Below are 115,343 nucleotides of genomic sequence, written 5' to 3'. Positions count from 1 at the left end.
CATTATGAAAATCTGCCGGTGACAAAAGGAACTGGTCGTTTTGGCCCTTTCATCAAATGGAATGACTTATTTATCAATGTGCCTAAGGCATATGACTTCGATAATCTTTCTGATAGTGATATCAAAGAATTGATTGATAAAAAAGTAGAAAAAGAAGCCAACAGGTTTATACAAACCTGGGCTGTGGAGAAAATAGCTATAGAAAATGGCAGATGGGGACCATTCATCCGTTTTGGCAAAGAAATGCTGAAGCTGCGTAAAAACCCGGCTACGAATGATAAATATACACCAGAGGAGCTTGCTGTCCTTCCACTGGAAGAAGTTAAAAAACTGATTGTAGAACAATTGCCAAATGCTTTCGAGCCTAAAGCGCCAAGGAAGAAAGCAGCGGCTAAAGCTGACGGAACTAAAGCAGCTCCGAAAAAGAAAGCTGCAGCTAAAAAGCCTGTAGCTAAGAAAAAGTAAAAAGAACCTTGGTTTAAATTAAGGAGCTTATCTAAGCTCCTTAATTCATAAATTTAGTTATTTACCAATGAAAAAAGATCTGCCTGAAAATATAGTAGAAGATTTAGCTATGGCTGTTGTATTGATGGGGGAAAGTCCGGAGGTAAAAAGCTGGACAGTTTATCTTGTAAATTTAAAAGATGAGCCCATCAATAATGTGTTGATCAGTTCCAAAGGTTATGGAGAGAAGGATGGCAGAATGGTCAAGACCTCTGTGCTGAGGCATTTCCTCGGAGATCTGGAAGCAAAGTCCTTTAAAGGTGTAGAAGCGATCGATACCGAGGTATTTGGCTTAACAAATGAGTACTGGTTAAGCTATTATATCGATGATGTTATCTATGACAAAAAGTTCATTTTTCTGCCGGAAAGCATTGTGGATGAAAACTTAATCCGCATCCCGCTGGTTAATAAACCGGGTGTGATGATTAAATAGTTATCTCTCTCAAAAATTTTGCTTATTTTCCCTCCGTATTATATAATCAGATACGTATGCACCCGGGAAATTCTATTTTTACTAAGAAAAATATCAAACCAGCTATAGCTGGATCAATTGCAGTTATCCTTATAGGGATAGCTGCAATTTTTGTTTTCAGAAAAAACAAGCCTGCAGATTACAACCAGGCCTATGCCAAATATGTAGAAGCCTACACTTCCGGCACAATTTCAAAGAAAAGTTTTATCAGGGTACAGCTGACCAGCCAGGTAAAAACTATGGGCGATATAGGTAAACCGGACAGCAGGGATTTATTCAGCTTCTCTCCTGCCATAGCTGGCAAAACTTATTGGATTGATGCACAAACGGTAGAGTTCAGACCTGATGAAAGTCTCGATCCGGGCGAAGATTATACGGCAACATTTGACCTGGCGAAAGTCACTGAGACAGAAAAAGAACTGGAAGAATTTGAGTTTGGTTTTAAGGTAATCAATCCCGGTTTGATGCTGGTGCAGAATGGATTGGTAGCTCAAAATAACACCTCCTTAAATTACATGAAACTGTCGGGTGAAATCAGCACTGCTGATGAGGAAGATCCGAAAGAGATTGAAAAATGTCTGGAACTGGATTTCCAACAGTCCCTAAAGATTAAATGGCAGCATAACCCTCAGAAAAATCTTTCCAGTTTTGTGATCGACAGCATCAAAAAGACCACGCGTGAGGAAACATTGAATCTGAAATGGTCGGGTGACCCGATCGACGCAAAAAATAAAGGCGAAGAGAAATTAGTGGTACCGGCCAATGGCGTGTTCAAAGTATTACAGACAAAGGCTGTGCAGGATCTGGAAGATTATGCCCTGATCCAGTTTTCTGAACCAGTTGGTATTGGTCAGGATCTAACCGGTCTGATCACACTCGGAAATGCTGCAGACCTTCGTTTCACCATCGACGGTAGTCAGGTTAAAGTGTACAGCACAGCAGCATTATTGGGCAATTATGTGTTAACGGTGAATCAAAGTGTGGCGAATATCAATGAAAAGACGCTGAGTTCTGGCATTACCGCTAATATTGTCTTTGAAAACAAATTGCCTGCAGTGACAATCGCCGGAAGCGGATCAATTCTGCCAAATTCAGGTAGACTGGTTTTGCCATTCGAGGCAATCAACCTCAAATCGGTTGATGTGACAGTCATCAAAATATACGAAAATAATATTCCGCAATTCTTTCAGACGAACGATTATAAAGGTGCTGATGATTTAAGGAGAGTCGGTAAGCCGGTAGTGCAGAAAACAATTCGTCTGGATGAGGATAAGTCGCTCGACCTGCATAAGAAAAACAGATTTGTGCTGGATCTGGATAAGCTGATTAAAACGGAACCAGGTGCAATGTACAGGGTAACAATTAGTTTCCGTCAGCAGTATAATGTATACAAATGTGCCGAAGGTACTGAAGGTGAAGCTTCAAATGAGGAAAACGAGGAGTATGGCGACCGTTACGGAGATGCTATAGATGAAGACGACAGCTTTTGGCAGAACTACAATAATTATTATCCGCCTAATTACAGCTGGAATGATAAAGACAATCCCTGCACCGCATCTTATTATACGAACGATAAATGGTCAAGCCGAAATCTGATTGTTTCAAATATTGGACTGGTTGCTAAACGCGGAAATGATAACAGTATGCTCATTGTTGCGACAGATTTATTGACTACCAGGGCACTGAGCGGAATAGAACTGGAACTGTTGGATTACCAGCATCAGGTAATGCATCGCGTCAAAACAGATGGTGACGGGATGGCTACCTTCGATTTAAAAAGAAAACCTTTTCTGCTTATTGCAAAAAACGGTGAAGAACGCGGATATTTAAAAATGGATGACGGGAATTCACTGCCCTTAAGCAGATTCGATGTGGGTGGCGACATGGTACAGAATGGACTGAAAGGATTGATCTACGGTGAACGTGGGGTATGGCGACCGGGTGATTCGCTGTTTTTATCTTTCATGTTGGAAGATAAGTTACGGAAATTGCCTGAAGGATATCCGGTTACTTTAGAATTACTGAACCCACAGGGACAGCTGGTGAAAAAGATCATTAACGGGAAACCACTGAATGGCTTTTACGCATTTCGTACAAATACGGATCCTTCAGCACCCACGGGGAACTGGATGGCAAAAGTGAAAGCTGGCGGAGCAACATTTTCAAGAACGATCAAGATAGAAACCGTTATGCCCAACCGTTTAAAAATCGGTTTTGATATAGGAAACAGAAAGGAACTGGGTTCCGGCACCTCCGCCCCTGCTACGCTTTCTGCTAACTGGCTGTTTGGTGCTGCAGGTAAAAACCTGAAAGCTAAGGTTGATGTAAACCTCAATGCAATGGTAACTGCCTTTAAGGGGTTTGACGGCTTTAGTTTTGACAATCCTACAGTGAATTTTGAATCGCAGGTAAAAACTGTTTTTGAAGGACGTTTAAGTGAAAACGGTACCGCTTCGGTGAGCACAAATATTGATGAAAATGCCACCGCACCGGGCATGCTCAAAGCTAATTTTACCACTAAAGTATTTGAAGCTGGTGGCAATTTCAGTATAGATTATTTTTCTGTTCCTTATCATGTTTACACTAATTATTATGGGATAAAAGCACCTCAGGGAGAAAAATTAAGCGGAATGCTGGTTACGGGCAAAGATCACCAGTTTGATATTGTAAATGTAACCAGAAATGGCAAACTGGCCGGCGGATCTAAAACGGTCGAAGTAGAGTTATACAAAGTGCAGTGGCGGTGGTGGTGGGAACAGGATGATGAGAACTCTTTTGCCAACTTTAGCCAGAATGAATACAATAAACTGGTCAGTAAACAAAATGTAGTATTGACAAATGGCAAAGGTAAATGGAATTTAAGGATTGATGAACCTGAATGGGGCCGTTACCTGGTATTGGTTCGTGATCAGAATGGCGGGCATGTGACTGGAAAATCTGTCTACGTGGATTGGCCGGGCTGGGCTCAGCGCGAACAGGGAAACAACCCTACTGAAGCCTCTATGTTATCTTTCACTGCAAATAAAACAAAGTTTAAAGTAGGCGAAGATATTGTGCTGACTATACCTACTGGTAAAAATGGCAGAGCGTTGATTTCCATAGAAAACGGAAGTCGTGTCTTAAAAACATTCTGGACAGATACTAAGGCTGGTCAGACGCAGTTTAAGTTCAAGGCAGAGAAAAATATGGCTCCTAATGTATTTGCCAATATTACCCTCCTGCAGCCGCATGCACAAACGGTGAATGATTTACCGATCCGGATGTATGGTGCCATCCCGCTGATTGTTGAAGATCCTGAAACCATCTTAAAACCTATAATAAATATGGCCGGTAAGATCAAGCCGGAAACTGAAAGCACGATAACCGTCTCAGAACAAAATGGTAAGGCCATGACTTACACTATTGCCCTTGTAGATGAAGGTTTGCTGGATCTGACGAGGTTCAAGACGCCGGATCCGCACGCTGTATTTTATGCAAGAGAAGGGCTGGGTGTTAAAACATGGGATCTTTTCGATTACGTACTTGGTGCCTGGGGCGGCAATCTGGAACGCATCCTTAGTATTGGTGGTGATGGTAGCGCCAACCGTAACTTAAGTCCGGCCAAAGCCAACAGGTTCACCCCTGTTGTAAAATATCTGGGTCCTTTCGCATTAGGTAAAGGTGGTAGTCAGACTCATAAATTTAAGCTTCCGCAATATATTGGTGCCGTGAGGGCAATGGTTGTGGCAGGTCAGGATGGTGCATATGGCTTTGCGGAGAAATCTGTTCAGGTTAAAAAGCCTTTAATGGTATTGGCTACATTGCCAAGGGTAATCGGACCGGGCGAAAGCTTTACACTGCCGGTAACTATATTTGCTACAGAACCGCAGTTAAAAAATGTAGCTGTACAATTGCAGGCGCAAAATCTACAGGTTACGGGAACTAAAGTCAGACAGTTGACTTATAGTAAACCAGGCGAGCAAATGGCCTATTTTGAAGTTACTGCGCCGCAGATCACTGGTGTGGCAAAAGTTAAGGTCGTGGCACAAAGTGGTAATGAGAAGGCTGTGTACGACCTCGAACTGGATATCAGAAACCCTAATCCATATGTAACCAATGTGGTATCTGCAGTGATTGAACCCGGACAAAGCTGGTCGCCTGCCTTCCAGCCAATCGGCACTGCGGGCACAAATACCGGAGCTATTGAATTGTCTTCAATTCCATCAATTAATCTTAAAAAGAGGTTGGGATATTTAATTCAGTATCCGCATGGATGCGTGGAGCAAACTACTTCTGCTGTTTTTCCTCAGTTATTCCTCAACAAATTAACTGCACTGACGGCTCAGCAAAAAGCAGTAACCGAAAGTAATATCAAAAAGGGAATCAACAGGTTGGGGGCTTTCCAAACTACTGAGGGAGGTTTAGGCTATTGGCCTGGTGCAACTTCAGCGGATGAATGGGGAACCAATTATGCAGGACACTTCCTCGTAGAAGCCCAGAATGCAGGTTATAGTATTCCCGTAGGTATCCTTGACGAAGTCTTACGTTATCAAAAAGTTAAAGCAAGCTCATGGGTGCCCAACAGCAATAATTTTTACGGAGGTGATCTGTCACAGGCCTATAGATTATATGTGCTCGCATTGGCAAGGAGACCGGAAATGGCTGCTATGAATCGTTTACGCGCATTTGAATATTTATCAGTAAGCGCAAAATGGAGATTGGCAGCAGCTTACCAGCTAGCAGGACAAGGATCTGCAGCAAAGGCCTTAATAAAAGGTTTAGATATTACCGTGCAGCCTTATAACCAGCTTGGCGGAACTTATGGCTCTGCAGTAAGAGATGAAGCAATGATATTGGAAACACTGACCTTAATGGGACAAAAAGCGCGAGCAGCACAATTATTGCAGTCGCTCGCCGCAAGAATGGGTACGGACGAATGGTATAGCACGCAAACTACAGCGTATAATTTATTAGCTATAGCAAAGTTCTGCGGACAAAATTCTTCGTCTGATCAATTGAAATATGCTTTCCTTATTGATGGCAAAAAAGGTAATGTAAACAGCAAACAGTTTATGAATAGTAGCGCTCTGCTGTTTAAAACAAGAAATGCCGTAATTACTAATACCGGAAATTCTGTTTTATTTGCCAGGTTAATTCTTGAAGGTCAACCAGCTGCCGGACAAAATAACTTCCAGCCAAACAATCCGGAGATACTTGATCTCAATGTAACTTATAAGCTATTGAATGGTAAAACTTTAGACCCGTCTACCTTAAAACAAGGATTGGATTTTTATGCAGAAGTCACGATCAAAAATCCAGGTAAAATGGGCTTCTATGAACAAATGGCACTCACCCAGATTTTCCCTTCTGGCTGGGAGATTATCAATACCAGGCTGAATGATAACGAAAGTATGCTGGCCTCTTCACCTTTTACTTACAGAGATATCAGAGATGACCGGGTATTTACCTATTTCAATCTGCGTGAGAACGAAACCGTAACCTATAAAGTTTTACTCAATGCCTCTTACATCGGTAAATATTACCTTTCTGCAGTGCAATGTGAAGCGATGTACAACAATACTATCAGTGCAACTCAAAATGGCAAATGGGTACAGGTGATAAAATAAAACCTTATTCAGGAGATATCGTTATTGGACTCCTTTTCTGCTGGTTTTTGTTTGCACTACCCTCCAGACTATTCGTCTCCCCTACATCTTTTGTAGTGGAGGCAAATAATGGAATGCTGCTCAGTGCTGCTATTGCGCGCGACGGACAATGGCGGTTTCCTGTCGCAGACAGTGTGCCGGACAAGTTCGTGAAATGCATCATGGCTTTCGAAGATAAACGGTTCGAACAGCATCCCGGGATTGATCTTTTGGCAATGGGCAGAGCTATGAGGCAAAACATTAATGCTAAGGGGGTCGTGAGTGGTGGTAGTACACTTACAATGCAGATTATCAGGTTATCCCGCCGTGAGGATCGTACTGTATGGCAAAAGGTATTGGAAATGATACTGGCTTTGAGATTAGAGCTAAGGTCATCCAAGAAAGAAATAATGAAATTATATGCCGCCAATGCACCTTTTGGGAGTAATGTAGTCGGCCTCGAAGCTGCTTCATGGAGATATTTCGGAAGAAGCCCGCAGACCTTATCCTGGGGTGAGATGGCTACGCTGGCAGTTCTTCCTAACAGTCCGGCACTGGTACATCCGGGACGGAATATAAACAGATTAATAAAAAAGAGGAATGATCTGTTGGATAAGCTGGTACTTTTCAAAATAATTGATCAGCCAACCGCAAACCTGTCCAAACTGGAACCGGTTCCCGGAAAGCCGCGTGCACTTCCTCAGGATGCGCCACATTTGTTAAACAGATTTAAATCAGAACGTGCATCACTGCACATTGCTTCCACAAGAATTACCTCTACTTTAGATGCAGTCCTGCAGTTAAAAGTAAATAGCCTGCTTAAAAGATACAATAACCGGTATAGGGCCAATGATATTAATAATATTGCAGCGCTGGTACTGGACGTCAGGAAAGGAACTGTGATCAGTTATGCAGGGAATATTTATCAGCCCGAAAATGCCGAACTGGAAAGTCACGTCGATATGATTAAAGCCCCGAGAAGTCCGGGCAGCACACTAAAGCCGATACTTTATGCAAGTATGCTGAATGATGGATTTATTCTTCCCACTACCCTGATTCCCGACGTACCTACACAAATAGGCAATTATTCACCGCAGAATTATGATCTCGGTTATGATGGGGCTATTGCAGCCGATCGTGCGCTGAGCAGATCATTAAATATCCCCGCAGTAAGAGAATTACAGCTCTATAAATATCAGCGTTTTTATGATCAGCTGAAAAAGCTTGGGTTTTCGACATTAAATCAACCGGCAGATCACTATGGTCTGTCTCTTATTCTGGGTGGTAGTGAAGTCACCATGTGGGACCTGGCCCGTACTTATCTGGGAATGGCAAGAACGCTGAACCACTTTAATACTTATGGTGGCCTGTACAATGCGCACGATTATGATTCCCCTTTTTATATACAGCAGGAAAAACCAGTCGCCCCTGAAGAAGACCTGCAACAATATTCTTTAATTGACCATGGGTCAATCTGGCATACCTTTAATGCAATGGAAGAAGTAATGAGGCCAGGAGACGAAGGTTTGTGGGATCAGTTCTCCTCTGCGCAGCGCTTAGCCTGGAAAACAGGAACGAGTTTTGGATTCAGGGATGGCTGGGCAGTAGGGCTCACACCGGATTATGTAGTTTGTGTCTGGGTTGGTAATGCAGACGGCGAAGGAAGACCTGGATTGACAGGGATCGATGTTGCGGCGCCAGTATTATTCGATATTTTCCGGGCTTTACCTTCAGGCAAATGGTTCGATACCCCAAATTATAAACTAAAAAAAATAGCTGTATGCCGGCAAAGTGGATATAAGGCCGGAGAATTTTGCACGGATCGCATTACGCAACTGATTTCTCCTGCAGGGGAAAAAACAGGTCTGTGTCCCTATCATAAGCTCGTTCATTTAGATCGCACTGCAAACTATCGTGTCACTGATGCCTGCGAAAATCCATCAGAGATGATTCATCAGTCCTGGTTTATCTTACCAGCCACTATTGAGCATTATTATAAAGTGAAACATGCAGACTACAAGTCACTCCCACCATTTAAGCCGGGCTGTATGCAGGAAGGATCCAATTTTGTGATGGATATGATCTACCCAAAAAATAACGCAGCAATTTATATTCCCCTGGAATTTAATGGAGAAAGAGGCAAATTAATATTTACGGCTACGCATAGGAATCAGGAAGCAAAAATTTACTGGCACATCGACAATGAATACATCGCTACTACTGTTCATCAACACCAACTGGGTGTAAGCCCGGCTCCGGGAAAACATACACTCACACTGGTTGACGACAATGGAGAAAGATTTGTGCAGCAGTTTACGATACTGGACAGAGAAAAAAATTAGTCTGACAGCTTACGTAACAGTTCTCTCCTGATTCCTCCCAGAATAATGAGATACTGTGCAATCATATAAGTGGATATGATACAGATATCCGCATATTTAAAAGGATTAACAAAATAGCTGCAGGCTAGTATTGCACCAGAGAGCACAAAAAACAATACTCCGGCAAGGACTAACTTGAAACTGATGGGGTTGACACGCTGATTTCTGAAGGCAGCCATCATGATCATCATTGCCATTAGCAGTACGTAAATAATCACAGGGAGTCTTAAGGCGCCAAGATGTGGTCTCAGAAAGAGATAAAAGGCAATACTTAAAATTGCAGTGCTGAAAATAGCGATTTTCGCTCCTCTTTTATCCAGCTCCTGCGCAGAACGAAAATCAAGGTAAAAAGCAATGATATAAAAAACTGTACAAATTAAAAGAGCAATTAAGCCATACAGGAAATACGAGGGATGATGGTTTTGCATCAGGATAAGTGTGTTACCTGTTAATGCGAGAACCAAACCTGTAAATAATCTTTGATGAAAACGTCCCTTCAGGTGTGTTACCGTACTTAAAAAAAGTAGTAATGTTACGGTAATAAAGGGTGTTGCAATTTCACTCAGCAGTGACCACTGCATGAGTCGTGCAAGAAGAACAAGGATGAATACCAGCGCGTACGCAATAGCATACAGAGTATGTCTTTTATTCATACAAATCAGATAAGAGCCAGGCATTAATAAAAATTAAAACCTGGTTCTCTATGTGATAAAAGAAAATAATCAATTAGCGAAAGCTGATTAATAACTTCTTTCTCTGTTGTTATTGTTACGTTTAAAACCACCACCGCCAGCGTTTCCACCACCAGTATTAGGTTTTTCCTGTGCCTCAGCAACTTTGATGCGGTTACCATTGTAATCACCACCATTCATTCTCTTGATCGCCTCTTTCGCTTCTTCATCTACCGGCATCTCCACAAAACCAAAGCCGCGGCTCTGACCTGTTTCGCGATCTTTGATAATTCTAAGTGATTTTACCTGACCGAAATCACCAAATACGGCTGTTAATTCATCTTCCCCTACTTCTAACGGAAGGCCTGTAATAAATATCTTCATTAATGTCTAAAAATTTCCTCAAAGGTACAAAAACCATACCGTAAAATTGCAATGAATTCACTAGTATCTTTAGTAGTTTGTTTGATTAAAGCCATTTTTTTGGCTGAACAGTTTTGTCCTGCTCAACTGGTACCTCCACAGTTTTCTCCATACAAAAATCCCGTCCATCATGATTCCATTCCAGCATCAATTTCCATTTACCACTAACCATCCCCTCCAGTGGAATTGATAGAAAGCCATTTTCGTCACTACGGAATGTTTTTATCTGTGGATCCAGATGGGGTGCAGAAGTGCATATAAAAAAAACCTTAACTGCAACAGGATGATCGAAGCAAAGAGACATAGTTTCCATTTGAATACGGATTGAGTTTCACCTGGTTTTGGTATGACAACAGGATCATATTTGGTTATTTTGATGACAACACCAGAGAACCGGAAATGTTTCATTTAAAAAATAAATATTGGCCATATCACTCCTATCCACTACTAATTATATAAATTGCGGCTATTTCACACCACTTTAAACCCATCTATGAGAATATTTCTACCCTCATTATTTTTTATTTTGTTCTTCGTCCCGAATGTAATAGCACAGAAAAATGGTGACATTTCAGGACTGATTACCAGTTCTGATGCAAAAGCAGCAACCAATATCACCGTTCAGCTAAATGGTACCAGCATGGTTACTGTTACTGATAAAAATGGTGCGTATCACTTTGATGATGTCAGGTACGGAAAGTATATATTTAGAATCAAATGTGTCGGAATACAGACAGAAGAGAAAAACATTGTCGTAAATTCGAAGAAGCTGGCTGTCAATTTCAGGCTTAAAGAAGACCATCAGCAACTGCTGGAAGTGCAGGTAAATGCGGGACTTATCAATAAATACGCGAATAAAGAATCTGAATCTGTCGCACGTCTGCCCCTTAAAAACCTGGAAAACCCACAGGTATACAGTATCATCAGTAAAGAGCTGTTAAAAGAACAGGGCGCAACGGATTTTAAAGTTGCTTTCAAGAATGTTCCCGGAGTAATTGCCACAGCGGCGCCAAACGGTGCTACTTATATCAGATCCAGAGGTTTTTACACAGGTGTGAACCTGCGTAATGGTTTAGCCGTACAGCAATTTACCGGCATTGATCTGATTAATGTCGAACGCATAGAAATTTTAAAAGGTCCTGCGGGAACGCTGTTTGGCTCCAGTCTCGTAAGTTATGGCGGACTGGTAAATAAGGTGACGAAAAAACCATTGGATACATTAAAAGGTGAAATCAACTACAGTCTTGGCAGCTGGAACCAGAATCGTCTTACGGCAGACATCAATACGCCGCTGAATAAAGAAAAAACATTATTATTCAGGATCAATGCAGCAGCACATTATCAGCATAGTTTTCAGGATTACGGATTTGAAAGAAGTATCGCAGTAACCCCTTCCCTCTCTTACAAAGTAAATAAAAAATTAGCTGTGCTGGTAGATGCGGAATTTTACAAAGTAAACCGCGTAGCATCAGTTTATCACCAGTTCGGAACTATTCCCACACAGAATTTTAATGACCTGAAACTGAATTACAATCAGTCTCTGACTACCGACGAAACAATGGCTAAACAAGGTAGCACCAATCTCTACGGTCACGTGGATTACCAGATTTCAAAAAACTGGAAGTCAGCTACAAGTATAGCTTACAGCCATAGTCAGTGGGACGATCTGACGAGCGTTTACGCCTACTGGCTTACCGACACAACGCTGAGACGTTCCATCAACATGCAGCGACCAAGAACTTTGGAATCTTATAATATCCAGCAGAATTTCACTGGCCTGTTTACTACTGCAGGATTAAAACACCGTTTCGTGACAGGTCTGGACGCCTATCTGTTCCATACGCAATATGAGTTTTACGCTGCTAAAGACTATGATATTGTTAACATTAACAAACCAGCAGAAGCACTGTCAATGCCGCGCATCAATACGATGATGGGCGCTCCTTTTCTGTACAAAACCAGACAGAATCAATACGCGGCTTACTTTTCTGATGTGATCAGCCTGGCGGACCGATGGTTTGCAATGTTAAGCCTGAGAGCAGATTTCTTTGATAGCAAAGGTACCACAATAAATGATGCACCACCTGCTCCCGTAGGAATTTACGATCAGACCGCATTATCGCACAAACTTGGTCTGGTTTATCAGCCGGTAAAAGGTAAGGTCTCTTTATTTGTCAACTATATGAATGGATTCCAGAATGTTGCACCTATCGCCCAGCCTGATGGCGTGATCGCCGGATTTAAACCTCAACATGCCAATCAATGGGAAGGCGGTGTAAAATTAGATGTAGTGAATCATAAATTGAACGCAACGTTGAGTTATTACAATACCTACGTAACAAATTCGATCAGACGCGATAACGTAACCAGGATAAACGGCCTCACAGGTTTTGCGTATCAGGACGGATCACAGCGCAGTAAAGGAGTAGAGGCGGAAGTTATTGCAAATCCTATAGCCGGATTAAACATATTGGCCGGATATGGATACAATGACAGCAAATTTATCAGAGCAACCAGCGCTGAAGGTAACCGTACAGCAACAAGTCCGCAAAATGTTGCGAACACATGGGTAAGTTATAAGCTGATCAAAGGTGTGGCCAAAGGAGCTGGTATTGGCGCCGGTGCGAATTATGTGGGTAAATCTTACTGGGATATCACCAATGTTTTTGTTGTTCCGTCATACACCATGCTGGATGCAAGTGTATTTTATGATAGACCTAAGTGGAATTTAGGGCTTAAGATGAATAATATTACACGTGAAAAAGCATGGGATATAAATGGAGTACCATTTATGCGCGCACAATTAATCGCCAATATGGGTTATAAGTTTTAGCAGCAAAAAAGGTATAAAAAAAAGATTTCAATAATTTCCTGTAATATTTGCTACTTAATATTTAATTTCTATCTTTGCACCTCCTTAAACAAAAGGATTGATTCCGTAGCTCAGCTGGTAGAGCATTACACTTTTAATGTAGTGGTCCTGGGTTCGAATCCCAGCGGGATCACAAAAGCCTCAATGCAAATTGAGGCTTTTTGCATTTTAAGCCTGATTTGCAGAACGCTCATTGTTGTTTTCAATGTTAGCCAGAATACTTTTAACTGCCGTTGCAGACCTTAAGCCATCTGCAGGGGTGTGCATGACGTAATCAATCAGTATATCCAGAGAAGTAGTCGCCACATGCATCCTGGTATCGGATGAAGCATAGTAGATAAATATTGTTCCGTCTTGATCTAAAATCCAACCATTGCTAAAAACTACATTGGAAACATCTCCAACACGCTCTTTACCTTCTGGTGCGAGGAAATATCCTGCTGGTTTGTAAATTACTTTTGTCAGATCCTCCAAATCCGTCATAAACATATACAGTACATAACGCAACCCGGCAGCTGTATTTCTTACACCATGGGCCAGAAATAACCAGCCTTTTTCAGTTTTAATAGGCTCTGGCCCCAATCCATTTTTAGCTTCGTAAACCGTATGGTATTGTTTATGATCAATAATAGTTTCCTGCTCAATAACAGCGTTTCGTATCGATCCGGCTAAGCCAAACCCGATCCCCCCACCTGTCCCGCTTTCAATAAACTGATCTTGTGGACGCGTATAAAAAGCATACTTTCCATTTACGAATTCCGGATGCAGGACCACATTCCTTTGTTGGGGCGATGGCGTTTTCAAATCAGCAAGGCGTTCCCAGTTCTTCAGGTCTTTCGTCCGGACAATTCCACATTGTGCCACAGCCATAGACTGATCGTGAACGGGTGCATTCCGATCTTTTCTTTCTGTACAAAATAAACCATACATCCAACCGTCTTCATGAGCAACAATCCGCATATCATATACATTGGTATCCGGCTCATCGTTTTCCGGCAATAGTACAGGCTCCGCCCAGAATTTAAAATTATCAATTCCATTATCACTTTCAGCAACTGCAAAAAAAGATTTACGGTCCGTTCCCTCTACCCGCACAATCAGCATATATTTTCCGTTGAACTTAATTGCACCTGCATTGAAAGTGGCATTAATTCCTATTCTTTCCAGTAGAAACGGATTAGTTTGCGGATTAAAATCATACTTCCAGTTCAATGGAGTATGGGCAGCTGTCAGTACCGGATTCTCGTACCTGTCAAATATGCCGTTTCCCAGAGCCACCTTTTTATTTTCCAGCGCTATCAGGATTTTTTGAGATTCATCTAACTGCTGTCTTCGTTCTTCAAAATTTACCATAAAATAATCTGTTGTACTTATTAATCTTCTAATTTGTTCCACCATGTGCTCTTCAGAATCAATCCTATAACAATCAGCATGGTGATGGTAATAAAAAATGGCATGTGCATACTCAATATAAAATACATCGGCAAAATAGTTAAACACAGCTGGGCAACTATCCCCAATAGCACATTAAACATATCGAGTTTAAATCTTCCATTTGCCTGAAAGCCCGGATCATCTTTCAGGACCAACTCGTGAACCGGCTTCCAGAATCCCCAGGGCCTTACGGTCTTGTAAAAGGATTTAAGCGTCATTACAGCTGTCGGTGCGGCAGCATAAGTACCAGCAATACATCCCATCAGAGAAAGCAGGAATAATAAGGGCCACCAGTACAGCGGCAAACCTGAAGTAAAATAGGGCATCAGCAGTGCAGCAATAATACCAGTTGCCATCCCCCAGAAAAATCCGTTTGCGTTAAAGCGCCACCAGTACCATTTCAGGCAGTTAGCGGCTACATAACCCCCGTATAATCCTCCTACGATCCACTGTAAGATATCATTTACATTATTGGCGAAAAAACCAAGACACACACCAATAGCTACTACAGATACGCCAACGATATAGTTCATATTCATGATCTTTTTCGTAGTCGCTTCAGGATTAATATATTTTAAGTAGATATCATTAATAATATATGCCTGGGCAGCATTCAGGGTGCCACTAAAGGTTCCCATAAAGGCGCCCAGTAAGCCCGTAAGTACAATGCCCAGAACACCAACCGGCATAAAATTGTTAATAGTGGCCGGCAGGATTCTTTCGAAATCTGTAACGCCGTCAGGGCCTTTCAGATAAATCTGGTTATAATATAAAAGTGCCAGAACAGTCAGGCCAATAACCATGGAATAACGTATTGGCAATAAGATAATGCTGACAAAACCTGTCATTTTACTGGCTTCCTTAGGATTACGCGTACTTAATATTTTCTGCATATCGTAATTAGGTGCAGGTCCCGCCAATGATGCAAAAACGCCTTTCAATAACATCATTCCAAAGAAAATTCCGAATAAACTAAATCCATCATCAGCAATTTTCCTGTTCGCATCTTCAGCGATTTTACTCCAGTCCAGGTTAAGCTTCCAGGAGAAAAAAGGGTCATCCCAGCCTTTTGGCACGTTCAGCTGATGTCCCTGAAGATGAATCATTGCGATGATCGCAATGGCAACACAGCCAACAGTCATGACGCTATATTTGATCATATCACCCAAAACAATACTGTGCATACCACCCAAAATGGAATAAAACATAGCGAACAGCGTAAATACTATTCCATAGAAATGCGGAATGTATTTGGTCGAAACAGGAAAGGGAATATAATCTTTGATCATCTCCCAGGGAATAAAAATTTCCATGAATTTGCCCAGTCCGATAAAACCATAAGCTAAAAAACCAAAACAACTGATCAGGGCAAATGCAATTACCACGATCTGCGAACTTTTAACGCCTGCCCCAAATTTACCAAAACGGGTTTCCAACCACTCTGCTCCTGTGTTCGCATTACTCCTGCGCAGCCATTTACTGAGAAACATCATCATAAATACCTGGTTGAACACAGGCCATAACCATGGAATCCAGATGCTCTTCAATCCGTATACAAAACATAAGGCCACCATCCACATCGTGCCACTGATATCAAACATATCAGAGGCATCGCTCAGGCCGAGTTTATACCAGGGTAGTGATTTACCACCCATCAAATAACTGTCTTTATGCTGTCTTGCCTTTTTTCGATACCAAAAACCAACAAAAATCATTGTTGCCAGATATAGCATAATAATCAGAACATCTATTGTTTGTAGCTTCATATTTGGTTATCGTTTCCTAAGGTGATTTTATTTTACTATTCCGCGTCCTTTCACTTATACATTCATCGCTGCATATTGCAGGAAATCATCTATTGTGCAACTGAAATTTACAAAAATAATCACCATCACCTATAAGAATTACCTAATGTAATCACGTTTACTGTGTAAATAGTAATACTATTTTAGCCAATGGACATAGAATATGGATCTATTTTCTTTATGTTCGCCTTTCAAATCCTAAAAAACGCTTATATTTCATTACATTGTATCAATGCTTTTTTAGCCCAAAGAACCGGTAAATCATGAACAACATTATCAAAGAAATCACTCCGCTTACCCAGAATGATTGTTTTACTATCTTTTCCAGAGTAAAGAATGACTTTGATTTTCCGCTGCATTTTCATGAAGAGTTTGAGTTAAATCTGATCTTAAACGCAGCGGGAGCAAAACGAATAGTCGGAGACAATGTTGAAGAAATATCGGATATGGAACTGGTATTGGTTGGTCCTAACCTTTCCCATGCCTGGAGTACACATAATTGTAAGACTGAGATCACAGAGGTCACTATCCAATGGCACAAGGATCTGTTCGATGATAAATTGCTGCGCAGAAATCAGCTCAGTTTTATCCGCAAAATGTTTGAACGCTCCGGTAGAGGAATCTTATTTCCAAGGGAAACAATCGAAAGGCTCTATCCAAGGATTTTAGCGATTGAACAGCTCCAGGGTTTTGATTCTGTATTGGAACTGATGAGTATCCTGCACGACTTATCTACATCGAAAAGTATGCGCATCCTGTCGGATGCAACCTTCAATAATGAACAAATTCTGAACTACAACAGCCGCAGGATTGACAAAGCTTTTGAATTCATGAATGCCAACTTTGATAAACAAATTAGTTTAAAAGACCTTTCTAAACTGGTGAGCATGACTGAAGTCTCGTTTAGCAGGTTTATCAAAAAACGTACTGGAAACACCTTTCTGGATAGCCTGAACGAAATCCGTCTGGGCCACGCCACACGCATGCTGATTGAAACCACCCATTCCGTCGCCGAGATATCCTACAATTGTGGTTTCAATAACATTTCCAACTTTAACAGATTATTCAAGAGAAAAAAACACTGTACGCCTAAAGAATTCAGAGAGAACTTTTCCGGTACAAGGATATTTATTTAAGCTTATTCAATAATCCCGGATCGGGGCCGGAGGTGAAACCTCCTCACCTGTTTACATTGATGAGTTGTGTTCTGATGTATTGACCGGCCGGTGTAAGCATGTCTGTCGTCCATTTTCCATTCACGGATGCACCTGGCTCCAGTAAGGCGGTAGTCTCTTTTTTATCAGTCACGTTCCAGTTTGCCCAGCTCAATTTATTTCTCTCCAACCAGGCAAACCACTTATCAGTTTTCTCCCTGTCGAACTTCCCATCGCCACTGGCTTCACCAACACCCCATTCCGTAACAAAAACCGGCAGACCCAAAGCTATTGCTTCATCAGCTCTCTTCATCAATCCTTCCTGGTGCCAGGGGTCGGAAGCATAAAAATGAAACGAATAGGCAATATTGGTAAAACCTTTAATTGGATCTTTGGCCGCAACGTCAATATCCTGATCCCAATGCGGACTCCCAACTACAATTATGTTTTCCCGATCGTACTTTCTGATCTCCGTAATCACTGCTTTCGCATAATCTTTAACCACCTGCCATTCAATTTTCTCTGGTTCGTTGAAAATCTCGTAAATGATATTGGGCTTGCCTGCATATCGTTTAGCCATCCTGGTAAAAAAAGCTTTGGATTGCTCCAGATGTTCATCAGCATGGTGATCATGCCAGTCAATCAACACATACAGTCCATTTTTTACAGCGGCATCAACTGTTTCAGTCACCAGTTTTTCCTGTTCTTCAGGAAATTGTAAATAACCTCCATCTGGCTGTACCGCCATAGAGACACGTAATAAGCTGATATTAAAGTCGCTACGGAGCCAATTCACCACGTCGGGATTGTAATATTTCTTACCATTCCATATACTCCAGGACATGCTGATGCCACGCAGTTGTGGTTCAGCATTATGTTTGTTCACTATCTTTCCACCCACCACTTTTAAGGCACCATTGCGCTTAAGCCAATTGATATGCTGAGCAAAGCTGAAATTAACCAGAAGCAACAGAACAGCTAATAATTTATATTTTTTCATCATAAATTCTATATTAGAGGCAAATCAGAATAACCTTAATCAGCGATAGATCTTTTTTGCCTCTGTTTTTTAACGTGTTTTTAAATGAACCCGATATCATCAACATAAATAGTTGTAGGCACAGGAACACCTAAGCTTTGTAATACAAACTCAGTAATGTCAGACGGAGATCCTAAATCAGAAAGAGGAATGGTATAGTCCGTATATTTCCCTTCGCTCAGCTCCAGTCTGACAGCTTTACCGTAATTTCCGTTGATCACCAGCTGCACCGCCTGTCCGGCTGTGCCAGCACCGCCATATATAGATATTTTGATAGCCGTCAATTTGGTTGCATCAATTGTAGTTCCGTTATATCCAATTTGTAAGGCACCATAAGCATCAGTGTATATCGTTTGAATGGCATAGGTACCGCGTTTCACATTTACTGTATTAGTGTAGTTCCGCGTACTGTTGTATCCAAAATAGGAACCCCACCCGGCGGAAAACTGATCATCATAAAGTACCGCTTTGAACCCGAAAGAACCAACAGACCTGCTTGTTCCACCAGGAGTGGTAACGAAAATATAGGCTTGCACAATACCTGCAGGAACTCTTACCTGAATTTGTGTTTTCGTAGGTGTACCCACAATTTCAGCAGCAACAGCATCAAATTTCACTTCAGTTACCCCCTCAAAGATGGTACCTGTAAGGGTCACTATTTCCCCTGCACCTGCGGCGACTGGTGAGAATGTGGTGATTGTTGGTGGTGGCTGCAGAATAGGGAAAGCAAAAGTGGCCATCCCGAACTTTGTCGTTACCACTAATTGGTTACTTTGCCCTGCACCATAAGGCACATCATTTGGAATGGAAATGATAATGCTGTGATCGGTCAGCAGTGCAGGATTAAAATTGACCTTCACGCCGTTAAATGAAACAGACAATGTGGTCAGCAGATTTTCACCAATAATCGCATACTGATTGTTTAGCCGGCCTGCAACTACGGTAGAGTCAAAACTCACCACTCTCGTTTCATCGTAAACCAGATTTGAATCGAGGTTGATCCTGTGATCTACATCTTTGATGGTATCCGTCTTACTAATGACTCTTACTTTGGTAATTACCGGATTACCGGCTGCTCCTTCATTGTCTTTTTTACATGAAGTATATGCCAGTGCCACCATCACAAATAATAAAATCATGGCGACGGTTGAATGTCTGTTTATTTTTTTCATCATCTTCTATTTAAAAACATAAGGTACCGGAGGCTGGATCAGTTTAGGATTTGCGGCCACTTCCGTAGCTGGATAAGGAAACAGAAATCTACTGTCTGTCATCGTCACATATCCATTCCCATAACTGTTAGATGGCGTACTGTTATCACCCGCCCCCCTGTCCTGCTGGTTAATAATCATTGTAGCTTTAGGATGCGAAAGCGTATTGAAACCATCCAGACGGCACAAGTCAAACCAATAATCAAATTCAAAAGCGAACTCACGTCTGCGTTCTTCCAGAATATCATCACGATAAAACTGTGCAGGAGCATTGCCCGGTTTGCCGGGTGTATTGTTCGGTGTATAATATCCTCTTTTGATTTCTGCCAGATTTCCCAGTCCGGCCCTGTTTCTGATTTTATTGATGGCATTGAGTGCTACGGGATCAGCACTTGTTGTAGCGCCGCCCACAATGGCCTCCGCAAGGATCAGGTAAACCTCTGCATACCGCATCATGTAAGTGTTATTATTAGAAGATTGAGCAGAACCTATCCCGCCATTATCAGCTGGTGTACCCACAACATATTTTTTAACGAAAGCACTTGTTCCCTGTCCCTGATTCGCAGCATGGGTATATCCACCCTTAGCCTGGTTAATTTCGGGATACACTGCTCCTGTAACCATAATGGTCGGCTTAAATCTTTTATCATCAGGCTGGAACGCATAAAGCAGATCAAAAGTCACTCCCAATACGCCATATCCATCCCCTGTGCCCGTAATTGTGGTGTTGGCCGCCCATGAAGCCTGCAATGGATTACCTTTACCATATCCTCCTGCTCCTGCCCATTGTAAGGCAATAACAGACTCCTCATTGTTATTATTAGCGGTCAGGAAAAGGTCACTGAAATTTTTCCCTGCAATATCAGCACCGTATAACTTAAACTCTCCGCTATTGATCACCTTTTCTGCATAGCTGCGTGCTTTGGCATAATCCTGCATATATAAATATACTTTGGCCATCAGTGCGGATGCAGAGCCGGATGATACACGGCCTTGCGCAACAGAATTTCCATTCCTGATCTGTGGTGCAAGATTGGCTTCCGCATAGGTTAAATCATTCAGAATAAACTTGTATACATCTGCAACCGGATTTGTATTGACCTGCACATTGTCTACATAATCTAATGTATTCTCAATAACCGGTACATTTCCGAAAAGTCTGACCAGATGAAAATAGGCCAGTGCGCGAAATAAACGTGCTTCACCTATAGCATGGTTCACTACAGCCTTATCTACAGTCTCAGGTACTTTTGCAGGCAAATTATTGATAATTCCATTTGCCTGCGCCACTACAATCCATAAGGAATTGTATGCATTTGCCAATTCTGTATTTCCATCTGTTACAGAGAAGTTGCCGAAATTGGCCACATCGGATGAATAAGAACGACCATTTCCACTGGCCATCTCTGTGATCGCCCAACCTCCTTTTGTTACCCAGCCGAACCATGCTGCACTATAGAGTATATTGGTACTTGCCCTCACCTGATCTGCAGTTTTATAGAAATTATCAAGTGTAATTGCACTTTGAGGAGGCCGGTCGAAAAAGTCTTTTTTGCAGCCCGTTACCATGCTAAATACAAGCGTACAAAGTAAAATGGAAAATCTAGTATATGTTTTCATAATTATAGCTTCTAATTAAAATTCTGTGTTAATACCAAATGTCAGCGTACGTGGTGTCGGATACCTTCCGCTGTCCACATTAGTCAAAAACACATTATAATTCTGGTTACCTACTTCCGGATCCAAACCTTTGTATTTTGTAAACACATACAGGTTTTGCGCACTTACAAAAACTTTAAGTCGCGCCAGCTTTGCTTTGCGGATTAGGCTCAGCGGAAGGTTATAACCCAGGTTTACATTCTGTATACGCAGAAATGAACCTGACTCTATAAAACGATCAGAATTTTTAAGGTTGGGGTTATCACCACCTCTGGGTGCAGGAATATTTGAACCCGGGTTGGCGGGCGACCAAAAATTGATGGACGAAGCGAGTTGATTCTGATACAGGCCTGATAAACCTGCCAGCTGGTAGTTCAACGCATTGAGCACCTTAGCGCCATATGATCCATTCAGGAAGATGGACAGATCGAAGGATTTGAAAGAGAAGTTATTGGTAATTCCGTAAGTAAACTTAGGATTTGGATTTCCAAGGGAGATCTGGTCCAACTCATCAATTTTTCCGTCATTATTAATGTCCTGGTACTGAATGTCACCTAACCAGGTACCAGCACTGGTATTTTCTATAGCGCGACCAAACTGAACCGGCGCATTTCGAAGCTGCTGATCAGTCCGGAAAATATCCTTAACCTGATAACCATAAAACTCCCCTATAGAACCGCCTTCACGGGTTCTGGTTACCGTCATCTGCAAAAAGCTCACATTGATCTTTCCGTCAATAAATGGTACACCATCGGCCAGAGAAATCACCTTATTGTTATATTTTGAGAAGATTACCGTGGTATTCCATTTGAAAATACCCGTCAGGTTCCTGCTATTAACTGTAAAGTCAAAACCCTTATTACTTACCTTACCACCATTGATGTAAGGGGGACTGATTACACCAGTTCCGGAATAGGCTGCAGTCTGTCCAACCAGATAAGCCGGCAGCGGTTTTTGAAACAGGAAGTCTTTGGAAGTTTTGTCAAAATAATCGAACGATGCATTGATACGTTCCTTGAACAGGGAAAAATCTATACCCACATTCGTCTGCACCGCAGTTTCCCATTTCAAATTAGGATTTGATACTTTATCAATTGCAAAGCCGGTACCAAGACCAGTAACCACAGGAGTCAATGCCGAACCGTATTGGTAATTGGGAACATTCTGATTACCCACCTGTCCATAACCCACTCTTAACTTAATCCCGCTCGCTGCCTCTTTAAAACCTTCCATGAATGCCTCATCAGATAAACGCCACGATACAGCAAAAGCCGGAAAATAACCTGTCTGCTTTCCATCAGCAAATTTTGAAGAACGGTCTGAACGTATGGTCGCCGTTAAACTGTATTTGTTATTGAACGTATAGATCCCCCTTGCAAAATAAGATTGTAAAGCCTGACTATCTTTATATTCCCCGATAATCGCAGTCTTCAGATCTCCCAAACCTAAGGTCTGCAGGTCGTTACTTAAAAAATTCTGCACTGAGGCATCTTTTCCACCCCATTGTGACTCATTTACTTCATAACCTAATAACGCGGTTACATTGTGTTTTTTATTAAATGTATGGGTATAGGTCAAATATTCTTTCCATCCCCAATAGGTAGTATGCGAATCGTATTCCTGTAATTTCGCCGTTTGATTACCGTAGATACCATATTGGTAAGTCGGCGTAAATATCCTGGCAGCAGAATAGTTAAAATCCCCGTTTACCTCAGATCTCAACGTTAAGTATTTACTCAATAACAGGTCCGCGTATAATGCACCGTTCAGGTTACTTCGATTTAGCGTATTGGTAATATCCAATGCCTGGGCCACCGGATTAATCTGTCCTCCCTGTTGATTTGAATTGGGGATTGGACCGGCAAATGAGCCGTCAGGATTTCTTACGGCCTGATCAGGAGCACTCAGCAATGCGTTATATACCACCCCGGTATTGTTGGATAAACCCTGGTTCTCGTTTGAACGGCTGCCGGATATGGACATGCCGACTTTCAGCCAGGGTTTAACCTGACTGTTTACGTTTGACCGGAAAGTGTACCTTCTGTAATCGCTGCCCAAAATGGTTCCGTCCTGTTTCAGGTAACCGCCTGACATATAGTAATCTGTTCCATCTTTACCTCCAGAAATGCCTAACTGATGATTTTGCATCAGGGCATTCCTGAATACTTCATCTTGCCAGTCTGTTCCTTTTCCAAGAAGTGCCGGATCCGCAAACTCTGCCCGCCGTTGCACACCAGTTACATCCGCCAGCGCATTCTGCAATACAGCATACTGTTGTAAATCCATCACATCCAGAAATTTACCCTGTTGCTGCATGGCCGCATAACCATCATAAGTAACACGTGCAGAACCATTTTTCCCCCTTTTGGTAGTAATGATAATTACACCATTGGAAGCACGGCTCCCATAAATTGCCGTTGCAGAAGCATCTTTCAGGATATCAATCGACTCAATATCACTTGGATTAATTGACGAAAGCGGGCTCACTGCAGACTCCCCGTTGTTGGGCGATAAGCCAACGGTACGGCCGCTGGTCGCCTGATTGGTTGCATCGCCGGAAATCGGCACGCCATCCACTACATATAATGGTTCGTTAGACAAACTCAATGAAGTTACACCACGTACCCGCACCGAAGTAGAACTACCCGGAGCACCGGAGTTTTGTGTAACTGTTAAGCCCGAAGCTCTCCCCTGAAGCATCTGATCTATACTTACCTGTGGAACATTAGCAATGTCCGCTGCTTTAACAGAAGAAATCGCTCCGTTTACGTCTCCTCTTTTTTGATTACCATAGCCAATAACCACTACGTCGGTAAGATCTGTAGCAATCGTTTTGAGTACAACGTTGATCACAGACCTGTTTCCAACTATGATCTCCTGTTTGGCAAGGCCGATAAAAGAAAAGACCAGTGTAGTTGTGCCGGCCGATGGAATGGTGATGACATACTTCCCGTCATAACTGGTAGAGACAGCAGTTTTTGAATTTTTAACAGCGATGCCCGCACCGGGCAGTGTTGTACCTTTTTCATCTGAAACCGTACCTGTAATTTGTCTGGTTGTAGGATTCTGAGCATACGCCGAAAAAAGCGTAGCCAAAAATATTACAAACAGCATGGCTGCTCGTAAATGTATACCCATAATAGTTTATATTTAGTTATTTGTTTATTATCTCAAATTTAACCGCAATGATTAATTTTTTTGTAATAGTATTTTAACTGAATATGAGCTAAAAAGCACTATATAACCTCCGCTTCAATGGGTAACAGTGATTATAAATGAATTGAATTGGGAATCATCTGGCTAAGGACTTATACTATTTTAGCCCGCATTGTTTTATCAGGGCAGGTGAGTACGAAAATCATATAGGATGTGGAGATGCATAAAAGACAAAGCCGCCAATTAGTATGATCTAATTGGCGGCTCGACTAATTGGGCTAAATGCTACAGCTTAATTTTGAAAGTAACAACTTTCAGATCACTGATGAAGCTTTCAGCATAATTGCTATTTACTATTCGTTGATTTTAATTTCCACCCTGCGGTTTAATGCTTTTCCTTCTTCAGTACTATTAGAAGTAAGTGGCACTGTCGAACCAAATCCCTTAATCGTGAATTTTTCTGCAGCGATACCAGTATTTACCAAATAAGATTTTACCGAATTGGCTCTGTCTACAGATAAAGACATATTATGTTCCGGCGTACCTTCTGCAGAAGAATGGCCATTTAAAGTAATCTTAACTTCCGGATCTTTTTTGATCTCAATTGCAGCACGGTCCAATATCTGGAATGATGCAGTTTTCAATACCGCAGAGTTAAATTCAAACTGAAGGTTACTAAAGTTAAAATCTGGTTTTTCTACTGGTGCAGGTTTTTCTGCCACCGGAGCGGGTTCAGGTTTTGCAGCTTCCACGGGTGCTTTTTCCTGAACGGTTGCAGGAGGAGTTGGTTTGGCTACCATCTTTTTTGTTTTACAAGAATACAGCGAAACCACTAAAAGACAGATGAGCGCTGATAAGGAAAGAGATTTTAATGTTTTCATATTTTATTTATTATGTATCACCTATAATACTTTGTAACATTTACAGGTGTATTATCAGCTAATATAACGCCTATTATTACTAAAACGTCTAAAATATGTAATAATGGCTTTGTATTTGTATTAACGCATTAAAAATGAGGAGCACTTATTTTTAATAAATTTTACTACATTAATTTCCATCTACTGCCTGTTTGATTTTATGCATAAAACCTTTTATCTGTTTTTATTACTTTTTATTACCACTTTTTCTTTACGTGCTCAGAATGCCAGTAACGCTATTTCAGCCAACAATCAGGTGCGCGACACCGCTATAAAACGGGATCTGATAGACATTGCCAAGTCGTTGTTTAAAATCAAACCAAAACCAAGAATTGATACAGGAGAAAAACGGATTTACTTTTCAGCCCTTCCCATTGGCGCAAATGTTCCGGGGGGCGGGCGGGCACTGATTACCTCTACCAGCGCAGGTTTCTACCTGGGCAACCGTAAAACTACGAATATCTCCAACGTTACTTTTACCCCTTACAGTAATTTTAAAAGCAGATTCGGACTCCCGTTACGATCTAATATATGGTTGAAAGACAATTCATGGAATATTCTGGGCGATACGCGCTTTCTGGTTTATCCGCAATATACATGGGGACTTGGAAGTGGACATAACGACGATAAAATCCTGATCGATTATAAATATGTGAGATTTTACCAGAGTGCATTAAAACGGATTAAACCTTATATGTATGTCGGCCTCGGTTATAACCTGGATTATTTTATCAACGCCAAAACCTCCGGCGCAGATCTGGAACAATTTAGTGGCTATGCATATGGCACTACCGCCGGCAAAAATGAATTTTCTTCGGGTGTCTCCCTAAACTTATTATATGATACCCGTAACAATTCTATTAATCCATTGCCGGGATGTTATCTGAATATTATTTTAAGAAATAACCCTGTTTATCTGGGTAGTAAAACGAATTGGCAATCGCTGTACGTAGATGCGAGAAAATATATACCATTAAATAAAAAAGCGCATCAGCAAAATGTACTTGCTTTATGGACATATGCCTGGACGGGGCTCAGTAGTGCTATCCCTTATTTAAACCTGCCTAGTATAGGCTGGGATCCTTATAACAGATCTGGCCGTGGAATCGAGCAAAACCGCTATCGCGGCAAAGGACTGATCTACTTCGAAAGTGAATACCGCAGAGATATCACCAACAACGGCTTACTGGGATTTGTAGTATTTGCCAATGCCACAGCTGTTACAGAGACTGAAAAGAACAGGTTTAGAAACATTCATCCTGCTGTGGGCTCCGGACTGCGACTTAAATTCAACAAGAGCTCAAATACCAATATTGCAGTTGATTATGGTCTGAGCAAAGGCTATTCCGGATTCATGATCAACCTGGGTGAAGCTTTCTAGCAGCTTTATTTGTTGGTCATCACCATCAGGGTATAAGAACCTCCGCCAACAATCGTCTGAAAGGTATAATCAGGGCTTAGATAATAACTGCTGATCTGGTTGTTTTCAATGGTCTGCACCTCTTTTTTCTCCGTACTTATCGCTTTCAGTTCATTCAGGATGATTGTATACGATTCCATCCCGGGTAATTGATAATACAACTGATTCACCACATGATCGTCCGCATGGATTCTGAACCAGGCCAATGCCTCAGCGGGGTTCGATTTTTTTGTACCATAGGAAAAGGTCTGGTATAACTGATTCGCTTTTGTTCCGGATAATTCTGCATGATCTGCCCAGCCCCTGACAGTTAAACTATCTCTTATTGCCGTTACGGGTTTGTTAATATAGGTCATTAACGTTTTCAGTGGTATGTCCTGTGCGTACCCGAAATGAAAGATGCTACAAAGCAGAAATGTTAAAAAGTATCTCATGAACTGGTTGGTAATAATACGTAAAAGGTAGATCCATTATTAATTTCGCTCTCCACACCCATCGTTCCATTATGGCTTTTAATAATCTCCATTGAAATGTACAATCCCATACCTAATCCGCTCGCAGAGAAATTCCTGTCATCCACTCGGTAAAAGCGTTCAAATATTTTATCTACCTGACTACTCGAAAGGCCAATACCATGATCCTTTACCGCTATCTTCACCTTATCCGCTTCCTTACTCACAGCCAGGGTAATGTCTTTATTGACTGGTGAATATTTCACCGCATTGTTGATCATGTTCATCATTACCTGCTCTAAACGTTCCACATTCCCATTTATGATATAGGGTTCTGTCGCAATAAAGGTAATATCGTAATCAGGATACATATAACCTGCGTTCTCTGTACATGACCTCACCAGCTCATTCACATCAATATCAACTGAGCTAAAATGTAATTTCCCGGCTTGTATTTTACTCACATCCAGAAGGTCATTCACCAGCGTCTGCAGTTTACCAATCGAACTTTCCGCTTTAACAACAAATGTCTTTACCTGTTCAGGTACCACTTCTTTTTTATAGCTCGAGATGAGCTGCAAATATGCCTTTAAGCTGGTTAGAGGAGTTTTCAATTCGTGACTGGCAATACCGATAAACTCATCCTTCTTCTCAATAGATTTCCGCTGGTCGTCAATATCTGTAGCCGTTCCTACCCAGAACAACAGCTGCCCTGATTCATCCTTTAATGGAATACTCCTGTTCAAATGCCATCTGTAACTACCGTCATTATATTTATACCGGTTTTCCATTTCAAAGACCTCGCCTGTAGTCAGGCTCTGTGAAAATCTAAGCTGCGTTTCTATCAGATCATCAGGATGTATAACATTCGCCCAACCTTCATCAAAGGTCTGATCAAATGATAATCCCGTATAGTCAAACCAGCGCTGATTGAAAAAGTTGAACTGTCCGTCCGGTAAATTCGTCCAGGTAATCTGAGGGATATTATTGGCCAGCAGCATAAAATGCTCTTTGCTAACCGAAAGATCACGGGTACGTTCTTCGACCGTATCTTCCAGTTCATTGTTTAGTTTTAAAGCTTCATTTCTTGCCGCTTCCAGTTCTGTATTTTTAGCACTCAATACCTGCTGTGCTTCCTTCTGAGCGCTGAGGTCGGTCAGCACGATACTCAAAGAAATACCTTCTTCAAGGCTCAGGTTTGTAATTGAAATCAGCACCGGCATCGTGGATAAGTCAGACTTTACCAGGTTGATCTCCTTTTTATAATCGTTTAGTCCTTTCTGCTGCATGATCCAGTTCATGTCCTCCAGCGAAGAACCCAAAATCAATTCATTAAAGGTCTTGCCAATGATTTTTTCGAGCGGTAAGCCAACCATAGCGGAAAAACGCGAATTGCTGTACAAAATTACGCCGTCTTTATTTAAAGTGATGGCGCCCTCTCCCATTTTTTCGATCAGTACCCTGTAGGTATGGTCAGCACTTTTTAAGGTGTATAACTGATGCCCTTCCTGTCCATGTACCACAAAAGCATCTACCATGCCCGTTCTTATGGCTTCAATGGTATCATTGGCTTCCTCCAGCTGAAAGCGCAACTCTCTCAATTCTGCTTCTAATTCTTCCTGTAACTTCTCGCCACTCATACTTATACAGTTATTGCAATGCCTAATCCTCTTAGTACCTTTGCTGTGTCAGACATGTCTCCTACCAGTCGCCTTTCCGGCGCCGGGGATTTTTTAATTAAAGTGGGCAATGCGATGATTTGTTCCTGCTGCGCAACTTCTGGGAGCTGATACACATCTATAACTTCGAGCGTATAATTATCCTTAAGGTATTTTTCGCAAATGTCTTTAATGTTGTTAATCGCACGCACAGAATGAGGCGAAGCCCCGGTGACAAATAGTTTCAGAAGATACTCTTTAGCGGCTTCCAAATTATGTAGTTTTTATAGGTATGATGTTCAATCCAACAAGCACCTTTTCTTCATTACTTAAATCGCCGATAATCTTACGGATCGGCACAGGGACTTTACGTACCAGCGTCGGTACTGCAAAGATCTGATCACCTTCAGCAAGCTGAGGATGCAACAAGAGATCTATAATTTCTATTTTATACTTTCCCTGTAAATGCTCTTCGCAATATTTATTCAAATTATTCAATGCACTGACAGATTTTGGTGTTTTACCTGCTATATAAAGTCGAAGCTCCCATGTTTGTTCTGCTATACTCATTTTATTTTTTTTTACGGCCTGCTTTTGTTGTTGCTTGTGTATCTACTCCGCGACGCTTGTTCAGCATTTCGAGCCTCGTTTTTTCAATGATGCTCTTTTTCAGCTCTTCTTCCAGGTACACTTTGTTGAGTTCTTCTTCAACAGATTCAAATTCACTTTGTAAACTGGCAATTTTAGCTTCAAGTACTTTACGCTTTCTTAAAATTTCACGGTCTTTACGACTAATTGCATGACCTTGCAGGGCAATACCTGTTTCTTCACGCAATATATGTGCCTCTCTTGCTGATCCTGTCAATACACCTTCAGGACCGAGGTAAACATCCACCAGTTCCAGCCCCCCGGCTGTAATAATAAATTCCCGTACCTGGTTGGAATGATCCATACCTCTGGATTTCATCACATACAAACCACGATTCCTTTCGCCATTATTTTCAATGTCACGAATCAGCAACCAGGCATCTACCAACGATGATATCCCCTCATCGGTTTGTTCATTGGTGCTTTTATTCAGTGTAAGTGCAGTAAACATTACTGTAATGTTTTCATTCTGCAGGAAATCAATCAACCTGATCAGCATGGCTTTGACTTCACTAACTGATCCTACAGTGATCAGATTCGTGATCGGATCAAGGATCACTACATCCGGACTGAATTTTTTTATTTTCTTATGAATGGCAACCAAATGCATTTCCAATCCGTGAAGTGTAGGTCTGGAAGCATGAAACTCCAGTAAACCGCGCTCCACATGGGTAGACAAATCAAGACCTATAGACTGCATATTTCTTAAAATCTGCTTAGGAGATTCTTCAAATGCAAAATAGATACATTTTTTCTGACTGGCACAGGTGGCATCTGCAAAGGATGCTGCTATACTCGTTTTACCCGTTCCGGCTGTACCGGAGACAAGAATACTACTGCCCTTAAAAAATCCTCTGCTGCTCAGCATCCTGTCTAATCCGGCGATACCGGAAGATATGGTTTCAGATGAAACCTCGGAATCCAGCTGAAGTGAGGTGACAGGTAAAACAGAAATCCCTTCCTCGTCAATCAGAAATGGATATTCGTTTGTTCCGTGCATCGAGCCTCTATATTTAACAATACGAAGCAATCGTGTAGAAATCTGGTCATTGATACGATGATCAAGCAAAATCACACAGTCAGACACGTATTCTTCCAGTCCCTGTCTCGTTAGTGAACTCTCTCCACGCTCACCAGTAATGATCGCGGTTACGCCTTTTTCTTTCAGCCATTGAAAAAGCCTGCGTAACTCTGCACGAAGGATATTTTCATTAGTTAAACCAGAGAATAAATTCTCAATTGTATCAAGCACAACCCTTTTTGCACCGATGCTATCAATTGCATAGCCTAATCTGATAAATAAACCATCCAGGTCATATTCTCCTGTCTCTTCAATTTCACTGCGCTCAATATGTACATGATCTACCTTCAGCATTTTATCAGCAATAAGCCGGTCAAGGTCAAAACCAAGTGATGCTACGTTTAAAGCCAATTCTTCAGCTTTCTCCTCAAAGGCCATAAATACCCCGGGTTCATTGAACTGTAAAGCGCCTCTTACAACATATTCAACAGACATCAGTGTTTTACCACATCCTGCACTGCCGCAAATTAATGTAGGCCTCCCTAATGGCAAGCCTCCGTTTGTGATCTCATCAAGACCTGCGATACCTGTTGGCGATTTTTGCAAAAAATTGATTGGATCAACTCCGGGCGTTTTTTTAAGTTTTTTACTCATTATGTGAAAGCAATAATTCTTGTTTGGAATTCAGTATTCCGTGTGAAATTCAAATATCAAAAACATGACCAAAAAGGAAATGTTTTAAAAATTGTCGTTTAAACAATGATTATACGTTTAATCCGGGGTTACGGTTTCTGGATATTTAGCCAAAATAATATATAAGCCACAAAATTGTTGCAAATAAAAGCAAATTCCTAACATTAGCATAATAGCAATAGCTGATATTTGTCGTCCCATTATCGGGGAATAATTAAAATTTATGATTAAACAACTATTTATCTATTCGAGCCTCGCCCTCATACTGGCAGGCTGTTCAAAAAAAACTACGGAAGAAATTGTAGCAGAAGAGCCGGTAGCACCGATAGCCACCTACATGATTACTGAGGATTTTGAAAATACTGCTGCAAAAACAGCTTATGCAGCGGCTAATGTGAACATGCCCACTGGTTCATGGAATCTTGATGATGCCGTTGTAGGAAATCTTGCTACTGATTTAAAAAATGGCGCTAAAAGCATCAGATTGCGTAATGGTAAGATGACTATGAATTTTGATGTTTCAGGTATGAAGATGCTTTATATAAAGCATGGTAAATTTGGTGCTGATGCCGCTTCTACCTGGCAGTTAATGATGTCTATTGATGGAGGAACAACTTTTACACAAGTAGGTACAGATATTAATGACGACAATTCTTCTTTGAAACTTGATTCATTTGCAGTAACGACTACTGCAAAGGTTCGTTTCCAGATCAAAAAAACAGGAAATACAAGGATTAACTTAGATGATATTACATTCAGAGGCACAGGCGATCCAGGTATTGCTGCCGAAACACCTGACATTGATCCAGTTGAACCAGTTGATCCGACTCCAGCTCCTCCCGCAACGCCAAGAGGTGTTACAGCGGGAACAGACGCTCAACCTGCAGCAGGCGACAATAGCAATGCTCTGTTTGGAAATCCATCAACTGCAAATATGGTGACTCCTGATAACTTCTTAATTGATCAGAGTTATTATGTACAGTCTTATAGCAGTAGCCGCGGTACACCAAACTGGGTAAGCTGGCATTTAGATGCCAGTAACATGACTAAGGTAGCAGCAAGAAAAGACGATTTCGCAGGATTTATCGGATTACCTGCTACAGCATTTCAGGTGCAAAGCAATAGCTACTCCGGCTCTGGATTTGATCGTGGCCATAACATACCATCAGCGGACCGTTCAAGTTCAGCAAATGCAAACAGCGCCACTTTTCTGATGACGAATATGATTCCTCAGGCACCGCAAAACAACCAGCAAACATGGAGACTTATGGAGGAATATTTGAGAAATAAAGTACTGGAAGGCAATGAAGTGTATATCATTATGGGCAGTTATGGTGCTGGTGGTGTAGGAAGCTCTGGTGGCGTAAAAACATCAATCGCTGATGGTAAAGTCACTGTTCCTGCTAACGTGTGGAAAATTGCTGTAATTATCCCGACTGGAGATGGTGATTTGAGCAGGGTTTCTGCAACTACTCGTGTCATTGCTGTCAATACACCAAATATCAATACGATAGATACTGACTGGAAGAAATACAGGGTAACCGTAAGAGCAATTGAACAAGCTACTGGTTACGATCTATTATCTCAGTTACCTAAAACAGTTCAGGATGCTATCGAAACTAAAGTAGATACGGCCAACTAATCACAAAATTTATTTAATTTTAAAAGAGGACAGCCTATGGTTTGTCCTCTTTTAATATATTTGAGGCATGGCAAATACAACAACTGAATTTGAAATAGAATTTGAAGGCGATACTATTCCGGTAATTGTTACTGAAATTGAAGAAGCTGATGAAGTAAAATATATGGTTACACTCTCTGGCAAACCAGAGTTTGAGATCTTCCTTTCTGAGGAAGATATGTGGGTAACCAATGACGACATAGATCTTGAGGAAGATTTCATTTACACCATAGGTGATAAATTTGAGAGTTTACAGCCCGATTAAGGTTGTAAACTCTCCTGTTTTTTATCCTTCTCGTCATCTTTGGTCTTATCCCTGTTCCGGATCAGCTTGAACTTGATTTTGCCATCATCTCCGTCAGTCGCCAGGATATGTACTACAATACCTTTCATCCTGCGCTCCTTAATCTCTTTTTTACTGGTAATATCTTCATCCTTTTTCGGATTTCTCAAAGGTACATCCAGTACGATATTCGTGCCCTTATTCATAGAATAAACACCCGCAACATTCATATTTAAAACACTGGAGTTAATCAGCATGGGGTTGATGACAATCTGATCGCCTTTGATATCAAATTTGCCATTCAGGTTACTAAAGGTGATATTATCCAGATCCCTGAAAGGAAAAGCAAATTTGCCTACATTCTTGATCGCATCAAATCCTACCAAAGCACCCTGTTTCAGGTCGAACACAATACTGCCGTGCATAGATTTTGGCACAATTTTGCCCTGATCGGTGATATTTCCTTTTACACTGGTCCTGGTGAAGAATTTACCCCGAAGATTTTTATAGGTCAATGCCTTTAATCCAAAGTTATCAAATGAATAAAAGAAGTTCTTCATGTCAACATTTGCAATCGTTGTATTCACTGTAAACCTGTTTACAGCCTCTGTTTGTGTGATGCTGCCATTTAACTTAACAGATCCGCCACCATTTTTCAAACTGACGTTTTTTAAAGAGATACCTGCCTCAGATAATAAGATATCGGCAGTGGCGTCCGTACCCGCAAATTTGTTATAATATAGCTTATCTATGGTCATATTCATTTCCACACGACCTTTATCCAGCATGGTATTTAGTTGTTTAGCAAAATTGGTCGGCTTACTTTTGGCTTTAACTGCCACTCTTCCTTTTCTGGCCCCTAAGAAACCTATAAATTCACCCACATGTAACTGCGGGCTCCGTATTTTCCATTGCAATAGTATCTTTTCAGGTTCGTTATAATACAGGTTCATAAAATTCTTTACACTTCCTTCCATAAAAACGATGCTCTTCCCGCTCTGGAGCCTGATATCCCTGATCAGTAAATCCGTTTGTGTGAAATTCAGTGAGATTGATGTATTCTTGAAATTGATATTCCTTGGTACATAACTCACATCTGCATTCTTCACATTCACATAACCCCTTACTACGGGTTTATTGAGTTTATAATCCACGATATCCGCCGTATAATGCAGGTTCAGGTCGGCCGTTCCTTTTGTGAAATGCAACAGGTCATCACCCAGCACATTGTTAAGTTTGGCCACTTCAAATTTGGACTTGAAAGTACCTGTAGCCACCGGTTTATTCAGGTTATGGATAAATACAGTATCAATAGTAAAAGGCATTTCTCCATATTTACCGGAAAAACGATATAACTGTATGGCCGAATTCTCATCCGTCAGCCCCTTGCCTTTTTCATAGTTGTTCGTAAATACACCATCAAATGTACAATCCTCCACAATACCGCCTGGATTTGTCAATTTATTATTGCGAACGGTAGCATTCACCAATATCGAAGGATCACCACCTGCTCCCATATTTCCTGCGATGGTTGCCTTCACCCTGATTGGCTTATCCAGATTAAACATATTTAACCTCGACGTGATATTTGGTGCCAGCAATGCCGATGCATTTCTCCATTTAATTTCTTTAGCGTCCAGATGAATAGCAAACTCAACAGGATCTTTAGCTAAGCTGAATTTAGCAGCTAACAGGAATGGATCTTCACCAATGTTCAATATATTTGGTGATAGTGTGATATCACCTTTATCCTCATCAAATGCTGCATCAATATTTCCTTCCACCAGTTTGTCCTTAATAAAACTACCTCTCTTTGTATTGAAGGCCAGGCTTTTCACCATTGTCTTCAGATTAATAGCAGCTTTCCAGCCCGAAGAAGGATAGTCGATTTTACCGCTCAGGTTTTGTACAGCAAACAGAAAGAGTTTATTGCCCTTCCGGTTATCCATAATAAATCCTACCCTGTTTAAATCAAATCTTCTGATTTCTGCCGGCGAACTGCTTTCCTCAGTAGTCTTCTTGTCTTTTTTAGCTCCCTTTTTAAACAGGGAAGTATTGCTGTAACCGGTGCTGTCCGTAAACAAGTAAACTGAGGCATCCGAGATGGTAATTTTCCTGATCTCAATTGTACCGCTCAGTAAAGCCAGTGCATTAACTGAAATATCAAACGCGCCGGCTTTCAGTAACGAATGGTGATGCACCTTCCACAGGCTGTCTCTCATCTCTACATTTCTCAGTGAAACTGATACGCCCGGAAAGCCCTTCAGAAAGGTAGGTTCCATTGCGCCTACAGTAAGACTGCCATTGAGATTTTCATTCAGTTCTTTTGTGATCGAAATGAGCAGTTCTTTTTTATGAATGTTGACATATATCGCAATGCCGATGAATGCAAGCATCACAAGAACTATAAGTGCGGATAATATTTTTAGAGAGAGCTTGACCCAACGTGGCATATTTAGTTAATTTATGGATAAACATTTAAATGCGTGATTTGTTTAAATGTGGTTTGATTTCGGTAAATTGATTAATTTAGTAGTATAAAACACATAAAACCATGAACAACCTAAATCCATTATTCAAAAGAACCTTCAGGTTGATGTTTAGTATAACCTGTATGGGTGCAATTTGCATGCCGCAGATCGCCGCGGCACAAAAGCAGGCTATCACTAAAGTAACCATTCATAAAGATAAATACAACAGGATATTTATCCCTGTGAAGGTAGACAAGGATACGGTTCCGTTATTGTTTGCCACCTACGCTAAAACTTTAAGACTTACGCCTTACTTCATGCGTACCAGAGCACTTTATCCAAGCGGACAGGTACTGACCTTAAATGATCAGCGCGGCAGGAAACGTGACCGGCTGGTCTTTTTCCTGCCACGTCTGGATATTGGCAATGTCAAGTTCCGTAACGAAGAAACTATAGTAAATAATGCCTTTCCTGATACGGTGGCAACAGGATCTACCGGCACTTTAATGGTTTACCAGTATAACTGGAAGATTGATAACGACCGTAATGAGGTATCGCTTTCTAAAAAGCCATTTACTCCCGAACAGGCTTTTACCACGATCAGATACAAAAACAATACTTCTCCCAGGACAGCAGTTCAGATCGGCGAATTAACAGCTGATTTTATACTTGATTTTGGTTCCGGCAGTAATATCCAGGTAAACACTGCATCTGATATCGGGAGAGCGCTGATCAGCAAATACAAATTGAAACCGGTCAATACCATCACTTCAAATATTCATTCGCCAAAAATGGTGGATACTGTCTATGAAGTAACAGTCCCTTCCCTGTTGTTAAACGGAGTAGTGGTTAAGAACCAAAAGGTCATGTTAAGTTCGGCATCTCCCCAAAACACCATCGGCACAGGATTTTTGGGCAATTACAATGTAATTCTCAATAATTCTAAAAAACGGAAGATTGACAGTGAGTTTATTCTGGAGAAAAGATTAGTAGATTAATCGTAAGCTAATCCAAAAGAAAAGGCTGTTTCGAGTTCCTTTAAACGAAAGGAACTCGAAACAGCCTTCTTGAATTTAAAAAAGGAATTTAGTACTTAAAAAATTAGAACTGTTACCTTCAACAATTTCATTCAGTAAGCGCTTGTTCTCCTCGTTTAATTTTGTCGCGACCAATGAACGGATAGAAAACGATCTCAATGCATCAACAACCGACAATGTGCCTTCTGCACTATCCTTTCTACCCGTAAAAGGAAATACGTCAGGGCCACGCTGGCACTGACAGTTGATATTTACCCTGCTTACCTGGTTCACGAGTGGATCAATCAGCGCAGCGATTTCCTCATCATCATTACTAAAAATACTTACCTGCTGACCATGAGTAGATTCAATCAGGTATTCAATTGTTTCCTCAACGGAATCAAAAGGAACAACAGGAATTACCGGACCAAACTGCTCTTCCTCATATAATTTCATGTCCTTATTCACCGGATAAACAATCGCCGGGTAAAAGAAAGATTCATTGATCAATCCACCATTTTCATTGATTACTGCTGCGCTATGAGCTATTGCATCATCAATACATTCTTTAAGATAAGCTGGCTTATGCGCCTCAGGTAAAGGAGTTAAGGAAACGCCCTCCTCCCATGGCATACCATATTTCAATTTGGCAACTGCCTCACTCAGCTCTTTTATAAAGACCTCCGCCAGGCTGCGGTGAACAAACACAATCTTCAATGCTGTACATCGCTGCCCGTTGAAAGAAAGTGAACCCAGCACAGTTTCCTGCACCGCCAGTTTAATATCTGCATGAGCTGTAATAATGGCGGCATTTTTTGCATCCAGTCCTAATATCGCACGCAGGCGGTTGATCTTCGGATGAAGCTTTTTGAGTTCGTTTGCTACTTTACTGGATCCGATCAGTGTCAATACATTGATCTTGCCGGATTGCATTAGTCCCGGGATAATTTTATTACCGCGACCGTATATCGTATTTACTACTCCCCGGGGAAAACAGTCTCTGAAAGCTTCCAGCAAAGGATAATGCAGCAGCGTACCATGCTTAGGTGGTTTAAATAACAGTGTATTCCCCATAATCAAAGCGGGAATCAACGTGGTAAATGTCTCGTTCAATGGATAGTTAAATGGTCCCATACATAACACAACACCCAAGGGCGAACGCCTGATCTGTGCTACAATGCCCTGCTCTATGCTGAACTTAGAAGATTGCCTGTCCAGATCTTTCAAAGCATCAATCGTCGCATAGATGTACTCTACTGTCCGGTCAAACTCCTTTACGGAGTCGGCGTGCGATTTTCCAATCTCCCACATCAATAGTTTAACCACTTCATCTTTCTTCTGGATAATCCGCTGCGTAAACTTATCTACACATCCAATTCTGTCGGCCACACTCATTGTTGGCCAGGTACCGCGACCATTGTCATAGGCCGCCACAGCCGCATCCAGCGCTTCAAAAGATTCTTTTTCTGTACAGAGCGGATATGTACCTATTACTTTACGCTGCAGTCCCTCAGCTGTTTTGATACATATCGGCGATAATACCGTATGCACTTCTCCGTCCCATGGACGCATCTCGCCATTGGAAAGATACTCACGCTGGTTCAGTTCGGCAGATAACCTGTATTTTTCAGGTATCTCATCTTCCGAAACGAAGATTGATGATAAATCTATAGTTGCCATTCAATTAAAAGATTAGGTTAATTTTTATAATCTTAAGCTATAAGTCAGTAATCGGATTATATTTTGGTACGAGTAACTTCATTACAGACCATGCAATCAGATAGGCCACAGCACAAATGGCGAACATGATTGTATAACCTGTCTGCGTATGACCCAATTCCTTATAATGATCGAATAATGCGCCACCAAGTTTCGAGATCACTACGCCGCCGATACCACCAGCCATCCCACCGATTCCTATCACGCTGCCGATTGCTTTTTTAGGGAACATATCAGAAACTGTGGTAAATATATTGGCCGACCATGCCTGGTGTGCCGAAGCACCTATTCCAATCAGAATCACCGGAATCCAGAAAGTAAGGTGTCCCAGTGGCTGTGCAGCCAATACGATCAACGGAAATAAGGCAATGATCAGCATCGCTTTCATTCTGCCATCATATGGAGAAAACCCCTTTTTCATAAAATACATCGGGAACCATCCGCCGCCAATACTGCCAATCATCGTCATACTGTACAAAACAGTCAGCGGCATCATGATAGAGGTTCCAACCATACCGTACTGTACTTTCAGGTAAGACGGCAGCCAGAAAAGGAAAAACCACCATACGCCATCGGTCATAAATTTACCAAAAGCAAAAGCCCAGGTTTGTTTATAGCCTAAGAGTTTAAACCAGGCTACCTTCTCTACATTTTCTATCTCCACGATGCCGTCATTCTCCAGTTTATCACTGTAGATATAATCAAGTTCAGACTGCGTGATCTTCTTTTGTTTTTCAGGTTTATCATAAAACACAAACCAGAAAAACAACCAGATCAATCCTACACCGCCAACAATAAGGAAAGTACTCTCCCAACCCCATTTTTCAGCAATCCAGGGTACTGTCAGCGGAGCCAGCACCGCACCGATATTGGCACCCGAATTGAAAATTCCCGTCGCGAATGCACGTTCTTTTTTCGGAAAATACTCTGCAGTAGCTTTAATTGCTGCCGGGAAATTCCCGGATTCTCCAAAAGCAAGTACTGCACGTGAAGCGATGAAACCCAGTACAGATACCGGAATCAGGCCTAAACCAGCCCAGCCCAGTATCGCCGCCAATCCTTCCCCAACGGGAATAGCCGTAGCATGCATTACTGCGCCGGCCGACCAGATAATTAATGATATCGCATAACCCCATTTGGTACCCAGCTTGTCTACTATACGTCCTGCAAACAGCATGGATATCGCATATACAAACTGGAACGCCGAAGTGATATTCGCATAATCACTGTTCGTCCAGTTAAACTCCTTCTCCAGCATCGGATGTAAGAGGCTTAAAACCTGGCGATCCAGGTAATTTACCGTAGTTGCAAAAAACAACAGCGCACAGATCGTCCAGCGGTAATTGCTCATTTTAGTATCTTTCATGTTTATATTTGGTTGTGTGTGGTTGTTTTTTTGGATCAGCTGCTGATTAGCTGATCCTGGATTCTTTGATGATCAATAAGGTCTTCTCCGTCAGGTTATACAATGTTTCATAATCCTGATTAGCCAATATCTCCTTGCTGATCAGCTTACTGCCCATTCCAACTCCACAAACCCCGGAGCTAAACCAGCCCGTAATATTTGCTGACGAAATTTCCACTCCACCAGTAGGTATAAATAGCTGACCGGGAAATAAATCCCTTACCGCCGCCACGAAAGAAGGGCCTAGCAGGTTAGCGGGGAAAAGTTTAATCAAACCAGCATCATTCTGGTAGGCCTGGTTAATTTCGGTTGCTGTAAAACAGCCGGGTATCCATAACAAACCAGCGTCGTGCGTAATTTGTCCTACAGCCGGATCAATTACCGGGCATACAATAAAGTGTGCACCAGCAGCAATAAAATCTTCAGCTTCCTGTACATTTTTAATCGTTCCGATGCCCAGGTGTAATTCCTGCATTTCTGTATTTACGGCTTCAATCAGCACTTTAAAATTCTCGAGTGCCTCTTTACCCCTGTTTGTATACTCTATAACCCTAACGCCAGCACGATAAAGTGTACGTACTACCTCAAGGCTCACCGCTGCATCTTCATAAAAAAATAAGGGTAAAAGCCCCTGATCCGTAATTGCCTTTAGTGTCTCTTCTTTTGTTTTCATGTATATCTTTTTATAGACAATCTTAAACTGTCTCGTATGTTCTTGCTATTTCGTGAATCTCCCCGATCCCGGTCGTATTGAAGTCGCTTTCTGTAAAAAGTTTTGCGAATGCTGCCGCAGTCGCAAATTCTACAATTTCCTGTGGTGCCTGATCGTTATAAAAGCCATAGATCAATCCGGCCATATAACAGTCGCCACTGCCTACTTTACCTGCAATCTGATCTGCAACATATTCTTTTGAAATATAAAGCGTATCAGCTGTATAAAGCGTAGTGTAGTATTGTATTCCGTTACCATGGTCAAACCGGAAGGTATTGGCGACCGACTTACACTTGGGATAAGCTTCCATAATGGCTTTTGAGCTGATCTGCGCCTGTTGCAGGTATGCACTTTTTTCATGTTCATCCACCAGTGTTTCAGACACAGGTATGCCCAGCATCTTTTCTGCTGCCCATACATTTCCCATCACCACATCACAGTACTGCACCAGTGCAGGTAATATATCTGCAGGCTCTTTGCCGTATTTCCAAAGTTTAGCGCGGTAATTCAAATCAATAGATATGGTTATATTTCTCGCGGAAGCCGCTTTGAGTGCCTCTTCGCAAACATCAGCAACAGCCTGACTGATAGCAGGACATATTGCGCTGAAATGAAACCAGCTGATGCCTTCAAGTACCCTATCCCAATCGATATCCCCGGTTTGTAAAGCAGAAAATGAAGAATAATTGCGATCGTAGATCACGCCTGCATTTTTAAGGTCTTTACCCTTATCCAGGAAATACAGCCCGATGCGTTCCCCCGAATAATGGATAGGCGAAGTATCGATATGAAGGGCATCCAGATAACCCACCAGTTGTTTAGCAATAAAATTATCAGGCACTGCCGTCATATAGGCTGACGGAATATCCCATAAGGCCAGTGCTGCTGCAACATTTGCTTCCGCACCGCCCACATAAACCGGGAACGTGTTGTTTTCCAGCCAATCTCCAGCTGCATCAGGACAAATACGCAGCAATAACTCTCCAAAACTTAATACTTTACCCATATATTATCAGAAATTGAAATATGATTTTGCATTATTATAGCAGATATCCTGTACAATTTTTCCTACCCATGCAATATCGTCTGGAAGTTCACCATTTTCAATGTCTTCACCAAATAGATTGCACAACAATCTTCTGAAATATTCATGTCTTGGAAAAGAAAGGAAACTTCTCGAGTCGGTCAGCATCCCCACAAACCTGCTCAGCAAACCCATGTTTGATAAAGCATTAATTTGTCTGATCATCCCTTCTTTCTGATCAAGAAACCACCAGGCAGAACCGTATTGTATTTTACCCGCTACAGACCCATCATTAAAATTACCAATCATCGTTGCAATCAGCTCATTATCCGCCGGATTCAGGTTATAGATAATTGTTTTGGTCAGTTTGTTGTCCGTATCCAGTCTGTTCAGAAATTTGGAAAGTGCTGCACCCTGTGCAAAATCACCTATGGAGTCCAGTCCGGTATCCGGTCCAAGCGTTTGCAGCATCCTTGAATTATTGTCCCTCAGTGCGCCAATGTGATATTGCTGCACCCAGCCTTTTTCATTGTCCCATACGGCGAATTCATATAACATCGCAGATTTAAACTGCAATACTTCCTGAGCAGTCAATGTTGCAGCCGATCTGATTTTATCAAATATTAAGCTGACTTCTTCCATGGTATAATGTTCTGCATACAATTGCTCCAGTCCGTGGTCAGATAAAACACAACCATTGGCAGCAAAATAATCATGCCTGCTTTTCAATGCGCCCAGATAAGTCCGGAAATCCTGAATAGCACTACCATAAACTGTTTCCAGTTTGCCTATATATATATTTAAAGCAGTTACATCATCTGCATTCATTGCTTTATCAGGTCTGAAAGCAGGTAATACCTTCACCTCAAACCCGTCATTTTTCAGTTGCTGATGATAAGCAAGATGATCAATAGGATCATCCGTAGTCGCCACCGTAAGCACATTCATCTTTCTCAGCAAATTGCGCACACTATATTCCGGCGTTTGCAGTTTAGCAGTACACTCATCATAAATCTTTTTTGCCGTAGCAGGAGAAAGGATATCATGTACATCAAAGTAACGTTGTAGTTCCAGGTGTGTCCAGTGGTACAAAGGATTTCTTAAAGTGTATGGTACCGTTTCTGCCCATTTCTCAAATTTCTCCCAGTCGCTTTTGTTCCCTGTGATATAGGCTTCATCAATGCCATTGGCACGCATCGCGCGCCATTTATAATGGTCTCCATACAACCACACCTGTGTTAAGTTCTCAAAGTTTTTATCCTCCGCAATCTGATCCGGTGGTAAATGGCAATGGTAGTCTATAATGGGCATTTCTTTAGCAAATTCATGATAAAGAGTTTCTGCAGTTTTATTATTTAATAAGAAGTTCTCGTCTATAAATTGTTTCATCGTTATTTATTTAAATCAGCCAGTGCATTGGCAATACCTTTCTCCAGAATAGTGCTGTATTGAACCTTCACTGCATCAGTGAAACCAGGCAGGCTATTCAAGTCAGCAGTCCAGAATGCGCTATCACTTAATACAGCATCAAGGTAATCAGCTACTGTATTGCCTTGTGTTTTTTCCAGGAAGTATGCAGCGCTATCATCAGTCACCACATAAGTCTCACCCTGGTATGATCCGTAGTATTTCCCTGCTTCTTCTTTGTCTATACGCATAAAATGCAGATAGGCAGCAAAACCGAACACAATATATTCAGGTGCCTGCTGATATAACTGATAATAATTAATCAATACAGGCAGAATGCGGATTTTAAGTTTCATCGTATACTGCATCGTAATGCTTAGCCACAGGTGTTTGATATGCGGATTAGCAAAACGATCAATTACCGTATTCGAGAATGCGATGGCCTCTTCTTCAGCAACTGCATAAGGAATAGCTTTGGCTATTTCTGTACGCATTACCTCTTCCACATACTGATGGATCTCCGGATCGTCCATTCCATTTTTCACTGTCTCAATGCCTGACAACACGGCGATTCCGGAAGTTAAGGTATGTGTACCATTTAACAACCTTACCTTTAATTCCCTGTAGATTTCGATATCAGGTTTAACAATTAAACCGGCATCAGCCTGCATAAAGCTTAAAGCAGCAGCGACTTTGTCATTCCCTTCCACAGCCCATAAGCGGTATGGCTCAGCCAGGATCAGCAGTTGATCTTCATAACCTAGGTCCGCCTGCAATTCTGCGAGTTTATCAGCGTCAGGTTTGCCAGGCACGATACGGTCAACCAAAGAATTACAAAAGATATTTTTGGCGCGGGACCATGACAGGAACCCTTCATCAAGTTGATTATAAGCAGCAAGTTCGTAAACTATACTTTCCAGTTTTTTCCCATTCTCAGGAATCAGTTCTGTAGCGATGATCACTAAACCTGCATCATCGCTATCCTGTAATGTCTGATATCGTTCATACAATACAGCAAGTAATTTTGCGGGAAAAGATTTGGGCGGCGACTGATGAATATCTTCATTTACCAGCTGAATCCCAACCTCAGTAGTATTGGAAACGACAATCTTTAGCTCAGGCTCTTTTGCCAGGGCAATAATGTCTGGCCAGTTGGTTTCGGCCGATACAACGCGGCTGATAGCAGATGATATAATGTTTTCTTCTACATTTTTTCCATCCGCTATGCCCCGGATACCCAGGGTATATAAACTATCCTGTTTGTCAAAATCTGCAGTATCACCATTGCCGGTAGATTTCACCACTACTACACGGCCGTTGAAAATGCCATTGCGGTTAGCCTTATCGATAAAATAATCCGGCAAGCCACGTAACAATACGCCTGTACCGAACTGTAATACTTTTTCCGGAAGTGAGAATAAATCTTCAGCGGGAATGATGAGATGCTGATCAGCGATATCTCTTAAAATTTCTTTAGATAAAATCATGTGAACGACGTTCAAAATTTGGTTGGTAACAAGTCTAGCAATAAATAGAAAGAATCTCGCCTGATCTCCCTAAAATATTTATGCAATCGTTATCGGAACAGCAATTCGTTGCTCTAATCGATGTTTTTTGCGGTTTTGTAATCATAAAAGGGCGATTAAACCTTAAAATCCGATAGTTCCATAAACGATAAAAGCGACAATCGCTGCCGCTTTTATTGTTTATGGAACAGGATTCCTTATTGATATCCGGGGTTTTGTTTAAACTCAGCCGGATTTGTTACAGCATCCATCTGCGATCTTGGAATAGGTCTGACCAAATGAAAATCCTGTATATTTAATGCATTAGGATTGTGAGCTTTCACACGTTCCAATAACTTCCCGGTACGTTTCAAGTCAAACCAGCGCATTTGCTCGCCCGCAAATTCACGTGCGCGTTCATCCAGAATAAAATCAAGCGTGATCTGATCAGCAGTTACCTGCATATCAGCCACTTTCCCGGGTTTAGCGGCCCTTGTTCTGATCGCATTGATATATGGCACTGCACCGCCGGGATTCCCCAGATTAAGTTCAGCTTCCGCAGCAATCATATACATTTCAGCAAAACGGATCACAAATACATCCCTGGCGCTTTGTGCTTCATTCGCACTTGTTCGCGTTGGATCAAGAAATTTACTCAATGATACATAGTGCAGCTGGTCCTTCGCTGTACCATTAGCATTGTACACCGCATTGCGGTCATATATTTTGTATAACTTTCCAGCCGGGGCATAAACGTTTTTTGTAGCAAAGATTGCCGTATCTCCAAGTTTCATTCCTGCAGGTCTGGTCGTACTGTTTGCATACCATACTGTTTGAAAGGAACCATCATACCTGGCATCTATATCACTGTTATACAAGTCCAGCAGAAAACGAGTTGGCATGTACCGATCGAAAGGCCTGCCATTTAAAATATCACGCGTCATTCCCGGCTGATCATCGTATTTCATGCCAAACACTAAATGTCCGTTATTTCCACCACGGCTATGACCCAACGGATTAAGAATCGGATCGATCAAATCATTGAATGATAAATTAGTGGAATAGTTTACGGCATAAATTACTTCCTTATTTTTGAGATTAGACATTTTCCACAGATCTGCATAAACAGGCTGCAACGTAAATCCGTATCCTCCGTTAATCACTGCTAAAGCCATATCTCTGGCTTCAGTATTCTTTTTCTGTGTCAGGTACATTCTGGCCAGAAAAGCCTGGGCAGCCGGTTTAGTCGCCCTGCCATAATCGGCCGTTGTAGCTGGTAAATTAGCTACAGCGAATAATAAGTCATCGATAATCTGTTTATTGAAAGTTTCTACCGGAGTTTTATTAGCAGTAGTGATCACCCCTTTAGATTCTTCCGTAGTAAAATGTACACCACCCCAGGATTCAACAATATGCCAGTAGTAAAAAGCACGAAGGAAACGAAGTTCAGCTTCCCTTACAGGTCTCACGTTTGCAGCTAATCCGGCTCCCTCTATCCTGTTGATACCAGTATTACATAAATTGATTACAGCATATAATTGTTGCCATTCCGTTGTCAGCGCCGCATTTGTTCCCTGCAAATTAAGATACTGACTTAAATCAGTGGCCACATCACCGGCGCCACTTGTCCATATATCAGTTCCCATTTCAGACATACCATATCCTTCTTCCTTCCCGTACCACCAGCGCTGATAAGAGTAAGCCGCATTTACCAGTGTTTCAAAACCTGCCGGAGTCGTAAATACACTTTCTCCCGTAATCCCGGAAGGATTTTTTTCATCCAGTGCTTTTTTGCAGGACACAGTAGTGGTCAGACCTGCTATGATAATAAGTCCTTTGTATATATATTGTTTCATGATCTTCAGGTTGATTTAAAATGTAGCATTAAGTCCGAATGTATACAGCTTAGTCATAGGAGAATTTTCTGATCCTCCTCTTTCCGGATCGTACTGTTTAAGCAAGTCCGACTTTGTATACGTAAATGGATTTCTTGCTGTTGCATATATTCTCACAGTTTTGATAAAGCTTTTTTCTAAAAACAGTTTTGGTACAGTATAGCCAAGACTGATATTTCTTAGCCGGACAAATGAACCATCAGCATATCCAAGTGTTGTAGAATATAATGTAGAAGCCAGTGACACATTTTTGTTAGGTCTCGGGTATAAATTTGTTGGGTTTTCAGGCGTCCAGTAATCAATCACAGTACCGCTGTTTTGTACACCCTGCGGATCATATAATCTTAAGAAGTCAGCGTAAACCGTCTGTCCGATTCTTGCAAACACATACACATTCAGATCCCATGCTTTATAGGTAAAAGTATTCTCCAGACCGCCGCTCCAGGTGGGTCTGTTAGTGCCTACAATCTTACGGTCATTCGTTGCATCGATTATTCCATCATTGTTTAAATCCCTTACCCTGATATCGCCCGGTTTCTGTTTATACTTTAAGGCTTCAGCCTCTTCGCCTAACTGCCAGATGCCAATTTTTTCATAATCATAAAATGCCTGCGTTGGTGAACCAACAAACAGTGATGTGGCAATATCAGATTGTGCACCACCAGCTAAGGCAACAATTTTCTCTTTATTCCTGGTAAAACTAAAGTTTGTGGTCCATTGGAAATCGGTACTCAGGATATTTTTAGATGAAATCGCAATCTCCAGTCCTTTGTTATTTGTTTTGGCTACATTCTGAATGATTGACTTGAAACCTGTAGTTGGTGGTAAAGCCCTGTCCAGTAACAAATCATAGGTATTGGAATTATAGTAATCTATGCTGGATGTGATCCTGTTTTTCAATAAGCCGATTTCTACACCAAAATCACTCGTTTTAGTTTTTTCCCAGGTCAGGTCAATATTACCCAGTCTGGGATTATAGCCATATGATTGTGCAGCTGCATCATCATAAGCCATTGCTATTCTGGATAATTTAGTTTGCGTAGCGTAAGGATCGATATTATCACTACCAGCGACGCCATAGCTAAATTTTAACTTCAGATCACTGATAATTTTATTGTCTTTCAGGAATTGTTCATCGCTCACTCTCCAGGCTACTGCGGCAGATGGGAAAAATGCCCATTTGTTGTTTGCAGCTAATTTAGTAGATCCATCTGTACGTCCGGTTGCAGTTAAAAGGTATTTGCCTTTATACGCATAATTTAATCTGCCCGCAAATGAAACCAGGTTACTCATATTGTATGCGGTAACAATAGCCTGGTTCTGTGTATTACCCAATCCATAGAACAATTGTGATTTTAGCAATTGATTTTCGCCTGATGCAGCGATGTTATCACTTTGATTGTACAATAAACTGTTGATACCCGTCAGCGTAAATGAGTGATCCCTGATGTCCTTGTTATACGTTACATAATTTTCAATATTAATCAGATGACTATTGGTAGAACTATAAGTCGCTTTTGGCACAGAACCATTACGCTCAATTGAATAGCGGTCTGCATAGGTTCCCGTACGGTCATTGTTGAGGTTAACACCTACGTTTGTTCTTGCTGTTAAACCCTTAAACGGTTTAAATTCCATATAGGCTGAAAGTAATGTCCTGTTGATCACCATTTGATTAGTATATACATCAGGTTGTTCATCAGCAAGCGGATTTACGAAAGTACCAGCCAGTGGATAAACAATAAAGTTCCCCAGATCATCATAAACCGTTCCCAATGGGGAAATTTTATTGGCCTGATTCAGCGGATCTCTCCTCATACTCTGATCATAGTGCGTAAACTGTGCCTGCATGCCGGTAGTAAAAAACTTGCCAATTGTCTGATCAAGATTTAAACGCGCAGTATAACGACTGGAATTGTCCAGCTTTAAAACACCTCTTTCATTCAGGTAATCAAGCGAGAAATATACTTTCGTTTTTTCTGTTCCGGCACGTACACCTAATTGATAATCCTGTTGTCTTCCGCCACGGAATAACAAATCCTGGTAATCAATGAACTGGCTTTTTTGTACGGCTCCAAACTCTGCAGAGTTGAAAATAGCTGCATCATTTGCAGGGCTTGTCCAGTTGCCTGTTGCTCTGTAAGCTTCCCTGCGCAGGTCGACGTATTTTGAGCCGTCCAATACTGTCGGATAACGCGACACTTCAGAAATACCAAAATAAGAATTAAGCGTAACTGTGGCCTGTCCTGATACGCCCTTTTTAGTGGTAATCAAAATTACGCCATTAGCTCCCCTGGAACCATATATAGCTGTGGAAGATGCGTCTTTTAAAATCTCCATTGAAGAGATGTCATTCGGACTGATATCCTGCAAACTCGGATACTGTACGCCATCTACAATAATCAGCGGACCATTCGCAGCTGCAATTGATCTGTTACCCCTGATATTAATATTGACAGGTGCTGATGCAGCACCACTTGATCTTGTGATATCTACTCCGGGAACCTTACCCTGAATGGATTCCAGTGGATTTGATGAAGGAACCTTTGCGATATCTTCCCCTTTTACGGACACCACAGATCCTGTCAGGTCTCTTTTCTTGACCGTTCCATAACCTATTACAACTACTTCGCTTAGTGCGGTTTCATCAGATGTCAGCTTTACCTCTATCTGAGAACGGCTGCCGGCATTTACTTCCTGCATCACATAGCCTACATAGTTAAAGATCAGTACTACATTAGTAGTATTTGCCGGAATGCTTAATGTGAATTTACCATTGGGGTCGGTACTTGTCCCCTGATTGCTACCCTTGACCTTAACGCTTACGCCGATCAAAGTTTCTCCATTTTTGGAATCGGCCACGCGACCAGAGATGGTACGGTTCTGGGCCACTACTATACTGCAAAAAAAGCAGCATATGCATACTGTTAAATAAAACTTGCTCATACTTATTTGGTTAGTTAAATCGGTTCAGCATATCAATAATTTTGCACCATAGCGAAATGGGCAAATAATAATATGCTGAACCTTTCTATAGCAAGTCTACAAAGTTTTATTGTGCAAAAAGCGGAAAGTCCGGAAAATAAATGTGCAATCGTTCCCGGAAACTAATTACCTGCCCATCCATCCCCCGTCAACGGTCAGAAGGGTACCATGCACATAGTCAGATGCCCCCGAACTCAGAAATACAACCGGTCCTTTAAAGTCGGCCGGCTCCCCCCATTTACCTGCCGGAATACGTTCCAGAATAGAACGGCTCCTGTTTTCATCCGCTCTCAGTGCTGTGGTATTATCCGTAGAAATATATCCCGGCACAATTGCATTTACATTTACACCCTTTGCTGCCCATTCATTAGCAAAAGCTTTGGTCAGCTGCGCCACAGCTCCTTTACTTGCCGCATATCCCGGCACTGTAATACCACCCTGGAATGAAAGCAATGAGGCGGTGAAGATGACTTTACCGCTTCCTCTTTCAATCATGCGCTTCCCAATCTCCCTGGTCAGGATAAAGGGTGCGGTCTGGTTCACTGCAATCACCTCGTCCCAGTATTCGTCCGAATGCTCTGCCGCAGGCTGACGTAGAATGGTCCCCGCATTGTTCACCAAAATGTCAATCACAGGGTTCTCCGCTTTTACCTTGGTGATAAAGGCCTTTAAGGCCTCCCGGTTCCCAAAATCACATTGATAGGCGCTAAACTTTCTTCCCAAAGCCGTAACTTCCTCTTCTACTGCACTTCCCTGAAGCTCCAGGTTTGCTGAAACGCCAATAATATCAGCTCCGGCTTCTGCCAATGCAAGGGCCATCGCTTTCCCGATCCCTCTTTTACATCCCGTGACCAGAGCTATTTTTCCTTGTAAGTCAAATGTTGTTAAAACAGACATTGTAAATGGTTAAAATGAATAAATTACTTATTTTAAATCTTTGATCGCACAGTGGTCCATATCTCCGTAATCCAGGTTTTCTCCGGCCATACCCCATATAAAAGTATAACTGCTTGTTCCCGCACCAGAGTGAATAGACCAGTTTGGTGAAATTACTGCTTCTTCATTCTGCATCCAGATATGTCTGCTTTCCTGAGGCTGCCCCATAAAATGACATACACTCTGGCTTTCCGGTACTTCGAAATAGAAATAAGCCTCCATTCTCCTGTCATGTGTATGCGCCGGCATGGTGTTCCAGACACTACCACTTTTCAATTCCGTCATTCCCATTTGTAACTGACAGGTTTTTACCACACTATTCACAATTAATTTATTAATTATCCTATGGTTAGCCGTCTCCATTGAACCCAGCTCCACAATTTCCGCATCTGCTTTGGTAATTTTTTTAGTAGGATATTTATGATGCGCAGGTGCAGAATTGATATATAATTTTGCCGGATTATTACTGTCGGACGATTCAAAGGTCACTTCAGCTGTTTCCTTCCCTATATACAAAGCTTCCTTAAAAGCGAGAACAAATACTTCTCCATCCGCTGTAACTTTCGCTTCCCCGCCTACATTGATCAATCCTATTTCCCTTCTTTCCAAAAAGTAGTTTGCCTTAAGATCAGACGGATTAGGCAGGTTCAGTTTTCCATTCACAGGCATTGCACCACCAACAATATAGCGGTCAAAATGTGATAACGTAAGATTTACCTGATCGGCCTCAAACACTGAGCTGATCAAAAAATTACTGCGCAAAGCAGTAGTGTCCATTGATTTTGCTTCAACCGGACTTACTGCATAACGACTTTCAAAACGATTTTCCATAATAGCTTATTTATTGTATTGATTTTATTTTTAGATCAGGCAGATTTGCGCCTGATAATTTCTACCGGTGTGATAATGGGCTCGTGATCTGCAGGCGATGTTGTTTTGTCGCCCAGCATTTCCATCAATGCAGCTACCAGCCTGTCCCCAAATACCTCCGGAAACTGTTCAATTGTAGTTACAGGCGGACTCACCATAGCAGTTACCGGATCATTTGAATATCCGATAATCTTCAGCTCATCCGGTACGGCAATTCCCCACTCACCTGCACATTCCATCGCTGTAATAGCATCCCTGTCGCTCGTTACAAAAAGTCCGTCAGGCACTGTCTTTCCTTTTGCAAACATTTGTTCCATCGCCTTAACCGTATATTCTTTATTTAAAGGCTGATGATAGATCAGCTCTTCATCAACAGGAATATTAAACTCCTTTAATGCGGAAAAGAACCCGGCGGACCTGTCCTGATACAGATTAGAAGTCAGCGGTCCGGATATCAGCCCGATTCTTTTACAGCCTGCATCTGCCAGGTGTTTTCCTGCAAGATATCCACCCTTGAAATCATCTCCCATAATTTTACGTGCAGCATAACTGACAGGTGGTACCCGGTCATAGAACAGAATTGGAATTTGATGATCCGCGAAAACATCAAAATGTGCGTAATCATCCGTCTGTAATGTACAGGAAACGATCACCGCATCTACCCGCGAGGAAAAAAGCGTCTCTGCCAGTTCTTTTTCCATCAGCGGATCATCATTAGACTGTGCAATGATCAGGTGATATCCTTTTACATGCAACAGGTTTTGAATTACTGTTACGGCGGCTGCGTGAAAATACATTGATATTTTTGGAACAATCAGGCCAACTGTATTCGTTTTATTATTTCTCAGTCCGGCAGCCATGGTGTTTTTACGATAGCCCATCTTTCTGGCCATCTCCAGTACACGCGCTTTCGTTTCCACCTTCACATAAGAAGTATTATTTAATGCTCTTGATACCGTAGCGGGTGATAAATTCAATGCCTCAGCTAAATCCAGTAAGTTAAAATGTTGTTGCTTCTCTCCCATTATGATATTCCCGAAATTATGAAAACGTTTTCATAAAAAGAATATACAGCAATAATTTTACCAGATATTCCGATTTTACATAAATCAGACATCCCCAATTTGCTTAAATAACTCTTTTTCATACATTTGTACTGTAACAAAAATAATTACAGATGAGCAATGCAAAATTTGCCACCGCACTTCATATTCTTTCCCTCTTAGCCTATAGTAAGGGAGAAAGGCTTTCATCAGAATACATCGCCGGAAGTATCAATTTAAATCCTGCCCTGGTAAGAAAAGAGATCAGCAAGTTGAAGAAGCTTGGTTTTATCGCCAGTAAGGAAGGCAATGGTGGCGGCTCTTATTTAGCCAGACCGGCAGAGCGTATTCTTTTGTCTGAAATATATGAAGCTGTAAAATCGGTTCAGCTGCTGGGCAGGTACAATAAACCAAACCCGGCATGCACTGTAGGCAGACAGATCAACCGCCATCTTGATCAGCTCTACCTGAATACAGAACAATCTCTCCTTGCAGCGCTGGCACAGCAGAATCTGCAGGATTTCACCAATAAATTTGAATAATAATTTAAAATAACAATTATGAAAGTAGCATTAATAGGAGCTTCAGGATTTGTAGGTTCAGCAATTCTTAAGGAAGCATTAGACAGAGGTCACGAAGTAACAGCAATCGTTAGAAATCCGGAGAACATCACTTTAGCGCATGATCACCTGTATATTATAAAAGCAGATATTTTGGATACTGATCAGGTAGCTCAGGCAGTTGCCGGAACAGACGCCGTAATCAGCGCTTATAACCCGGGATGGAGTAATCCTGATATTTATGAAGAATTTTTGAAAGGATCCAAGTCAATCCAGGCAGGTACCAAAGCTGCCGGAGTAAAAAGATATATTGTGATTGGCGGTGCAGGAAGTTTGGAAGTTGCTCCTGGTGTACAAGCTGTAGACACTCCCGATTTTCCGGCAGCAATTAAACCCGGCGCTACAGCAGCGAGAGATTATCAGGGTATAATTAAAGAAGAAAAAGAGTTGGACTGGACATTTTTCAGTCCCGCTTTTGAAATGCACCAGGGTACTTCAGGAGTAAGAACAGGTGCTTACCGTACAGGTTTAGATACGCCAGTATTTAATGAGGAAGGCAGAAGTATCCTTAGCGTAGAGGATCTTGCATTGGTGATTATCGATGAACTTGAAACGCCAAAACATATCAAACAACGCTTTACTGCCGCTTATTAGACATAAAGGCCGACCCTGACTAACGGGTCGGCCGTCATTACACATCCCTAGGTTGAATCTTAATACAATTTAAAATGCAGGGAAATGATATATCCAATAAAACTATCCCTGATAAAACAGATTCTTCTTTTCATTGCTGTTGTATTAAATCACTTCATTTGCTTCGGAAAAGATCAGGCTATTGGCCAGATTGATTTCTTCATTGGTAATGGTGTGCTGTTTACGCGGATAAGCCTTCATGGTGATTGCCACATTCATGTCTTTTAAGATCACTTCAGTTTCCTTCACCCTGCTCAAAGGTACGTGCGTATCAGGATCACTCGTAGTGATCAATACCGGTGTTTGCATAAAATCTCCTTTGTAATTTTCCATCGCGATTTGCTCACCTATTAAACCGCCCGTAAAAGCAACCACACCGGCGTATCTTGCGGCATTCCTGGTAACGTATTCCAATGTCAGGCATGCCCCCTGGGAAAATCCCAGGAAATATAGGTGATCACGGCCAATACCTGCGGATACAATTTCATCCACCAGATCTGAAAGTACAGTTAAAGCAGAGTCCAATGCTGGCTGATTCATCTCCACAGGTTCAATAAAACTGGTGGGATACCAACTGTGACGGTTTGCCTGCGGGGCGAAAATCGCGACGTCTTCCAATCCCAGGTATTTACTGAGCGGCACCATGCTTTCAGCAGATGCACCACGGCCATGTATCATGATCAATGCTTTTTTTGCTTCATGTATGGGCACTCCTGCAGTCACTATATTCTTTATATGGGTATACATCCTAATTCAATTTTGGTAAAATACTTTCAATTTCTGCTCTGCTGCTTTCATATTGCGCAGGTAATTTCAAAGCTGTTCCCAGTTCTGCTACCTTTTCATCTACAGAAAAGCCTGGGTTATCAGTCGCAATTTCAAACAATACCCCTCCCGGTTCACGGAAATAAAGAGAGTAGAAATAGTTCCTGTCTATCTTTTCAGTGATGGTCAAACCCATGGCTACAATTTTATCCCTGAAATACATCAATGTTTCTTCATCCTGCACACGGAAAGCTACATGGTGTACTGATCCTCCGGCAACATGACCAGCAGTTTCACCCGGTGCTTCTACCAGATCAACAATTGCAGCTACATCTACTGCGTCAGTAATAAATCTTGAACGGTTCACCTCTTGCTCTTCCAAACGATAACCGAAGGCAGCAGTAAGTACTTCTGCAGTTTTATCAATTTTGTTGGTCGTGATCGTTACATGGTGAAAACCGCGGATGGCATGTTCGGCTGTTATCTCTTCCGTCACCCATGGCTGTCTGTCATCTTTATCTTTTGACACCGTTAACTCAAATTTCAATCCGTCAGGATCCAGAAAGGTAAGATATTCCTCACCAAACTTTTTAGCCGGTTTATTATATATAACGTTGTTTTTATCCAAGCGATCCTGCCAGAAGGCTAAACTGCCTGCAGGCACACTATATCCTATTTCTGTTGCTTGTCTTGTTCCTCTTCTGCCAGCTGTAATTCCGTCCCATGGAAAAAATGTTAAAATTGTTCCCGGCGAACCAGCCTCATCTCCATAGTATAAATGATAAGTTTTAGGATCATCAAAATTAACCGTCTTTTTGATCAGACGTAATCCCAAAACACGGGTATAGAAATCAAAGTTTTTTTGTGCGTTTCCTGCAATTGCAGTGATGTGGTGCAGACCTAAAATGGTATTTTTCATAATTGAAAATTTTAAATTCTTCTGTCTCCGCGACGTTGATTCAGCTCGCTGTCGTTTTGATAGTACAAATTTAGATCATCGCTTTTTCAAAAATCTTATCCTATCGTAAGAAATGAAAAAGCTCAATTTTATTCTTCTGCAAGATTCTATTAATTGGGCGGGAATGAAATGATGGTGATCATATTCTCATAAAGATTTATAATCAGTAAGAGGTGGAATATGGGGCTCGAACCCAAAACAAAAAAGCCTCAACTTTTTCAAGTTAAGGCTTTTTGCGGACCGGACGGGTCTTTATAAAAGTGATTTTACAGCCTTTAAGTGACGCTTTTTAAGCATTTTTGATAAATGACTCATGAATTACTCACTAAAATCATATTACAATGTAGCTGCAACGCTATGACACTAAAATACGGAAATGTTTTAGACATTGTACAGGTTTTCTGAAAAAAATATTAAGATAAGTTCGGATACTGATTGTGTAATTTACACTAATAAAACATGAAATTCTATACAGAAACTAGACTTTAGAGATTAATAGCGGATATTGCCCTGCTTTTCTAGTCAAACGAATTGTGCATGATCCCTCTATAAGTTGATGAGCAATCCAGTTCTTATCAATGATCGGACTTAATAAAATTGCTTTAGATAGAAAAGCTACTAATTCAGTTTGATCCATCAATACCTCACCAATGAAATGATAGGATCGATTGGTCCTGAAAAGGTGTCCTCTTAAATTTAACTCTTTCAATACTGCTATAACACTCCTATCATTCGCTGGATAGCTTGGAATATGGAAATCAAGCAGCGGAATATGCATTTCTCTACCATCATTCATGAGCACCCTTGAGTTTATGCCAATATTTCTTGTCTCTTCTTCCAAGATTAAAGGCAATTGAACTATTTCTTTCCTAGATAGCTGAATAAGTGAGCTGATAGTATTGTGCAGCATTGCCTCTTTTATGACACGTTGTGCAAATAATGTAGGATCGAATTGTGTTAACAGTAAGCAATCCCAAAAGGGCAGCGCATACAAGGCCCTAATTTCAAGTGCTTTCGATACAGCCTCCGAATCACTTCCAGCAAGGTCAAAGCGGTTCTGCAATGGCTGTATATCAGGAAAAACCACCAGATTAATCGACACGATACCATCCTCAGATAGTAACCATTCGGTAATGAATTGTCCTGAATTTCTCATTTTTAAATTTATGGATTTAACTGATCAGAATTCCTTATCGCACTCTCTATTTTTCTAAAACGTGTATAATTCCAATTATCATATCGTTGTGCACCTTTGGTCTCTTTATCTGTAATCAATATCTGCTTTGCATTATACTGCCCAGAGCTTGGCAACGGTTCAATTACTCCGTGAACTATAACCGCCTTTAATGTCTTGATGTTATTCTTCTTTGCATACGTCAACCTTGTATTCCCTTCTATTACAAAAAACTTATTTCCTATTTGTTCAATTATAGGCGGAGCGATTATTGAAAAATTTCCATCTAAAAGAACTAATTTAGCCGGAACAAAGGGATCAACATTGTTTATCTTAAACAAATGAAAAAGGTTTTCAATTTGCCTATATTTGAAACCTCTAACATAGCGAGTAATAAATATAACTTGCTCCACATCGATATTAACTACCTCAAATTTGATCTCAGCGCCACTGTATTGTCTAACGGTCCTTAGCTTATCAAAAAGAACTTCATCGCTTATGGGAATTGCAGTAATTCCGATCTGTCGATGACTACCGATGGATTTAATAAGACATGCTTCACGTAATAAATTGATAACCTTAAAATCCTCTTCTCCGTAGTATGCTTTGGAATGATAAGTAAGATCAGGTGAACGCTCTTCGTTGTAGACCAATGCGCTGGCCCGACTAAGTTCAAGTCCATTGATTATAATTCCCCGCATGGGAAGCTCGTCTACCTCGATCAATTCGCAGCCTATATTTTTAAGAAAACTCTTCCGGTTAGGACCGTGTGATGGGTGATCATTATTTTGCTTAAACAATACAGTAATCTTTGCTCCATCTATTAACCATTTGACGATAGTTGGAAAAAGTTCCCAACACCATTCAGTATCATATTCGGAAACAATCACTTCATTAACTTTATGAAATGATGCTAAGGCAATATCGTTATTCGTTTTGAAAGGATCAATATAAACATCTGGTCTAACATTTTGTGACTTTATATTTGCAATCTCTTCATCGAAAAAATCTGCAGTCACTTTCTCACCCGACTCTATCAATGAGACAATATCTTCTGCAGTAATCGTTTTGAAGTCAGTCGCTTGAATTTTTCCGGTTGGAATTACTATCATATGAACATTCTTCTGTAATGCTAATTGTATATCTACCCCGCCGTCAATAGATGTAGTAGCCAAGAGTTCAAGATATGATTTGATGTCAGTAAAGCCGCGATCAGTTATAGGATCACTGGCAAGTGTGAAAGCTAACACCTTTTCATAAGTTGATTCTTGCTGGTTCTTAAAAACAAAAGAAGGTAAATTACTGAGTACGCCACCATCCACGTATCGCTTATCAATGGGCTGAAAAAATATAGGAAGATTACAAGAATTCCTGACCGCATCAGCGACAAACTCTTCAGGATCTTCTAAACTACTGTATAATTTAAAAGTTCTTGATTTTAAATCGGTTGCTACCACGGTCAAAGGAATAATTAGATGCTTGAACTGCACTTTATCACTCCGATCTAATATCAGCCTCAACTCTTTATCAATCCATTCTAACAATTCTGAAGAATTATAGGCACCTGCACTTTTGACAACGCGATATGCTTCGGCACTAATCCCTCGGGCCAAAAAAGATAAGCCGGTGTGTGTAAAACCATCAATTTTAACAGGCATTGCTAGCAATTTTGTAAATTCTAGCCTTTTAATAATTTCTGCTAATTTTTCAGGACCTGCACCAGCTGCAATAAAAGCGGCAACAATTGCTCCTGCCGAAGTGCCAACAATTTCTGAAAAAGATACCCCACGCTTGTGAGCCTCAGTATAAGCGCCAACAAATGCAGCACCCCTACAACCACCTCCTTGGAAAACCCCCAAGCAGTTTTGAAAGTTAACTGTCTTTTTTTTCATATACATGATTTATTACAAATGTATGCCATGTTCTTAACACACAAAACAGTTCCCAATAATTATGGATATAATACAGATTAATTTTCACCTATTATCAGGAAATCTTATAAAGATAAACCTTATTTCTAAAGTTTGTCCTTTAGATTTTTGCGAATATAGAGTTCTACAGCCAATCTTAATCGACTATTATTTGACATTGGAATACAGCTCTCCTAATTAAGTAAGAAAATTATATGGGAACTTCATTTCAGGCACCTAGTATTTACAAAGTTTTGACTACCTTCTGGTGTATTAACCATCTGTTATAAAGCATCTTTATAAAGATATGATTGATGGTCTCATTGCTTAAATTTATTAATAACTCTCAAAATATATGAAAACTCTCAAACTACTTGCTGTAGGTCTGATGGCAACGATCACAGTAACTGCACAAACAAAAAAACCATTACCTGATTCAGCTTTTAACAGGATGATTGTCCAGGATATCACCTACGCGATTGCAGGTGAAAATACTCCAGTCACAGGACTGAAGGTTGACATCTATATCTTACCATTAATTTCATTTGTACCGGGGTTATATTTGTCAGGGAATATTTCCCAAAGTGATTTATATCACCTTAATACAGTAATTGGACGGGCTGATGACAACGTTAAAGTTGGGGGAGAAGGCGGATTGATATTTAATATAAATAACAGGGATAAGGACAAAACTTTACTTTCTATTATAAGCTATTTCCGATATGAAGATTTGACAGATAGTCGTCGAACTTCAATTATCACCAGCATTCAGGAATCAAAAGATGATTTTCAACAAAGGAATATTAGCTTTGGTGTAAAAGTTGGTATTCCAATTACCTTACCAAAAAAACAATGTAAAATTCTCACGCTGTTGATGTACAAAGTGCTTATGAGTAATGATATTAAGGTGCCTATTGATTTGGCGTTGAATCCGCAGGTACAGTACAAACGCCAAATTAACTTTACATCTTAAATTCAATACTTGTTGAAATTTCTTCTGGCTGAACAATGCTAGGTTCCCTAAATAGAACCACATAATTAAATTGCGTCAGTTTACTCAGAAAAAGACAAGCAGGCAACTCGCCAAATTCGATCCACCTTTTTAACCTTATAACCATATAAATGATTTCTTAATTCAATCGAAACGCATTTTTTCAAAAACCAGTTATTAAAAGAAAATAATGACAAATACACTCAATAATTATTATGGTATATTTGTTAATAGACTTTATTGTTAGAGTTTTAAAATTTATGAATAATCAAAATTCTGTTGCTATTTTAGCGACAACTTGGGGTAGTAAGCATGGTGGTATAAATGCATTTTCTACTAATTTCTGTAAAGCACTCGCAAATGTTGCACAGGGCATTTCAATTCATTGTGTTGTTACAAATGCGACTGAGGATGATATAAGTGATGCGTGTGAAAGCGGGGTAACGATTGTAAATTTGAATATTCAAGGTGAAGAGATGAAACCTGAGTATGCACCATTAATTAAGTCGCTTTTAATTGATACTCATAAATTAAATATAATATGGTGGGTGGGGCATGACATTATTACTGGTGAGACAGCGCTTAAATGCAAGTACTTTTCGGAAGGAAAGTTAGCGCTGTTTATGCATATGAGTTATGATGATTACGGGTACTCTAAATACAATACGGAAGAAGGAGCCCTTAGTAATTCCGATAAAGTAGAAAAACAAAAACTACTTTTTAAATCTGCAGACGAACGATTTGCCGTTGGACCTTTATTGGAAAAAAGGATGAGAGAGTTGGCTGATGGTGCAACGGTAACTATGGTGGTACCTGGCCTTGCCGCCTCAATTCATGAGCCAAGCAAAAAGGATAGAGTTAGTGCGATTTCCTTTGGTCGTTATAATAAAAAAGAATCATTGACGAAACAGGGACCATTAGCAATTGCTGCCTATGCACATTCAGTAAAAGTGGCTGATATGGCCTTCATACAAGCGATTAAGGACTCTGATTTAACAGTAATTGGAATTGAAGGGAATCTAATTCAGGAAATGAGAGAAGTCGCTGCGGAAATAGCAGGCAGAGTAGTGCATTTAAAGCCATTTCCTTTTTTAGAAGATCAGATTAGATTGCAGTCTTTAATTAAAGATTGCAATCTCTGTTTAATGCTATCTTGGCACGAAGGATTCGGTTTAACAGCTTGGGAAGCAATTAGTGCTGCCATACCGGTCGTTATTTCCGAAAATTCCGGAGTTTATATGTTACTTAAAAACTTAGGAGGTGCTGCCTTAGGCTGTATTCATTCAGTTAATGTTAAGGGTAACATTGATGGCTCTCCTAACGAATTTGATGTTGATTCAGTCTCGTCAAAAATCAGAGAAATGGCGTCAGATATTCCAAACGCTATATCTAATGCGATCTCGCTAAGAACATTTTTGCAATCGAAGGGGTATAACTGGAATAACTGTGCTGCTACTTTCTGTAAAAAATTAAATATTGATATAGTTGTTCACAGTCCCATAACCAATTATTTAACTGTAGCAAATACTTTAGATGGATTTGATTTAACCCAAGCATTAAGAATACTAGAATCCGCCCGGAAAGACTTTCTCATAGGAAGATACAGCGATTCTCTGGAAAGCCTGACCGAATTGAGGAAATTTGGTAAAACGATGAAATTTTATCCAATTGATATGGACTCTCTTTTATTGGAAGGGGAAATAGCAGTAAGACAAAATGAATATCCAAAAGCTAAGGCCATAATTTCTAGAATTAAATCTGAAGCCTCAGAGGCTTCAGATTTTGAGAGATACGTCAAAGCCAAGTTTATCGAAAATGTAATCTACCGCGATCAAGGAGAATATGGCTCTGCTATAAAGAGTGCAGAGGAGACAGTGGAAATTATTGAACAAAAACTAAACGATGAACAACTATTGGAAAGCGCTTATAGAAAGCTCTCCCGTTCTTTGTCTTTGGGTGGTAATTGGAGAACGGCGCTCGAATATGGAGTAAAAGCTTCCGAAATGGCTCGAAAGAAGGGCCTAAATATGGGGGAATGTACATCATCTTTTGCGGTGGCAGAAGCTTACCGACACGGATTGGATTTCGACAATGCGAAAACTTGGTATTCCAATGCTAGAGATGAAGCAACAAAGACTGCAAATACGGATTGTTATATTTGGTCAGCACTTGGACTTGCCGACACTCATTTTTTGACCCAAGAAAACCCAATGGAACCTCTTACAAAATTACAAGAATATCTAAATAAGTACAATAATAGCTATCCTATAGAAAAGTTACATGTCGAATTATCAATATATGCAGCGCGGGTGAGATTTGAAAATTTAGATACTTATCCAGCAGATTTAATTAAATTATATGAAGACTTAGGAATTAACTGGCCTAAGTCGTATATTAAATTATTATTGGAAGGTGATTTTTCCAATCCTAAAAAATTCTAAATGAAAGTAAAATTTGGACCAAAGATTCTTTTACCTACTAAATATGGGGACTTTGATATAACTCACGTTGAAGTTAATGAGAATGGAACATTAATGAGAGAAGGTGTATTGCTCGGCAAAGAACCGGTTGATAAAGAAAAAATTTACGTAAGAGTGCAAAGCTCTTGTTTATTCAGTGAGTCCTTCTGGACTACGGACTGTGACTGCTCAATGCAGTTGCAATCAGCAATGGAATTTATATCGCAAAATGGAGGCTATGTATTATATTTTTACGAAGAAGGCAGAGGAGCTGGGTTGAAAATTAAATTTCAAGCCATCGAGTTACAACAACTTCATAAATATGATACCAGAAAAGCTTATGAGTGCCTGAATGTGAATGTTGATGCGCGAACCTTTGAAGCGTCGGCAGATGTACTTAAAGCTGTAATTGGCAAGCAGCCTATTATTCTTATGACAAATAATCCGGGAAAAGTGGATGGGCTGGTGAATAATGGAATCGTTGTTAATGAAAGAATGCCTTTAATTTGCGGTTTAGACAGTGATGCAAGGAAAGAATATTTAGCAGAAAAGGTCAAAGCGTTAGGTCATATTATAGAAGGGTTATGAATAGATTAAACACTGCAATTAAACAAATGCCTCAAAAACCCAAGAAGTATTTTGTCGACCATAAAAGTGTATTGCACTTGGGTGGTCAAAGTCTTTTTCCATCTGTTGGCAAACAAGAGCAAAGGTTAGATGAGCGCAAAGTTGCGGAAGAAAAAAGAATTGAACTTCAAGGACTGTCATTACTAATCTGCGCTGGTGTTTATAAGACTGGAGTTGACACAGAATTGATGATCGAAACTACCAAACAAATTCAAAACAAGAAATTCTTAGAAATCGGATGCGGCTGCGGTGCTATCAGTATTTATCTAGCTAAAAATAACAAGACTGGAATTGCTGTAGACATAAACGAACTTGCAGTAGAAAATACTCTGAAAAATTGCCAGTTAAATAATATTACTAACCTGCAGGCTCAGGTAAGCAACGTATTCGAAAACGTAAAAGGTAAATTTGACGTGATTTTTTGTAACCCTCCTTACAATGAACATGATGTTAGAGATAATATAGACAGAATGTTTTGGGACCCTCAAAATTCTATGAAAGAGCAGTTTTTTATGACTGTAAAAAACCATTTGAAAAAAACAGGGTCAATTTATTTCGGATGGGCGGATTTTGCTGATCTCAACTTTGAATTTCCTATCTCATTGGCAAAACTTTATGGATTCAAATTAGTCAAGACTTATTCTAGGCCTTCTTCGTGTTCATCATTTAGATTTATTGTTTTCAAATTTAAATTGGCTTGATAACTTTCTGACTTCAACTTAAATTATTGGGGAAAATTGAAATAAAGCTGCCTTGAATATAAGAATGCTCAATAGGGATATTGCATTACGGTAATTCACCATTAGTACATGTGTTTTCGTAAATGCCAAAGCAAAACCCTTTCGGTTTTGCAAGCTGCAAGCTGCAAACGAGCGAGGGATTGCAAAAAAAGAGGTTATAAAATAACTTAATTAAATAAAAATAACATATGTTGAAGAGAAAAACCTGCGTGATTAGAAACATAACAACTGACATGTCCATGGATATCATGCTTGTTACCTACTTTTTCTTCACCTCTATCCAAACTTGTTAATACATGATTTATTTTGACAATAATATTGTCAGGAACGCCACTAACTACGTACCCGATCATGCATCCATCCATGTTATATGTGCCGTTAACAAATCTGTCCACACCTGATATAATATATTCTTTACATAGATAATTAGCATTTCTTTTCCCTAAATCACTTTCAGCAATGATTTTCGCTTCTATTCCATAGGATAACTTGGGTCTACTAAATGTAGCAAATACAATATCCATCTTTTTTGCTTTTTGAGGACGTTCAGTTCCTTTTAATATTGCTTCTGTGATTTGATGCTGTTGATAAAAGACACTATAAGGAAGTTCTTCTTCTTCAAAGATTGATTCTATTATAAAGGCAAAATTTGCTGTGAAAGTATCTTCTTCCCATGTTGGCTTAGCCACCTTGGAAGTCAACATAATATCATACGCTTTTACCAAACAAACATTGCAGGTATCTTGAAATACTGAACCTGCGCCTATTACTTTTGCAGTAATATCGACGTTCCCACTTGAGACATTAGATATTTGACTTAGCGTACTCATTCGTTATAATCATGAACTATCATTTCAATAGCTACGTTATCACTATCTTCCAACGCAACGGATTGCGTCCAAAATCTTTTTTCATTAGGTTTTATGAGAAAAAGGATATCTTGATCATAATATTTGACAATTTTCCTGAAATAAATACTCTCACTATGCTGTTGGTAGACCATTTGATTCAAATTTTTCAGAACCTTATCCATATTCTCAGAGCTATTATGAAGGATAGTTCCATTTTGTTCAATGTTATTAAAATGGAAAGAGATGATGACCAAAGAGTTATTATTAATTCCGTACTTACTTGCCCAAAAATTTGTCTTACCTGATCCAATAATTTTTGACATATTTTCACATGCGGCCTCTAGGTACGCATTTACTTCATTGTCATTTACTGATAAAATTGCTTTTGATTTAGCCCCTTCCTGAAAAAAGTCTAAATTTGTATCAACAACATTTTTGATTAAGTAAGATTCTGTTTTGGTAATCTTAAGGGATTGATTAATCAATAAATTTATATCTTCCTCAATCATTCTGATCTTAGATTCTTCATCCATCACAAATTCATTTCTGAGTTGAATTATTGAGTCCATATTCTTACATAAACTTTCAACAAGCTTGTCATCATCTAATAACTTCTCAACAGGCAATCTCATTATCTCATCAAAATTCATTTTTTCACGACCAATTCCCCAATTAGAAGATGTTAAAAAAAAGAAGTATGTAGCATAAGTTGAATTTAAGATTGCAGACAAAGCTTTTAATTTAGATTCATCACCTGCTGAAGAGATGCCATACACAGTATCTCTAAAAGAGCAGTCATAATCTAAAAAGCTTGAACAAAATTCTTTTTTTGATTGGCCTGCCTTGATTAATACATGTGGTGCATTGTAAGCCTCAATCATTCCTTCCCTACGGAATATTTTATCATTGATAGTTACGCTATTAATTATTGGGGAATAATACCTGGTAATTGAGCTAGCTGGAATGTGAGGAAGTCTCTTTATTTCCTGATTATCATATTTTTTAGGTTCTGAGGTTTGGTATCCACAACCTGCAAACCATAAATGCTGCTTGCTGTATTTCTTGATATCAAATGAATTTCTTTTAATCTTATTTAGTAAATTAAAATCCCTTAAAGTACCATACATCCCAACTTTCCACAGCTTTGTGTCTCCACCTTTAGCTAACTCCCTTGGCAAAAATTTTATATCACTCGAATCAATTATTATTTCAGATATAGAAGAATCTCTAAAATTGGGTTTAGGACAACAGTAGCAAATTTCCTGACTTTCATCATTGCTTTTTCCTTGATATATAATTAGGCAGGAAGCACCTGATGCAGATTGAAAAAGTTTCTTTCCAATCTCTCCTTTTGAATTTCTTAATTGGGAAAAATTGACAATGGTTGAAACCGTTGTCTCATTAAACAAAAACTTCCTGAAATTTTCATATCCTTTTGTATGATTAAACAAGATTTTTGCTGTACTTACCAGCGCAATCTTTGCAGATGGCGCCATAGTAACCATTTTATGCAAAAATGGGATTACTGCTTCATTCGCAAAAGCATGTTTTTTTATATAATTTGTAAGGGAAAGACTGAGATTACCCCTTTTCCATGGTGGATTACCAATAATAAGATCATAATCAATACTGAAATAATCTTCATTTATAAAAGTATCACCATGAAACAAGTTTGCTCCCTGCGAATTGGGAGCCTTCGACTGTGAATTAATTAAATGTGGAAATTTGATATTGGTATTTGCCCAAATCGATTTCGGTTCTAAGTAATTTAAGATAGTCAAATATAAACTGAATGATGCTACCTTGATCGCCTCTTGGTTTAATTCAACTCCAAAGATTGAATGGATTAGTATTTTGCGCAAAATTTCTACAGAGACGGTCTCTTTTGAATTTGCAAATCGCCATCTTTCTATTAATCTGCGATAGGCTTCCACTAAGAAAATACCCGATCCACAGGCTGGATCCAAGATCTTTAAGTCCCAAGCACAATTTCTATTATCTGGGTACGGTAAAACTTCATTTAAAACAAATTCGACTAGCGGAAGAGGAGTGTAATAAGCACCCGAGTTAGAAATTGCGACATCACCTTCCTCAGTATGAAGAAACTCTTCATAAATTGAGCTAATCAGCTCAATTGGAATGAAACTAAAATCAAATATTCTCCACATACTCATTTGACCAGTTTTTGCATCGTGCCCATAAAAGCATTTCCTAACTAGTTCTAAATGAGAAAGGTCAACAATTTCTTCCTCCTCAGAGGTAACTGTAAACAAATCACCATTAAAACGATGATTTAACTCCTTAAATAATGTAAATGAGGCATTTTTATCACTTAGTAGCGAAAAATAATCTGTAGCGGTTGTATAGAATTTCGCATAATATTTTGAATTAATTATACCTCTATCTTGCAGATATAAGATAAATAGCGATCGACCCAATAAATTATGAATATAAGAAAGAGAGTTTATATTTTCCTTTGGAAAGCTTTGTAACAGTACCTTCCGCGTCTCTTTCAGATTTTTAACTAGCAACTGATCTACTTTATTAGTAGTACTAATTTTTTTTCCAATGTTAGTGTCCCAAAATAAACCACTATCCAATAATTCCTGACGATAGCCATTCTTTAACCGGATAATTTCTTCAACAGAATCGGTAAATCTATCAATTTCAAGGGATTGAATGTCAATTTCATCTTCATTTAAAGGCTTTTGATAACAGTTGTAAATACGCAATTCACCTGGAAAGGAAATGAACATTAACGGTACGCGACCTTGATTCCAAACTTTCTTATGAAGCTTTTTCACAACAACTGGGTCAAACCCACTTAAATTCTTGAAATATATAAGCGGATGTTCACCTGAAAAATAAATTTGATCAACTTCGGAAATTAAGCTAAATGTTTGCTTTGCAAGGTTATATTTCAAAGGCTGTCCTTTAAAATCCATGTCGGATTTATTCCCTACCAGACCATTAACATAGTCCAATTGTTCGAAAATATTCTCTAAATACTTATTCTCTGACACTGGTTATAAATAATTTCTTAGACACCAAAGCTAATAATTTTAGTTTTAATAAAGCACAATGGTCCAATATATATCTAAGATAAATTTTAAAATTCAATTCTCGAGGAATTATAAACCGAGTTAAATTGAAACGCATTCCAAAGCTGTAAGTTTATCCTTGATTTATTTTCACATTGGGTTCCTCAACATCTACAACCCATTCACCTTTTTTAATCGTTTGGTTTCTTTCTTAACTTGTGCTGCTTCCTCCACTGCCTCTTTAGCTGCTGCATAGGCTTCTGCTAAGGCAAGCTGCTTGGGCTTCCAATTGCTTGGTTTTCTTTTCCATTCCTTCGGGGTCTGGATAATATAGCGTGTCAGCTCTATAAGCTACGCTGGGCGCCATTTGCCGCATCATCCTGAACTTTACATCGTTCTCCATTTGCCATTGTTACGGTGGTAGCAAAAGCAACTCTGGCAACCTTAAACGTTAGATGTTTTTCTACTCCACTTAAATCTGCAACCTCTTTCAAATACGCATTCATTTTTTGGTTGCTGTTCATGGGTAATACCAAACCGCTATTGGCACAAAGCGGATGATCTGTATAACGTTCCATAATTTCTAATGCTACTGGCAACATCGGCACATTGCAGGGAATACCCGTTTTATGGCGTTTTTTGATGATCCATAATGAACCGTCAACACCTTTAATAATCTCCGACTTTTTCAATTCCACCAGATCGATAAAGCTCATTCCTGTGTAACAACAAAAGATAAAAGCATCACGAACGATTCTTAGCCGCTCTATAGCAAATTCTTTCTTATAGATGGCTTGTATATCAGATGGGGTTAAAATGACCTGCTGAACCTTTGTGATCTTGTTTTTATGGCCGCTAAAAGGGTCATAGGTCATCCAGCGATTGGCTAAACAAATACGTATTACTTTACCTAAATTTTTGAGGTGTTTGACTGCTGCGTTATTCTCGCAACCGCATTTACTTCTCAAATAAAAATCAAACTCGGAAATAAATAGTTGTCTACCTTATCCAACACCACATCCGAAAGTTTAAATTTATACAGAAGAAAGGATTTAGTATGTTTTAAAGTAGTGTTGTATTTGGTCAGTGTCCCCTATGTAAATCCCTTTCCTATCAATGCTTTTAGCTTATCATTATGATCTTGAATAGCGGTAATAAGGGTATGGGCTTCTTCTTCAACACCTAAGTATTTATTTTTAAGGGAAAGGGAAGTGATCCCTTGCCCGGCTTTAAATAGATCAGTATGCGCCTGATCAACTTTTTCCTTAATAGTTTTCAAATGGCAGTTGATTGTTCTGGCATCTTCCTTTTTTCCGTCTAAGCGAAGCGTTTTAGGATTCCACCTTTCAGGTTCGCATTGTTTCCCGGTTGATAATTCTTTAGGTACTCCATCTACGGTAATACGCATATAAATAGGCATTGCACCAGCAACATAGTTTTTTGGCTTCTTCAAATAGAAGAGCAGGCTAAATGTGTTTTTCATCTTTTTCAGATTAGAGTTAAAAAAAATTAGCGTTGCAGCTATGGGCAGTCAAGATGTTCAAATTATGAACTAGCTGTAATACAATTACTTACATGCTTTTCAGTGAGTAGGCATCCGCCTCGATTGACTCGCTGAATTACTCACTGGTAATATGAGAATATTTGAATATTTCGGTTGGTCTGTAAATCAAAAAAGCCCTTAATCATACGATTAAAGGCTTTTTGAATGTTTTACTACTTAACTTGCGGACCGGACGGGACTCGAACCCGCGACCTCCGCCGTGACAGGGCGGCATTCTAACCAGCTGAACTACCGGTCCGTTTCTCCCTTGCGGGGCTGCAAAGATAGGAAAGAAAAATTCTAATGCAAATCTATTCTGATATTTTTCATCTTTCATCAGCAATGGTCTTAGAAGGTTATTTAGATAATGTTTATATTAAACATAATTTATGAAAAAGTAAAGGATGTTTTGAGTAAAACTTCTGTGTCGCCCTCAAGAAATAAAATTAACACTAATTTGAAATTGGGCAGTAACTTGGCATGCGGCTTAGTCGTTGCAAGATTAATATCATATATATGAGCGAAGAAACTAATACTGTAACAGTCCCGGATGAAATTATAATGAGTCAGATTTATTATATACGTGGCCACAAAGTAATGTTAGATAGTGATTTAGCGAAACTTTATGAAGTAGAAACTAAGCAACTCAAAAGACAGGTTAAACGAAATGTCGAGCGTTTTCCCGAAGATTTCATGTTTGAACTAACTCCTGAAGAGTATCATTTTTCAAGGAGCCAAAATGGCACCTTGAAACAAGGAACTAATATTAAGCATGCTCCTATGGTCTTCACTGAACAGGGAGTTTCTATGCTATCTAGTGTATTGAACAGTAAAAGAGCAATACAGGTGAACATCCAGATCATACGCATATTCACGCGTATACGTCAAATCATAGCAGACAATACAGAGGTCAGGTTGGAAATTGAAAAAATAAAAAACAAACTTGATGATCAGGATAAAAATATGGAAATCGTCTTCAACTATCTGGATGAATTTTTAGAAAAACAAAATCACTCTAATACACCACGAAAAGGAATTGGTTTCAAACCGGATAATTTTTAACGCAAGCTATTGTGCAAGGGTCAATTACATGTTACCGAATGATTTTGTTTTTGTAGCTAGTAGTATAAATTGAAATAGCCTTTGAATCATTTAACCATTGTATTATTTTTGCACCAGTAGAGGAGTTACGGCTAATTGTATTGCATATAAATTACGGCGATATTTATTCACTGGACTACAGAGTCTGAGGAGATTTGTGATGTGCTGAAAGGAGGCATTATGATAATGAAACCTTTATTAGTACATAGCTCCAGCCGTACAACCAATAATCAGAAGCGTAGAGTGATTCACATTGAATTTTGTAATCAGGAGTTACCTGAAGAATTGCAATGGGTGGAGAGAATAAATTAAATGAACACATGAACGAACTGGAAAACTACATTCAACACCACTTCAGTATTCTTCCTGACGATTGCAAAAAGGTAGCTGAATTGTTTAAAACGGAAACCCTTGAAAAAGGTGCCTTCTGGCAAAAATCTGGTAAATACTGCGATAAAATGAGTTTCATTCAGGAAGGACTTCTGCGTGTATTCGTGAGTCAGGGCGACCGTGAAATCACCCAATGGATTGCCACGCCAGGTTATTTCGTAACGGACGTCTCTTCTTTTCTATTTCGGAATACCTCGAGGTTCAATATACAGGCGCTGACCGAAACACGCATTTTTACGATTGACCATCAGCAATATATTAACTTAGGTAACCTGGTGCCCAAGTGGAACGAATTTGAAAAGTTATTCATCACCAAATGTTTCGTTACCATGGAAAACCGCGTTTTTGACCTGATCTCCATGTCTGCCGAAGACCGTTATAAACAGCTTTTCGAGCAAAACCGCGAGTTGTTCAACCTGGTACCTTTACAATATCTCGCCTCCATGCTGGGCATGACGCCGGAAACTTTTAGCCGTATCCGGCGAAAGATGATTTCTTGATTTTTGTCAAGTGACAAAGGTGATTTCACCGATAGCTTTGAACTATGAAAAAAATCATCCAAATCGAAGAAGTCGCCATCACTGCCCTTTCCATTTACTTTCTAACCCTGTATAACTTAGGACTGCCTGTTTGGGTCTGGGTCCTGCTGTTCTTTGCTCCGGACATCTCCATGCTGGGATATCTGATCAATTCGCGCGTTGGCGCCTATACCTACAACTTATTTCATCACCGTGCAGTAGCGATCCTGATTGCTGCCGTAGGCTTATTCATCGCAAGTAACCTGATAACCGCCATTGGTATACTGCTTTTTGCACACTCCTCTTTCGATCGTATGCTGGGCTATGGCTTAAAATTCGAGGACGACTTTAAACACACCCATCTAGGCTGGATGGGCAAATAAACTATTTTCACAAAACATTTGATAAATAATTCTACTCTTCTATATTTGCATTACCTTTAATCAATCTAAATAAATAGTTAAGCCATCTGTTACTCATCATATTTTGGGATTCATTGGATTGGAAATAGCCAGCTTATTATAATTTATTCTTCATGTATACTACGATTACTTTATTCATCTTTATTGCTTTTCTGTTTTTCTACAATACTTCGAAGAAGAACAAATGGCCGGATAAACCTGCATGGGCAAAGTATTTTGAAACACGTAAAAGTCTTTCATTATTCATCAGTGCAATACTGCTATTAGTAGCCTGCATCATATTGGTTTGTTTGAATGGTACCGTTGCGGGCATTTTTAGTTTCATTGTAGTACTAATGGCAATGGGCTGTCTCATCGTTTTATTATTTCCCTTTCGCTACCTGTCAGTCGTACATGTTATCCTTCTGTTTTGTCTCTTTGTTGTTTTTGAACAGTTCATTTTCTAAATATGCCAGCCAATAAAAAATACCTTACCAAGTCCCCTCTTCAGAAAATCCTGAAACTATCAGCCGGTTTTATAGGCGGGTACTGTGTAATGATTACTTTTCATCATTTACTCGGTTATATTTTTGAACCGAAAAATGTGATTATCACAGCGGCATTTACAGGTTACATCTTATGGGCTGTATTATTGTTAATGGCCTTTCTCGCTAGAAGCGGATGGAAAATATGGCTTTATTACCTGTTGCTTACAGCCATTTTTGCCACTCCTTTCCTTTTAAAATTGTAACCTTCATCATGGATAACAGAAAATATAATATATATTTTAATACACATACTATCAGTGGGATCATTATCTCAGCGATCCTATTCGTCATCTTTTTCGCGGGTTCCTACTCGCTGTTCAAAAAAGATATTACCGCCTGGCAAAGCAATATTTCATACAAAGCCCAAAAGAGTAAAAAACTGAACTATAATCAGTTTCTGGACTCCCTTGATCGCAAGCATAACCTGAAAGGCCGAGATATATCGATATTTTACCAGGAACATACACTAGCTGCTTACGTCAGCTTGACACTCAGCAAAGACAGTACACTTGTTCCGAAAAAGAAACCCGGGGCAGAAAAAAAGGCAGGTAAAAGAGGCAGACGCGCTGAAAGTGAAAGTTTTAAATATGATTTTTCAAAAGGTGAAAGCAGTACGTATGAGAAATCATATGACCTGGGAGAATTTTTATATCGTCTTCACTTCCTGGCACAGCTAAATCAGGTACCTATCAGGATCGGCGTACCTTTTGGCTATTTGCTCGCAGGTCTCGTCTCATTTTTCTTCCTGTTTGCATTGATTACCGGCTTACTGCTGCACTGGGATAAAATAGTGTCTAACTTTTTTGTTTTCAGGCCCTGGTCTAAGGTAAAAACTGTCTGGACAGATGCGCATACGGCTCTGGGGATGATTGGTTTCCCCTTTCAACTGGTATATGCGATTACAGGTATAGTGCTTATTCTTAATACCACATTATTGGCACCTTTTACTTACCTGTTTTATAACGGTAAGGCCGATGAACTATATCGCGATCTGGAATATTTCGATTCCAAGGAAATTCCTTATACCTACCAGTCCTTAGTGCAAAAGGCAGACGTACAATCTTATATTGACCGTACACAAAATCTATGGCAGGATTCATATATCAAAAGTGTAAATATCAAAAATTACGGTGATGCTGCTATGCAGGTGATCATTGAGGGATCTGCACCAGCAGAACGCAATTTCTCCGGAAACGGCAAGATCATATACGAGGTTAAAAATAATAAGGTCATATATCAGAAATCGCCCCTGGCTGAAAGCAGTTATGTAGGTAAAGTGAAAAGTCTGATCTATCGTTTGCATTTCGGTGATTATGGTGGATATGCATTGAAAGTGGTCTATTTTATCCTCGGACTAATGGGATGTGTTGTGATCATTTCCGGTATTCTGATCTGGCTGGTAGCACGTGATAAAAAGAATGTTCCAGACCACAAGAGAAAATTCAATCTTTGGCTGGCTAATATCTTTCTGGCCATCTGCCTGACGATGTTTCCGGTAACGGCTTTAACATTTATAGCAGTGAAAGTCTACAGTGCAGCAGTAGACATGAGTTTCATCTACAGCACCTTCTTTTATAGCTGGCTGGTGTTGTCAGTCTATTATATCATACGTAAAAATCTTAACCGTACCAATCAGGAAACTTTATTACTGGGAAGTCTTTTCAGTCTGGCTATTCCCTTTGTTAATGGAATCTGTACTGGTAACTGGATATGGAAAACTTTTTCGACTGGCGCCACCGATATCATGGTCATAGATATACTCAGTTTGGCAATTGCTGCTGTTGGTTTTATCAGTTTTTATAAAATTAAAGAGAGACAAAAACTGAAACCTGAAAATATTTGATAAATATTGCATTTTATGCCGTTGATTATCAATGTATATAGTATGAAACGCAAAAAATATTCTGGTATTTAATGAATAAAATGCGGCTCGGATATAATTTTTTCTATATTTGCAACCCCGCAAGGGAGAAACGGACCGGTAGTTCAGCTGGTTAGAATGCCGCCCTGTCACGGCGGAGGTCGCGGGTTCGAGTCCCGTCCGGTCCGCAAAAAGCCTTAACTTGAAAAAGTTAAGGCTTTTTTGTTAATACGCATATATTGCCAACCATAGCAAGAGTGATCTCGGTGACCTTCTTACGAAGCTTTAGATTCCGCCTTTACTATGCGACGATATCAAAAGAAAATAGCGGCCACTATTGCGCCCGCTATTTTCTACTTAAAATATATACTTAGATGCTATAATCCTAACATTTGTCTAAGTTGGGAATCTGCTGCTTCACGGTATTCAGCCCTTTTCGATAACTCTGCTGCTTCCATTGCAGCCGAAAGCCCTGCTTTATCTAAATCATTGCAATATGCCGGTGAACCTGGCTCCTGTTTCCAGGAGTCTGCAAGCGACCCTGTATCTATAGCATCGAAGCCAATCGCTTCAATCAAATCCAATACTACCTGCTTTCCATCAGCGTCGTCACCTGCAACAGACAAAGCAATACGGCCATCTTCACCAGCGGGAACCGCTTTTGACTCAAGGCTGGCAGAATAGATATTGTTAAAGGCTTTGATCACGGTATGACCGATGTGTTGAGCTACCCACTGGCTATCCATTACTCCATTATTAATTTCCCCGATTTCTCCGTCACGTACGGGATAATAGTTTCCTGTATCAACAATGGTAGCCTTAGAATTTGTAAAAAGACCTGCTGGTAATTCTGGAATCGCCTTTTCAGGGATCGTGATAATAATTAAGTCCTCAGCTGCTGCCGCTTCCTCTACCGTTGCTGCTTTTGCTCCGGTTTGTTCTGCAAGTTCTGTTAACGTCTCCGGGCCCCTTGAGTTTGCAACACTCACGTCATGTCCGAGATCCGTTAAATGTTTTGCAAGTGCGCTTCCTATGTTTCCTGAACCAATGATTCCTACTTTCATATAATTTTTTATTTATGATGATGATTTAATAATGGTTGTGCATATATCAATACCTATAGAGTACATAACGTAGCAGAAAAAAACATGTTTGCCTGGAGCCGGGATAATCACACGAATTTACTTTCAGCAAACAATATGATAAGAAGTGATGCCAAATCTTGAAATTAGTATCCTACCTTTCCTGCGAGACTGTTGGCATTCCCAAATAACAAGTGTACTATACGCTCATTATATTACCTTATTTAATGTAAATTGCTTGTTCGCTGACGAACAGTAATTGTTCGTTTTCGGACACGGCTCTCTGAATACAGCCCTCTATCTTGTATCCCTGACCTATCATGTTTATGGCATCAGTATGGCTGTAGTGCTAAAAGAATCTCTTACAATTATGCTTCGACACCATCTGTTACTGATCTACAGGAATTTCAAAAGATATAAAAGCTCGTTCTTTATTAATCTGGTTGGCCTTACCGCTGGTCTGACCTGCACTTTGCTGATTTACCTGTGGGTAAACAATGAAATACAGATGGACCGCTTTCATGCCAAGGGCAGTCAGCTTTACCAGGTGATGGAAAATGAAAAAACGGAAGCCGGGATCAATACGACAGACCTTACAGTAGGCATCCTGGGCAAAACTTTCCTGAATGAAATACCGGAGGTGGAAGACGCAGTTACGGTTTCTCCTGCATACTGGATTGCACAGAGTAAGCTCCTGGTAAAAAATAATATTGGGATCAATGGAGCCGGAGTTTTTGCCGGAAAAAACTTTTTTAAAATATTTTCATATCCATTAATATCTGGTAATATCAATGAGGTACTCAATGGAAAAAACTCAATAGTCATTTCAAAACAAATGGCAATGAAATTATTTCATACCACTGATGTGCTGGGCAAAGAAATGATTTGGGAAAATGCAGATATGAATGGACAAAACCATGCGCTTATTTCAGGAGTATTCAATAACACTCCTCCAAATTCTTCCATACAGATTGACTTTGTAGTATCCATAGATCTGATCATGGAGCCATCTTCTCCTTTTCTTGAATGGAGTAACCATGGGCCAAATACGTTTATTGTCCTGAAAAAGAATACAAACCTCCAAACCTTTAATGCAAAGATCAGAGGATTCCTAAAGTTAAAAGGACAGAACAACCGTGAACTTTTTATCAGACCATATGCAGATGGCTATCTGTACAATAAATATGAAAATGGTAAACAGGCCGGAGGAAGGATAGAATATGTGAAGCTGTTCTCTATCATTGCTGTTTTTATCCTGATCATTGCCTGTGTAAATTTTATGAATTTAGCTACTGCAAGGGCATCATTAAGAATGAAAGAAGTTGGGATCAAAAAAGTGATGGGCGCAAGCCGCCGTTCATTGATCATGCAATATATGGGAGAAGCTTTATTGTTGACTTTTTCATCGCTCTTTATCTCCCTGCTCTGTACTGAACTTCTGCTGCCACGGTTTAATGAAATTACAGGCAAACAGCTATCTCTCAATTTTGACTGGCAGCTGGTGCTGATCCTGACGGGAATAACATCGTTAACCGGATTATTGTCAGGGAGTTATCCCGCACTATACTTATCTGGGTTTAATCCTGCTGCAGCTTTAAAAGGGAAGCTTACCTATACAGGAAGAGAATTATGGACACGTAAGGGACTCGTTGTGTTTCAGTTCACGCTTTCAGTAATCCTGATCGTGGCTGTACTGGTTGTTTATCAACAAATTGATTTTGTCCAACATGGGCACATCGGTTATAAAAAGGATAACGTATTATACATTGAGCCTCAGGGTAAACTGAAAAACAATGCGGGAACATTTATTAGCGCAATAAAGAAGATCCCTGGTGTAGTTAATGCCTCCAGCATGAATAAGAGATTTATTGGAGACCTGAAATCTACACAGGGAGATTTCAACTGGGAAGGCAGAGATCCAAAACAGGTGATTGCCTTCCAGCATGCGGGTATCAATAGCGGTCTGATCGAAACAATGGGAATGAAAATGGCAAACGGACGTGCTTTCTCTGATGAGTATGGATCTGATAGTACTAAAGTGATCTTCAACGAAGCTGGCATAAAAATAATGGGTCTGAAAGATCCTGTAGGTAAGATCTTCAACCTATGGGGAAAAAACCTGCAGATCATAGGAGTAGTTAAGAATGTTCATTTTGAATCTATGCATGAAGTAGTGAAACCCATGTTTTTTCTTTATGATGCTGTGCATACTAACCGCATCATGGTAAAGATCAAAGCAGGCAGCGAACAAGAAACAATAACTGCACTCCAGCGGGTATATAAAGATTTTAATACTGTAGCTGATTTTGATTACAGGTTTTTAGATCAGGACTTCCAGGAGCAATATGTATCAGAGAAGAGAATATCCTTATTGTCAAGATACTTTGCGGCACTCGCTGTAACCATATCCTGCCTTGGGCTGTTTGGACTGGCTTCCTTCACTGCTGAACGTAAACTTAAAGAAATAGGTATAAGAAAGGTATTGGGAGCAAGTGAGTGGGGAATAATATTTAACTTGTCGAAAGACTTCGTTAAACCTGTGCTGATTGCCATTCTTATCGGACTCCCGTTAAGCTATGTGCTCACCAGGCAGTGGCTGAATACCTTCGCTTACAGAATAGACCTGCAGCTGTGGTACTTTGCAGGAGCTGGCCTTATTGCTCTGCTGATTGCCTGGGCTACGGTTAGTATGCAGGCAATAAAAGCCGGGATGAAAAATCCGGTTGAATGTCTCAGAGATGAGTAAGGATAATAGCTAAGTGCAAAGGTGAATTATAATGTTTACTAGTCGAAAGAAGGGTCAGCGCATGAGATTAAAATATAATCTACTAATTCCATAGTATTAATATGTAATACCAATAATATTAATATATTTGTATTGATAATCACCTGTTATACAATACAAACCAGATGAAAACTGATCTGCATTTTATTTCAAGTCACACCGCATCACCTATCGAAGAAAAGCTCTTCCAGATAGGTTGTTGTTGTTGATCTATCTCTCCAGGTTGCTGACCGTTTAACAATGAACGCCAACCCTACCCGCAAATTCAAAAAAATATAAGGCGATAAAACTCTTATAAGATCCTGATTTGCAATCTGCCCTAAGCCAAAACATTTTTTAAATCAATCAACGCGCATCAATTGCGTATAACCGAAAAACCAAATTATATACTCTCCAGATCATGAAAAAAAATTTACTCCTCCTCCTGTCCTTTTTACTTACAGCAAGTTTTGCTTTTGCCCAGAGTACAATAAAAGGTATTGTAAAGCACAGTAATGGCGCTGCAGTACCAAAGGCTACCATTAAAATAAGAGGTACGAATATCTCCGTAAGTGCAGATGAAAATGGCGCATTTAGTATTGATGCAAAGCAGGATCCCCCATTCTACCTGCAGGTAAGTGCTGTCGGACATAAAGCACAGGACTTTCAAATCCTGAAAATTCAGGACACGCCATTGGAATTGATCCTTGTTGAAAACGCCCTGCTGGATGAAATAGTTGTGACGTCCAGAAGACGTTCAGAAGCATTACAGGATGTGCCTATTCCGATCTCAGTAATTGGTGGTAACCAGATCGATGAATCGGGTGCTTTCAATGTGAACAGGGTAAAAGAACTTGTTCCATCGGTTCAATTTTATTCTTCCAACCCAAGAAATACGACACTGAATATCCGCGGACTAGGTTCAACATTCGGTCTTACCAATGATGGTATTGATCCGGGTGTAGGTTTTTATGTAGACGGCGTATATTACGCGCGTCCTGCTGCAGGTACGCTCGACTTCATTGATGTAGAAAGGATAGAAGTATTACGCGGACCACAAGGAACGCTGTTTGGTAAAAACACCAGTTCCGGAGCCATTAGTATCACTACCCGCAAACCGAGTTTTACACCGAATGCAAGTTTCGAAAGCAGCTTTGGTAATTTCGGATATATCCAGGCGAAAGCATCAATCACAGGTCCCTTAAGTAAAAAAATTGCCGGTCGTTTGTCCTTCTCCGGCACACAGCGTGATGGTTTGATTGAAAACATACGTACACTCAAGAATATCAATGATATCAATAACCTGGGTTTCCGCGGTCAGTTGTTATTCCAGCCTACAGATAATCTGTCTATTTTGCTTGCGGCAGATAATTCGCGCCAGCGACCAGATGGTTATGCCCAGGTGGTTGCAGGAGTGGTCACTACACAGCGACCAGCTTATCGTCAGTTCAACGCAATTATTGCAGATCTTGGTTATGTACTGCCTAGTCTGAATGCTTTCGACAGGAAAGTAGATCACGATACACCCTGGAATTCCGGTAATGATTTAGGAGGTATTTCCCTTAATGCCGACCTAAAAATCGGTCCGGGAACATTAACGTCTACTACTGCATGGCGTTACTGGAAATGGGAACCGTCGAACGACAGGGATTTTACCGGCTTACAGTCTTTAGCCAAATCAAATAATTACTCCAAACACCAGAACTGGTCGCAGGAAGTCCGCTATGCTGGTGAGCTTTCTGACAAACTAAGTGGTGTAGTAGGTCTCTTTTATATCAACCAGGAAGTGCAGACTGACCCTGTCGCAATTGAGGAATCCGGCTCGGCTACCTGGCGTTTCTCACAAAGCACAACCAGTGAATTATGGAAAACACCGGGACTTTTTGAAGGCTTCGGTGTCAGAAACAGGTTCTCCATCAAATCCTCAAGTGCAGCGGCCTTCGCTAACCTGGACTGGGAACTTTTACCTGGCTTACATTTATTACCAGGGATACGTTTCAACTATGATAAAAAGGACGTTTCCTATGATAGAACTACCTACGGAGGTTTACAAACTACCGATCCTGCATTGCTCGCCTTAAAAAACCTGGTCTACACCAACCAGTCTTACGTAGCGGATGCGGATGAGAATAACTTCACCTATTCCCTTACTGCTTCATACCGGCCAAACAAACGTGTAAATGCGTTTGCCACGTATTCCACCAGCTTTAAACCAATTGGAGTAAACGTGTCTGGTCTGCCAACGGTTAATGGCGCAGCAGCAACAGACCTGGCAGTAATCAAACCGGAAGACACCAAACATTATGAAGTGGGGGTTAAAACCAATCCAACCGACAACATTACTTTAAACGTTACGGTCCATAACTCCGATATCAAAAACTACCAGACCAATGTACAGTCGCCCGAAATTGGTGTGAACCGCGGTTACCTGGCTAATGCCGAAAAGGTACGTGTCCGTGGTGTGGAACTGGATGCGAACATCAGAGCCAATCAATATTTCTCCTTCTATGGAAATGCGGCCTATACCGATGCCAAATATGTGAGTTTCACCAATGCCCCACTCCCGCTTGAAGAAACAGGTCTAACAGTGAATGGTGCGCAGGTGGCCTTCAAAGACATTTCCGGTGGCCGTCTGCCAGGTATCTCTAAATGGGCCGGATCGTTAGGTGGCGAATTCGCAATCCCCACTCAGTTTTTTACTAAGGAATCAAAATTCTTCATAGCCGCAGATGGCTCTTTCCGGTCGGGTTTCTCTTCCAGTCCATCTCCATCAGCCTATCTTAACATCGACGGTTATACTTTAATTAACGGAAGGATAGGTTATAAAACGATCAGCGGTTTATCAGCTTATTTATGGGGACGTAACTTGCTGAACAAAGACTATTTCGAGCAATTGTTGCCGGCAGGTGGTAATGCTGGTCACTATGCAGCGGTACTCGGCGATCAGCGGACATATGGTGTAACGCTCCGCTATACGTTCTAGCGTTTACTGCATAAGAACTCAGTTGATATTGTGCTTAAGACAACAGTCCATATCAAATATATTGATTGTTGTCTTAAGCACATAAAATCAAAAGAAAGCCTTCAGAGTATTTGATCTGGAGGCTTCTTCAATTATGGTCCCTCCTGCCGCTAACCAGCTTAAGGAAAAATACATTTGATATTTTTATGAAATTAATGATACTTTAGCAATACGGAGATACCAAGTATGCAGATCACTAACTATCAATCCCTTAATCAATCCTAAAGGGCTAATAATTTAATAATGCTCGTAATGACAAAAAAAACGCTGATCCTCTCAGGATTTATTCTGGCTAAATTTCTGCTGCAGTATTTACTCATTAATCCCCATTACGATTTACAACGTGACGAGTTTTTACATCTGAATCAGGCAGACCATCTTGCCTGGGGCTATCTATCCATACCGCCTTTTACCTCATGGATCTCCTTTATCATCAAGGCTTTCGGCAATGCTGTTTTCTGGGTTAAATTTTTTCCCGCACTATTTGGGGCGCTGACGATGGTCATTGTATGGAAAACTATCGAAGAGCTCAGGGGAAATCTTTATGCATTGATTTTAGGAGCAACCTGTATGCTGCTCTCCGTATTGTTAAGGGTCAACTTATTATTTCAGCCCAATTCAATGGACATTTTATGCTGGACGGCGCTCTATTTTTCCGTAATCAAATACTTTAGTCAGGAAAAACCAAAATGGCTATATATAGCCGCCATTGTTTTTGCGTTCGGCTTTCTAAATAAATACAATATCGTGTTCCTGGTTATCGGACTGGTTCCTGCTTTGCTCATCACTGATCAAAGAAAAATCTTCCTGAATAAACATTTATACCTGTCAATTTTATTGTCTTGTTTGTTGATCTCTCCCAATCTGTATTGGCAATATAACAATGGCTTTCCGGTTTTCCATCATCTCGCAGAACTAACTGCAACCCAGTTGATACATGTAAGCAGATGGTTATTTTTAAAAGAACAGGTTTTCTATTTCATAGGTGCATTCCCCGTTATTGTTGCCTCACTATATGCAGTTCAATTCTATGCACCCTTAAAAAGATTCAGATTTTTATTTTGGTCGATGATATTTACACTGGTCACTTTTACCTATTTCAGGGCCAAGGGTTATTATGCTATAGGCATCTATCCTATTTATCTTGCTCTGGGTTCGGTTTTTCTGGGGGATGTGCTGCGAAATGGCCGGACGGTTTATTTGCGCCCGGTACTTCTGGCGATTCCGATCATATTTTATGTGTTATTGTATCATGTTTTTTTCACGGTTGAAAGCCCCGGAGAAATCGCTCAAAAGAAAGACTCCTATCAAAAGCTCGGTTTGTTACGCTGGGAAGATGGAAAAGATCATACATTGCCACAGGATTTTGCGGATATGCTGGGTTGGAAGGAATTGGCTGCAAAAGTAGAGACTGTTTATAATGGATTACCGAAAGGCACTCAAACGCTGATTGTTTGCGACAATTACGGTCAGGCGGGTGCAATCAATTATTACGTTAAAAACAAAAATATCAAAGCGGTTTCGTTTAATGCCGACTATATCAACTGGTTTAATCTTGAAAAGAAAACTGACAATTTTATCAGGGTCAAAGATTTTAACGGTAGCAATGATGAGTTCAAAAAAACAAGTCCTTTTTTCAGGAAATCGTTTGTGGCCGATTCAGTAAACAATCCGCTAGCCAGGGAATATGGCACAAAGATCTTCGTTTTTATGAATCCAACCATAGATGTGAATCAAAGACTCAAAGCAGAAATTGAAAAAGAAAAACAGCATTGATAAATCTTATCATTACCAACAGTTAGTTTAGCGGCGTGCATTTAAATTTTTAAAATAATTTACTACCTGCACAATATTCCGGATTTAATTACGCTTTAGTATATGAGAGCGTTAATTTAGATAAGCGGAAATGATCGGATTGATCATTTCCGCTTTCTTTTTATAAGCCCTTTATCAATGACTATTTTACAGTGACCTTCATCTTCTGCGATGTATGTGCACTAAAATAACCAAGTGCTTTATTGTCAATATTAGAAGGCGGATTTCCCGGCGTAACACCCCCACCCGGTCCGTTTTGCGACTGCTGACTCAGAGTAAACCAATAGTTGAAGACCGGTTTATCAATGCATTGCATCTCCACCTCCACTTCATCTCCGGCTTTCAGTTTTTCATTTTCATCATCGCTGTAAAACAGCACGTTAACCACATCATTCCCATTGCTCAATCTGTCATTATCCGCATAAACAACCCTGATCTGCACACCATTAATCTTCATTACCCAGCGATACTGGTTAACCCGGTCTGCAGGATCTTTAAAATGAACCTCAACCGCCTTAAAATCTTCGCTGCCGAAGGTGATTACCTTGATACTTAAACTGTCCAGATTGACCAATGTGGGTATCGTAGATACTGCGGTATAAGTAATATCTTTTGAGATGACCTTCATGGTATATTGCTGGCCGATCTGCCCCTGCAAAGCTGATGAAGTATAAGTCCCGGGTTTAGTTTCCGTAAAGACCCAGCTACGGCTGGATTCATCTGTTACCAAAACCTGCGCTCCTGTTATGGGCGGATACTGATTGCTGGTCGTATAAGGTACTGATTCACTCATCGTAATGGTCTGTACACCGGGTTGATCGTTAATATTCCCTTCTATGACGACCTGATTGGGAGAAGTGTTCAGTTTCACGTCGATCACTTTTTCACAGGAAGCCATACTTAAGGAGACAATGATAAAAAAGCAGGAGTATATGATATATTTTAACATGACAATTAGAATTTAAAGTTATAAGTGATAGAGGGAATAATACCGAAAAGACTCGTTTGCACTGCTTCCGTTTGCGTAGGATCGCTCTTTTTATCTCTGAACTGTATCGAATAAGGATTTTTGCGGTTAAGGGCGTTATATACACCAAAACTCCAGCTGGATTGATACTTTGCGGTCTGTTTAGCTTTCAGTGTTGCACTGATATCCAGTCTGGAGGTATAGGGCATTCTGTCGGCATTACGTGCGGTATAAAAATATGTAGTCAATCCACCAGTATTGTATTTTCCTGCCGGAAAAGTGACGGCATTACCCGTGCTGTAAATATAATTTGCAGAGAAAGTCCACCTTGGATTAAGGTTGTAAATACCTACCACTGCCAGATCATGTGTACGGTCCTGTTTTGCATTAAAATAGTTACCCTCATTGATTTCATCAAATTTGCGTTCTGTTTTAGACAGCGTATAACTTACCCATCCTGTTAATTTGCCTTTTGTTTTTTTAGCATAAAGCTCCAGACCATAAGCGCGACCAACACCATAAAGCAACTCCGATTCTACATTTGCATTGGCGGTAAGCTGGGCACCGTCTTTATAGTCGATCTGGTTCTGCAGCCACTTATAATACACCTCTCCCGAAAACTGGAAAGAATTGTCTTTGCTGTTCCTGAAATAACCCATTGCCACCTGATCGGCGAGCTCTGGTTTAATATTGTTACTGCTCATTACATACTGGTCTGTTGGTGAGCCGGTATTGGCGTTCGTCAGGATATGTATATTCTGTGTGTTGCGGTTATAAGAAGCCTTAATCGAATTTTCTTCATTTAAACTATAACTGGCAGAAAATCTCGGCTCGGCATAAATATAAGTTTTCACAAAGTCACCGCTCCCGCTGGTCGTAGATGAAGCAATCTCTCCCATGTTATCATAAGTACTGAAAGTACCCGGACCGAGCAGGGAGAAAGAACTAACGCGTAAACCATAAAGTATATTGAACTTATCAGTGATCGTCCATTCATCAGACGCATAAGCAGCCAATTCTAATCCATATCTGTTTTCTACCGATAGCGGATTAAAACTTGAATTCCCTGTTGTAGTAATATCTGACGGTGCAATACGGTGATGCGTAGCCTGCGCACCAAACCTGATCACATGTTTATTGCTGTAATACTGGAGATCCTGTTTCAGGTTAAAATCCCTGATCAATGAGGTCACCCGCGCATTGTTATCTGCATCAAGCAGCTCAATCGCGTAATTGTACTTATTGAAAATGAAGGAAGTATTGGAAAACAGTTTATCATTAAAAACGTGATTTAATCTCACCGTAGCAGTGGTATTGCCCCAGTCGTTAGCAAATAAGTCTTTGATCCCGATATTATCCTGTCCAAAATAACCTGAAACAAAAATGGTATTCTTGTCGTCAAACTGGTAATTCAGCTTGGCGTTGATGTCATAAAAATTCAGTGTATTGCTGTTGAGCGAAGAATCCGGCGAAGCCTTTAACAGGAGATCTATATAAGTTCTCCTGGCGCTGACCATAAACGAACCTTTGTCTTTTACAATCGGTCCTTCTACTTTAATGCGGGAAGCGATTAATCCTATCCCTCCTTCAACACCAAATTCCTTATTGTTACCATCCTGCATTTTAACATCAAGCACCGAAGATAACCTGCCGCCATACTGCGCCGGCATCCCTCCTTTGTACAGACTTACATCTTTGATGGCATCTGCGTTGAAAGTGGAAAAGAAACCCAGCAAATGTGAAGAATTGTAAACGGTTGCTTCATCCAGCAGGATCAGGTTCTGATCGGCTGCGCCACCACGTACGAAAAAACCCGTATTTCCTTCTCCGCCAGATTTCACACCCGGCAGCATCTGGATCGTTTTCAGCACATCTTTCTCACCAAAAAGTACCGGAACGTTATCGAGATCTTTCATATTAAGCTTGTCCAGTCCCATTTGCGGACTGCGGACATTGTCATTTTTTCTGGAGCCCGCGGTGATCACCACCTCATCCAGCGCTCCCTTATCTGGTTTAAGCTCGAAATTGAACTTAGCCGAAGAGCTGAGTGTAATCCTCTTGGTTGTGGCTTCGTAACCGGTATAACTGACAATAAGATTGTATTCTCCGCTATTGCCTGTCAGTGAATAAAATCCGTATGCATTACTGGAAGTACCAAACGACTGAGTTGTTCCCTGAATTTTAACGGTTGCACCAATGAGGGTTTCTCCCGTTGCAGCATCTCTGATGGTTCCGCTAATCGTAAACTTCTGCTGGGCAGATGCCGGAGAGAAAGCGTAAAGTAAAAAGAATAAGCATATTAAGCTCTTTTGTATCATGAATCTAGGGTTATTTTAAAGATGATCATCTGCACCTGCTATAGCAATTATATTAACGCGGGCAAAAATACCTTTTTCATCTGATTATATTGTTTTTTTAACATTATGAAGCCAGGGCGATTATAAGGATTGATGACCCATCCCAAATATGTTCCTGATGGTTTGATTTCAATACTGTTATCTCAGGTGTACGATCTGCCTATAGCCTATCCGTAATTGACGGGTATACTGGTATGTCCGGCAGGGTACTTTAAAAATATTTTAACCATACTAATGCCATACCTTATGTACCCCATATTTACACCAATTCTACTACTTAAATACCTCTAATTTACCATTTTGGTATAATAGTGGTAGTTCAATAGTAAATTAGGGGTACATATGATATGCTATAAACATGGTAAAATAATCCCTAAATAACCCTGCAAACCCAACTCAGACTAGGAACTGTATCGGATCAGCTCCTATACGTTATACCTTAAAGAATAATATTTCATCTAAAATGCATTTTCACACAAATAACTGTAATTAAATCATTGCTAACGACTTAACTTAGATTTAAGATATGACGGTTTAAAGAATGCAGCTTAAAATGATAGTGAAGGACACATGATACTCCATTCAAATCGGTTTAACTGCACTGCTTTTTAACCTCCTAAGACAAATAATTATTCACTTTAAATTTTAAAAAGAAATGGCGATCGTTACAAAAGGCCCTTATGTAGGATTCTCCGGGACCGTTGATGGATTAACTTATTATCAGCTCCCCAATGGAAAGACTGTGGTCAAAAGAAAAAACGGAAAAAGAACCAAACCCGCTGCACCAGGTCAGCTGCCAATCATGAATGACACCGCTATCTGTGCGCAATTCATGAAACCGCTTAAAGAGTTTGTAAAAATTGGCTATGACATTGAAGCCGGTATTTTACAGGATAACCCAAACAATGCGATGGTAAAACACATCAGAAAAAATGCTGTTGTGGGCGAATATCCAGAGAGAAAAATTGATTTTTCTAAAGTTTTGGTAACTAAAGGACTAATGCCTGCTCCTGAGGTGATCGCTACTGAAGTTACTGAAGAAGGAATTGCTATCCACTGGGATACCTCACTGATCCCTAAAAAGACCTTCTATAGCGATCAGGTGATTATCCTGGCCTTTTTCGCTGCATTGGGTGAAAGCCGTTATATCAGCGGAGGAGCGCAGCGTCACCTGGGATCAGATTTGTTAATCCTGGAAGGTATAGAAAAAGACGCTGAGATGGAAATCTATATAGCCTTCGTCAGTGACGACAGAAAGAACATATCCAACAGTGTTTACCTTGGACAATTTAGCTGGTAATTATGGCAACCACAAGTGGAGGCTCCATACTTGGAGGATATAGAGGAAAAGTAGGAACAGTTACGCTGAGCTCCTGGATGTCCATAGAGACCATGCGGTCCAATATAGTAAGGAAAAAGAAACTACCGTCAGAAAAACAGCTGGCACAGATAGGAATTATGAAACTGGTGTCCTCATTTTTGTCGCCTCTGTTAGGGATTATAAATATCGGTTATCAGCAGCCCAAATATCCGGAAATGACAAAAATGAATGCTGCGGTATCTTATCACATCAAGAATGCACTTGTTGGAGACGAAAAAAATCGCTTTTTTGATTTGAGTAAAATTCAACTCAGCAAACCCATCAAATCTACACAAACTGTCTGGAAGCCGGTGCTGGAGTCAGATACAGCGCTTCAGATTAAGATTAGCTGGGAATTGAACCCATTCCCATTAAAGTCTACGCAGCTGGATGATCAGGTACTGCTGGTCTTCTATCATAAAGAGCTGGACAGGTTTGACATGAGAGGGCAGATCAAAAGAGACGACCTGACGTTCACTTACATTGCCCCCAAAAATACTGTAGGCCATGAAGTTTTTTGTTATATGGTACTGACCTCTGCGGATGGAAAACTGGTTTCCCCGTCAAAATACCTTGGAGTGGTAACGGTAAAAGCATAAATTAAAAATTCAGAAAAGAGATTTTGTTTTCTGTCTTAAATTGATTAATTTTATAAGAATGAAGAAACAAAAGACAGCGATATTATATGAGCTGGCTCCCCTGAGCCATTGCTTCTGCTGTAAAATGTATTTTTTCTCGAATTTCAAGGACTTCAATACTTCTCCCCGGGCCTGATAAAAAATTTCCGGACCGGGGTTGTACCCATCTCAGTCCTTTATTCATTTTACCGTTTTTATCATGTTGCGAAATCTTAACAGGCTTCCGGCTAAACGCTATTTTACACCCATATTTTTAGTGCTGAATTGTATATTGCTTATTGTAGCACTATTTAACTCAAATTATTGGTTTCCAGTAATCTCTATACTGCTGTCAAGATTGGTCATGCTGCTGCATGTCAACAACAGACGTAAAGCGATAGACCGTTTGAAGAACAATTTCTGTACCCCTTTAATTAAGCCAACTAATTATACTGGCCCCGAAACAGCCAGTCCTGAACGGTTAAAAGCAATGAAACTACGCAGGTACCGTCTTACCAAAAGCAATAAATTAAGGATGGAAAATCATCCGCTCAATTAAATACATAATGATGAATACAAACATGCAGAACGCGGTTGTCATGACCCAGGAAGATTTTAATTTGTTAAAATCCTATGCGAATAAAAAAACAGTGATAAATAATGAAATGTCCTTAGCGAATGAGCTGGGCAGGGCAGTTATTGTTAAAAACGATGCATTCCCTCCTCACTGTATCAGGATTAATTCCGTTGTAGAGTTGTTAGATCTGGATACCTTAAAAACAATGAAGTTTACACTGGTGATGCCCGAAAATGCGGATATCAAGCAACAAAAAATCTCTATCCTCACACCTATCGGCGCGGCATTGATCGGTTTCAGAAAAACGGAAGAAGTGGTATGGAAAGTTCCTGCGGGTTTGAAAAAATTCAGGATCATAGAGGTTGTTAATCCCGAATGGATTACAACTCATTAGAAAAGATAGCAGGCATAGGGTCTCTCTTCTGCCAATTTTCATGAATGCAATGCTTAACATACAGATAATTAGCATACATAATTTCTCTATGTATAAAGGAAAATTATATATTTGTGGCATGAGTACAACCAACGGAATGTTAAAGGGCAGTTTACAAACCATCATTTTGAAATTGCTGCAGGAAAATGAGAAAATGTACGGTTATGAAATCACACAGAAAGTAAAAGAGATCACTAATGGTGAAATCAAACTGACTGAGGGTTCCATGTACCCCTCTTTACATAAAATGGAAGCTGAGGGCATGCTGAGCACGAGTACGGAATTGGTGGATAACCGGGTACGCAAATATTACTCCTTAACTAAGGAAGGACAGAAAGAAGTGGAAACCAAACTGCAGGAAGCCAAAAGTTTTATCGGAAACCTGGAGCTGTTACTTAACCTGAAAACGAAACTGTCATGAAAGTAACAGCACAACAGCAACTGGAGATACGCCGGCACCTGGCAGGGATTGTTATTGTACAGGATACGCTGGATGAGCTCTATGATCATGTGCTCACTGCATTGGAGCATCAGGAAGGAGATCGTTTTGAGATCAGTAGCGTAGAAAACCTGGTCAATACCGAATTTGGAAATATGATCAATACGGCGGCCGAGAAGAAAGATCATCAGCGATTGAATCATCTGTTTGGTGTGCTGCTATTTGCTGTAGCCCTGCTCACCTACTGGCTAACGATGGAACCTACGGTGAGTTTCTGGGATTGCGGGGAATTCATCGCCACTGCAAACAAACTGCAGGTGGGTCATCAGCCGGGTGCACCACTTTTTCTGATGATAGGAAAAATGTTCAGCCTGCTGGCCCTGGGCGATACCGCCAGAATAGCTTACTGGATTAACTTCAGTGCTGTATTAGCGAGTGCAGGGACAATTATGTTTTTATTCTGGACCATTACGGCGCTTGGCGCAAAGCTCTTCAGCAGAGAGAAAATAAAAACCAGATCGGTGAGTATAATCGCGGCAGGTGTAATTGGTGCCCTGGCTTATACTTTTTCTGATACTTTCTGGTTCTCAGCAGTGGAAGCAGAAGTATATGCCCTGTCCTCTTTGTTTACGGCAATCACTTTTTGGGCGATTCTCAAATGGGAAAGTCAGGGGAATGATAAATGGCTGCTCTTCATCGCTTTCATTGTAGGCCTTTCCATTGGTGTCCATTTGCTGAGTTTGCTGGTTATTCCCGCGGTAGCACTGGTTTACTACTTCAAAAAAGCGAAGGAAGTATCACTCGCCGGCACATTAAAGGCCTTTGCAGCGGGGATTTTGATCGTGGGATTGGTGCAATTCGCAGTGATCCAGTATTTTGTGCTTTTCGCTGCAAAAACTGATTTGTTTTTCGTGAATGGCCTCGGACTTCCTTTCGGATCCGGCGCTATCGCTTTTGTGATCGGGATCGGCGGAGTAATAACATGGGCGGTAGCTTACTCTATCCGTACTAAAAAATATAAGCTGAATCTGAGTCTGTTGTGCCTGGTGTTCATTCTATTTGGCTTCAGTTCTTATTTCATGATTATTATACGGGCAAATGCCAAACCGGCTATCAACCTGAGTAATCCTGATAATGCTTTTTCCCTTTATAGTTATCTGGGACGCACGAATTATGGCTCCACTCCTTTATCGTATGGTAATACTTTTGATGCCACGCTATTGGAAAATAAAGAGACTGGCGATACCTATAGAAAAGGTAAATCAGGATATGAAGTTTCGGGTAAAACTTACGATAGTAAATACGATAAAAACCTGCTGTTTCCGAGAACCTACAGCAGGGATGTGGATCATGTGAATTTCTACAAAGATTGGCTGAACTTGCGGGATGGTGAGTCGCCATCTTTTGTAAAGAACATGCAGTTTTTTACGTCCTGGCAAATGGGATTCATGTACTGGCGCTACTTCCTATGGAACTTTGCTGGTCGACAGAATGATAACCAGGGTCAAGGCGATTTGCAAAACGGCAACTGGCTATCTGGCATTAAAATTCTGGATACCATGCGCCTGGGAAATCAGACTGATCTGCCTTTAAGTATCACGGCCAATGAAGGCTATAATGTTTATTACAGTTTTCCGCTGCTTCTCGGTATTGCCGGACTCTGCTGGTTATACCGTAAAAATAAACAGACGGCGTTAATTGTGCTGACGCTTTTCTTTTTCACCGGGATAGCAATCATATTGTATCTGAATCAGCATCCGCTGCAGGTGAGAGAGCGGGATTATGCATATACAGGTTCATTTTATGCTTTCGCCATTTGCATAGGATTTGGTGTACTTGCCTTAAAAGATGTATTGAACAGGATCGCTGGCAACAAAATGAGTGTGTATAGTGCCGCGGTTGTCACTTTCCTGGCTGTACCCCTGCTGATGGCTATACAAGGTTGGGGCGACCATAACAGGTCGGGCAAAACTACAGCGGCAGCCTGGGCTAAAAATTACCTGAACTCCTGTGCACCGAATGCTATTCTGTTTACGAATGCGGATAATGATACTTTCCCCCTCTGGTATGCACAGGAAGTGGAAGGTTTTCGTACGGATATCAGGGTAATTTGTATTCAGTTTTTATCGGATGATGCCTATCTCAACCAGCTAAAAAAACAGCTCAACCGCTCCGCTCCTTTGCCACTCAGCATGCGGGAGGAAAAGTATGTAGCAGGTGTAAGAGACTACTTCCCTTATGTAGATTACGGCATTAAGGACAGTGTAGAGCTGAAAGATTTGCTGGCCGTACTCACATCTGATCATCAGGAAGATCAGGTGCAGATGGCCGATGGTAGTTTTATGAATTTCCTGCCCACAAGGAAGTTTAGGCTGACAATAAATGCGGAACAGCTGATAAAAACAGGTACGATAAATCCGGCAGAGAAAGAAATGGTTACACCGGCAATGGAATGGAACTTCACCAAAGCGTACGCCGGAAAGGGTGACTTGGCAATGATCGATATCCTGGCGACAAATAATTGGGAAAGGCCTGTTTATTATGCGACTACAGTGTCGGATGATACTTACATGGGATTGGACAAATACCTGTATCTGGAAGGATATGCTTATCGTTTATTGCCTTTTAAAACGAATGGTGATGACAGGGATAAAACCAGCAAAACGCATTCTGATGTGATGTATGCAAATATGATGAATAAACTCGATTTCTCAGCTTTCCACAAAGCAAAATACCTGGATCCGGAATCGCGGAGAATAGTGAATGGGACATGGGATTTGAATAATACACTGGCAGCAAATTTATTAATGGAAGGTAAACCCGTACAGTCAGCCAGAGTCATGGAAAAAAGCATGAAAGACCTGCCCATGAAAAACTATTCCATCAGGGATACCCTGAACCGTATGTATACCACAGAAAATTTATACGGACTGAACCGGATAAACAGCGCAAATAAACTGGCTAAGGAAACGAACGATTTCCTGTTGCAGGAAATGGACTATATCAGTACGCTTACACCAGAATTACAACAGGCCCGCATGCAGGAAATCAGACTTGCCTTATATGTGTGGGGCACGCTGGATAAAATGACCGCGACCTATGATCAAAAGGAATTGAATGGAGTGATCAAGGGCAATTTTAACCGGATGATGAATACCTTTGGTGTGAGGAGTTGAGCAAATGCTTAACTCCTGTTGTTAATGTATTGCATGAGTTCATCCCTGTAGTTATCTGTAAATGGGATATCTGCATCAGGAAGATACAACCTGTTCTTTTTTACGGACTGGATTTTGTCGAGTGCCACAATGTAGGAACGGTGTACGCGCAGAAATTTATCAGAGGGAAGTTTATCTTCCATATAGTGTAGTGTTAAACGTGGTACAGTTGGTCGCATTGCACGCAGCTGAAAGATTTTGATGTAGTCTTTTAAGCCTTCTATATGGGTAATGTCATCCATGTTGATCCTGACCAGCGAGTAGTCCGAATTCACAAAAAGGGAGTTCTGTTCTGCCGGAACCGCAGGTGCTGCCTGTTTGTTTTTCAACAGGTGAAGCTCCATCGCCTTGGTAGAGGCTTTCAGAAAACGATCGAATGCAACTGGTTTCAGGATATAATCCAGTACGTTGAGGTTGAAACCTTCCAGGGCATAATCTGCATAGGCGGTAATCATGATCACCATAGGTGCCTGCATCAAACCGCTCTGAAGCCATTGAATACCAGATAATCCAGGCATCTGTATATCCATAAAAATCAGGTCTATCTGCTCAGCAGCCATAACTTTCATCGCTTCATTCACATTTTTGCAGCTCGCGGCCAGCTCAAGAAATGGTACGAGGCGAATATTATCTTCGATCAGCTCTCTTGCGAAATGCTCATCATCAACAACCATGCATTTGATCATCTTAATTCTATTATTAGGTTTGTAGTGAAAATATTATGCTGTATCCGGGTATTGAGGGTATATTTGTTCTCGTAAAGAAGCTGGAGCCTGCGACTCACATTTTTGAGGCCTATGCCTGAATGAGGGTCTTTACTGTTGCTCATCGGTGCGATATGGTTTTCTACTTTAAAAAATAACATAGAGGCCACAGGGTCAATATGGATGCGAATGACCAGACTGGCTTCTTCACTGTTCACCATCCCATGTTTGAAGGCGTTTTCTACAAAAGGGATCAGCAGCATCGGTTCAATCTCAAATCCGTCCAGATTTTCAGAAATTTCCATTTCCAGGTTGAGATCGTCGCCAAAACGAAGGGCCTGCAGGTCGATATAGTTCCTGAGGTATTCCACTTCCCTGCTGAGCGGAATGCGGCTGTGATTGCTTTCGTATAAGACGTAACGCATTAGTGTGGATAGCTGGATCAGTGACGGCTCCATCAGGTCTGATTTCTTCCTCGCCAGTGCCACAAGCGTATTCAGCACATTGAACATGAAATGGGGACTAATCTGCGACCGTAAAAAGTTAAGCTCCGTTTTCAGGGTTTCCGTTTCCTGTTCCTTGCGCTTTTTCTCTTCTATAGTGTTATCTGTAATCAGCCGGTAGCTAAAGCTGATGCCTATAATGAATATGTAAATAGGGAAAGGCAAAGCCCCACCACCGGGACGATGGGGACGGTCGAAGGGAATGTTCCTGCTGTGTTCCGGAAATTCATGAAAAGGCATCAGGTATTGCTGAAGCAGAGCGGAGGAATACATCAGGAGTGCAACCGTTCCAGCTAAAGTAATGATATAGATTAGCCAGCCTTTTTTCCGGTAGATGAAGGGAAAGAGATAATAGGCATTAAAATAAAACAGGATGATCACAAAGCTATGATTGAAGATCATCCTGTACTTCATATGTTCAAAATATATGGGATTATCAGGACCACTGAAATATGGAAATAGCAGCAGCAGGATCCAGAACAGTACATGGACAGCACAAATGATATACTTATTTGAGGTCCAGCCGGACAAGCGCTTCATATTTTTGTTTTTTGCTATTCTGCTTTAACCAACAAATTGTATTTTAAAGTATCGGCTTGCATCGCTGTAAAAATACCTAATCCATTCTTCACATTTGTCGGCGCATTTGTTAAATTATGTGAAGATGTACTTGAATTATTGAGCATTTCTACATATTCTGTATTTACGCGCATCAATATGACCTTATATCTTCCGTAATATTTAAAAGTATTCATGGAAAGCTCGTAATTACTGGTCTGCACCGTATTCAGTTCCACACTGGTGGTCGTATCCCTGTTGAAACGATCCGAGATCAGTGATTTCCAGGTTTCCTGGTACTTGAAAACGAGAATATGATTATAAGAACCGCTATTTGTCCAGGCCACAGTAACAGGAATAAAGGCGGTCGGTGTGGTGCCGAAAGTGAACTTTGGAATAATCACCGTGTCTTTTGATACAGTTAATCCGGATGGTTTATCAGGCATTGTAGTACTGGCTGTTACGGGCAGGTCATTATAGGTGAACTGGAGACTGTAAACGCCTGTTGATTTTATAAATGTGGAGTCCTTAAGCAGGTACTGGCCGGCCTTCGCCTCTGTAAGGGTTTTTGTGACGGTGCCATCAGATATCCGGAGTGCCAGCCCGCTGATGGGAACACCGTAGGCATTGGTATCTACCAGACCTTTCTGCAGGGAAATCTTCACCTCTACATTTTTCCCGGGCAGCAGGTAGGCTTCTACCACGGGCAGGATGCTGGTATTTTCTGTAGTATCTTTTTTACAGGCTGCAAATAAACAGAGCAGCAATAGAATTCCGCGAAAGACGGTTTTAGGAGTATTATAAAGTGTTACCATTTTAAACTGAGTGTAAGGTTAGGTGTGAAACCAAGATAGTTGACGTCTGTTGAAATCACCTGATTGCCCTGAATAGAGTATTCACGGTACCAGGTGTTTGATCTGTTGTAAATATTGAAAAAAGAGAAACCAATGGTGCCTATCTTTTTAGTGTTGGTTTTGATCAGATCATAGGTAATCGCGGCATCGAGACGGTGATACGCTTTTAACCGCTCGGAGTTTTTACCACTGATCACAAAGTAGGTTTTTGTGCCTGCCCCTGCGCGGTCTATGGTGTAACTGCCTACAGGCGCTGTGTAGGGTCGGCCAGAAGCATAAATCCAGGTCGCAGTCAATGTCCAACGCCCCTCATGGAACATGTTGATGGACTTAAATTCGTGTCTTACATCCTGACTGGCAGGAAAATAATTTGTGCCATATACTTCGAACTTATTAAATGCTTCTGCTAATGTATAACCGATCCAGCCGGTATACTTACCCACTTTCTTCTGGGCCATAAACTCAATCCCTTTCGCATATCCTTTACCATTATAAAAGTTCTCTTCCAGGGTGATGGTCGCATCAGGTCCCATCATCATACCTCCGCCACCACCGGTCTGCCGCAATGAGTATTCGGTGAGACCTGTCAGTGTTTTATAATACGCTTCCACACTAAAAAGATATTTGTCAGTCTCGTAACTTGTCCCTAAAATATAATGAAATGCACTGCCTACCGGGATGGTACTGCCATTGGCCAGCACCCAGAAATCTTTGCTGCCGGAAAGGATATCTTCACGGATTACGCGGTTAGTGAACTGGTAAAAACGACCAGTAGCCATTTTTAGCATCAGTTTATCTGTCAGTGCATAACTGGCCGAAAATCTTGGTTCTATATAGTTTTTACCTGTCACGTCATAATGTGTTAAACGCATCCCCGGCTGCACGCGCAGTTTGCCAAAATTCTGCTCCAGTTCCACGTAGCCACCTAAGCTCAGGGCACGATTATATTGATTGATCAGGAAACTGGTATCGTTCTGTGCATAGGTATATTTGATATCCTGTGCAGAGGCAAAACCGCCAAAGAGGAGCTTACCACTATTGTTAATATTCCATTCCCAGTCAGATTTCGCACTGTAATCTTTCAGGTTGTTGTTCTCAAAAGTGCCGTTATTTACCGTAGCGGTTGTTCCTGTGGTATCTGTAATCGAGCTGCTCGTACTGCGATCGCGGTTACTGAAATAATTGGAATAACTCACCAGGGAATTGGAATACAATTTATTGGTCCACCGCCGCGACCATTTTGCACTGGAGCCGACATTTCCGTATGTAGTAAGATCGGTGATGCTGGAACTGTTTACGGTAGAAGATATTGCACTTGGAATACCTAAATCCCTGCTGTTATCGAGGTCATCTTTTCCGCTGTAAAAGCTGAGGGAAATGATGTTTTTATCGTCAGGCGTATAGGTGTACTTACCATTCAGGTCGTAAAACCAGGAAGAGACCTGGGTCTGGTTGTTCGCCATGCCCCCGCGGCCACCAAAACCGCCCATTCCACCCCCGCCGCCGGTAGTTGTGGTCGTGGTATTGTTAAGTTTATTAAAGATTTTATTATAAAGCGGTCCCTGGTACGACCTCCGCAGACTGAATAATACGGATGATTTATCTGATACTGGTGTTTCTCCATAAATGTTAACGCTGAGCAGACTGAGATCCACACCGAATGAGGGGGTCTTTTTATTACCATCTTTTCCGCTGATATCGGTTACACTGGATAACCTGCCACCAAATTTAGCAGAGAACCCACCTTTATATAGTTGTACATCTTTGACGGCATTTACATTAAACGCACTGTAGAAACCGTATAAATGGTCTACCTGGTATACTGTAAATCCATCAAACAAGACGAGATTCTGATCAGGCGTCCCTCCTCTTACATAAGCTCCGGAAGAGGATTCATTACTTCCACTCACACCGGGCATGAGCTGGAAGGCGCGCAGGATATCTCTTTCACCAATATTTGGCAATTCGGAAAGCTTAGAAGGTGTAAGCTGGATTATACTCACCCTGCGGGTATCGGTATTCATCACACCATCTTTTTTACCATTGATAACTACCTCGTTTAAGGCATTATCTGCCGGCAATAGGCTGATGACCAGTTTTTGCAACGCGCTTTCCGGATTAAGCCTTTCTACGGATGGTTGAAACCCGGCATAGGAAACGAGTATAGTCGCAGTATCACTGGGCACGTTCTGAAGATTGAAATAGCCGTCTGTATTGGTCACAGCGGTAATGGTAGTACCTCTGATTTTGATGAATGCCGCAGGAAGGGACTCTCCGGTAGCATTATCGGTCACCCTGCCGGCTAAGGAGAAGTTCTTGCGGGTGGGTTTTAAAGGTGCAGCGGCTTTTTCCTGCTGCTCTTTGTAGGAAATGGTCATGCTGCCCATTTCCCCGCTTTTCGACTGGGCTGCTCCTCTTCTCAACCGGCTAATATCTTCGGGTTTTTCGAGGATAAAGTAAGTGCCGTCGGGTTGCTTGGCATAATAAATTCCGTGGAACTTACAGATCTGTGAGATCACGTCTTTGACCTTCTCCTGAAAATAGTGATCGCTCACGCTGAGGAGGTGCATCTCTGACCTGTCGAACACAAACTTAATCTGATAGGTAGCAGAGAGTTCGTCCAATACCTGGTCCAATGGGGCTGTAATGAACTTGTTTACCCTTGCGGTATCGTTCTGCACGTTTTGTGCGCTGGCCTGCCGGATGAGCAGCAGGTTAAAAAATAGCAGTAAAAATAAAATTGACTTCATACGATATTTTGATATTTCGCTAAAGTGCAGCATAATTCTACGGCCAAATGTTAAATGAGGCAGAGGGGTGGAATTAGTAGATGAAATGGGGGGATTGTGCGATGAAAATAAAAATACTGTGTATTTCCGCCTGCCTACCTTTTGCTGCGCAAAACGTAGAAGGTCGGAAATATCACAGCATTTTTATTTACTTATCCGCACATGCAGGGAGGTGACCGACAGATTGGGGCATTTTGCTACGCAAAGTGTCGAAGGTCGGAAATATCACAGCATTTTTATTTAGGTATCCGCACATGCAGGGAGGTGACCGGCAGGGTTTAAAAAAGGAGGAGAAAAAAAACCGCATCGATAAGATGCGGTTTTTGATGATAAATAGTTAAATGAACCTTATCTATTTTTTAACGGTTAGCAGCATTTCTTTAACAGCGGCTTCGAGTTGCTGGTCCTCTCCTTTCAGGATTTTGTTGTAATCGTTAAGGATCTGAATATCTGGTTCCAGCTGGTAATTTTCGGTAGCGTGGGTTTCGCCGGCACCGTAAGTACCGATCATAGGGATACCGAAGACAATCCTGTTATTGATTTGTGTTTCCCACCATACGGCAGTACCCGTTCCTGCTACAGGCATTCCGATCAGTTTACCTATGCCGAGTTCTTTATAGGCGTAAGGGAACATGAATGCATCTGAATAATTACTTTCACTCATGAGTACGCAACTTGGTTTGGTCCATTTGTTTAGGGGTTCACCGCCGGTAGTGATGTGCCCTTGTGGACGCAGGGTGAAATAGAGTTTACCGCTCAGGAAAGTAACCAAGTCGTCATGCAACCAGCCACCGCCGTTGAAACGGGAGTCTACGATGAGGGCCTCTTTATCTTTGTTTCTGCCCAGGACTTTATCGAAGGTGACACGGAAGCTTGGATCATCCATACTACGGACGTGTACGTAGCCAACTTTGCCTCCAGAAAGGCTGTCTGTCAGGTGTTCCATCAGTTTGACCCACTTGTTGTAAAGGAGTGTTCTGGTTTCTACGGAAGGTTTGATAGGTTTGATGGTTTCCTCAATAGTATTACTAGCTTTTGCTTCGCGGAAGGAGATTCTGGTGAAGGTTCCGGCTTTATGGTTGAGTAGTTTTGACCAGTCTGCTGCAGCGGTAACCGGCGTTCCATCGATGTGGGTGATGACCGCATTGGCTTTCATTTTTGTGCCTGCAATATCAAAAGGACCACCGGGTATGATTTCCTTAACGAGCAGGCCATCTGTGGTGCGGGTAAGGTCGTAAGTTAAACCAAGGGCCGCAGTTTCATCTGCACCGGGGAATACCGGACTGTAACGGCCTCCTGTATGGGATGCATTCAGTTCGCCTAAGAATTCGCTCAGGAGTACCTGAAAGTCGTAATCGTTATTGATATAGGGTAAAAACTGTTTGTAATTGTTATAGTAATAGTCCCAGTCCACCCCTTGCAGTTTAGGGTCAAAGAACTTCTTTTTCACTTGTTTGAAAGTATGTGCAAGAATGTACTCTCTTTCGCCTAAGGCATTCAGCTCCATTTCTGAGTTGATACGAACGGGTGTTACCTTACCGTCGTCAATACCTACTTTCATGATGTTGCCATTGGCGAGTACGAAGAGTGCTTTACCATCTTTGCTCATTTCCAGTTCACCGCCTTGTGCATCGAGTTTGGCCAGTATTTTACTTTCATTGGTACGGGTCATGGTTACCCACAGGTCGAAACCTTTGTCGTACCTGGCAAGGAAGTATAATTTTTCTCCGTCTTTGGAAAGTTTCGCACCGCTGATTGCAGTAGAAGCCATGGTCAGGCGTTTAGTACGGTTTTCCAGGTTTTTCAGATATGGGGTGAATGGCGCTGCCGGTTTAACTGCCGCATCAGCTCCTTTTTTCTTTGGATTCTTTGGTGCTGGTTTTGTTGCCGAGGTATCTTTTTTCTCTGCTTCGGTGCGCAGTTCAAAGTCCTCTTTGCTCAACTGGAACCTGTCCCAGGTCTGCTGATCGAAGAACATCGCGTAGATGTCGGACTGACTCCCGCGACTCAGGTTTTTCATCCCGTCTTTATCGGTTAACCAGTACATGGCCTTGCCTTCCATTCCCCATTGTGGCAACTCATCGCTGAATCCACTCTCGGTCAGGTTGACACGCTTGCCGGATCCATCGTCTTTGATCAGAACCACTTCATTCTGGAACCATCCGCCACCTTCGGTGGATTGCGCAAGGATATATTTACTGTCGGGCGACCAGGTAAAGTATTGGTCACCGTCGGCATAGGAATAGTTCAGGCCTTCAGCGAGTAGGGTCGTAGCGGTTTTTGCGGCTACATCGTAAGATTTTAAAATATTTCTTTCTTCCAGGTAGGCAATCTTTTTGCCGTCCGGCGAGTAAACGCCCTGAAATTCATCTTTCGGGCCGGCAATTACGGACTCCGTTTTTAATACGGTAGCGGCGTAAAAATAAGGCTCGTTTTTATTGGCGATGGTCACCTGGTCTATATCCCATGAACCTTCGTGTTCTGCAGAATAGAGGATTTTACGTCCGTCTGGACTAAATTGCACCATCCGCTCCTGGTATGGCGTATTGGTGATACGTTTGGTGGTTGAGCCATCTACAGAGGTGACAAAGATGTCCCCGCGATAAACAAAAGCAACCTGTTTTCCATCAGGAGATACGGCCATTTCCGCAGCTTCACCACGTACGGGAAGCATCGCGATCTGGTCGGCCGCAAAACCTGCATTGAGCGTAATGTTCAATTTTTGGGGTTGCTGACCTTCCGTTAAAGTATAGATATCACCATTATAAGTAAAGACCATTTTTCCATCTGCCGAACGTGACAGGTTACGTACAGGGTTTTTCTCAAAGGTGGTCAGCTGCGTAACCTGTTCGGTATTGGCTAATGAAGATTTGAAAAGGTTCTGGTTACCATTTTTTTCGGACAGGTAATAAAAGGTATCCCCGGTGCCCCATACAGGTTCACGGTCTTCTCCTTTAAAGGAAGAAACCTTTTTATAACTGGTGTTCTTTAAATCATATGTCCAGATGTCGCGCGTAATGGCAGAAGTATGGTGTTTTCTCCAGGCATCTTCATAACCTTTTCTATCCTGAAAAATCAGTTGATCCCCCTTGTCATTATAATGGGCATATTCCATTCCGGCACTGCTGATCAGGCTGCTGTTGCCGCCTTTTACAGGTACGGTATAAAGTTTGGTAAATATAGCGTCCATCGGGAACCTTGCCGAAGAGTAAATATCGTGACGGTCGGTACCAAAGATCACCTGTGAATTGTCAGCATTAAAATCATAAGGAATATCACGGCTGGAATTGAAAGTAAGGCGGTTAGCCTCTCCTCCTGCCGCAGTCATTACGTACACATCAAAATTTCCGTAACGGTCGGACGCAAAGGCGATTTTCTGACTGTCATGGCTCCATACCGGATAACCATTATAAGAGCTGGCAATAGTGAGCGGTGTGGCATCACCACCCGTAGCGGCAACTTTAAATATATTGCCTTTGTATTCAAAAGCAATCCATTTACCATCTGGTGATACCGCAGGCTGCTGCATCCAGCGGGGTTGGTCTTGCGCCTGCCCTTTGAAACCGGCAAATGCGAGGAGCGATAATAGTACGAAGGTTTTCTTCATTGTGATCTATTGTTTAGGTAATCATTAGAATCTGGTAGCGTCCGGATTGTTACATCCCTGGTTGTAAATCTAAGGCAAAAAAAGAGGCTTGCAATAATGTTGCGTTAATTTTACATAAATGATGAAACCTGTGGCATTCAGACTCCCCGGATGATACACTTTTTCACGATTTTCACAGTTTGCTCATCACTCGTCAAAAAGCCTGTTTTGTGTAGTAAGTAGTTGCTATTTTTAATAAAAATTAGTATCAAAACAACAATTAACTATCGTATTCACATTGCTGCTAAACCGCTTGTAAGCGAAGTGGCAGCGCTGTATACGATGCTCATAAAAGCTTTCTGATATGAATATTCATGTAGTGATTTCCACCTATAACGGAGCAGCCTGGGTAGAGAAATGTATCAGCAGTGTGCTGTTATCAAGTGTGCCGGTAAAAATCAGTATAATTGATAATGTATCTGCAGACCATACAGTTGAGCTGATCCGACAGCGTTTTCCGGATGTATATCTGATCGAAAACAGGGTGAATATGGGTTTCGCCGGCGCGAATAACATCTTGCTCAGAAGGGCTTTGGCGGAGGGGGCCGACTATGTGTTTTTACTGAACCAGGATGCCTGGGTAGAACCTGATACGATTGAAGGTCTGGTCAGGGTACATCAGCAGCACCCTGAATATGGTATTATCAGTCCGATACACCTTAATGGTGCCGGGACTGCATTTGACCATAATTTCGCACATTATATCAGTCATAAAAACTGCCATAATCTTAATTCCGATATCTTCACCGGCAGACTTAAAGATGTATATGATGTGGATTTTGTGAACGGAGCATTTTGGCTGATATCCGGTGCATGTCTCACTAAAGTAGGCCTTTTTGATCCGCTGTTCCAGTTGTACTTCGAAGATATGGACTATGTCAGTCGTGCGAAAGCCTGGAAATTCAAAGTCGGGATTGCTCCTCCTTACGTGGGCTATCATGACAGGGAAAACAGATCTACACAGAATGCCCGGCAGCGGAGCGATTTCATGAGACCGCTGAAGTATATTTTTCTGATCAAAAACATCAGGAAAAGTTTCTCTGGTGCTTATTTGGATTACGCCAAATGGCACAGCAAAATTATCAGAAGATACTTATTTCGCCTCGAGATGAAGTCCTTTGTGAATGAGCTTGGACAAGCTGTAAAAGTGCTCAGGTCCTTAAAGAAAATACAACTATCCAGAAATGAATGCAAGGCTCCCGGTGCCTTTATCTATCCTACGGCCAATGTTTATGCATCTTCAGCCGCAATGGAAGAACTTTCGGTACCGCAACCTACCCAATAAAATCCTACACCTGTTAAAAACAATCAATAAACCCGCTGTGCTCTCCTGATCGTTCGATCGGAGAGCATTTTTTTAACAGCCTTTCCGGACCATATACTTAAAAATTTACAGTTATGGCTATTCAAACACGTTATATCTATTTGCTCAGAAATACCTTGCCGGTAATTGATATTACCATGGTCAACATTGTTTATTATACAGCTTTTTACCTGACGTCAGACCTGGGTAAATCAGTGTCACATGAAATCAACGAACGTTACCTTGTCGTCTGTAATCTGTTATGGCTCCTTTGTACAGTATTGTGTCAATTGTACAGCGACCAGGGTACGAGGCGACTGGAGACAATTTACCGGGCGACCTGGAGGAGTGTTATCCTGCATTTTATGCTCTTCACTTTTTACCTCCTCTTTTCGCGGGATATTGGTTTTTCCAGAACCTTTCTCCTCGTTTTTTATGGCTTGCTCGCCTGTGCATTTGTTTTGAACCGTTTTGTCGGAACATCTTTCCAGTATCTTTTATTCAAAAGATTTAATGTCACCAAAAAAGTAGCCGTAATGGGTTCTAATGAGACGGCAATGAACCTGTCCCTGTATCTGCAGCATGAGAATACACTCGATTTTCATGGTTTTGTGGGAGATGAGGATAACATTTACAGTGAAAATGAGGGTATTGCACATGATGTTTTCTGCCGCAAGCTGGCAGAAGCGGTAGCATCCGGTGTCAACGAAATCTATGTCTCCATCACTCCGCAGCGCATGAAAAATGTAAAGGCCCTGATCGCTGAAGCAGATAAACAATGTGTAAGGCTTAAGTTTATCCCGGATCTGGGCGGGTCGCTTCCGTATCCATACCGACTGAGTTATCTGGCAAACCAGTTTCCTATTCTCACTTTGCGGCATGATCCCATGGAAGATTTGGGCAACAGGTTCAGGAAACGGGTTTTCGATGTCATTTTCAGCGCGCTGGTGATTGTTTTTATCCTCAGCTGGCTCTATCCGCTTATCGCCTTGCTGATCAAACTGCAAAGTAAAGGTCCTGTTTTGTTCAAACAAATCCGGAGTGGCAGGGATGATGAACCTTTCTGTTGTTATAAATTCAGAAGTATGCGGGTAAATGAAGACAGTCACCAGAAACAGGCGACCAAAGATGATGATAGAATTACGCCTGTCGGAAAATTTTTACGGAAGACCAGTTTAGATGAAATGCCCCAGTTTTTTAATGTATTCCTGGGTGATATGAGTGTGGTAGGTCCGAGACCGCATATGCTGAAACATACAGAGGAATATGCCGCCATCATTGATCAATACATGGTCAGGCATTTTCTGAAACCCGGCATTACCGGCTGGGCACAGGTAAATGGATGCAGAGGTGAAACCCGGCAAAAATCAGACATGGAGAAACGCGTGGGATATGATATTTATTACCTCGAAAACTGGACAGGCATGCTGGACGTTAAAATTATCTATATGACGATGATCAATCTGATCAAAGGCGATGATCATGCGTATTGAGGAAATCAGCCTACAGGGCTGTTATATAAACATAGACATCAGGACATATAGATATCTCAGTTCATTGCCCCGATGTCTGCACAGCTTTATAAGCTGGTTTAGGTTGATAATTATGGTCAAATAATAAAGGCGCATCAGCATCCGCGTCTTTTGCATTCCGGTAAGAGTCCTGATCTCCGATTCCCCATAAGGTTATACCAAATCGTTGTCGCGCCGGCACCGTCTGATAAATGGTAAAGATTTGCCGGTAAATAGCCGCCTGTTGAGTGGCCGATGCCGCAGCAGTTAATAACGGCTCCCCTTTTTTACTGCGTACAGAGACATCAAGCTCAGACAAGTGTAACAGTAAACCTGTTCGGACAACTGCCTGGATACTTTTTTGCAGTTCCGGAATGGGTATCCGGAGCGAGGTATGTAACTGGAAGCCAAGACCATGTATAGGTATATGCTCCCGCTGTAACCCGCCCAGCCATTTGAGTATCGCTTTCATCTTCTTACCATTATATTCCTGACCGTAATCATTGTAAAACAATAAAGCAGCAGGATCTGCTTCATGTGCATAGACGAAACAACGCGCAAGATAATCCGGCCCCAGTTTTTGCAGCCATATGGTTTTCCGCAACGTGCCATTGTCGTTAAATGCTTCATTGACGACATCCCATGAGCTCACTTTTCCCTTGAAATGGCTCACCACTGTCTGTATATGCTTTTGAAGCAGCTGTTCCCAGGCTACACTATCGCCCTGAAACTCCATTACCCATTTCGGATTGTTTTTCGGCCAGTTCAGCGCATGACCATGAATACGGAGTTGATGTTTTACTGCAAAATCAACGAGCTGATCTGCATCCGACCAGTTAAAAATAGTTGCTGAGGGATGGAGTGCTTTAAACTTCATCGCATTCTCTGCGGTGATGCTGTTAAATTCCCGGATCAGGATTGCGCGGTAGCGGTTATTGTTGAGCAATGGCCTGATCTTTATTGCCGCACCTACAGGAAAACCCAGTCTGTACTTCAGCCCGGTATCGGCAGCCATACAGACTGGGTTTTTATTGGTAATGGCCATGGCATCCAGGCTAAGTATAATCCATAATAAAGTGCTGATCAATGCCGGATACTTCATGTCATCATAGTTTAATCAGATACCTTTTCCTGCCTCTATTACAGCTGTATATGCGGGTTTAGCGGCATAGTTTTTATCAAACAATAACGGGTAATCGTGGTCAATGTTTGGATAATTATTATTATAAAACGAATTTCTGTCAGACACTCCCCAGGTAGTAATACCGAACTGCTGTTTGGCCGGAAGACTAAGGTATGTTTTCACTATTGCCTTGTATTTAGCAGCCAATGCTGTATTGATTTTTGCAGACAGGGCAAAGTGTTCCGGCTGTCCGTCCCGCACTGCGATATCCAGCTCAGACAGATGGATCAGCAAGCCGGTATTCTTCAGTTTAACCAGATTCTCCGAGAATCGGCCTATGGATAAATTGAGATTGGTATGCATCTGAAGCCCGAATCCATGCATAGCGATCCCTCTCTTTTTGCAATTAGCAGCCATGTTGATGATCGCCTGCAGTTTCGCTCCGCCAAATTCCTGTCCATAGTCGTTATAAAACAAAAGTGCCCTGGGATCTGCTTCCTGTGCATACTGGAAGGATTTGTACAGGTATTCTTCTCCCAGCTTTTTATACCAGATATTGCTTTTGTACTTCCCGTTATTCTGGAAGGCTTCGTTGACCACATCCCAGGAATTTACCTTACCCTTGAAATGTCTGACAACCGTCTGGATATGTTCCTTCAGCAATTTCAGAAAATCATCTTTATTACCTTTATAATTCACTACCCAATCCGGCGTGCGTCCGTCTTTTCCCCAGATAAGTGTATGACCATGAACGCGCATCCCATTGGCCTGCGCAAAGGCAACAATGCCATCTGCTTTTGTCCAGGTATAGGTATCTTTTGAAGGATGGAGTGCGCCAAACTTCATACTGCTTTCAGGTGTTACACTGCGGAAATCCTTTTTCAGGATATCGATATAAGGTTTATCCTCCAGCCGGTCAACCACCACTGCAGCACCAAAAGGAAAAGAAAAAACCGATTTCAGGGTGGCATTTTTACCCGTGCTTTTTGCACTCAGCTCATCTCCGGAAGCAGTAATTGCCGTGCTGTCTGCACCATCTTTAACGAGCTCATCCTCCAGGGAAGATTTGCACTGATAGAGACCTGAAATCAACAATAGAAAAATGAGAGAAACGAAAATTTTTAACTTGTTCTTTTTGAGGTTTTGATGTTGCATTTTCAACTAAAATTTTAGAAATGAATATTAATTGACCACAAACCTATATCAAATCTGTTTAAAATGATACGTATTTATACGTATACAGCTACAAAACAGGTATTTAACGCAAAACAACAGAAGAATTATTCGTTTCCGTTTACTAAAGGAAATTAATAATTAATTTGAGCGGATTAATCCTTAAAGAGATAGTTGAAATCTGATGAAACAGCTGCTAAAACGAGATAAAATAGAGTTAATCAGCATAATAAGAATGTAATCCGGTTAAGCTGACATTAAGTAATTAGAATGTTCAGTCCAGCAGTTAATTCAAACATAAATTCTCAGCAAATCATTTTTTTTTGTTTGAACATCAGATTTGTTGTAGAGACACCATCCTTTTGAACCTTACGGAGAGATCCATGAGTTCATGAAAGGTTCCGCTATAACTGAGCTGACCAGCTTCCAGCATATAAATTTTATCCGCTTTTTTGATGGTAGACAAGCGGTGCGCAATGATGATCATCGTGTAATTTCCCTGCAACTTCTCTATATTCTTCTGAATGAATACTTCCGTCTCTGAATCCAATGCGGAAGTCGCCTCATCAAGTATCAGAATATCCGCTTCTTTATACAATTCACGCGCGATCGAAATCCTCTGCCTTTGTCCACCGGAAATCAGCATCCCCTTATCTCCCAGATTGGTCAGTTCTTTATCCTGCAGGGAATTCACGAAATCAGTGAGGGAGGCTATGGCTATCACTTCCCAAAACTTGTCCAGGTTCTCTGCATTCTGATCTGCCCAGAAAGTGATGTTATTAAACAAATTGTCCTTAAAGATGACCGGTTCCTGCGAGATATAACCTATTCTGTTTCTATAACTGTCCAGATTGTACGCATTCAGCGGAACACCATCAACCAGGATTTGTCCCTTTCCCAGCGGCAATATTCCCGTAATGATATTGGCCAGCGTAGTTTTTCCTGAACCACTTTCCCCGACTAAGGCGATGGTATGATTTTTTGGGATATCCATGCTGATGTCCGTCAGCACCTGCTGCCCGCCATAACTGAAACAGAGATTCCTGATCTGGATAGACGAGTCAAATCCGGTAAAGGGCTGATCGCCCTGCGGTTCCTGCCACAATGCCAACTCATCAGTTAATGCCTTAACGGAATGTATAGCCCCGACAAATTGCAGGAAATTCTGCCAGGAGTTCTGGAAGTTCATCAGGAAGGATAAGGCCCTGTAAAACAGGAGCAGACTCAGGATGATTGAGCCGAGGTTTCCACCCATCCAGCGAATCTGCACAATAATCACAAAAACGACAATCATCATCACCAGCGGTTCACGGATGCTGGCGGTTATCGCCTGGTAATAGCCGATCTTCCTGTTCAGGAATTCGGTTTCCTCGATCACTTCCCTGATCTTTTTTGAAAAGCCACGGAACTGATTGGTGGCCTTGAGATATTTAAAGTAATGTACAGCCTCTATTAAGTGCGAATTGAAGATATCTCCTTTATCGGAGATCTTTATGGATGATGCTTTTACGGCTTTGACGATACCGCCAAAGATCAGGTTGGACAATACGGAACCTACTGCAACCAGGAATGCGAACTGCCAGTTGGCCAGAAAAGCCATGGCCACATAGGTCAGCAGCATGGCCACGCCGCTAACGGAATTGAGGTAATGGGTTAAAGCCTGACTCAGTTTCTGAACTTCGGCGGTCACAATGTTCTGAATCCTCCCGGCATCCTGTTTCAAAAAACCTGTATAACTTAAATGCTGCAGCTCGTCCGTCAGTGTATACCTTATTTTTTTGATAAATCCCTGTTTTAAACTCGCCTGAGAGTTGAGCTGAATAAATTTCATTCCTCCTTTGATGATGAACAGCACCGCCAATGCGATTAAAACAGTGTAAATATTGAGCGGAATGTTCAGGTAAGCGAAGAAATCGGTAAAGACATGCAATTTGCCCATCGCTTCCCTGGAATGATTGGCATTGCTATCTCCCATTGCCTGTAAGAGCGGGATAAACATGGCTAGACCAACGCCGTCAAAAAAACTAACAAGGATGCTTTGCATGATATCTAACAGCAACCGGAAGCCGAGCGTTTTATAAAAAAACCGATAATAGCTGAAAAAATTATAGTTTGGGCTGGTTTTCATCTGGATAGGGATTTAATTTAGAGCGGAATGGACGATTATGGAAAACAAGGTTGGTAGTCATAAGAAATACCATACTGATAGCGAAAAAGAGATTGTTGAAGGAGGATACGGAAAGCCCGTTGATCAGTACAATGGCAATAAAGACAAGCGTAATGTCTTTCCTTACTTTACTTCTGATCAGCAGCTGGTAAGTTGCGGTAATGATAAAAAGAAATCCTAATACGCCATGGTCATATAAGACCCTGAAAATAAAGGAATGGAGAATTACAGAATAACAGGTGCCGTCTCCCGCATAGCTGAACAGGTTTTTGAAATAATTCATCATGCCACAGGAATAGCCATTGAGCGGGGTGATCCGTTCGGCGCCGACCAGCCACTGCAGCAGGTTCCAGTCATCCACATTGGTCCACCAGATCAGCATAAACCTGTACCTGTCTATTTCTTCCAGACTTCCTGCACGGGCGGTGAAAATATAATAAGCCACGATTCCTAATACTGCGATTGCACCCGGGATCAGGAATACACGCACTTTTTTAAATGAATCGTAGATCACAAACAGTACGAGCACACTGTACATCAACAAGGAAGACCGGGAAAGGGAAATGACGGTGATGATCCCCAGCAGTATCAGCAAATGCAGATATTTTTCTTTGGTAACCGTATAACGGATCAGGTACAAAGCATATAAAAACATCAGCTCAAAATTATTTTCCATGTAAATGACAGGACGCAGGTCCAGTCCCAAACCGATCATGAGCAGGTATTTGAAAAAGAAAATCAGGTATAACAGTAAGCTGAAATTATTTACACCGCTGAAAGACATCAGTTTTTTGTTTACCAGGAAGGTCAGAAAGAAGAGATAGAGAAACGATTTATAGATCTGCAGAAAGTCGAGCGCATTCGCCCCTTTATAATTCACCGCATACAACCAGGAAAAAACGATATAGATAAACAGCGTGAGCCGCATGGCCACGACCACAGAGAGGGACTTATTCCTGGTCCATAAATAAGCAGCGACAGCATAAACCATCAGTAAAGCCTCCAGGATATAATTCGTAAACTCTGCCTGATGCCTTTTCATCAGGAAGGCAAAGGAAATCAGGCCAAGACTGATGAGGCTGATAATGAAGGTATCTTTGAAAAATACGGATTTAATACTCCTGCCATGATGCTCCACAAATGCTCCTCTTTAAGTGTTTAAAATAAATCCGCGTATGGAATCTGTTAAGGAGCCTGACGCATGACGGCCAATAGAGGCGGCTGTACCTTTGTCCTTTTGTTGTACAAAAGCCAGAACCTTCTCCTTCAGTTCCCGCTCGTTATAGGCAACCGGCACATAACCCAGCATTTCCATTTTTCTGGCGCCGTCTATCTGGTGGTCATTCCGGTGTTCACCAAGGCTGGCCACACGGGGAATGACAATAATGGGTTTGCCATAAGTGAGTGCCGAGACGATTGATCCCATACCAGCGTGACTGACGATGAGCCTGGCTGCGGTAAAAATCTCATTGTATGCTGCAGGATGTAAAAAAGTGACAATCCTGAGGTTCCTGGTTTTGAAATCAACGCCAGCTGCCTGCACGATAATCTCCTCACCGCCTAACTCATCAGCGATATCATCCATTGCTTTAACCAGTCTGTTAAAGGGGGCCTGTGTACCTGTGGTTACAAAAATCATGATAATATATTTCCAGCGTAAATAATTCTATGACCGGCTAAATCCGGCCACTGTGTATATGTTTTATCGGCAATTCTCAATGCAATCCTGCCGCTCAATGATAATTTCTCGGCATTGGCCACACTGTCTATCCAGATCGTTTTGCTGCCTAAAATTTTGCCGGCTATTAATGTCAGCAGCCCCGGAGCGGCACCAGTAGTGATGATGACGTTCGGCTTCTCCTTTTGTACAATCTTCAGTGCCTTAAAAAAGGTCTGCAGCAGTTTTAGCTTATTCCACCTGCTTGCGTCGGGTATATAATAAAACTTATTTCCGGATACGGTGGTGGACAGACTTTTTACCGTAGACACAAATACAACTTCCATTCCCTCAAATGCAGGTAAGAGGCGTAACAACTGGACCCAATGGCCGCCGACAGATGCAATAGCGATGACTTTCATATGAGATCATTAGTGTATAAAAAATCATTTTTCCATCTCTTCCGCATAAAGGACCGTACTATCCCCGCCTCTTCCCTGCTCACCATTTTCGGCTGAAACAGGCTCGCCTTTAAACCGTAGTATAAATAAAGCAAGCCATGATAAGGCCCCCGGTTTTTAGTGAGCTTGAGGGACTTCAGCAGGTACATGTAAAAAGGATAACCCATATTCCTGTAACCAAAAGCTTCCCGCTTCAATCCCTTTTTTATCCCTCCCTCGGCCGATCTGGTCTGCGTTGGATAGAGATGCAGGATTTCCTGTTCGAAAAACTTCTCTGTGATGTAGTTTTTGGCACGTGCCAGTATATCATCAATTCCATCCCACCCTTTGAAAGGTTTGAGTCCCCCGATCTCTTCCAGACAGGCCTTCCTGTAGAACTTGTTCGGCCCCTGCGTATGCCAGCGATGGTTCGATTCAATCACTTTTTTTCCTTTGTCCAGGATGAAGGTGACTCCGCTGGCGATACCCAATGTTGGGTACCTTGCAAACTTATCCATCAAAAACTCGAGGTAATCGCTCCGCTGGATCACCAGGTCGGCATCCAGTTTCGCTACGATATCCCATTTGATCTTTAGTTTTACAGCCAGCTGCAGTCCTTCATTAAAGAGGTCTACAATGTTATTTCCCGTTGCCCTAGCTCCGGTATTGCTCTTCCTACGGTGGTAATGTATAAAATGATAACGCTTTTGATATTGCTTCACCAGTTTCGGGGAAAGATCATCAGAGCCATCATCCATCATCAGCCATTTCACAGGATGATAACTTTGCATGACAATAGATTCCATGGTCCTTAGAATGGAATCCTGTTCGTTTTTAAAAGGGGTGATGATGAGCAGATCCATTATTTTTCAATTAAGTCAGTGAACAATTGATTGTATTTCCGCATGATATTTTCGGTACTGAACTCTTTGGCCCTGGCTACCAGTGTGCCTTTTGGGATAGGATGATCAAGAGCAAATTCCATCCTCTCAGCTAGTGCGGCAGTATCACCCACAGGAACGAGATAACCATAAGTGTCTTCCAGTATTTCTGCAGGGCCGTAATCGCAATCGGTGGACACTACCGTTGCACCGGCAGCCAGGGCTTCCACCAGTACGACGCCGAAACCTTCATAATCCGAAGAAAGCACAAAGAGATCTGCCTCCTTCATCCAGGATACAGGATTCAGCTTAAAACCGGGCAGCTGAATCACATGCGATAAACCCAGGCGGTCAATCTGTTGCTGTAAATCCTGCCGCAAATGGCCTTCGCCAATAATCAGCAATCGCGCCGTTCTCTTTTTGGAGAGCAGGTGCATGGCCTCAATCAGCAGCTGATGGTTCTTGGCTTCAGTTAACCTGCCTGCACTGATGATCAGTGGGATGGCCTGCGGCCCCAACCATTCATGCTTCACTGATACCGACAGCTGCTCCTCCAGCAAATTGGAATAAGCAGGATTAAAGATGACGGTTATTTTATGCTCAGGGAGCAAAGCAACTTTCCTCAGCTTATCGCCCAGTCCTTTCGAAACGGCTACAATTGCATCAGCATAGCGGTAAAGAATCGGAATGGATAAAAAGGAAAGCTTGGATAAGCTAAACTTCATGTGCTTAAAAAACACGATTGTATTGTTATGTTCCGAAATGACGATTTTTGTTTTTGTACGGGAAAATATTTTGTACAGCAGCGTCAGCGTATTCAGATCTGGCGTCGCACTAAAAAGCAGTTCAAACTTTTCCTTTGTCAGTATAGTCTTTAAGGAACGGTATAAACTGATCTTACTCAGCGATTCGAAATAGATCACCTTCACTGCAGGATGCAATAGCTCATGGTATTCGCCTTCCCTTTTCATCAGGATAAGTGACACGTCGTGGCCCTGCTCAGCAAAGTAATTCGCACAATTCACGATCACTCTCTGAATGCCTCCCTGGTTCAATTGCCTGTAGAAAAACGCGAGTTTCATATATACAATTTAGCCCTCCGCCCTGTTTTTTGAGAAAGAACTGAGGATGTCTCTCGATGAATATTTTAACCTGTTATAGACCAGTTTGCCCAGCAATAAAAAGTAACCGTTTGAATAGTTCATTTTCCTGATCAGCGCATAATCGGGCTTATGCCGGTCTATGAACTGACCACGGATAATACTGTAAATGCGCCTGTTCTGGAACCTTCTGATGGCAGCGATCAGTTGCTGATCACCCGAGTACTGAATTAATCCTTTGACAAAAGGTGTAAACAGAAACGTGGTATCTCTCTGCACCTGTCTGGTGACCATGTTCACGGCATCCAGGTAATAACAGGACAAAACCTTGTTGATCCAGATATTTCCTTTGCTGTACCATAAACACCTGATCCAGGTATCCACGTCGCCCCCACGCCTAAAACCCGATTCAGGGAAAAGACCGGCACGCACTATCAGGTCCTTTTTAAAAGTCACGGCACCTGTCCACAAAATGTGCTGGTGATTAAAGAAATCAAGTATAGAGAAATGGCGAAAGCTATCCTGGTAATTTTTCCTGGAGGTAGTATCCAGGATTTTACTGCTGGCATCTATACTGTACCATCCCCAGGTAACACATTCCAGCTCCTGTTCCTGATGGGCCATGATGGTATCGTGAACGGTCTGCAGCAATTCAGGCTTCCATTCATCATCCGCATCCAAAAAGGCAACCCATTCATATTTTGCCTTTCCGATACCCAGATTTCTGGCTGCATAACCACCAGGCCCCGGTACGCTGCGGTGATACAAGCTGAGCTTCGGATGGCTGAATTCCATTAACTTTTCCGATGATCCGTCTGTAGAGGCGTCATCAATCAGGATCACTTCAAAATTCGGATAAGTCTGCTGCAGTACGGAGTGAATAGAGCGTTCCAGATGGGGAAGCTTATTATGTACCGGAATAATCACTGAAAAATAAGGTAATGTGCTCATAATTTTATCCTTTATTTACCATATGTGCCATAATTTTGAGAGTAACCCGTGTGGTAACCACTTCCTGCGGTGGTCTTGATGTCGTTGACCAGGATTCCCAATTTTTTCATCCGTTTATTTCTGTGCATCTTCTCAACGATGGCGATTTCCGATTTCCTGGTATGGTTTTGCCTGACCACGTAAATACAGAGATCGGTGAATGCAGTCAGTAATTCTGCATCGGTGACTACACCTATGGGCGGTACATCGATAATGATATAATCAAAGATGCTGCGCAGCTCTCCTAAGAATGCTGAGGTACGGTGGCTCATCAATGTTTCTGCAGGATTTGGCGGCAGGATACCCGCACTCACCAGGTACAGATTTTCATTAATAGAGAGTCGCTGCAGAATATCGGTGGTCTTCAAATCCGGATCGGCCACATAATTGGTAAAACCAAAGTCGGGCGACAAGCCCAGTTTTTCTGAAAGGTTAGGTTTCCGAAGGTCCAGTTCCACCAGCACTACTTTTTTACCCGTTATTGCCAGTACATTCCCCAGGTTTACAGTGGTAAAGGACTTTCCCTCACCAGGCATCCCGGAGGTAACCAAAATCGTTTTATCTTCTGGCTGTTTGATCAGGAAACTCAGGGTAGTCCTGAGTGCCCTGAACTGCTCCGCAACCGGGGAGCGCGATTTATTGACTACCACCAGGTTACCGCTATTGGTATTGTGTCCAATCTCTCCGATAACGGATACATGGGTCCTTTTACTAATATCTTCCCTGGAGTCGATCCTCGTATTCATTAAAAACTTTCCGTAAATCACGCCTGCAGGAATCAGTAAGCCAAGTAATACACCTGTCAGATAGTATACCGGTTTTTTAGGTGAAATGGGTGAAATTTCTGCCTTTGGCGGATCTACATTGCTGGAATTCGGTGTATTGTAAGTTTTTGAAATGGCCGTCTCCTCTCCTTTTTGCATTAAGTATATAAACAGCTCCTCTTTAATTTTTTGCTGCCTGGCCAGATCAAGGTAGTTACGCTCTTTTGCGGGTACGTTTTGCACCTGACTTTCGGCACTTTTTATCCGGCCGGAAAGGTTATTTCTGGTGATCTGTAAAGAGTTGATACTGCTGTTTAAACTGGCCAGCATATTGTTTCTGGCATCCACAATCTGTTTATTGAGGTTAACCACAACTGTACTCGTCTCGGTTGCGCTGATGAGTCGCCTGTCACGTTCCAGTAACAGTGAGTTGTATTTTTCCACCAGGGTATTAAACAGCGGATCAGATACCATTATCGTACTCGGGATAATGCTGCTGCCACTCACCTGCCTTTGCATATACTGCCGCAGGCTTGTGACCACACTCAGTTGTGTTTCCACCTTTGCCAGTTCATTCACTAACTGGGAATTATTTGCAATGAGCAGACTGGATTGTTCGGACATTTCTGTAATCTGATTTTGCTGTTTGAAACCCTGGATATTTTCTTCCAGGTCGCCCAGTTCCCCGCCCAGGTAACTCAGCCTGTTTTGAATAAAGGCATAAGAACTATCCGCAAGCCTGTTCCTGTTGTCCAGGTTCGTCTGCACATAGGTATGAATCAGGTTGGACAGAATATCTTCGCCCAGTTTAGGTACGGGATAATTAAAGGTGATATCTATAATTGCAGCAGTTTTATTGGGCACCAGTACAGTCATGCCCGCAACGAGCGCCTCTACTTTCTGGTCAATCGAGGTGATGTCGAAACGGTAATCCGCATTTAAATCCGGCCCTTTTTCTGTCTTCAGAATCTGTATGACCCCTACGCCCTGAATTTTAATCGGTTTGCTGTAGAAAGTCATGATATGAAGATTTTCGCTAGTCAGCTCAATTTTACCCTTTGGCAGAAAGTTCAGTTCAAAAGTAGTCGGGTAAATCGTATCTGCCGGCTGTACAAGATCTACCACAAAAGGTGCTGAATAAAGTTGTTTATCCCGTAGCAGGTCTTTCACATAATAGGTAATATTTAATTTCATCTCCTTTACTACCTGTTCCATGAGGTAACGCGTGCGGA

General features: G+C 41.2%; 86 protein-coding genes and 3 tRNA genes (2 of these 89 running past the window's edge). 34 read left to right on the top strand and 55 right to left on the bottom strand.

What is annotated here, in order from left to right:
* The 4 genes from topA to pbpC all read left to right on the top strand — a co-directional run.
* Nucleotides 1–465, top strand: the 3' end of a protein-coding gene (gene topA / locus OQX62_RS08675) for a type I DNA topoisomerase (protein WP_265831081.1). Its footprint begins 2,130 nt before the window's first position; the window shows 465 of its 2,595 coding nt (coding positions 2,131–2,595); its start codon lies off the left edge, out of view; it ends in the stop codon at nt 463–465.
* 67 nt (nt 466–532) lie between these two features.
* Complete coding sequence (locus tag OQX62_RS08670; protein ID WP_265831080.1) at nt 533–937, top strand: hypothetical protein; 405 nt, start codon at nt 533–535, stop codon at nt 935–937.
* Between the two features lie 56 nt (nt 938–993).
* Nucleotides 994–6,582: an alpha-2-macroglobulin family protein gene (locus OQX62_RS08665; RefSeq protein WP_265831079.1), complete on the top strand. Its 5,589-nt coding sequence runs from the start codon at nt 994–996 to the stop codon at nt 6,580–6,582.
* Nucleotides 6,561–8,942 carry a penicillin-binding protein 1C gene (gene pbpC / locus OQX62_RS08660; protein ID WP_265831078.1) on the top strand — a complete coding sequence of 794 codons (2,382 nt, stop codon included), beginning with the start codon at nt 6,561–6,563 and terminating at the stop codon, nt 8,940–8,942. The genes OQX62_RS08665 and pbpC overlap by 22 nt, the downstream gene beginning before the upstream one ends.
* Here pbpC and OQX62_RS08655 read toward each other — a convergent pair.
* From OQX62_RS08655 to OQX62_RS08645, 3 genes are all read right to left on the bottom strand, one after another.
* Entirely contained in the window at nt 8,939–9,634 is a 696-nt protein-coding gene (locus OQX62_RS08655; RefSeq protein ID WP_265831077.1) for a lysoplasmalogenase, read from the bottom strand. The two genes, pbpC and OQX62_RS08655, sit on opposite strands and share 4 nt — an antisense overlap.
* 87 nt (nt 9,635–9,721) lie before the next feature.
* Nucleotides 9,722–10,036, bottom strand: coding sequence for an RNA recognition motif domain-containing protein (locus tag OQX62_RS08650; protein ID WP_265831076.1), 315 nt, complete (start codon nt 10,034–10,036; stop codon nt 9,722–9,724).
* A gap of 85 nt (nt 10,037–10,121) precedes the next feature.
* On the bottom strand, nt 10,122–10,388 hold the full coding sequence (locus tag OQX62_RS08645; RefSeq protein WP_265831075.1) for a hypothetical protein: 267 nt from the start codon (nt 10,386–10,388) through the stop codon (nt 10,122–10,124).
* Between the two features lie 180 nt (nt 10,389–10,568).
* Here OQX62_RS08645 and OQX62_RS08640 point away from each other — a divergent pair, with 180 nt between their 5' ends.
* Nucleotides 10,569–12,908 (top strand): TonB-dependent receptor, encoded by a 2,340-nt coding sequence (locus OQX62_RS08640; RefSeq protein ID WP_265831074.1) that lies wholly within the window; start codon nt 10,569–10,571, stop codon nt 12,906–12,908.
* Between the two features lie 99 nt (nt 12,909–13,007).
* Nucleotides 13,008–13,080: transfer RNA gene (locus tag OQX62_RS08635), tRNA-Lys, on the top strand.
* A 35-nt stretch (nt 13,081–13,115) separates the two neighbouring features.
* Here the strand turns inward: OQX62_RS08635 and OQX62_RS08630 are convergent.
* Together OQX62_RS08630 and OQX62_RS08625 are read right to left on the bottom strand one after the other, a co-directional pair.
* Nucleotides 13,116–14,300 (bottom strand): glycosidase, encoded by a 1,185-nt coding sequence (locus OQX62_RS08630; protein ID WP_265831073.1) that lies wholly within the window; start codon nt 14,298–14,300, stop codon nt 13,116–13,118.
* Between the two features lie 20 nt (nt 14,301–14,320).
* Nucleotides 14,321–16,147: a sodium:solute symporter family protein gene (locus OQX62_RS08625; RefSeq protein ID WP_265831072.1), complete on the bottom strand. Its 1,827-nt coding sequence runs from the start codon at nt 16,145–16,147 to the stop codon at nt 14,321–14,323.
* 302 nt (nt 16,148–16,449) lie between these two features.
* Here OQX62_RS08625 and OQX62_RS08620 point away from each other — a divergent pair, with 302 nt between their 5' ends.
* Nucleotides 16,450–17,322 (top strand): helix-turn-helix domain-containing protein, encoded by an 873-nt coding sequence (locus OQX62_RS08620; RefSeq protein WP_265831071.1) that lies wholly within the window; start codon nt 16,450–16,452, stop codon nt 17,320–17,322.
* 43 nt (nt 17,323–17,365) lie between these two features.
* Here the strand turns inward: OQX62_RS08620 and OQX62_RS08615 are convergent, their stop codons facing one another.
* The 5 genes from OQX62_RS08615 to OQX62_RS08595 all read right to left on the bottom strand — a co-directional run bounded on the left by OQX62_RS08615 (nt 17,366) and on the right by OQX62_RS08595 (nt 25,286).
* Complete coding sequence (locus tag OQX62_RS08615; RefSeq protein WP_265831070.1) at nt 17,366–18,343, bottom strand: glycoside hydrolase family 5 protein; 978 nt, start codon at nt 18,341–18,343, stop codon at nt 17,366–17,368.
* 77 nt (nt 18,344–18,420) lie between these two features.
* The gene (locus tag OQX62_RS08610; RefSeq protein ID WP_265831069.1) at nt 18,421–19,554 is read right to left on the bottom strand and encodes an IPT/TIG domain-containing protein; all 1,134 of its coding nucleotides are present in this window, start codon (nt 19,552–19,554) and stop codon (nt 18,421–18,423) included.
* A 3-nt stretch (nt 19,555–19,557) separates the two neighbouring features.
* Nucleotides 19,558–21,210, bottom strand: coding sequence for a RagB/SusD family nutrient uptake outer membrane protein (locus OQX62_RS08605; RefSeq protein ID WP_265831068.1), 1,653 nt, complete (start codon nt 21,208–21,210; stop codon nt 19,558–19,560).
* Nucleotides 21,211–21,225: 15 nt separating this feature from the next.
* A complete protein-coding gene (locus OQX62_RS08600) occupies nt 21,226–24,387 on the bottom strand; it encodes a SusC/RagA family TonB-linked outer membrane protein (protein ID WP_265831067.1) in 3,162 nt (1,053 codons plus the stop codon).
* 371 nt (nt 24,388–24,758) lie between these two features.
* Nucleotides 24,759–25,286: an OmpA family protein gene (locus OQX62_RS08595; RefSeq protein ID WP_265831066.1), complete on the bottom strand. Its 528-nt coding sequence runs from the start codon at nt 25,284–25,286 to the stop codon at nt 24,759–24,761.
* Nucleotides 25,287–25,485: 199 nt separating this feature from the next.
* Between OQX62_RS08595 and OQX62_RS08590 the strand changes: the two genes are divergently transcribed.
* Entirely contained in the window at nt 25,486–26,706 is a 1,221-nt protein-coding gene (locus tag OQX62_RS08590) for a BamA/TamA family outer membrane protein (protein WP_265831065.1), read from the top strand.
* 5 nt (nt 26,707–26,711) lie between these two features.
* Here OQX62_RS08590 and OQX62_RS08585 read toward each other — a convergent pair whose 3' ends face one another.
* From OQX62_RS08585 to kaiC, 5 genes are read right to left on the bottom strand one after another with little or no spacing between them, the layout of a single operon-like run.
* Complete coding sequence (locus OQX62_RS08585; protein WP_265831063.1) at nt 26,712–27,179, bottom strand: hypothetical protein; 468 nt, start codon at nt 27,177–27,179, stop codon at nt 26,712–26,714.
* Nucleotides 27,176–28,837, bottom strand: coding sequence for a PAS domain S-box protein (locus OQX62_RS08580; protein WP_265831062.1), 1,662 nt, complete (start codon nt 28,835–28,837; stop codon nt 27,176–27,178). The genes OQX62_RS08585 and OQX62_RS08580 overlap by 4 nt, the downstream gene beginning before the upstream one ends.
* A 2-nt stretch (nt 28,838–28,839) precedes the next feature.
* Entirely contained in the window at nt 28,840–29,127 is a 288-nt protein-coding gene (locus tag OQX62_RS08575; protein WP_265831061.1) for a circadian clock KaiB family protein, read from the bottom strand.
* A 1-nt stretch (nt 29,128) separates the two neighbouring features.
* Nucleotides 29,129–29,425 (bottom strand): circadian clock KaiB family protein, encoded by a 297-nt coding sequence (locus tag OQX62_RS08570; protein ID WP_265831060.1) that lies wholly within the window; start codon nt 29,423–29,425, stop codon nt 29,129–29,131.
* A gap of 1 nt (nt 29,426) precedes the next feature.
* Nucleotides 29,427–31,178: a circadian clock protein KaiC gene (kaiC, locus tag OQX62_RS08565; protein ID WP_265831059.1), complete on the bottom strand. Its 1,752-nt coding sequence runs from the start codon at nt 31,176–31,178 to the stop codon at nt 29,427–29,429.
* A 262-nt stretch (nt 31,179–31,440) separates the two neighbouring features.
* Here kaiC and OQX62_RS08560 point away from each other — a divergent pair, with 262 nt between their 5' ends.
* On the top strand, nt 31,441–32,859 hold the full coding sequence (locus OQX62_RS08560) for a DNA/RNA non-specific endonuclease (protein WP_265831058.1): 1,419 nt from the start codon (nt 31,441–31,443) through the stop codon (nt 32,857–32,859).
* Nucleotides 32,860–32,926: 67 nt separating this feature from the next.
* Nucleotides 32,927–33,163 carry a hypothetical protein gene (locus OQX62_RS08555; RefSeq protein ID WP_265831057.1) on the top strand — a complete coding sequence of 79 codons (237 nt, stop codon included), beginning with the start codon at nt 32,927–32,929 and terminating at the stop codon, nt 33,161–33,163.
* On the opposite strand, the gene OQX62_RS08550 is transcribed toward OQX62_RS08555, so the two are convergent.
* Complete coding sequence (locus tag OQX62_RS08550) at nt 33,160–35,634, bottom strand: AsmA family protein (RefSeq protein ID WP_265831056.1); 2,475 nt, start codon at nt 35,632–35,634, stop codon at nt 33,160–33,162. The genes OQX62_RS08555 and OQX62_RS08550 overlap by 4 nt on opposite strands.
* Nucleotides 35,635–35,735: 101 nt before the next feature.
* Between OQX62_RS08550 and OQX62_RS08545 the strand changes: the two genes are divergently transcribed.
* Complete coding sequence (locus OQX62_RS08545) at nt 35,736–36,650, top strand: hypothetical protein (protein WP_265831055.1); 915 nt, start codon at nt 35,736–35,738, stop codon at nt 36,648–36,650.
* Nucleotides 36,651–36,725: 75 nt separating this feature from the next.
* Here the strand turns inward: OQX62_RS08545 and OQX62_RS08540 are convergent, their stop codons facing one another.
* From OQX62_RS08540 to OQX62_RS08490, 11 genes are all read right to left on the bottom strand, one after another.
* Entirely contained in the window at nt 36,726–38,348 is a 1,623-nt protein-coding gene (locus tag OQX62_RS08540) for an NADP-dependent glyceraldehyde-3-phosphate dehydrogenase (protein WP_265831054.1), read from the bottom strand.
* Nucleotides 38,349–38,385: 37 nt separating this feature from the next.
* A complete protein-coding gene (locus OQX62_RS08535) occupies nt 38,386–39,753 on the bottom strand; it encodes an MFS transporter (RefSeq protein WP_265831053.1) in 1,368 nt (455 codons plus the stop codon).
* A 46-nt stretch (nt 39,754–39,799) separates the two neighbouring features.
* A complete protein-coding gene (locus OQX62_RS08530) occupies nt 39,800–40,465 on the bottom strand; it encodes a bifunctional 4-hydroxy-2-oxoglutarate aldolase/2-dehydro-3-deoxy-phosphogluconate aldolase (RefSeq protein ID WP_265831052.1) in 666 nt (221 codons plus the stop codon).
* A gap of 22 nt (nt 40,466–40,487) precedes the next feature.
* On the bottom strand, nt 40,488–41,510 hold the full coding sequence (locus OQX62_RS08525; protein WP_265831050.1) for a sugar kinase: 1,023 nt from the start codon (nt 41,508–41,510) through the stop codon (nt 40,488–40,490).
* Between the two features lie 6 nt (nt 41,511–41,516).
* Complete coding sequence (uxaC, locus tag OQX62_RS08520) at nt 41,517–42,917, bottom strand: glucuronate isomerase (RefSeq protein WP_265831049.1); 1,401 nt, start codon at nt 42,915–42,917, stop codon at nt 41,517–41,519.
* A 2-nt stretch (nt 42,918–42,919) separates the two neighbouring features.
* Nucleotides 42,920–44,422 (bottom strand): tagaturonate reductase, encoded by a 1,503-nt coding sequence (locus tag OQX62_RS08515; protein WP_265831048.1) that lies wholly within the window; start codon nt 44,420–44,422, stop codon nt 42,920–42,922.
* Nucleotides 44,423–44,658: 236 nt separating this feature from the next.
* On the bottom strand, nt 44,659–46,296 hold the full coding sequence (locus OQX62_RS08510) for a RagB/SusD family nutrient uptake outer membrane protein (RefSeq protein ID WP_265831047.1): 1,638 nt from the start codon (nt 46,294–46,296) through the stop codon (nt 44,659–44,661).
* A 15-nt stretch (nt 46,297–46,311) separates the two neighbouring features.
* Complete coding sequence (locus OQX62_RS08505; protein ID WP_265831046.1) at nt 46,312–49,281, bottom strand: SusC/RagA family TonB-linked outer membrane protein; 2,970 nt, start codon at nt 49,279–49,281, stop codon at nt 46,312–46,314.
* Between the two features lie 165 nt (nt 49,282–49,446).
* The gene (locus tag OQX62_RS08500; RefSeq protein WP_265831045.1) at nt 49,447–50,217 is read right to left on the bottom strand and encodes an SDR family NAD(P)-dependent oxidoreductase; all 771 of its coding nucleotides are present in this window, start codon (nt 50,215–50,217) and stop codon (nt 49,447–49,449) included.
* A gap of 27 nt (nt 50,218–50,244) precedes the next feature.
* The gene (gene kduI / locus OQX62_RS08495) at nt 50,245–51,087 is read right to left on the bottom strand and encodes a 5-dehydro-4-deoxy-D-glucuronate isomerase (protein ID WP_265831043.1); all 843 of its coding nucleotides are present in this window, start codon (nt 51,085–51,087) and stop codon (nt 50,245–50,247) included.
* A gap of 35 nt (nt 51,088–51,122) precedes the next feature.
* Nucleotides 51,123–52,151 carry a LacI family DNA-binding transcriptional regulator gene (locus OQX62_RS08490; RefSeq protein WP_265831042.1) on the bottom strand — a complete coding sequence of 343 codons (1,029 nt, stop codon included), beginning with the start codon at nt 52,149–52,151 and terminating at the stop codon, nt 51,123–51,125.
* A gap of 152 nt (nt 52,152–52,303) precedes the next feature.
* Here OQX62_RS08490 and OQX62_RS08485 point away from each other — a divergent pair, with 152 nt between their 5' ends.
* Together OQX62_RS08485 and OQX62_RS08480 are read left to right on the top strand one after the other, a co-directional pair.
* Complete coding sequence (locus tag OQX62_RS08485; RefSeq protein ID WP_265831041.1) at nt 52,304–52,711, top strand: Rrf2 family transcriptional regulator; 408 nt, start codon at nt 52,304–52,306, stop codon at nt 52,709–52,711.
* 18 nt (nt 52,712–52,729) lie between these two features.
* Complete coding sequence (locus OQX62_RS08480; RefSeq protein ID WP_265831040.1) at nt 52,730–53,383, top strand: NAD(P)-dependent oxidoreductase; 654 nt, start codon at nt 52,730–52,732, stop codon at nt 53,381–53,383.
* 144 nt (nt 53,384–53,527) lie between these two features.
* Here the strand turns inward: OQX62_RS08480 and OQX62_RS08475 are convergent, their stop codons facing one another.
* The 4 genes from OQX62_RS08475 to OQX62_RS08460 form a co-directional block, all read right to left on the bottom strand.
* A complete protein-coding gene (locus OQX62_RS08475; protein ID WP_265831039.1) occupies nt 53,528–54,169 on the bottom strand; it encodes an alpha/beta hydrolase in 642 nt (213 codons plus the stop codon).
* Between the two features lies 1 nt (nt 54,170).
* Complete coding sequence (locus tag OQX62_RS08470; protein ID WP_265831038.1) at nt 54,171–55,106, bottom strand: ring-cleaving dioxygenase; 936 nt, start codon at nt 55,104–55,106, stop codon at nt 54,171–54,173.
* A gap of 517 nt (nt 55,107–55,623) precedes the next feature.
* Complete coding sequence (locus OQX62_RS08465; RefSeq protein ID WP_265831037.1) at nt 55,624–56,301, bottom strand: hypothetical protein; 678 nt, start codon at nt 56,299–56,301, stop codon at nt 55,624–55,626.
* An 8-nt stretch (nt 56,302–56,309) separates the two neighbouring features.
* Nucleotides 56,310–58,211 carry a patatin-like phospholipase family protein gene (locus OQX62_RS08460; protein ID WP_265831036.1) on the bottom strand — a complete coding sequence of 634 codons (1,902 nt, stop codon included), beginning with the start codon at nt 58,209–58,211 and terminating at the stop codon, nt 56,310–56,312.
* A 373-nt stretch (nt 58,212–58,584) separates the two neighbouring features.
* Between OQX62_RS08460 and OQX62_RS08455 the strand changes: the two genes are divergently transcribed.
* The 4 genes from OQX62_RS08455 (at nt 58,585) to OQX62_RS08440 (ending at nt 63,007) form a co-directional block, all read left to right on the top strand.
* On the top strand, nt 58,585–59,202 hold the full coding sequence (locus tag OQX62_RS08455; RefSeq protein ID WP_265831035.1) for a hypothetical protein: 618 nt from the start codon (nt 58,585–58,587) through the stop codon (nt 59,200–59,202).
* A gap of 278 nt (nt 59,203–59,480) precedes the next feature.
* Complete coding sequence (locus tag OQX62_RS08450; protein ID WP_265831034.1) at nt 59,481–61,661, top strand: glycosyltransferase; 2,181 nt, start codon at nt 59,481–59,483, stop codon at nt 61,659–61,661.
* Complete coding sequence (locus OQX62_RS08445; protein WP_265831033.1) at nt 61,662–62,267, top strand: hypothetical protein; 606 nt, start codon at nt 61,662–61,664, stop codon at nt 62,265–62,267.
* Nucleotides 62,264–63,007, top strand: a complete 744-nt coding sequence (locus OQX62_RS08440; RefSeq protein ID WP_265831032.1) for a methyltransferase — start codon at nt 62,264–62,266, stop codon at nt 63,005–63,007. The genes OQX62_RS08445 and OQX62_RS08440 overlap by 4 nt, the downstream gene beginning before the upstream one ends.
* Before the next feature lie 206 nt (nt 63,008–63,213).
* On the opposite strand, the gene OQX62_RS08435 is transcribed toward OQX62_RS08440, so the two are convergent.
* From OQX62_RS08435 to OQX62_RS08415, 5 genes are all read right to left on the bottom strand, one after another.
* On the bottom strand, nt 63,214–63,876 hold the full coding sequence (locus OQX62_RS08435) for a hypothetical protein (protein ID WP_265831031.1): 663 nt from the start codon (nt 63,874–63,876) through the stop codon (nt 63,214–63,216).
* Complete coding sequence (locus tag OQX62_RS08430; protein ID WP_265831030.1) at nt 63,873–66,920, bottom strand: HsdM family class I SAM-dependent methyltransferase; 3,048 nt, start codon at nt 66,918–66,920, stop codon at nt 63,873–63,875. The genes OQX62_RS08435 and OQX62_RS08430 overlap by 4 nt, the downstream gene beginning before the upstream one ends.
* Nucleotides 66,921–67,282: 362 nt before the next feature.
* The gene (locus OQX62_RS08425; protein ID WP_265831615.1) at nt 67,283–67,927 is read right to left on the bottom strand and encodes a site-specific integrase; all 645 of its coding nucleotides are present in this window, start codon (nt 67,925–67,927) and stop codon (nt 67,283–67,285) included.
* 104 nt (nt 67,928–68,031) lie between these two features.
* Nucleotides 68,032–68,421, bottom strand: a complete 390-nt coding sequence (locus tag OQX62_RS08420; protein WP_265831029.1) for an Arm DNA-binding domain-containing protein — start codon at nt 68,419–68,421, stop codon at nt 68,032–68,034.
* A gap of 245 nt (nt 68,422–68,666) precedes the next feature.
* A tRNA-Asp gene (locus OQX62_RS08415) sits at nt 68,667–68,740 on the bottom strand.
* Between the two features lie 257 nt (nt 68,741–68,997).
* On the opposite strand from OQX62_RS08415, the gene OQX62_RS08410 reads away from it, so the two are divergent.
* The 3 genes from OQX62_RS08410 to OQX62_RS08400 all read left to right on the top strand — a co-directional run bounded on the left by OQX62_RS08410 (nt 68,998) and on the right by OQX62_RS08400 (nt 70,873).
* Complete coding sequence (locus OQX62_RS08410; protein WP_265831028.1) at nt 68,998–69,543, top strand: ORF6N domain-containing protein; 546 nt, start codon at nt 68,998–69,000, stop codon at nt 69,541–69,543.
* 359 nt (nt 69,544–69,902) lie between these two features.
* On the top strand, nt 69,903–70,472 hold the full coding sequence (locus tag OQX62_RS08405) for a Crp/Fnr family transcriptional regulator (RefSeq protein ID WP_265831027.1): 570 nt from the start codon (nt 69,903–69,905) through the stop codon (nt 70,470–70,472).
* 44 nt (nt 70,473–70,516) lie between these two features.
* Nucleotides 70,517–70,873 carry a DUF4260 domain-containing protein gene (locus OQX62_RS08400; RefSeq protein WP_265831026.1) on the top strand — a complete coding sequence of 119 codons (357 nt, stop codon included), beginning with the start codon at nt 70,517–70,519 and terminating at the stop codon, nt 70,871–70,873.
* A 199-nt stretch (nt 70,874–71,072) separates the two neighbouring features.
* Here OQX62_RS08400 and OQX62_RS08395 read toward each other — a convergent pair whose 3' ends face one another.
* Nucleotides 71,073–71,267: a hypothetical protein gene (locus tag OQX62_RS08395; protein WP_265831025.1), complete on the bottom strand. Its 195-nt coding sequence runs from the start codon at nt 71,265–71,267 to the stop codon at nt 71,073–71,075.
* A 93-nt stretch (nt 71,268–71,360) separates the two neighbouring features.
* Here OQX62_RS08395 and OQX62_RS08390 point away from each other — a divergent pair, with 93 nt between their 5' ends.
* The 3 genes from OQX62_RS08390 (at nt 71,361) to OQX62_RS08380 (ending at nt 73,488) form a co-directional block, all read left to right on the top strand.
* Nucleotides 71,361–71,642 (top strand): hypothetical protein, encoded by a 282-nt coding sequence (locus OQX62_RS08390; RefSeq protein WP_265831024.1) that lies wholly within the window; start codon nt 71,361–71,363, stop codon nt 71,640–71,642.
* A gap of 8 nt (nt 71,643–71,650) precedes the next feature.
* The gene (locus OQX62_RS08385) at nt 71,651–73,282 is read left to right on the top strand and encodes a PepSY-associated TM helix domain-containing protein (protein ID WP_265831023.1); all 1,632 of its coding nucleotides are present in this window, start codon (nt 71,651–71,653) and stop codon (nt 73,280–73,282) included.
* Between the two features lie 132 nt (nt 73,283–73,414).
* A tRNA-Asp gene (locus OQX62_RS08380) sits at nt 73,415–73,488 on the top strand.
* 189 nt (nt 73,489–73,677) lie between these two features.
* Here OQX62_RS08380 and OQX62_RS08375 read toward each other — a convergent pair.
* Nucleotides 73,678–74,364, bottom strand: a complete 687-nt coding sequence (locus tag OQX62_RS08375; RefSeq protein ID WP_265831022.1) for an NADPH-dependent F420 reductase — start codon at nt 74,362–74,364, stop codon at nt 73,678–73,680.
* Nucleotides 74,365–74,752: 388 nt separating this feature from the next.
* Between OQX62_RS08375 and OQX62_RS08370 the strand changes: the two genes are divergently transcribed.
* The 3 genes from OQX62_RS08370 to OQX62_RS08360 all read left to right on the top strand — a co-directional run bounded on the left by OQX62_RS08370 (nt 74,753) and on the right by OQX62_RS08360 (nt 81,944).
* Entirely contained in the window at nt 74,753–77,128 is a 2,376-nt protein-coding gene (locus OQX62_RS08370) for an ABC transporter permease (protein WP_265831021.1), read from the top strand.
* 439 nt (nt 77,129–77,567) lie between these two features.
* Nucleotides 77,568–80,129, top strand: coding sequence for a TonB-dependent receptor (locus tag OQX62_RS08365; RefSeq protein ID WP_265831019.1), 2,562 nt, complete (start codon nt 77,568–77,570; stop codon nt 80,127–80,129).
* A 291-nt stretch (nt 80,130–80,420) separates the two neighbouring features.
* Nucleotides 80,421–81,944: a glycosyltransferase family 39 protein gene (locus OQX62_RS08360; RefSeq protein WP_265831018.1), complete on the top strand. Its 1,524-nt coding sequence runs from the start codon at nt 80,421–80,423 to the stop codon at nt 81,942–81,944.
* A 181-nt stretch (nt 81,945–82,125) separates the two neighbouring features.
* On the opposite strand, the gene OQX62_RS08355 is transcribed toward OQX62_RS08360, so the two are convergent.
* Nucleotides 82,126–82,932 (bottom strand): DUF4249 domain-containing protein, encoded by an 807-nt coding sequence (locus OQX62_RS08355; protein WP_265831017.1) that lies wholly within the window; start codon nt 82,930–82,932, stop codon nt 82,126–82,128.
* A 5-nt stretch (nt 82,933–82,937) separates the two neighbouring features.
* The gene (locus OQX62_RS08350) at nt 82,938–85,268 is read right to left on the bottom strand and encodes a TonB-dependent receptor (RefSeq protein WP_265831016.1); all 2,331 of its coding nucleotides are present in this window, start codon (nt 85,266–85,268) and stop codon (nt 82,938–82,940) included.
* Nucleotides 85,269–85,962: 694 nt separating this feature from the next.
* Between OQX62_RS08350 and OQX62_RS08345 the strand changes: the two genes are divergently transcribed.
* The 6 genes from OQX62_RS08345 to OQX62_RS08320 all read left to right on the top strand — a co-directional run bounded on the left by OQX62_RS08345 (nt 85,963) and on the right by OQX62_RS08320 (nt 91,909).
* Nucleotides 85,963–86,607 (top strand): DUF6266 family protein, encoded by a 645-nt coding sequence (locus OQX62_RS08345; RefSeq protein WP_265831015.1) that lies wholly within the window; start codon nt 85,963–85,965, stop codon nt 86,605–86,607.
* A 2-nt stretch (nt 86,608–86,609) separates the two neighbouring features.
* Complete coding sequence (locus OQX62_RS08340) at nt 86,610–87,266, top strand: DUF6266 family protein (protein ID WP_265831013.1); 657 nt, start codon at nt 86,610–86,612, stop codon at nt 87,264–87,266.
* 238 nt (nt 87,267–87,504) lie between these two features.
* Complete coding sequence (locus OQX62_RS08335) at nt 87,505–87,843, top strand: hypothetical protein (RefSeq protein WP_265831012.1); 339 nt, start codon at nt 87,505–87,507, stop codon at nt 87,841–87,843.
* A gap of 7 nt (nt 87,844–87,850) precedes the next feature.
* Nucleotides 87,851–88,255, top strand: a complete 405-nt coding sequence (locus OQX62_RS08330) for a GreA/GreB family elongation factor (protein ID WP_265831011.1) — start codon at nt 87,851–87,853, stop codon at nt 88,253–88,255.
* A gap of 118 nt (nt 88,256–88,373) precedes the next feature.
* A complete protein-coding gene (locus OQX62_RS08325; protein ID WP_265831010.1) occupies nt 88,374–88,715 on the top strand; it encodes a PadR family transcriptional regulator in 342 nt (113 codons plus the stop codon).
* Nucleotides 88,712–91,909: a DUF2723 domain-containing protein gene (locus OQX62_RS08320; protein ID WP_265831009.1), complete on the top strand. Its 3,198-nt coding sequence runs from the start codon at nt 88,712–88,714 to the stop codon at nt 91,907–91,909. Before OQX62_RS08325 ends, OQX62_RS08320 begins: the two co-directional genes overlap by 4 nt.
* 8 nt (nt 91,910–91,917) lie before the next feature.
* On the opposite strand, the gene OQX62_RS08315 is transcribed toward OQX62_RS08320, so the two are convergent.
* The 5 genes from OQX62_RS08315 to OQX62_RS08295 form a co-directional block, all read right to left on the bottom strand.
* Entirely contained in the window at nt 91,918–92,634 is a 717-nt protein-coding gene (locus OQX62_RS08315; RefSeq protein WP_265831008.1) for a LytR/AlgR family response regulator transcription factor, read from the bottom strand.
* Complete coding sequence (locus OQX62_RS08310; RefSeq protein WP_265831007.1) at nt 92,631–93,695, bottom strand: sensor histidine kinase; 1,065 nt, start codon at nt 93,693–93,695, stop codon at nt 92,631–92,633. The genes OQX62_RS08315 and OQX62_RS08310 overlap by 4 nt, the downstream gene beginning before the upstream one ends.
* A 14-nt stretch (nt 93,696–93,709) precedes the next feature.
* Complete coding sequence (locus OQX62_RS08305) at nt 93,710–94,528, bottom strand: DUF4249 family protein (protein WP_265831006.1); 819 nt, start codon at nt 94,526–94,528, stop codon at nt 93,710–93,712.
* On the bottom strand, nt 94,522–97,317 hold the full coding sequence (locus OQX62_RS08300; protein WP_265831005.1) for a TonB-dependent receptor: 2,796 nt from the start codon (nt 97,315–97,317) through the stop codon (nt 94,522–94,524). The genes OQX62_RS08305 and OQX62_RS08300 overlap by 7 nt, the downstream gene beginning before the upstream one ends.
* A 391-nt stretch (nt 97,318–97,708) precedes the next feature.
* The gene (locus OQX62_RS08295; RefSeq protein ID WP_265831004.1) at nt 97,709–100,963 is read right to left on the bottom strand and encodes a S41 family peptidase; all 3,255 of its coding nucleotides are present in this window, start codon (nt 100,961–100,963) and stop codon (nt 97,709–97,711) included.
* A gap of 343 nt (nt 100,964–101,306) precedes the next feature.
* On the opposite strand from OQX62_RS08295, the gene OQX62_RS08290 reads away from it, so the two are divergent.
* Nucleotides 101,307–102,287, top strand: coding sequence for a glycosyltransferase family 2 protein (locus tag OQX62_RS08290; RefSeq protein ID WP_265831002.1), 981 nt, complete (start codon nt 101,307–101,309; stop codon nt 102,285–102,287).
* A 113-nt stretch (nt 102,288–102,400) separates the two neighbouring features.
* Entirely contained in the window at nt 102,401–103,798 is a 1,398-nt protein-coding gene (locus tag OQX62_RS08285) for an undecaprenyl-phosphate glucose phosphotransferase (RefSeq protein ID WP_265831001.1), read from the top strand.
* 61 nt (nt 103,799–103,859) lie between these two features.
* Here the strand turns inward: OQX62_RS08285 and OQX62_RS08280 are convergent, their stop codons facing one another.
* The 10 genes from OQX62_RS08280 to OQX62_RS08235 all read right to left on the bottom strand — a co-directional run.
* Nucleotides 103,860–104,918, bottom strand: coding sequence for an endo-1,4-beta-xylanase (locus OQX62_RS08280; RefSeq protein WP_265831000.1), 1,059 nt, complete (start codon nt 104,916–104,918; stop codon nt 103,860–103,862).
* 15 nt (nt 104,919–104,933) lie between these two features.
* Nucleotides 104,934–106,094 carry an endo-1,4-beta-xylanase gene (locus OQX62_RS08275; RefSeq protein WP_265830999.1) on the bottom strand — a complete coding sequence of 387 codons (1,161 nt, stop codon included), beginning with the start codon at nt 106,092–106,094 and terminating at the stop codon, nt 104,934–104,936.
* A gap of 352 nt (nt 106,095–106,446) precedes the next feature.
* Nucleotides 106,447–108,240 carry an ABC transporter ATP-binding protein gene (locus OQX62_RS08270; RefSeq protein ID WP_265830998.1) on the bottom strand — a complete coding sequence of 598 codons (1,794 nt, stop codon included), beginning with the start codon at nt 108,238–108,240 and terminating at the stop codon, nt 106,447–106,449.
* A complete protein-coding gene (locus OQX62_RS08265) occupies nt 108,218–109,417 on the bottom strand; it encodes a hypothetical protein (protein ID WP_265830997.1) in 1,200 nt (399 codons plus the stop codon). The genes OQX62_RS08270 and OQX62_RS08265 overlap by 23 nt, the downstream gene beginning before the upstream one ends.
* Nucleotides 109,418–109,429: 12 nt before the next feature.
* Nucleotides 109,430–109,918 carry a glycosyltransferase gene (locus OQX62_RS08260; protein ID WP_265830996.1) on the bottom strand — a complete coding sequence of 163 codons (489 nt, stop codon included), beginning with the start codon at nt 109,916–109,918 and terminating at the stop codon, nt 109,430–109,432.
* Nucleotides 109,915–110,358, bottom strand: a complete 444-nt coding sequence (locus OQX62_RS08255; protein WP_265830995.1) for an oligosaccharide biosynthesis protein Alg14 — start codon at nt 110,356–110,358, stop codon at nt 109,915–109,917. Before OQX62_RS08255 ends, OQX62_RS08260 begins: the two co-directional genes overlap by 4 nt.
* A complete protein-coding gene (locus OQX62_RS08250; RefSeq protein WP_265830994.1) occupies nt 110,355–111,239 on the bottom strand; it encodes a glycosyltransferase family A protein in 885 nt (294 codons plus the stop codon). The genes OQX62_RS08255 and OQX62_RS08250 overlap by 4 nt, the downstream gene beginning before the upstream one ends.
* Complete coding sequence (locus tag OQX62_RS08245) at nt 111,239–112,339, bottom strand: glycosyltransferase (RefSeq protein ID WP_265830993.1); 1,101 nt, start codon at nt 112,337–112,339, stop codon at nt 111,239–111,241. Before OQX62_RS08245 ends, OQX62_RS08250 begins: the two co-directional genes overlap by 1 nt.
* A gap of 9 nt (nt 112,340–112,348) precedes the next feature.
* The gene (locus OQX62_RS08240) at nt 112,349–113,308 is read right to left on the bottom strand and encodes a glycosyltransferase family A protein (RefSeq protein WP_265830992.1); all 960 of its coding nucleotides are present in this window, start codon (nt 113,306–113,308) and stop codon (nt 112,349–112,351) included.
* 11 nt (nt 113,309–113,319) lie between these two features.
* Nucleotides 113,320–115,343: the 3' portion of a GumC family protein gene (locus OQX62_RS08235; RefSeq protein ID WP_265830991.1), read on the bottom strand. Its footprint extends 286 nt past the window's final position; 2,024 of the gene's 2,310 nt are visible here — the last part of the coding sequence; its start codon lies beyond the right edge, outside the window; it ends in the stop codon at nt 113,320–113,322.

The sequence above is a fragment of the Pedobacter sp. MR2016-24 genome (assembly GCF_026239655.1).
In the GTDB taxonomy this organism is placed as follows: Bacteria; Bacteroidota; Bacteroidia; order Sphingobacteriales; family Sphingobacteriaceae; genus Pedobacter.
Note: the sequence above shows the minus strand (reverse complement) of the source record. Positions and strands in the feature narration are given on the sequence as shown.

Bases quoted from the DNA above. Each gene is read 5' to 3' on its own strand.
- OQX62_RS08670 (WP_265831080.1), top strand. From the start codon at position 533: ATGAAAAAAGATCTGCCTGAAAATATAGTAGAAGATTTAGCTATGGCT.
- OQX62_RS08665 (WP_265831079.1), top strand. From the start codon at position 994: ATGCACCCGGGAAATTCTATTTTTACTAAGAAAAATATCAAACCAGCT.
- pbpC (WP_265831078.1), top strand. From the start codon at position 6,561: ATGGGTACAGGTGATAAAATAAAACCTTATTCAGGAGATATCGTTATT.
- OQX62_RS08655 (WP_265831077.1), bottom strand. From the start codon at position 9,634: ATGAATAAAAGACATACTCTGTATGCTATTGCGTACGCGCTGGTATTC.
- OQX62_RS08650 (WP_265831076.1), bottom strand. From the start codon at position 10,036: ATGAAGATATTTATTACAGGCCTTCCGTTAGAAGTAGGGGAAGATGAA.
- OQX62_RS08645 (WP_265831075.1), bottom strand. From the start codon at position 10,388: ATGGAAACTATGTCTCTTTGCTTCGATCATCCTGTTGCAGTTAAGGTT.
- OQX62_RS08640 (WP_265831074.1), top strand. From the start codon at position 10,569: ATGAGAATATTTCTACCCTCATTATTTTTTATTTTGTTCTTCGTCCCG.
- OQX62_RS08630 (WP_265831073.1), bottom strand. From the start codon at position 14,300: ATGGTAAATTTTGAAGAACGAAGACAGCAGTTAGATGAATCTCAAAAA.
- OQX62_RS08625 (WP_265831072.1), bottom strand. From the start codon at position 16,147: ATGAAGCTACAAACAATAGATGTTCTGATTATTATGCTATATCTGGCA.
- OQX62_RS08620 (WP_265831071.1), top strand. From the start codon at position 16,450: ATGAACAACATTATCAAAGAAATCACTCCGCTTACCCAGAATGATTGT.
- OQX62_RS08615 (WP_265831070.1), bottom strand. From the start codon at position 18,343: ATGATGAAAAAATATAAATTATTAGCTGTTCTGTTGCTTCTGGTTAAT.
- OQX62_RS08610 (WP_265831069.1), bottom strand. From the start codon at position 19,554: ATGATGAAAAAAATAAACAGACATTCAACCGTCGCCATGATTTTATTA.
- OQX62_RS08605 (WP_265831068.1), bottom strand. From the start codon at position 21,210: ATGAAAACATATACTAGATTTTCCATTTTACTTTGTACGCTTGTATTT.
- OQX62_RS08600 (WP_265831067.1), bottom strand. From the start codon at position 24,387: ATGGGTATACATTTACGAGCAGCCATGCTGTTTGTAATATTTTTGGCT.
- OQX62_RS08595 (WP_265831066.1), bottom strand. From the start codon at position 25,286: ATGAAAACATTAAAATCTCTTTCCTTATCAGCGCTCATCTGTCTTTTA.
- OQX62_RS08590 (WP_265831065.1), top strand. From the start codon at position 25,486: ATGCATAAAACCTTTTATCTGTTTTTATTACTTTTTATTACCACTTTT.
- OQX62_RS08585 (WP_265831063.1), bottom strand. From the start codon at position 27,179: ATGAGATACTTTTTAACATTTCTGCTTTGTAGCATCTTTCATTTCGGG.
- OQX62_RS08580 (WP_265831062.1), bottom strand. From the start codon at position 28,837: ATGAGTGGCGAGAAGTTACAGGAAGAATTAGAAGCAGAATTGAGAGAG.
- OQX62_RS08570 (WP_265831060.1), bottom strand. From the start codon at position 29,425: ATGAGTATAGCAGAACAAACATGGGAGCTTCGACTTTATATAGCAGGT.
- kaiC (WP_265831059.1), bottom strand. From the start codon at position 31,178: ATGAGTAAAAAACTTAAAAAAACGCCCGGAGTTGATCCAATCAATTTT.
- OQX62_RS08560 (WP_265831058.1), top strand. From the start codon at position 31,441: ATGATTAAACAACTATTTATCTATTCGAGCCTCGCCCTCATACTGGCA.
- OQX62_RS08555 (WP_265831057.1), top strand. From the start codon at position 32,927: ATGGCAAATACAACAACTGAATTTGAAATAGAATTTGAAGGCGATACT.
- OQX62_RS08550 (WP_265831056.1), bottom strand. From the start codon at position 35,634: ATGCCACGTTGGGTCAAGCTCTCTCTAAAAATATTATCCGCACTTATA.
- OQX62_RS08545 (WP_265831055.1), top strand. From the start codon at position 35,736: ATGAACAACCTAAATCCATTATTCAAAAGAACCTTCAGGTTGATGTTT.
- OQX62_RS08540 (WP_265831054.1), bottom strand. From the start codon at position 38,348: ATGGCAACTATAGATTTATCATCAATCTTCGTTTCGGAAGATGAGATA.
- OQX62_RS08535 (WP_265831053.1), bottom strand. From the start codon at position 39,753: ATGAAAGATACTAAAATGAGCAATTACCGCTGGACGATCTGTGCGCTG.
- OQX62_RS08530 (WP_265831052.1), bottom strand. From the start codon at position 40,465: ATGAAAACAAAAGAAGAGACACTAAAGGCAATTACGGATCAGGGGCTT.
- OQX62_RS08525 (WP_265831050.1), bottom strand. From the start codon at position 41,510: ATGGGTAAAGTATTAAGTTTTGGAGAGTTATTGCTGCGTATTTGTCCT.
- uxaC (WP_265831049.1), bottom strand. From the start codon at position 42,917: ATGAAACAATTTATAGACGAGAACTTCTTATTAAATAATAAAACTGCA.
- OQX62_RS08515 (WP_265831048.1), bottom strand. From the start codon at position 44,422: ATGATTTTATCTAAAGAAATTTTAAGAGATATCGCTGATCAGCATCTC.
- OQX62_RS08510 (WP_265831047.1), bottom strand. From the start codon at position 46,296: ATGAAACAATATATATACAAAGGACTTATTATCATAGCAGGTCTGACC.
- OQX62_RS08505 (WP_265831046.1), bottom strand. From the start codon at position 49,281: ATGAGCAAGTTTTATTTAACAGTATGCATATGCTGCTTTTTTTGCAGT.
- OQX62_RS08500 (WP_265831045.1), bottom strand. From the start codon at position 50,217: ATGTCTGTTTTAACAACATTTGACTTACAAGGAAAAATAGCTCTGGTC.
- kduI (WP_265831043.1), bottom strand. From the start codon at position 51,087: ATGGAAAATCGTTTTGAAAGTCGTTATGCAGTAAGTCCGGTTGAAGCA.
- OQX62_RS08490 (WP_265831042.1), bottom strand. From the start codon at position 52,151: ATGGGAGAGAAGCAACAACATTTTAACTTACTGGATTTAGCTGAGGCA.
- OQX62_RS08485 (WP_265831041.1), top strand. From the start codon at position 52,304: ATGAGCAATGCAAAATTTGCCACCGCACTTCATATTCTTTCCCTCTTA.
- OQX62_RS08480 (WP_265831040.1), top strand. From the start codon at position 52,730: ATGAAAGTAGCATTAATAGGAGCTTCAGGATTTGTAGGTTCAGCAATT.
- OQX62_RS08475 (WP_265831039.1), bottom strand. From the start codon at position 54,169: ATGTATACCCATATAAAGAATATAGTGACTGCAGGAGTGCCCATACAT.
- OQX62_RS08470 (WP_265831038.1), bottom strand. From the start codon at position 55,106: ATGAAAAATACCATTTTAGGTCTGCACCACATCACTGCAATTGCAGGA.
- OQX62_RS08465 (WP_265831037.1), bottom strand. From the start codon at position 56,301: ATGAGAAATTCAGGACAATTCATTACCGAATGGTTACTATCTGAGGAT.
- OQX62_RS08460 (WP_265831036.1), bottom strand. From the start codon at position 58,211: ATGAAAAAAAAGACAGTTAACTTTCAAAACTGCTTGGGGGTTTTCCAA.
- OQX62_RS08455 (WP_265831035.1), top strand. From the start codon at position 58,585: ATGAAAACTCTCAAACTACTTGCTGTAGGTCTGATGGCAACGATCACA.
- OQX62_RS08450 (WP_265831034.1), top strand. From the start codon at position 59,481: ATGAATAATCAAAATTCTGTTGCTATTTTAGCGACAACTTGGGGTAGT.
- OQX62_RS08445 (WP_265831033.1), top strand. From the start codon at position 61,662: ATGAAAGTAAAATTTGGACCAAAGATTCTTTTACCTACTAAATATGGG.
- OQX62_RS08440 (WP_265831032.1), top strand. From the start codon at position 62,264: ATGAATAGATTAAACACTGCAATTAAACAAATGCCTCAAAAACCCAAG.
- OQX62_RS08435 (WP_265831031.1), bottom strand. From the start codon at position 63,876: ATGAGTACGCTAAGTCAAATATCTAATGTCTCAAGTGGGAACGTCGAT.
- OQX62_RS08420 (WP_265831029.1), bottom strand. From the start codon at position 68,421: ATGAAAAACACATTTAGCCTGCTCTTCTATTTGAAGAAGCCAAAAAAC.
- OQX62_RS08410 (WP_265831028.1), top strand. From the start codon at position 68,998: ATGAGCGAAGAAACTAATACTGTAACAGTCCCGGATGAAATTATAATG.
- OQX62_RS08405 (WP_265831027.1), top strand. From the start codon at position 69,903: ATGAACGAACTGGAAAACTACATTCAACACCACTTCAGTATTCTTCCT.
- OQX62_RS08400 (WP_265831026.1), top strand. From the start codon at position 70,517: ATGAAAAAAATCATCCAAATCGAAGAAGTCGCCATCACTGCCCTTTCC.
- OQX62_RS08395 (WP_265831025.1), bottom strand. From the start codon at position 71,267: ATGAGACAGCCCATTGCCATTAGTACTACAATGAAACTAAAAATGCCC.
- OQX62_RS08390 (WP_265831024.1), top strand. From the start codon at position 71,361: ATGCCAGCCAATAAAAAATACCTTACCAAGTCCCCTCTTCAGAAAATC.
- OQX62_RS08385 (WP_265831023.1), top strand. From the start codon at position 71,651: ATGGATAACAGAAAATATAATATATATTTTAATACACATACTATCAGT.
- OQX62_RS08375 (WP_265831022.1), bottom strand. From the start codon at position 74,364: ATGAAAGTAGGAATCATTGGTTCAGGAAACATAGGAAGCGCACTTGCA.
- OQX62_RS08370 (WP_265831021.1), top strand. From the start codon at position 74,753: ATGCTTCGACACCATCTGTTACTGATCTACAGGAATTTCAAAAGATAT.
- OQX62_RS08365 (WP_265831019.1), top strand. From the start codon at position 77,568: ATGAAAAAAAATTTACTCCTCCTCCTGTCCTTTTTACTTACAGCAAGT.
- OQX62_RS08360 (WP_265831018.1), top strand. From the start codon at position 80,421: ATGACAAAAAAAACGCTGATCCTCTCAGGATTTATTCTGGCTAAATTT.
- OQX62_RS08355 (WP_265831017.1), bottom strand. From the start codon at position 82,932: ATGTTAAAATATATCATATACTCCTGCTTTTTTATCATTGTCTCCTTA.
- OQX62_RS08350 (WP_265831016.1), bottom strand. From the start codon at position 85,268: ATGATACAAAAGAGCTTAATATGCTTATTCTTTTTACTTTACGCTTTC.
- OQX62_RS08345 (WP_265831015.1), top strand. From the start codon at position 85,963: ATGGCGATCGTTACAAAAGGCCCTTATGTAGGATTCTCCGGGACCGTT.
- OQX62_RS08340 (WP_265831013.1), top strand. From the start codon at position 86,610: ATGGCAACCACAAGTGGAGGCTCCATACTTGGAGGATATAGAGGAAAA.
- OQX62_RS08335 (WP_265831012.1), top strand. From the start codon at position 87,505: ATGTTGCGAAATCTTAACAGGCTTCCGGCTAAACGCTATTTTACACCC.
- OQX62_RS08330 (WP_265831011.1), top strand. From the start codon at position 87,851: ATGATGAATACAAACATGCAGAACGCGGTTGTCATGACCCAGGAAGAT.
- OQX62_RS08325 (WP_265831010.1), top strand. From the start codon at position 88,374: ATGAGTACAACCAACGGAATGTTAAAGGGCAGTTTACAAACCATCATT.
- OQX62_RS08320 (WP_265831009.1), top strand. From the start codon at position 88,712: ATGAAAGTAACAGCACAACAGCAACTGGAGATACGCCGGCACCTGGCA.
- OQX62_RS08315 (WP_265831008.1), bottom strand. From the start codon at position 92,634: ATGATCAAATGCATGGTTGTTGATGATGAGCATTTCGCAAGAGAGCTG.
- OQX62_RS08310 (WP_265831007.1), bottom strand. From the start codon at position 93,695: ATGAAGCGCTTGTCCGGCTGGACCTCAAATAAGTATATCATTTGTGCT.
- OQX62_RS08305 (WP_265831006.1), bottom strand. From the start codon at position 94,528: ATGGTAACACTTTATAATACTCCTAAAACCGTCTTTCGCGGAATTCTA.
- OQX62_RS08300 (WP_265831005.1), bottom strand. From the start codon at position 97,317: ATGAAGTCAATTTTATTTTTACTGCTATTTTTTAACCTGCTGCTCATC.
- OQX62_RS08295 (WP_265831004.1), bottom strand. From the start codon at position 100,963: ATGAAGAAAACCTTCGTACTATTATCGCTCCTCGCATTTGCCGGTTTC.
- OQX62_RS08290 (WP_265831002.1), top strand. From the start codon at position 101,307: ATGAATATTCATGTAGTGATTTCCACCTATAACGGAGCAGCCTGGGTA.
- OQX62_RS08285 (WP_265831001.1), top strand. From the start codon at position 102,401: ATGGCTATTCAAACACGTTATATCTATTTGCTCAGAAATACCTTGCCG.
- OQX62_RS08280 (WP_265831000.1), bottom strand. From the start codon at position 104,918: ATGAAGTATCCGGCATTGATCAGCACTTTATTATGGATTATACTTAGC.
- OQX62_RS08275 (WP_265830999.1), bottom strand. From the start codon at position 106,094: ATGCAACATCAAAACCTCAAAAAGAACAAGTTAAAAATTTTCGTTTCT.
- OQX62_RS08270 (WP_265830998.1), bottom strand. From the start codon at position 108,240: ATGAAAACCAGCCCAAACTATAATTTTTTCAGCTATTATCGGTTTTTT.
- OQX62_RS08260 (WP_265830996.1), bottom strand. From the start codon at position 109,918: ATGATTTTTGTAACCACAGGTACACAGGCCCCCTTTAACAGACTGGTT.
- OQX62_RS08255 (WP_265830995.1), bottom strand. From the start codon at position 110,358: ATGAAAGTCATCGCTATTGCATCTGTCGGCGGCCATTGGGTCCAGTTG.
- OQX62_RS08250 (WP_265830994.1), bottom strand. From the start codon at position 111,239: ATGGATCTGCTCATCATCACCCCTTTTAAAAACGAACAGGATTCCATT.
- OQX62_RS08245 (WP_265830993.1), bottom strand. From the start codon at position 112,339: ATGAAACTCGCGTTTTTCTACAGGCAATTGAACCAGGGAGGCATTCAG.
- OQX62_RS08240 (WP_265830992.1), bottom strand. From the start codon at position 113,308: ATGAGCACATTACCTTATTTTTCAGTGATTATTCCGGTACATAATAAG.